This window comes from Salinivibrio sp. AR640 (assembly GCF_001995405.1).
Taxonomy (GTDB): domain Bacteria; phylum Pseudomonadota; class Gammaproteobacteria; order Enterobacterales; family Vibrionaceae; genus Salinivibrio; species Salinivibrio costicola.
Window position 1 is genome coordinate 1 of the sequence record NZ_MUFD01000003.1, and the last position, 115343, is coordinate 115343.

96 protein-coding genes and 1 tRNA gene (1 of these 97 running past the window's edge) are annotated in these 115343 nt (G+C 48.1%); 49 read left to right on the top strand and 48 right to left on the bottom strand.

Features of this window, described 5'->3' with window-relative positions:
* The first annotated feature begins 98 nt into the window (after positions 1–98).
* Together BZG75_RS02620 and BZG75_RS02625 are read left to right on the top strand one after the other, a co-directional pair.
* A complete protein-coding gene (locus BZG75_RS02620) occupies positions 99–434 on the top strand; it encodes a transposase (protein ID WP_106407015.1) in 336 nt (111 codons plus the stop codon).
* Entirely contained in the window at positions 386–1273 is an 888-nt protein-coding gene (locus tag BZG75_RS02625; protein ID WP_077576099.1) for an IS3 family transposase, read from the top strand. Before BZG75_RS02620 ends, BZG75_RS02625 begins: the two co-directional genes overlap by 49 nt.
* Before the next feature lie 127 nt (positions 1274–1400).
* Here BZG75_RS02625 and BZG75_RS02630 read toward each other — a convergent pair whose 3' ends face one another.
* On the bottom strand, positions 1401–1835 hold the full coding sequence (locus tag BZG75_RS02630; protein WP_077576101.1) for a hypothetical protein: 435 nt from the start codon (positions 1833–1835) through the stop codon (positions 1401–1403).
* A 196-nt stretch (positions 1836–2031) separates the two neighbouring features.
* Here BZG75_RS02630 and BZG75_RS15180 point away from each other — a divergent pair, with 196 nt between their 5' ends.
* Positions 2032–2205, top strand: a complete 174-nt coding sequence (locus BZG75_RS15180) for a DUF6435 family protein (protein WP_108742870.1) — start codon at positions 2032–2034, stop codon at positions 2203–2205.
* On the opposite strand, the gene BZG75_RS02635 is transcribed toward BZG75_RS15180, so the two are convergent.
* Complete coding sequence (locus BZG75_RS02635; protein WP_077576102.1) at positions 2202–4013, bottom strand: ABC transporter transmembrane domain-containing protein; 1812 nt, start codon at positions 4011–4013, stop codon at positions 2202–2204. The two genes, BZG75_RS15180 and BZG75_RS02635, sit on opposite strands and share 4 nt — an antisense overlap.
* A gap of 274 nt (positions 4014–4287) precedes the next feature.
* Between BZG75_RS02635 and BZG75_RS02640 the strand changes: the two genes are divergently transcribed.
* From BZG75_RS02640 to arfB, 4 genes are all read left to right on the top strand, one after another.
* Entirely contained in the window at positions 4288–4770 is a 483-nt protein-coding gene (locus BZG75_RS02640) for a DUF3015 domain-containing protein (protein WP_021022964.1), read from the top strand.
* A gap of 106 nt (positions 4771–4876) precedes the next feature.
* Positions 4877–6799 carry an Lnb N-terminal periplasmic domain-containing protein gene (locus BZG75_RS02645; RefSeq protein ID WP_242413573.1) on the top strand — a complete coding sequence of 641 codons (1923 nt, stop codon included), beginning with the start codon at positions 4877–4879 and terminating at the stop codon, positions 6797–6799.
* Positions 6800–7056: 257 nt separating this feature from the next.
* Complete coding sequence (locus tag BZG75_RS02650) at positions 7057–8682, top strand: methyl-accepting chemotaxis protein (RefSeq protein WP_077576103.1); 1626 nt, start codon at positions 7057–7059, stop codon at positions 8680–8682.
* Positions 8683–8839: 157 nt separating this feature from the next.
* Entirely contained in the window at positions 8840–9253 is a 414-nt protein-coding gene (arfB, locus tag BZG75_RS02655; RefSeq protein WP_077576105.1) for an alternative ribosome rescue aminoacyl-tRNA hydrolase ArfB, read from the top strand.
* A gap of 14 nt (positions 9254–9267) precedes the next feature.
* Here the strand turns inward: arfB and BZG75_RS02660 are convergent, their stop codons facing one another.
* On the bottom strand, positions 9268–10398 hold the full coding sequence (locus tag BZG75_RS02660) for an HlyD family secretion protein (RefSeq protein WP_077576107.1): 1131 nt from the start codon (positions 10396–10398) through the stop codon (positions 9268–9270).
* Complete coding sequence (locus tag BZG75_RS02665; RefSeq protein WP_077460905.1) at positions 10398–10781, bottom strand: DUF3302 domain-containing protein; 384 nt, start codon at positions 10779–10781, stop codon at positions 10398–10400. Before BZG75_RS02665 ends, BZG75_RS02660 begins: the two co-directional genes overlap by 1 nt.
* Before the next feature lie 159 nt (positions 10782–10940).
* Between BZG75_RS02665 and BZG75_RS02670 the strand changes: the two genes are divergently transcribed.
* Positions 10941–11942 carry a substrate-binding domain-containing protein gene (locus tag BZG75_RS02670; RefSeq protein ID WP_077460904.1) on the top strand — a complete coding sequence of 334 codons (1002 nt, stop codon included), beginning with the start codon at positions 10941–10943 and terminating at the stop codon, positions 11940–11942.
* A 21-nt stretch (positions 11943–11963) separates the two neighbouring features.
* Here the strand turns inward: BZG75_RS02670 and edd are convergent, their stop codons facing one another.
* Positions 11964–13757, bottom strand: a complete 1794-nt coding sequence (gene edd / locus BZG75_RS02675; RefSeq protein ID WP_077576109.1) for a phosphogluconate dehydratase — start codon at positions 13755–13757, stop codon at positions 11964–11966.
* A complete protein-coding gene (locus BZG75_RS02680) occupies positions 13754–14275 on the bottom strand; it encodes a gluconokinase (RefSeq protein ID WP_077576110.1) in 522 nt (173 codons plus the stop codon). Before BZG75_RS02680 ends, edd begins: the two co-directional genes overlap by 4 nt.
* Before the next feature lie 152 nt (positions 14276–14427).
* Here BZG75_RS02680 and BZG75_RS02685 point away from each other — a divergent pair, with 152 nt between their 5' ends.
* From BZG75_RS02685 to BZG75_RS02700, 4 genes are all read left to right on the top strand, one after another.
* Positions 14428–15807, top strand: a complete 1380-nt coding sequence (locus tag BZG75_RS02685; RefSeq protein WP_077576111.1) for a GntP family permease — start codon at positions 14428–14430, stop codon at positions 15805–15807.
* A gap of 9 nt (positions 15808–15816) precedes the next feature.
* Entirely contained in the window at positions 15817–16425 is a 609-nt protein-coding gene (locus BZG75_RS02690) for a bifunctional 4-hydroxy-2-oxoglutarate aldolase/2-dehydro-3-deoxy-phosphogluconate aldolase (RefSeq protein ID WP_077576113.1), read from the top strand.
* Positions 16426–16584: 159 nt separating this feature from the next.
* Positions 16585–18510 (top strand): RecQ family ATP-dependent DNA helicase, encoded by a 1926-nt coding sequence (locus BZG75_RS02695; protein ID WP_077576115.1) that lies wholly within the window; start codon positions 16585–16587, stop codon positions 18508–18510.
* A gap of 230 nt (positions 18511–18740) precedes the next feature.
* Positions 18741–20165 (top strand): transporter substrate-binding domain-containing diguanylate cyclase, encoded by a 1425-nt coding sequence (locus tag BZG75_RS02700; RefSeq protein WP_199878827.1) that lies wholly within the window; start codon positions 18741–18743, stop codon positions 20163–20165.
* Between the two features lie 4 nt (positions 20166–20169).
* Here the strand turns inward: BZG75_RS02700 and BZG75_RS02705 are convergent, their stop codons facing one another.
* The 5 genes from BZG75_RS02705 to BZG75_RS02725 form a co-directional block, all read right to left on the bottom strand.
* Entirely contained in the window at positions 20170–20397 is a 228-nt protein-coding gene (locus BZG75_RS02705) for a DUF2798 domain-containing protein (RefSeq protein ID WP_077576117.1), read from the bottom strand.
* A 179-nt stretch (positions 20398–20576) separates the two neighbouring features.
* Positions 20577–21713: a M20 family metallopeptidase gene (locus BZG75_RS02710; RefSeq protein WP_021022979.1), complete on the bottom strand. Its 1137-nt coding sequence runs from the start codon at positions 21711–21713 to the stop codon at positions 20577–20579.
* Positions 21714–21721: 8 nt separating this feature from the next.
* Positions 21722–22189, bottom strand: a complete 468-nt coding sequence (locus BZG75_RS02715; protein ID WP_021022978.1) for a YjiG family protein — start codon at positions 22187–22189, stop codon at positions 21722–21724.
* A complete protein-coding gene (locus tag BZG75_RS02720) occupies positions 22186–22923 on the bottom strand; it encodes a nucleoside recognition domain-containing protein (protein ID WP_021022977.1) in 738 nt (245 codons plus the stop codon). Before BZG75_RS02720 ends, BZG75_RS02715 begins: the two co-directional genes overlap by 4 nt.
* Positions 22924–23241: 318 nt before the next feature.
* A complete protein-coding gene (locus BZG75_RS02725) occupies positions 23242–24489 on the bottom strand; it encodes an aromatic amino acid transport family protein (protein WP_021022976.1) in 1248 nt (415 codons plus the stop codon).
* 443 nt (positions 24490–24932) lie between these two features.
* On the opposite strand from BZG75_RS02725, the gene rihA reads away from it, so the two are divergent.
* Positions 24933–25868 carry a pyrimidine-specific ribonucleoside hydrolase RihA gene (gene rihA, locus BZG75_RS02735; RefSeq protein ID WP_021022974.1) on the top strand — a complete coding sequence of 312 codons (936 nt, stop codon included), beginning with the start codon at positions 24933–24935 and terminating at the stop codon, positions 25866–25868.
* Between the two features lie 135 nt (positions 25869–26003).
* Here the strand turns inward: rihA and BZG75_RS02740 are convergent, their stop codons facing one another.
* From BZG75_RS02740 to BZG75_RS02750, 3 genes are all read right to left on the bottom strand, one after another.
* Positions 26004–27587 (bottom strand): S8 family peptidase, encoded by a 1584-nt coding sequence (locus BZG75_RS02740; RefSeq protein ID WP_077576119.1) that lies wholly within the window; start codon positions 27585–27587, stop codon positions 26004–26006.
* Between the two features lie 369 nt (positions 27588–27956).
* Complete coding sequence (locus BZG75_RS02745) at positions 27957–28460, bottom strand: hypothetical protein (protein WP_077457301.1); 504 nt, start codon at positions 28458–28460, stop codon at positions 27957–27959.
* Between the two features lie 139 nt (positions 28461–28599).
* Positions 28600–30036 (bottom strand): coniferyl aldehyde dehydrogenase, encoded by a 1437-nt coding sequence (locus tag BZG75_RS02750; protein WP_077576121.1) that lies wholly within the window; start codon positions 30034–30036, stop codon positions 28600–28602.
* A gap of 276 nt (positions 30037–30312) precedes the next feature.
* Between BZG75_RS02750 and BZG75_RS02755 the strand changes: the two genes are divergently transcribed.
* Positions 30313–31308, top strand: a complete 996-nt coding sequence (locus BZG75_RS02755; RefSeq protein ID WP_021022971.1) for a chemotaxis protein — start codon at positions 30313–30315, stop codon at positions 31306–31308.
* A 120-nt stretch (positions 31309–31428) separates the two neighbouring features.
* Here the strand turns inward: BZG75_RS02755 and BZG75_RS02760 are convergent, their stop codons facing one another.
* Positions 31429–32817, bottom strand: coding sequence for an alanine/glycine:cation symporter family protein (locus tag BZG75_RS02760; RefSeq protein ID WP_199878831.1), 1389 nt, complete (start codon positions 32815–32817; stop codon positions 31429–31431).
* Between the two features lie 406 nt (positions 32818–33223).
* Here BZG75_RS02760 and trhO point away from each other — a divergent pair, with 406 nt between their 5' ends.
* Positions 33224–34210, top strand: coding sequence for an oxygen-dependent tRNA uridine(34) hydroxylase TrhO (trhO, locus tag BZG75_RS02765; protein ID WP_077457313.1), 987 nt, complete (start codon positions 33224–33226; stop codon positions 34208–34210).
* 113 nt (positions 34211–34323) lie between these two features.
* Here the strand turns inward: trhO and BZG75_RS02770 are convergent, their stop codons facing one another.
* The gene (locus BZG75_RS02770; protein WP_199878833.1) at positions 34324–35655 is read right to left on the bottom strand and encodes a sigma-54 interaction domain-containing protein; all 1332 of its coding nucleotides are present in this window, start codon (positions 35653–35655) and stop codon (positions 34324–34326) included.
* Positions 35656–35888: 233 nt separating this feature from the next.
* Between BZG75_RS02770 and BZG75_RS02775 the strand changes: the two genes are divergently transcribed.
* The 3 genes from BZG75_RS02775 (at position 35889) to BZG75_RS02785 (ending at position 37747) form a co-directional block, all read left to right on the top strand.
* Complete coding sequence (locus BZG75_RS02775; RefSeq protein WP_077576123.1) at positions 35889–36467, top strand: BON domain-containing protein; 579 nt, start codon at positions 35889–35891, stop codon at positions 36465–36467.
* Positions 36468–36499: 32 nt separating this feature from the next.
* Positions 36500–36781 carry a hypothetical protein gene (locus tag BZG75_RS02780; RefSeq protein ID WP_077457317.1) on the top strand — a complete coding sequence of 94 codons (282 nt, stop codon included), beginning with the start codon at positions 36500–36502 and terminating at the stop codon, positions 36779–36781.
* A gap of 114 nt (positions 36782–36895) precedes the next feature.
* Complete coding sequence (locus BZG75_RS02785; protein WP_077576124.1) at positions 36896–37747, top strand: EamA family transporter; 852 nt, start codon at positions 36896–36898, stop codon at positions 37745–37747.
* A 100-nt stretch (positions 37748–37847) separates the two neighbouring features.
* On the opposite strand, the gene glpD is transcribed toward BZG75_RS02785, so the two are convergent.
* The 4 genes from glpD to BZG75_RS02805 form a co-directional block, all read right to left on the bottom strand.
* The gene (glpD, locus tag BZG75_RS02790) at positions 37848–39389 is read right to left on the bottom strand and encodes a glycerol-3-phosphate dehydrogenase (RefSeq protein WP_077576126.1); all 1542 of its coding nucleotides are present in this window, start codon (positions 39387–39389) and stop codon (positions 37848–37850) included.
* Between the two features lie 295 nt (positions 39390–39684).
* Entirely contained in the window at positions 39685–41208 is a 1524-nt protein-coding gene (gene glpK, locus BZG75_RS02795) for a glycerol kinase GlpK (protein WP_077460889.1), read from the bottom strand.
* A 63-nt stretch (positions 41209–41271) separates the two neighbouring features.
* Entirely contained in the window at positions 41272–42141 is an 870-nt protein-coding gene (locus BZG75_RS02800; protein WP_077460888.1) for an MIP/aquaporin family protein, read from the bottom strand.
* Between the two features lie 287 nt (positions 42142–42428).
* The gene (locus BZG75_RS02805; protein WP_025744340.1) at positions 42429–43133 is read right to left on the bottom strand and encodes a riboflavin synthase; all 705 of its coding nucleotides are present in this window, start codon (positions 43131–43133) and stop codon (positions 42429–42431) included.
* Between the two features lie 153 nt (positions 43134–43286).
* On the opposite strand from BZG75_RS02805, the gene BZG75_RS02810 reads away from it, so the two are divergent.
* Both BZG75_RS02810 and BZG75_RS02815 read left to right on the top strand, forming a co-directional pair.
* Positions 43287–45461 carry a TonB-dependent receptor domain-containing protein gene (locus BZG75_RS02810; protein ID WP_198532314.1) on the top strand — a complete coding sequence of 725 codons (2175 nt, stop codon included), beginning with the start codon at positions 43287–43289 and terminating at the stop codon, positions 45459–45461.
* Positions 45462–45629: 168 nt separating this feature from the next.
* Entirely contained in the window at positions 45630–46643 is a 1014-nt protein-coding gene (locus BZG75_RS02815; RefSeq protein WP_077576127.1) for a 2-hydroxyacid dehydrogenase, read from the top strand.
* Positions 46644–46706: 63 nt separating this feature from the next.
* Here the strand turns inward: BZG75_RS02815 and yiaY are convergent, their stop codons facing one another.
* Entirely contained in the window at positions 46707–47855 is a 1149-nt protein-coding gene (gene yiaY, locus BZG75_RS02820; RefSeq protein ID WP_077576128.1) for an L-threonine dehydrogenase, read from the bottom strand.
* Positions 47856–48138: 283 nt separating this feature from the next.
* Between yiaY and BZG75_RS02825 the strand changes: the two genes are divergently transcribed.
* The gene (locus BZG75_RS02825) at positions 48139–48777 is read left to right on the top strand and encodes an OmpA family protein (RefSeq protein ID WP_025744343.1); all 639 of its coding nucleotides are present in this window, start codon (positions 48139–48141) and stop codon (positions 48775–48777) included.
* Positions 48778–48859: 82 nt separating this feature from the next.
* Here the strand turns inward: BZG75_RS02825 and BZG75_RS02830 are convergent, their stop codons facing one another.
* On the bottom strand, positions 48860–50416 hold the full coding sequence (locus BZG75_RS02830; RefSeq protein WP_242413574.1) for a cryptochrome/photolyase family protein: 1557 nt from the start codon (positions 50414–50416) through the stop codon (positions 48860–48862).
* A gap of 196 nt (positions 50417–50612) precedes the next feature.
* Between BZG75_RS02830 and BZG75_RS02835 the strand changes: the two genes are divergently transcribed.
* Positions 50613–51149: a hypothetical protein gene (locus tag BZG75_RS02835; protein WP_077460883.1), complete on the top strand. Its 537-nt coding sequence runs from the start codon at positions 50613–50615 to the stop codon at positions 51147–51149.
* 87 nt (positions 51150–51236) lie between these two features.
* The gene (locus tag BZG75_RS02840) at positions 51237–51899 is read left to right on the top strand and encodes a glutathione S-transferase (protein ID WP_077576132.1); all 663 of its coding nucleotides are present in this window, start codon (positions 51237–51239) and stop codon (positions 51897–51899) included.
* Positions 51900–51922: 23 nt separating this feature from the next.
* On the opposite strand, the gene BZG75_RS02845 is transcribed toward BZG75_RS02840, so the two are convergent.
* Positions 51923–52588 (bottom strand): glutathione S-transferase family protein, encoded by a 666-nt coding sequence (locus BZG75_RS02845; RefSeq protein WP_077576133.1) that lies wholly within the window; start codon positions 52586–52588, stop codon positions 51923–51925.
* Between the two features lie 338 nt (positions 52589–52926).
* Here BZG75_RS02845 and BZG75_RS02850 point away from each other — a divergent pair, with 338 nt between their 5' ends.
* The gene (locus tag BZG75_RS02850; protein ID WP_077576135.1) at positions 52927–54534 is read left to right on the top strand and encodes a peptide ABC transporter substrate-binding protein; all 1608 of its coding nucleotides are present in this window, start codon (positions 52927–52929) and stop codon (positions 54532–54534) included.
* A gap of 126 nt (positions 54535–54660) precedes the next feature.
* Here the strand turns inward: BZG75_RS02850 and BZG75_RS02855 are convergent.
* A tRNA-Asn gene (locus BZG75_RS02855) sits at positions 54661–54736 on the bottom strand.
* A gap of 244 nt (positions 54737–54980) precedes the next feature.
* On the opposite strand from BZG75_RS02855, the gene BZG75_RS02860 reads away from it, so the two are divergent.
* The 3 genes from BZG75_RS02860 (at position 54981) to BZG75_RS02870 (ending at position 58339) form a co-directional block, all read left to right on the top strand.
* Positions 54981–56855: an alkaline phosphatase D family protein gene (locus BZG75_RS02860; protein ID WP_077576173.1), complete on the top strand. Its 1875-nt coding sequence runs from the start codon at positions 54981–54983 to the stop codon at positions 56853–56855.
* A 103-nt stretch (positions 56856–56958) separates the two neighbouring features.
* A complete protein-coding gene (locus BZG75_RS02865) occupies positions 56959–57198 on the top strand; it encodes a YdcH family protein (protein WP_025744348.1) in 240 nt (79 codons plus the stop codon).
* A 13-nt stretch (positions 57199–57211) separates the two neighbouring features.
* The gene (locus BZG75_RS02870; RefSeq protein WP_077576137.1) at positions 57212–58339 is read left to right on the top strand and encodes a PQQ-dependent sugar dehydrogenase; all 1128 of its coding nucleotides are present in this window, start codon (positions 57212–57214) and stop codon (positions 58337–58339) included.
* 247 nt (positions 58340–58586) lie between these two features.
* Here the strand turns inward: BZG75_RS02870 and BZG75_RS15605 are convergent, their stop codons facing one another.
* Positions 58587–58712, bottom strand: coding sequence for a hypothetical protein (locus tag BZG75_RS15605; RefSeq protein WP_274532548.1), 126 nt, complete (start codon positions 58710–58712; stop codon positions 58587–58589).
* 133 nt (positions 58713–58845) lie between these two features.
* Here BZG75_RS15605 and BZG75_RS02875 point away from each other — a divergent pair, with 133 nt between their 5' ends.
* Positions 58846–59853, top strand: coding sequence for a glycine betaine ABC transporter substrate-binding protein (locus tag BZG75_RS02875; protein ID WP_077460877.1), 1008 nt, complete (start codon positions 58846–58848; stop codon positions 59851–59853).
* 78 nt (positions 59854–59931) lie between these two features.
* On the opposite strand, the gene BZG75_RS02880 is transcribed toward BZG75_RS02875, so the two are convergent.
* Positions 59932–60771: a 2OG-Fe(II) oxygenase family protein gene (locus BZG75_RS02880; RefSeq protein ID WP_077460876.1), complete on the bottom strand. Its 840-nt coding sequence runs from the start codon at positions 60769–60771 to the stop codon at positions 59932–59934.
* Positions 60772–60962: 191 nt separating this feature from the next.
* On the opposite strand from BZG75_RS02880, the gene BZG75_RS02885 reads away from it, so the two are divergent.
* On the top strand, positions 60963–61343 hold the full coding sequence (locus BZG75_RS02885; RefSeq protein ID WP_077460875.1) for a glutaredoxin family protein: 381 nt from the start codon (positions 60963–60965) through the stop codon (positions 61341–61343).
* A gap of 123 nt (positions 61344–61466) precedes the next feature.
* Here BZG75_RS02885 and BZG75_RS02890 read toward each other — a convergent pair whose 3' ends face one another.
* Both BZG75_RS02890 and BZG75_RS02895 read right to left on the bottom strand, forming a co-directional pair.
* The gene (locus BZG75_RS02890) at positions 61467–62882 is read right to left on the bottom strand and encodes a Na+/H+ antiporter NhaC family protein (RefSeq protein WP_025744878.1); all 1416 of its coding nucleotides are present in this window, start codon (positions 62880–62882) and stop codon (positions 61467–61469) included.
* A complete protein-coding gene (locus BZG75_RS02895) occupies positions 62879–64039 on the bottom strand; it encodes a trans-sulfuration enzyme family protein (RefSeq protein WP_077460874.1) in 1161 nt (386 codons plus the stop codon). Before BZG75_RS02895 ends, BZG75_RS02890 begins: the two co-directional genes overlap by 4 nt.
* 234 nt (positions 64040–64273) lie before the next feature.
* Between BZG75_RS02895 and BZG75_RS02900 the strand changes: the two genes are divergently transcribed.
* The gene (locus BZG75_RS02900) at positions 64274–64786 is read left to right on the top strand and encodes a hypothetical protein (RefSeq protein WP_077460873.1); all 513 of its coding nucleotides are present in this window, start codon (positions 64274–64276) and stop codon (positions 64784–64786) included.
* A gap of 89 nt (positions 64787–64875) precedes the next feature.
* Complete coding sequence (locus BZG75_RS02905; protein WP_077460872.1) at positions 64876–66795, top strand: putative bifunctional diguanylate cyclase/phosphodiesterase; 1920 nt, start codon at positions 64876–64878, stop codon at positions 66793–66795.
* Here the strand turns inward: BZG75_RS02905 and BZG75_RS02910 are convergent, their stop codons facing one another.
* Together BZG75_RS02910 and BZG75_RS02915 are read right to left on the bottom strand one after the other, a co-directional pair.
* Positions 66796–68154: a hypothetical protein gene (locus BZG75_RS02910; protein WP_077576138.1), complete on the bottom strand. Its 1359-nt coding sequence runs from the start codon at positions 68152–68154 to the stop codon at positions 66796–66798.
* Between the two features lie 492 nt (positions 68155–68646).
* On the bottom strand, positions 68647–69591 hold the full coding sequence (locus BZG75_RS02915; RefSeq protein ID WP_077460871.1) for a chemotaxis protein CheV: 945 nt from the start codon (positions 69589–69591) through the stop codon (positions 68647–68649).
* Positions 69592–70006: 415 nt separating this feature from the next.
* Here BZG75_RS02915 and BZG75_RS02920 point away from each other — a divergent pair, with 415 nt between their 5' ends.
* Both BZG75_RS02920 and BZG75_RS02925 read left to right on the top strand, forming a co-directional pair.
* Entirely contained in the window at positions 70007–70936 is a 930-nt protein-coding gene (locus BZG75_RS02920; protein ID WP_025744876.1) for a chemotaxis protein CheV, read from the top strand.
* A 282-nt stretch (positions 70937–71218) separates the two neighbouring features.
* The gene (locus BZG75_RS02925) at positions 71219–71524 is read left to right on the top strand and encodes a DUF496 family protein (protein ID WP_077460870.1); all 306 of its coding nucleotides are present in this window, start codon (positions 71219–71221) and stop codon (positions 71522–71524) included.
* Between the two features lie 48 nt (positions 71525–71572).
* Here BZG75_RS02925 and BZG75_RS02930 read toward each other — a convergent pair whose 3' ends face one another.
* Positions 71573–73288: an IucA/IucC family protein gene (locus BZG75_RS02930; protein ID WP_077460869.1), complete on the bottom strand. Its 1716-nt coding sequence runs from the start codon at positions 73286–73288 to the stop codon at positions 71573–71575.
* A gap of 204 nt (positions 73289–73492) precedes the next feature.
* Here BZG75_RS02930 and BZG75_RS02935 point away from each other — a divergent pair, with 204 nt between their 5' ends.
* From BZG75_RS02935 to BZG75_RS02950, 4 genes are all read left to right on the top strand, one after another.
* Positions 73493–75685, top strand: coding sequence for a TonB-dependent receptor (locus BZG75_RS02935; RefSeq protein WP_077460868.1), 2193 nt, complete (start codon positions 73493–73495; stop codon positions 75683–75685).
* A gap of 111 nt (positions 75686–75796) precedes the next feature.
* Positions 75797–78463, top strand: a complete 2667-nt coding sequence (locus tag BZG75_RS02940) for a GNAT family N-acetyltransferase (protein WP_077460867.1) — start codon at positions 75797–75799, stop codon at positions 78461–78463.
* A gap of 10 nt (positions 78464–78473) precedes the next feature.
* Positions 78474–79793 carry a lysine N(6)-hydroxylase/L-ornithine N(5)-oxygenase family protein gene (locus BZG75_RS02945; protein WP_241824064.1) on the top strand — a complete coding sequence of 440 codons (1320 nt, stop codon included), beginning with the start codon at positions 78474–78476 and terminating at the stop codon, positions 79791–79793.
* Positions 79793–80989 carry an MFS transporter gene (locus BZG75_RS02950; protein WP_077460865.1) on the top strand — a complete coding sequence of 399 codons (1197 nt, stop codon included), beginning with the start codon at positions 79793–79795 and terminating at the stop codon, positions 80987–80989. The genes BZG75_RS02945 and BZG75_RS02950 overlap by 1 nt, the downstream gene beginning before the upstream one ends.
* 78 nt (positions 80990–81067) lie before the next feature.
* Here the strand turns inward: BZG75_RS02950 and BZG75_RS02955 are convergent, their stop codons facing one another.
* The 4 genes from BZG75_RS02955 to BZG75_RS02970 form a co-directional block, all read right to left on the bottom strand.
* The gene (locus BZG75_RS02955; protein WP_025744874.1) at positions 81068–82075 is read right to left on the bottom strand and encodes a sphingomyelin phosphodiesterase; all 1008 of its coding nucleotides are present in this window, start codon (positions 82073–82075) and stop codon (positions 81068–81070) included.
* 161 nt (positions 82076–82236) lie between these two features.
* Positions 82237–84507 carry a response regulator gene (locus BZG75_RS02960; RefSeq protein ID WP_077576139.1) on the bottom strand — a complete coding sequence of 757 codons (2271 nt, stop codon included), beginning with the start codon at positions 84505–84507 and terminating at the stop codon, positions 82237–82239.
* 144 nt (positions 84508–84651) lie between these two features.
* Positions 84652–85737 carry a 4-hydroxyphenylpyruvate dioxygenase gene (gene hppD / locus BZG75_RS02965; RefSeq protein WP_077460864.1) on the bottom strand — a complete coding sequence of 362 codons (1086 nt, stop codon included), beginning with the start codon at positions 85735–85737 and terminating at the stop codon, positions 84652–84654.
* Positions 85738–86167: 430 nt separating this feature from the next.
* Positions 86168–86512: a hypothetical protein gene (locus BZG75_RS02970; protein WP_077460863.1), complete on the bottom strand. Its 345-nt coding sequence runs from the start codon at positions 86510–86512 to the stop codon at positions 86168–86170.
* A gap of 207 nt (positions 86513–86719) precedes the next feature.
* Between BZG75_RS02970 and fabG the strand changes: the two genes are divergently transcribed.
* Together fabG and BZG75_RS02980 are read left to right on the top strand one after the other, a co-directional pair.
* Positions 86720–87451, top strand: coding sequence for a 3-oxoacyl-ACP reductase FabG (fabG, locus tag BZG75_RS02975; RefSeq protein ID WP_021023758.1), 732 nt, complete (start codon positions 86720–86722; stop codon positions 87449–87451).
* 34 nt (positions 87452–87485) lie between these two features.
* On the top strand, positions 87486–88193 hold the full coding sequence (locus BZG75_RS02980) for an SDR family oxidoreductase (RefSeq protein WP_077460862.1): 708 nt from the start codon (positions 87486–87488) through the stop codon (positions 88191–88193).
* 17 nt (positions 88194–88210) lie between these two features.
* On the opposite strand, the gene BZG75_RS02985 is transcribed toward BZG75_RS02980, so the two are convergent.
* The 5 genes from BZG75_RS02985 to BZG75_RS03005 all read right to left on the bottom strand — a co-directional run bounded on the left by BZG75_RS02985 (position 88211) and on the right by BZG75_RS03005 (position 93462).
* Positions 88211–88900, bottom strand: coding sequence for a hypothetical protein (locus tag BZG75_RS02985; RefSeq protein ID WP_077460861.1), 690 nt, complete (start codon positions 88898–88900; stop codon positions 88211–88213).
* Positions 88901–89090: 190 nt separating this feature from the next.
* The gene (locus tag BZG75_RS02990; RefSeq protein WP_077460860.1) at positions 89091–90284 is read right to left on the bottom strand and encodes an acetate/propionate family kinase; all 1194 of its coding nucleotides are present in this window, start codon (positions 90282–90284) and stop codon (positions 89091–89093) included.
* Between the two features lie 3 nt (positions 90285–90287).
* Complete coding sequence (locus BZG75_RS02995) at positions 90288–91709, bottom strand: bifunctional enoyl-CoA hydratase/phosphate acetyltransferase (protein ID WP_077460859.1); 1422 nt, start codon at positions 91707–91709, stop codon at positions 90288–90290.
* 43 nt (positions 91710–91752) lie between these two features.
* Entirely contained in the window at positions 91753–92526 is a 774-nt protein-coding gene (fabI, locus tag BZG75_RS03000; protein ID WP_077460858.1) for an enoyl-ACP reductase FabI, read from the bottom strand.
* A 348-nt stretch (positions 92527–92874) separates the two neighbouring features.
* Complete coding sequence (locus BZG75_RS03005; protein ID WP_077460857.1) at positions 92875–93462, bottom strand: nucleoside triphosphate pyrophosphohydrolase family protein; 588 nt, start codon at positions 93460–93462, stop codon at positions 92875–92877.
* A gap of 220 nt (positions 93463–93682) precedes the next feature.
* Between BZG75_RS03005 and BZG75_RS03010 the strand changes: the two genes are divergently transcribed.
* Complete coding sequence (locus BZG75_RS03010) at positions 93683–94192, top strand: outer membrane beta-barrel protein (RefSeq protein WP_021023765.1); 510 nt, start codon at positions 93683–93685, stop codon at positions 94190–94192.
* Between the two features lie 92 nt (positions 94193–94284).
* On the opposite strand, the gene BZG75_RS03015 is transcribed toward BZG75_RS03010, so the two are convergent.
* Positions 94285–95031, bottom strand: coding sequence for an SDR family oxidoreductase (locus tag BZG75_RS03015; protein WP_021023766.1), 747 nt, complete (start codon positions 95029–95031; stop codon positions 94285–94287).
* A 16-nt stretch (positions 95032–95047) separates the two neighbouring features.
* Complete coding sequence (locus BZG75_RS03020; protein ID WP_077460856.1) at positions 95048–96643, bottom strand: methyl-accepting chemotaxis protein; 1596 nt, start codon at positions 96641–96643, stop codon at positions 95048–95050.
* A gap of 338 nt (positions 96644–96981) precedes the next feature.
* Here BZG75_RS03020 and BZG75_RS03025 point away from each other — a divergent pair, with 338 nt between their 5' ends.
* Complete coding sequence (locus BZG75_RS03025) at positions 96982–100725, top strand: EAL domain-containing protein (protein ID WP_077460855.1); 3744 nt, start codon at positions 96982–96984, stop codon at positions 100723–100725.
* Positions 100726–100782: 57 nt separating this feature from the next.
* Positions 100783–101697 (top strand): aromatic amino acid DMT transporter YddG, encoded by a 915-nt coding sequence (yddG, locus tag BZG75_RS03030; RefSeq protein WP_077460854.1) that lies wholly within the window; start codon positions 100783–100785, stop codon positions 101695–101697.
* A gap of 38 nt (positions 101698–101735) precedes the next feature.
* Here the strand turns inward: yddG and BZG75_RS03035 are convergent, their stop codons facing one another.
* The 4 genes from BZG75_RS03035 to BZG75_RS03050 all read right to left on the bottom strand — a co-directional run bounded on the left by BZG75_RS03035 (position 101736) and on the right by BZG75_RS03050 (position 105441).
* A complete protein-coding gene (locus tag BZG75_RS03035; RefSeq protein ID WP_077460853.1) occupies positions 101736–102524 on the bottom strand; it encodes an iron ABC transporter ATP-binding protein in 789 nt (262 codons plus the stop codon).
* A gap of 5 nt (positions 102525–102529) precedes the next feature.
* Positions 102530–103477, bottom strand: coding sequence for an iron chelate uptake ABC transporter family permease subunit (locus BZG75_RS03040; RefSeq protein ID WP_021023771.1), 948 nt, complete (start codon positions 103475–103477; stop codon positions 102530–102532).
* Positions 103470–104390, bottom strand: a complete 921-nt coding sequence (locus BZG75_RS03045) for an ABC transporter permease (protein WP_025744503.1) — start codon at positions 104388–104390, stop codon at positions 103470–103472. The genes BZG75_RS03040 and BZG75_RS03045 overlap by 8 nt, the downstream gene beginning before the upstream one ends.
* A 136-nt stretch (positions 104391–104526) precedes the next feature.
* Positions 104527–105441, bottom strand: coding sequence for a siderophore ABC transporter substrate-binding protein (locus BZG75_RS03050; protein WP_021023773.1), 915 nt, complete (start codon positions 105439–105441; stop codon positions 104527–104529).
* A gap of 481 nt (positions 105442–105922) precedes the next feature.
* On the opposite strand from BZG75_RS03050, the gene BZG75_RS03055 reads away from it, so the two are divergent.
* The 5 genes from BZG75_RS03055 (at position 105923) to BZG75_RS15300 (ending at position 109604) form a co-directional block, all read left to right on the top strand.
* Complete coding sequence (locus BZG75_RS03055; protein WP_021023774.1) at positions 105923–106093, top strand: XapX domain-containing protein; 171 nt, start codon at positions 105923–105925, stop codon at positions 106091–106093.
* A gap of 22 nt (positions 106094–106115) precedes the next feature.
* On the top strand, positions 106116–106826 hold the full coding sequence (gene deoD / locus BZG75_RS03060; RefSeq protein ID WP_077460852.1) for a purine-nucleoside phosphorylase: 711 nt from the start codon (positions 106116–106118) through the stop codon (positions 106824–106826).
* Between the two features lie 18 nt (positions 106827–106844).
* Positions 106845–108311 (top strand): lactate dehydrogenase, encoded by a 1467-nt coding sequence (locus BZG75_RS03065; protein WP_028569712.1) that lies wholly within the window; start codon positions 106845–106847, stop codon positions 108309–108311.
* Positions 108312–108432: 121 nt separating this feature from the next.
* Complete coding sequence (gene hdfR / locus BZG75_RS03070; RefSeq protein WP_077460851.1) at positions 108433–109287, top strand: HTH-type transcriptional regulator HdfR; 855 nt, start codon at positions 108433–108435, stop codon at positions 109285–109287.
* 140 nt (positions 109288–109427) lie between these two features.
* Positions 109428–109604 carry a hypothetical protein gene (locus BZG75_RS15300; protein WP_158009955.1) on the top strand — a complete coding sequence of 59 codons (177 nt, stop codon included), beginning with the start codon at positions 109428–109430 and terminating at the stop codon, positions 109602–109604.
* 84 nt (positions 109605–109688) lie between these two features.
* Here BZG75_RS15300 and nagZ read toward each other — a convergent pair whose 3' ends face one another.
* Positions 109689–110693: a beta-N-acetylhexosaminidase gene (gene nagZ, locus BZG75_RS03075; protein ID WP_021023779.1), complete on the bottom strand. Its 1005-nt coding sequence runs from the start codon at positions 110691–110693 to the stop codon at positions 109689–109691.
* A 143-nt stretch (positions 110694–110836) separates the two neighbouring features.
* On the opposite strand from nagZ, the gene BZG75_RS03080 reads away from it, so the two are divergent.
* Positions 110837–111949, top strand: coding sequence for an anhydro-N-acetylmuramic acid kinase (locus BZG75_RS03080; protein ID WP_077460850.1), 1113 nt, complete (start codon positions 110837–110839; stop codon positions 111947–111949).
* Between the two features lie 9 nt (positions 111950–111958).
* Positions 111959–112882, top strand: a complete 924-nt coding sequence (gene murQ, locus BZG75_RS03085; RefSeq protein ID WP_077460849.1) for an N-acetylmuramic acid 6-phosphate etherase — start codon at positions 111959–111961, stop codon at positions 112880–112882.
* Positions 112883–112934: 52 nt separating this feature from the next.
* Here the strand turns inward: murQ and BZG75_RS03090 are convergent, their stop codons facing one another.
* Positions 112935–115343, bottom strand: the 3' portion of a protein-coding gene (locus BZG75_RS03090; protein WP_077460848.1) for an EAL domain-containing protein. It continues 165 nt past the right edge of the window; only the last 2409 of its 2574 coding nucleotides appear in the window; its start codon lies beyond the right edge, outside the window; it ends in the stop codon at positions 112935–112937.

Consider the following 115343-nt stretch of genomic DNA (forward strand, 5'->3'; position numbering starts at 1 on the left):
TGATCCGTTTTACTGGACACGCATCGACGACCTGAGGAGGTCAGTATGCCAGCTGATCCGTTTTACTGGACACGCATCGACGACCTGAGGAGGTCAGTATGCCAGCCTATAAAACGGGTAAAAAGACAGCGCAATATTCACTAGACTTCAAACTAAAAGCGGTTGAATGGAGCTATGAGACGCATCGAACAGTGAAGTCGGTTGCAGAGGCGCTTGATATCCATCCATTCATGCTATCGAAATGGCGTAAAGCGTATMGAGATGGAGAGTTTGGTATGGTCAAGTCCCTAAAAAATAAAGTGAAGCCAGACAAGGCGAAGGATGAGTTATCGGCGCTCAARCGACGGATCACGGAGCTTGAAGAGGAGAACGATATCTTAAAAAAGTGGCAACGCTTTCAAGCAGAACAAAGGCGCAAGCCTACCGATTCGTAAAGCAATATAGTGATGTTTACTCAGTAAAGAAGCTGTGTAGGCACCTTTCTGTGTCTCGTAGTGGCTATTATGATTKGCTAAGCCGCGGACAGTCAGGACACGCGCGCGCAGATAGTGAGCTAGGCGCAGAGATAGCGTTCATCTACCGTAAAAGCGAAGGCAGATATGGGAGTCCTAAAATCCATGCGGCGTTGAAGGCAAAAGGTCTCGCAGTGAGTCGTAAGCGTGTGGCCCGCTTGATGCGAGAAGCCGGTTTAAAKGCGAGAGTGGACCGTGTTTACCGTCGTCGGCAAAAGAGTCGGACGTTCTTTAAAGGACTCGTCAATCGACGCTTAGAAMAAGAAAAGGCGWGCMAAATCAATCAACAATGGACTGCGGATGTTACCTACATAAAAGTAGGAAACCGATGGGGCTACTTAGCGGTAGTGATTGATGTTTACTCAAAAAAGGTACTTAGCTGGGCGCTAAGCGACAGACTTGATTCAAAYTTGACGATGCTCACCATCGTCAAAGCACTCGCTAGCCGAAAGCCTAAACGGGGGCTGCTATTTCATACAGACAGAGGGCGCGAGTATTGTGCGGATAGGGTGCGACATTTACTGGCGGAACACGGTGTTGAGCAGAGCATGAATCGGCCAGGGAAATGCACGGATAATGCAGAAGTCGAGTCGTTCTTTAAATCGCTTAAGGGCGAGTTAATCAAAGATGCACCGATTGCTAACTTAACGCACTTACGAGAGAAGCTCAGAAAATATATTCAGTACTTTTATAATCGAACACGGTTACACAGTAGCATTGGCTATATGTCGCCGATAGCGTTTGAAAAACAATGTACTTAACGAAAGACGTGTCCGTTAAAGTGGATCAACATCAGGGGAAAGCATCTATCAGGCATAGATGGTGCTAGGAACACCATTTATGCCTTAATATAAAGGCAGGCTGATCTAGCTACGTAAGGAATAAAAGCTAAAAACTAAAAAACCGTGTATTTTTATCTCGCATTATTTGACTGATCTGTGGTGGCTTAGCCACTGAAATCCCGGCGCGCAATGCTGTTTTTCCTTTGTCGCTGTTAGGTAAAAATAATGCGCACACACTCACATTAGCACCGCCTTGTTTCAACTTCATCATTAGTTGTTCTGGGGTAACGTTTTTAGGCTTTAATGGCGCGTTTTCAGTACCTTTAAGCGCCAACTCACCGGCTTTACCACATAGCAACACATCAACATGCGTCCCTTGGGCTTGCATAGTGTTCGCTAATACCATAGCCATCCCTTGTGTTTGCAATTCGCCACTGTTGACCATGACCAACGCTTGTTCCACCGAATCCGTCGATGCATGAGCGGCGCCGGTGAGTAGCCCTAGTCCAAATAGGCTACCGATCATTTGTTTCTTGTTCATGATGCACTCCTTTTTATAATCCATCAAAATATTAGCATATTCTAATTATTGACATCATTTGAATCCAACATTGTGTTAACCCGCTAGAAAAAGCGTGATGCTGAATGCAATCAACTTACATACAACCAATAAATCGGTCATCTAAGTGGAAGTTGACGTCGTACTGACAGCAGTCATCTATCTAAAAGGATCCACTATGCTCTCGTTTCTAAAACCGAATCCGGTTAAAAAGCTAAAAAAGCAGTACGACGCCAAACAACAACAAGCCTTTGAAGCTCAACGCAATGGCGATATAAGAGGTTACTCACTACTCACCGAAGAAGCGGAAAAGATTGACCAACAGATTAAAGCCATGGAAAACAAGGCTTAGTGACTTGAAGAAGGGTTAAATTGCCGTTTTACCAAGCGCTGGTATAAAGGGCAGCGTGCCAACAACTCGGTGTGACTGCCCACATCTACCAACTTACCTTGATCCATCACCACAATACGATCAGCATGTTGAATGGTCGACAAGCGATGAGCAATAATCAAGGTCGTTCTATTGCGCATCAAGATGGCCAATCCTTGTTGTACTGCATGCTCACTTTCACTATCCAGCGCGCTGGTGGCTTCATCAAGTAATAGAATCCTTGGATCCTTAAGAATCGCGCGGGCAATAGCAATCCGCTGCCGTTGGCCGCCCGAAAGCCGCACGCCTCGCTCACCCAAAAAGCTGTAATAACCATCCGGTAATTGCTGAATAAAGGCATCAGCGTGCGCTTGAATGGCCGCCTCTTTCACCGCTTGCTCACTGGCGTCTGGCCTGCCGTAGCGGATGTTTCCTATCACATTATCGCTAAATAATGCCGGTTGCTGCGGCACCAATGCCATTTGTTGGCGCAAGGCTTGCGGGGACAAGCGGCGAATATCTTGTCCTCCCAGCGTAATCGCACCCGACTGCGGATCGTAGAAGCGTTGCAGTAACTCAAAGACCGTCGTTTTTCCGGCCCCCGATGGCCCCACTAATGCCACGACTTCACCAGGCTGAATAGCAAGGTTCAGCGTATCAATCGCCGGCTGATTGGGGCGCGTGGGATAATGAAAATGTACTGCTTCAAAGCCAATATCATTGCTCAGTGATTGGGCATCAACAATCGGTGAGGTAGCGGGAGTACGAATATGGCTTTGCACGTGTAAAAGCTCTACCAAGCGCTCCGTCGCGCCTGCCGCGCGTTGCAACTCCCCCAGCACTTCCGACAAGGTGGCCATGGAAGAGGCAACCATGATGGCGAAAAATACAAAGGCGCCCAAATCGCCTGCCGACATGCTGCCTTGAATCACATCTCGACCGCCAACCCACAACATGCCGGTGATGGCGCTAAATACAATCACGATCACCCCGGAAATAAGAATGGCTCTTTGTTTCACGCGCTCGCGTCCGATGAGATAGGCACGCTCCACCTCTTGCCCAAATGCAGCTTTGGCGTGATCTTCTACCGCGAAGCTTTGCACGGTTTTAATATTGGTGATGGCTTCACCGGCATAGCTGCCTACATCCGCCATCGAATCTTGGCTTTGCCGCGACAACACACGCACGCGACGGCCATAGATAAGTATGGGCACCAAAATAAAAGGCACGGAGGCCAGCACAATCAAGGTCAGTTTAATATTGGTGGCAAACAGCATGATGATAGCGCCCACACACAGTAACGCACTGCGCATCGCCATGGAAAAAGAGGAGCCGATGATGTTTTGCAGTAAGCTGGTATCTGTGGTGATCCGCGACATAATTTCGCCGCTGCCGTGGGTTTCAAAATAACTCGGATGCAGACCAATCACATGATCAAATACCGCTTGGCGAATATCGGCACTGACCCGTTCACCCACCGATGACACCAGATAGAAGCGGAAAAAGGTGCCGATCGCGATTAATACCGTGATCAGCAAAATAAACTGTACCGCATTGCCCAACTCAACCAGTGATTGCTGTGCAAAGCCTTGATCGATCAAAAGTCGAACGCCGTGTCCGACCGAGAGTGTTAATGATGCGGTAAAAACCAAAGCCAGCAATGCCGCGCTCACTCGCCAACGGTAAGGGCGGATAAACGCAATAAGCTCCCACAATATAGTCAGGTTTTTACTGTTGCGATTCACGGCAGATTGTTTCGATGAGGTATCCGTTGCGGTTTGATTTGCCATAAGTTCACTTAATGCTGTCCTTGCATGTTAGCGTTATTGCCTGACGAACATTCCTATTATGAATGCTTTGGCCACTATAAGCTGTTATCGCTCGCTATTTCTCTTTCTTTGAGCAGCTAATCCCACGTTTGCAAAGGTGTCGTTGAAATTATACAAAACAGTCAATATAATCATCACACCAAATTTTTAGGGTTTTCCTGCCTAATAATCTCACCTTTGAGAAGCTATTATGAGGTAAACTCTAGTTGCAACACTTTTAATCAAAAGGATTACCATGAAAAAATTTATCGCTATTGCTGCACTTGCTACCCTTCCACTCTCTGGCGCGGCATTGGCAGATTCAGATATCGGCTGTGGTCTCGGCACAATGGTATTTGATGGTCAACAAGGAAAGGTTTACAAAGTACTCGGCGCCACCACAAACGGCACCTCTGGTAACCAAACCTTTGGTATCACCTTTGGTACGCTAGGCTGTGATGGCACAGGCACCATTGATTCGCAGCAGAAGCTAGCCATGTTCATTGACGGAAACATGGATAACCTAGCGCGTGATATCGCACGTGGCGAAGGCGAAACCTTGGCAACGCTTTCTGAAGTTTGGGGCATCAAAGATGCAGACAAAGCAGCATTTAACGACGTTGCTAAGCAAAACTTTGCATCGATCGTAACCTCTGATCAAGTCACTTCACAAGAAGTACTGACCAACCTAAATACTGTTGTAGCGCAAAACGAGCAGCTTTCAACGTATAAAATTTAAGCGGTATAACGCTTGACGGTTATCCGCCAAACAGTGGCGGTTATTAAGTACGAAAGTGCCCTACTTGGGCACTTTCATGTTTCTGGACGTGAATCGTTGTACTGATATGAGACTTATTCATTCTCGCACCTCGCTATTTGTTCGTCTTAGTCTCATCATTCTTTCTCTCTTTAGCGCGCCGGCTTTTGCGAGTACGCCTGATTTTACCAACACGGCTACGCTTGCTAAGACCGCTACTGTTACGAAAAATAGTGACTTTGATATTCCCTCCTTGGCCAACCAAGCATACTGGCTAAAACTGGTTCACTATCTACCTAACACGTTATCAGGCTATGAAAGTACGGTTGATTCAGAAGATTTTTTCCTTGCCGCTAACGGAAAGACACACCCGCAACAAGAGCTAGCAGCGACAATTAATGCGCTTTACCATGCCGATGCCTCCGTTGCAAAAGCAGCAAGGTGTCAATATCCCGCGCGTTTTACATGGCTCGAGTCTAAAGCAGGACGCATTGCACAACTCGATTGCCGTGAACTTGAGCGTTGGCAAAAGGTGCTTGATCCAGACGGCATGACGCTGGTTTTTCCAACGGCATTTATGAACAATCCCTCATCAATGTTTGGCCATACGCTGTTGCGAATTGACGCACAAGATCAAACACGAAATAAAGAATTGGTGGCATTTGCAGTCAATTTTGCTGCCGAACCCAGCCAAGATGACAATGCCGCCATGTATGCCGCAAAGGGGCTGTTTGGCGCTTACCCGGGGCAATTTACTGTGATGCCTTATTATCGTAAGGTTCGCGAGTATAATGACATTGAGTCGCGAGATATTTGGGAATATCCCCTTAACTTGTCCGAGCAAGAGGTAAATCGTGTATTGCTGCATTTGTGGGAGATGCAAAGCGCGACCTTCGATTACTACTTTCTTGACGAAAACTGCTCATACCAACTGCTCGCATTGCTTCAGTTGGCTCGCGATGATTTAAGTTTGGTCGATGATTTCCCTTTTCAAGCGATCCCGTCAGATACAGTAAAAACGCTAGCCAGTAATGACTTGATTGAGACACCGAGTTTTCGTGCCTCGTTTGGCACTCGCCTATTAAATATGTCGCAACAAGCCTCTCCTGCGGTGTTTGAAGCCGCGAAAAAAGCGAAAAGTGGCCATTTCCCTGACCATCAACAATATACTGACGAGCAATTGGCCGCTATTTATGAATTTGCTTACGAGTGGCTCAATTTTGATTTTTATGATCAAGCACTTCCTAGAGATCCCTATGCGCAGCGCCTCACTAAATTACTCAGCATGCGCAGCCAAGTCAGTGCAGCCTCTCCGTTTGAGTCCGTAGCTAATATCAATGTATCGCCGGATAAAGGGCACGGCTCTACACGTATTGGTTTTGGAGCAAGAACCGCAAAAAACGGCCCAGATGCCCTCTCGCTTGAATGGCGCGCAGCATACCATGACTTAATGGATCCCCAAGATGGCTTTGTGCCCGGCGCACAAATCAGCTTTGTTGATGTCGCTATCAGCCACGATAAAAACGGTAATACGCAACTGGATAAGCTTTATCTGATCGATGCAATGACAATCGCGCCGAAAAAACGGGTTTTCTCTAGTCTATCGTGGAATATCCGTGCAGGCTTTGACCGTTTACCAGGCACCGAGAGACAAGATAGCCGTTGGTTTGCCCAAGGGGGCGTTGGTCAGTCGTGGGGAGAAAGTGACGGTTTACATGCCTACGCTTTGTGGTCAACAGCATTAACTCATGGCGATGCCAGCGATAACCAATTTAATCTAGCAACCGGCGTAGAATCAGGATTGCTATGGCAACTTGCTGATAACCATCGTCTCGGCGTGCAAGCACAGTATCTGCCGCTGCTTAATCGTTCCTCCCTGACACAATCACAAGTCGATATGACTTGGCACTGGCGCGTCACCGATGATTGGTCTATTCGCAGTAAAGCACGCTACCAGCACTGGGAGAACGAAGAGATCAGTGGTCACATTACTAGCTATTTTTACTTTTAAACACCTCAAATCGTATGCCGTCCTCTCGGACTGACAGCAAAGAAATAGCACGCATCCCCTAGAAAAAGCGGGTCTAATAGCACTCAAGATTAACGGCCCGCTTTCATAACAAGTTACTCCTCGGTTTTCCCTCAGCGTGTTTATATCCTTCTCTCATAATTAATAATATTTATATCATCTAAATCGTCTACGCTTAGCTTAATGTTGTTACAAAACACCTTTGCGCTAGTTCATAAGCGCGATAAACAGGAAAGTAGATGATGAGAGATCTTAGTGTTGTCAAAAAAATATGGCTCAGCTTTATCGCCGTTTTTATCGTTTTTGCTTCGGTTGCCGTTATCTTTATGATGGGTTTATCAACCTTAACTAAGGATATTAAACAACTGTCAGATAAAAGTTTACCTTCAGTAGAAATATTGAAAGGGATCCAGGTGGATGTCACCAAGGTTCGTAAAGATGAGTTTTCGTTACTCCCAAACAGTGATCACCCTCAATTACCACAATGGCTTGACACACTTGATCAATGGCGCGCCGATGTGCAAGCAGGCATTAAGGCTTATGAAGCCTTAGAGTTAACGTCGGAAGAGCGCCAGTTATTTACGACGTTTAAGAATACTTGGCGTCAGTATATTCAAGAAACACAGTCATACAACCGCTTACTCAAACGCGGAGATAGCGATGAAGCTAACCAGATCGTGTTAGCCAGTTTTGATACATACGTCAGTGCATTAGACGATCTGAATCAGGCTCTCAAACTGAATGATAAGCGAGTAAGTGAAATTATCGAAAACGCAAACCGAGAGGCTCATATCGCTCTAATCAACTCAGCAATTGGTACCTTGGTGATTGTGTTGGTCATCTTAGCGTCGACCCTGATACTCTCTCGCGCTATCTCTCGCCCAATCGGTAAAGCGCTCGCGTTTGCTTCGAGTATTGCCCAAGGTCAGCTCGACAACAAATTTGATGAAAAGGACTTGTCTAAAGATGAGCTTGGTACCCTACTCAAAGAATTGGTGACGATGCAAAACAATCTTCACGGATTGGTATCAGAAATTAACGATTCGACCATTCAGCTAACCGCCGCCGTTGAAGAGGTGAGTGCGATTTCATCTCAAAATGCGTCAGGTATGCAAAACCAGCAACAAGAGCTTGGATCGGTGGCGTCTGCCATGACAGAAATGCAAGCTGCCGTCAGTGAAGTGGCGCAGAATACCGAAGAAGGCGCAACATCAGCGCATTCGGCAGCAGAGATTGCGAAAAAAGGGAGTGGGTCATTAGCCGATGCGATTAGCATTATTGAACGCGTATCTGGATTGATGCAAGACTCAGAGACGTTAACAGAACAACTGAAATCTAGCTCAGAGGACATTAATGTCGTGGTTGATGTGATTCGTGGTATTGCTGAGCAAACTAACTTACTGGCTTTGAATGCGGCGATAGAAGCAGCCCGTGCCGGTGAGCAAGGCCGAGGGTTCGCCGTGGTAGCCGATGAGGTTCGCTCACTGGCACAGCGTACTCAAGAATCGACCGAGCAAATTGTTAATACCATCGAGACACTGCAAATAAACACGACTAAGGTCCGCGAATCCAGCCATGAATGCCAAACAGGCATTACGCAATGTGTAGAAACGGTCAGCAATACCGGCGAACAAATGCGAGAAATTGAAGTCTCTGTCGATGATATCGCGCAACGCAGTACCCAAATAGCGACCGCCTGCAGTGAGCAAAGCTCTGTCTCTAACGAGCTTAACCGCAGCGTTGAGAACATTAATAGCGCCTCAACGGAAATGGCCGAGGGGGCAACGCAAACAGCGATTGCCTGTGACCAAATCAGCAATCTTGCGCATAACTTAAAAACACGCATGGAAACATTTAAGCTTTAGTTTATGGCGTCATCCGGTTTATTAAGCTCGGTGCTGAAACCAGCGTAAAGCGCGTGCTTGATTCTGATTCAGCGAGTGACTCTGGCCTGCTGGTCGATTTGCGCCACAGGCCTAATGCTATGTACACTGCGCGCCTCTTGTTAATAATTGAGGCCGTATGCTGACTCTATCCAACAAAGTAGCGATTCCCGACAGTGAAATCGAGCTCACGGCCATCCGCGCCGCTGGGAAAGGCGGACAAAACGTCAATAAAGTGTCGAGTGCCATTCATTTGCGCTTTGATATTCAAGCCTCGTCACTGCCTGATGCCTACAAAGCACGCTTAATGACGCTGTCCGATTCACGCATCTCCAAAGACGGCGTCGTGGTGATAAAAGCGCAAAACTACCGCACCCAAGAGCTAAACCGAGAAGACGCGTTAGAACGCCTCGCTGCGCTAATTAAAAGCGCGATGGTGGAGCAGAAAAAACGCAAGCCAACTCGGCCAACCAAAGCGTCACAACGCCGCCGCGTAGAATCCAAAAAGCGTAAGAGCCAGACTAAGTCTTTACGCGGAAAAGTGGCGCCGTGACAAATCGCATTCGCTTAATGATCAATATAAAGATAGCTTTGCCAACTCTTCATACGAATCAGGATCTTTCTCATTATTGATACATGATGTACGCGATCCGAATAAACGGCAACTTCAAAACTCGCACCAAGTGGTAATTGATGAGCGATGGCGTCATCGTCAAGCTTGAGGGACACCAGTGCGCGTCCGTTTTCTTTAAACGCATCGGTACCGATTAAGCTCCCTTGTGCACGAAACTGACTCTCTGCGATCGCAGGTAGTACCTCAATCACTTCACCTTGGAATACCCTCCCCGGCATGGAAGGAAAAATAAATTCAGCCTCAAATCCAGGAGCTAAGCGCTGAAGTGAATTTTGCCTAAATGCGGCAGTAAATATTCTCTCTTCGTCATGGATAAACGTCATGACAGGCGACAAAGGAAACGGCACCGCCATCATTCCAGGACGTAATGACAATTGTGTCACAAATCCATCTGTTGGCGCCCTTGCCACCGTTTGCTCTAAATTAAACCGTGCTTTTCTGTACTCTGACAGTAAACGCGCAACAGTGGTGTTTTGACCTCCTATCTGTGAATTTAAAGCAAGGTTAGCTTGATTAAGCCGCGCCTCAGTCACATTGATGGCTTCTTCAGCGGATAAATAGGCTTGTCTTTTTGTATCAAGCTCCTGTTCAGTAAATGCACCTTTATTGAAGCCTTTTTGATAGCGCTCGTATTCTCGCTTTGCTTTGTCCCGCTCAGAAATGGCTCTTCGTCTTTCCGCTTCGGCCTCCAATACCGTGGATTCTAAGCCGAGTGCATCTTGACTCGCTTCTTTAATTTGCGCCTCTATTTTATCTACTTCCGCTTGGAACGGAGTCGGATCCAGTTTAAATAAGACGTCACCTTTTTCGAGATGTTGGTTGGCTTTTACGGGAACATCAATCACGCGACCACGCACCCCAGGGACAATCGGGGTTGTTGAGAACGCTTGCTTGCCGAGTTGTGTAAACGGATGGTTGTAATTCATTAATAACGTCATGGCCCCCACGATCACAATGCCACCCAAAATTGCCGTAGGTATACTCCATTTGTTCAAAGGAATTTTGAATATTTTAAAGATAGCGATGCAGATCGCCGTATAAGTCATGATAAGCAGTAGGTCCATTAGTCATTCTCCTGCTTTTCTTGGGTCATCGTTTGGTCGTTTTGTTGTTGCTGTTGCTTGAGGGATTCAACGTCACTTTTCAGCTGTTCGATTCGCTCGCTCAACTGTGTAACATGATGATTAATATCATGCTGCTCTTCTTTTAATGTCGTGAACCCCCAACCGCGATCCTCACGCCATAACGTTGCCCATATCCACAAAAAAGGCCATAGCGTATGAAGTGTAAACAAGCTTATCCAGCCCGCCACATGGATAGCATCTTGTTGGGGATGATTACGCCTTTTCGCAATTTCATAAGGAATGTCATGAATCGCAATCACGCCATAAAAAATAACTAAAACCACAAAAACCAACATCCCAAGAGCAATATAATCTAACGCCATAGAACACTCACTAAACAACGAATTAACAGTCATGTTATGGTTAAACGTAGCACATACATATTCGGTATAGGGCTTTATCGAGACTCAACAATTTTCACTTGCTTATCAGTGAACAGATTGCTCTAATGTTACATGTAACATTTTCGGCTAGTGCATGAGATGACAGAAAAAAGAAACCGGGCCACCTTACAAGATATTGCTGACCGCGTCGGGATGACCAAAATGACAGTCTCGCGCTATATGCGCAATCCGGAGTCAGTCGCCCCTGCGACACGCGACAAGATTGCGGCGGTGATTGAAGAATTGGGATACATACAAAATCGTGTGCCCGCGATGTTATCTAAATCATCGAGCAAAGCCATTGGAATTGTGCTTCCTTCATTATCTAACCAAGTCTTTGCTCATTTAGTCCAGGGCATTGAACGCGTGACTAAGGCACATGGCTACGACATTTTGATTACGCACGCCGGCTATAGCGAGCAGGCAGAGGAAGAGAAAATTGCCTCTTTGCTCTCTTATCAAGTGGATGGCTTAATCCTCACTGAAACTAACCACACCCCACGTACGTTACAAATGTTAAAAACCGCCGCCATTCCTGTGGTAGAAACCATGGAGCTTCCAGAAACGCCGATTGATATGGCAGTTGGGCTTGATCATGAGCAAGCCGCTTATGATGCAGTTCAAACGATGATCAACAAAGATAAAACGCAGATTGTGTATTTGGCGGCTCGTCTGGATACCCGCACTCAGCTGCGGCAAAAAGGGTACGAACGCGCGATGACACAGGCAGGACTCACTCCTCGCTGTGTTGCCACCGAGGAGCATTCTTCATTCAGCTTAGGCGAGACCTTACTTAACCAAACCTTGGCTCAGTATCCAGATTGTGACGGGCTGTTTTGTACCAATGATGACCTCGCCGTCGGTGCGTTACTTGCCTGTAAACAGCAGGACATTGAGGTACCTAAAACGCTTAGCATTGTCGGCTACAATGCGTTGGATATTGGCACTGTGGTCAGCCCAAGACTCACCAGTGTCGCGACGCCCCGAGAGTTAATCGGTGAGCGCAGCGCGACACTTTTGATTCAAGCATTAAGCGGTGAAACTATCACCGAAAAAGTGCATGCTATCCCACACACCATCACAGACGGTGGCAGCTTGTAACCATCACGGTTGACCGAGCGATCACGGAAATAGATACGTCGCTCCTTCATCGGCGCGAGACACCTGCTGACGCGCCGCAGCAAACAAATCACGTCCCCAGGTTGTAGCAGCTTGAGGCGTATTAGCTACATATCGTTGAGATAAGTCAGCATGGCAGGTCAATACGCCAGTATTCGCGTCCAATGTGATCAGATCGCCGTCTTGAATGGACGCCAACGCACCGCCATGCATGGCTTCCGGGCAGACATGCAAGGCCGCAGGGACTTTGCCTGACGCGCCGGATAACCGGCCATCTGTTACCAGTGCGACCTGATAACCCATTTTTTGCACATTGCCGAGAATAGGCATGAGTTTATGGAGCTCTGGCATCCCATTAGCAGCAGGGCCATTAAAACGCACCACCACAATCACATCTTGGTTGAGCTCACCGCGTTGATAGGCCTGCTCGACCTCGTGCTGACACTCAAACACCCGTGCGGGCGCACAAACTACGCGATGCGCGGGATCAACCGCTGAGACTTTGATCACCGCGTTACCCATATTGCCAGACAGCATGCGCAAACCACTAGTTGCACTGAAGTGTAAACCGGGCTGGGCAATGACCGCTGTGTCGGTTGATGGGGTGGCGGTTTCCCAAACAAGCTGCCCCTGATCTAATCGTGGTGTGGTCAGCTGGTCGCTAAATTGGCCGACGGCAGGCAAGGTATCGGCATGCAATAACCCTAGCGCATGTAAGTGAGCCATTAACGTCGGTACGCCTCCGGCCGCTTCAAAGGCATTAATATCGGCCGGCCCATTGGGGTAGACTCGAGTCAGCAAGGGCACTACACGAGAGAGCGCATCAATATCTTCCCACGTTAGGATAATCCCTGCTGCTCGCGCCATGGCCACCAAATGGATGGTATGGTTGGTGCTGCCGCCTGAAGCCAACAACGCGATCACACCATTCACCACGCTTTTTTCAGTCACCACATCGGCTAATGATCGGTAAGTTGCACTTCCGGCACACTGAGAAGCTAACGCTGTCGCTGCATAGCAAGTCAACGCTTGGCGCAGCGCTGAATCTGGTGGGACAAAAGCAGCGCCAGGTAAGATTAATCCCATCGCCTCGAGCACCAGTTGATTGGTATTGGCCGTGCCATAGAAGGTGCAGGTTCCCGGGCTGTGATAAGCCTGACATTCCATGGCGAGTAGCGCGTCTTTGCCTACTTCGCCTGCCGCATAGGCTTGACGCACCGCCACTTTTTGATCATTGCTGGTGCCCGTTGTCATTGGGCCGGAGGGAATAAATAAGGTAGGTAAATGGGCGTAGGCCAGCGCGCCCATCAATTGTCCCGGTGCAATTTTATCGCATACACCAAGCAATAATGTTGCGTCATACACATTGTGACTCAGCGATATCGCAGTCGCCTGTGCAATCACATCACGTGAAAACAACGACATTTCCATTCCCGGTTGGCCTTGGGTCACTCCATCACACATCGCAGGCACACAACCTGCCACTTGCGCGGTATGACCTAACGGCAGCAAAGCGGCTTTGATCTGATCAGGGTAGTCAGCATAGGGCGCGTGCGCGCTCAGCATATCGTTATAGGCGCTGATAATCGCCACATTGGCGGTGGTCATATCCAGCATGTGCTGTTTGTCTTGTTGGCACGACGCCGCCACCGCATGCGCCATGTTACCGCAAGACAGACTGGTACGCGCTTTCCCGGTATCGGCTTGCTGTTGAGTCCGATGCAAAAACGCGATGCGCGTCGGTTGGCTGCGCTGGCATAACGCCTCTGTCACTGCCATCAATGTCGGATGTGTCATTCGGCATCCTCCTTGTCTTTTAAAGCGTTCACTGCACGTGTCACCACAGTATCAATGTCTGCATCAATGCCGACTCGGACCACATCAGGCTCATCGTCACCCGGCACCTCCAACGTGGCAAACTGGCTATCCAGCATATGGGTTTTCATAAAATGCCCTTTGCGCGCTCGAAGCCTTGCGAGGATCAACGCATAATCTCCGTCCAAAAACAAAAAGGTAACGTTCTGATTGCCATCTCGGATCTGGTCTCGATAGCGGCGCTTTAAGGCTGAACACACAATCACGCCATATTCATGTTTATGCTCCAAACTAAAAGCGGCATCGCTAATCCGGCCCAGCCAGGGAGTTCGGTCATGATCATCAAGCGGCTTACCCGTCGCCATTTTTTCGATATTCGCACGCGGGTGTAAGTCGTCTCCATCAATAAACTTTGCCCCTAAGCGCTGTGCCAACTTTGCGCCAAGGGTGCTTTTCCCCGAGCCACTGACGCCCATCACAATCACACTGCCAATTGCCATACCCACTCCTTAGCGAGATTTTAACCAGATCTCATTTTTGATAACGCATTCAATAATTGTCTTTATCTTAGTGTGGTTACCGGTAACATGTTACCGGTAACGTTGAGATTTGTGAAGTTTAACACAAACATCCTGGTCGGAAGAGGTGAGCCATGGAACTACTCGCACAAAGCCCTGAATCCACTACTTTACTCTTGATAGCATTGGGCGCTATCGCGTTGTTATTACTACTGATAATGAAACTTAAGGTGCATGCGTTTGCATCACTCACATTGGTCAGCTTAATCACTGCTTTGGCCACGGGGATCCCTACCGATAAGGTAGTGCCGGCCATGATGACAGGGTTTGGCGGCACCCTGGCGTCGGTCGCCTTGCTCGTTGGGCTCGGCGCCATGATTGGTAAAATTCTCGAAGTCACCGGTGGCGCAAATGTATTGGCCGATACGCTGATCGACCGTTTTGGCGAAGCCCGTGCTCCGTTTGCACTGGGTATCGCTTCTCTACTATTTGGCTTTCCGATCTTCTTTGATGCGGGGCTGATTGTGATGATGCCCATTATGTTTAGTGTCGCGAAACGTTTAGGTGGCTCACCGATAAAGTATGCCCTACCCGTCGCGGGTGCATTTGCGGTTATGCATACCTTCGTTCCCCCGCACCCCGGCCCCGTTGCGGCCTCAGATTTACTCGGCGCAGATATGGGTCTGCTCTTGGTTGTTGGGCTACTGGTTTCGCTACCCACTTGGTACCTAGGCGGTTATTTATTTGGTTTGTATGCCGGCAAGAAATTCAATATTCCCCTTGCGAAGGCGTTTTTAAATACAGAAGTGATGTTTAAAAACAAAAAGGACCATCCCACCTTTTCTACGGTGCTGATGATCTTACTCCTACCTGTCATGCTAATTTTCCTCGACACAGGCTTAAACGCACTCAGTGTTGCAGGTATCGTTGACGGCGAAAACCCATGGGTTGGTTTTCTGCGTATGCTGGGTAAAACACCGGTTGCACTGCTCATCACGCTGTTAACTTGCTTGTTAGTCTTCGGCCAAAAGCTTGGCAAAAGTAAAATGGAGAAGCTGTGCTCCGACTCATTGGCACCGATTTGTGCGGTGATTTTGGTGACCGGTGCGGGCGGGATGTTTGGAGGCGTACTTCGTTCTAGCGGCATTGGTGAAGCACTCGCCAACATGCTGTCAGATACAGGGATGCCGATAATATTGGCCGCGTTTGTGATTGCTACCTGCTTGCGTGTCGCACAAGGCTCAGCCACCGTCGCACTCACAACCACAGCCGCGCTGATTGCGCCCACGGTGTCGCACACTGTCGGCTTATCTCAACTCGATTTATGCTTTATTGTCATCGCGATTGCCGGTGGAGCTACCGTTTTATCGCATTTCAACGACTCGGGTTTTTGGCTCGTATCACGTTTGCTCGAAATGGATGAAAAAACCACGCTAAAAACTTGGACTGTGATGGAAACCCTGCTCGGGACTATCGCGTTTGTTATCGTAGCGCTATTAAGCGTTTTACTATAAGGGAATCCCATGACTGAACTAAACCAACGTCTCAAGGCAATTCGCATTGTGCCGGTGATTGCGATTAATAATGCGGACGATGCCGTGCCGCTCGCTAAAACCTTGGTCGACAATGGCTTACCGTGCGCCGAAATCACCTTTCGTACCGACGCGGCTGCCAGTGCTATCCGCCAAATGCGCGATGCCTATCCCGAGCTACTGATTGGGGCCGGAACGGTACTGACGCCTGCACAAGTCGATGCTGCGATTGACGCTGGGGCGGATTTTATTGTTAGCCCTGGGCTTAATCCCACTACAGTAAAACATTGCCAACAACGTGGAATTGCCATCGTCCCTGGGATCAACAACCCGAGTTTGGTCGAGCAAGCCATGGAACTTGGTCTTGATACGTTGAAGTTTTTCCCCGCGGAAGCGTCGGGAGGCATTGCGATGTTAAAAGCGCTATCTGCGGTGTACCCGGTCAGCTTTATGCCAACCGGCGGCGTGAGTGAAGAAAACGTGAGCGATTATCTCGCGTTGCCCTCTGTACTGGCATGTGGCGGTACTTGGATGGTGCCCGCCAAGTTGATTGATGAGCAAAGGTGGGATGAGATCGCAGCACTGATTAAGGCGCTGTGATAGCTCTCGCATCCGTTAAGAAAAGATCGACCCCACTTATTGAAGATAATGGGGTCGCTCGCACGCATACCGCCTGTGCTTGCAACCTCGGCACATAGCCGATACCTTTTCCCGCCTGTTCATAAACAGACACTTGGTTAAAAGTAGGGGAAAGACGGCATGTTGGCACAAGCACTTGAGCAAATTTTTGGGTTTTCGTCATTTCGTGCGGGACAAGAAGCAGTGATCTCGCAGGTGATGCAAGGTGAATCGGCCTGTGCGATCTTTCCCACCGGTGCAGGTAAATCATTATGCTATCAATTGCCGGCCACACAGCTGCCCCACTTAACATTGGTGATTTCGCCTTTGCTGGCATTAATGCATGATCAACTTGCATTTATGACCCGCAAAGGCATCCCAGCGGCCACCATCGATTCAACGCAGACACCCGAACAAACCAAACAAGTGATGGATCAAGTCCGTCGCGGCGACATCAAGGTACTGATGATTTCAGTCGAGCGTTTGAATAACGAACGTTTTCGCCAGTTTATCACTCCTATCCCGATCTCGTTATTGGTGGTGGATGAAGCGCATTGTATCTCTGAATGGGGACACAATTTTCGTCCTGATTACCTCAAACTCCCTGCTTACCGACAGCAATTAAATATTCCGCAAGTCTTGCTTCTCACCGCCACCGCAACGCCGGCTGTGGTTGAGGATATGCAGACGAAGTTTGCCATCCCGGCAAATAACATCACATTAACGGGGTTTTATCGTCCTAACCTGCATCTAAATGTGGTCGCCGTGGAAGAGACGCAAAAACGGCAAGCGCTGGTTGAGCAGTTAAAGCCCGACCCCGATTTGCCGACCGTCATTTATGTCACCCAGCAGCAGACCGCGGAGAATATCGCCCAGTGGTTACAATCCCAGCATATATCCGCGACAGCTTACCATGCCGGTATGAGTCACGATGTTCGCGTGTCGATACAAGAGGCATTTATGTCGGGCCAATCGCCATGTATTGTTGCGACCATCGCCTTTGGGATGGGCGTCGATAAGGCGGATATTCGCCGTGTCATCCATTTTGATTTGCCGAAGTCGATTGAAAACTACAGCCAAGAAATTGGCCGCGCGGGACGGGATGGTCACAAGGCGACCTGCACGGTACTCGCTAACCAGTCGAGTCTGAATGTACTAGAGAATTTTATCTACGGCGATACGCCAGACAAAATGGCGATTCAGGGGTTACTGGAAGAAGTACAACAGGCAGGTCAACAATGGGAAGTCATGCTCCATAGTCTTTCACGGACATATAATATTCGGCTCTTACCGCTTAAAACCTTGCTCGTTTATTTAGAAATGGCCGGCGTGATCACCAGCCAATACAGTTACTTTGCCGATGTGAAATTCCAGTGTGTGGAGTCACCCGCCGCCATTACGGCCAAATTCCATGGTGAGCGACGCGAATTTGTTGCCCAGCTATTTGCATGCGCGATCAAAGCAAAAACCTGGTACAAGATGGATTTCCAACAACTGTGGCAACGCTTTGGAGCAGAAAGAAAGCGCGCGTTAACTGCATTGGAGTACTTTCACGAACAAGGTTGGTTATCACTCGCGACACAACAAGCCACACAAGTGTTTGGCGTGAACACCCACGAGATTGATATTCACGATCAAGCTGAGACGCTGTATGCCCTTTTTGCCAAAAAAGAACAGAGCGAGCTTGCCCGCATCAACCAATTACTGACCTTGTTATCTTCTTCAACCTGTATTAGTCAGCGCCTTGCCGACTATTTTGGTGATCATGCGGCACCAACCACCTGTGGTCATTGCTCGGTATGCCAAGGCGAGATCGCCCATTTACCTCCGCGCCCAGAATTACCGGCGATCGATGCGCAAGCGTTATCCTCATGGTGTCAGCACTTTGCGGCTGCTTGCGACGGCACGCCAACTTCGGCGGCAATGACGCGCTTTTTACTCGGCCTATCGTCACCGCTTCATACCAAAATTAAGGCGAAGGCCATACCTGGGTTTGGCGCCCTTGCATCTTATCCGTTTCAAACTATCAAAGAACAGGTGATCGCTGATCACGATACCTATCATTAAGAAGTGGCGATTTGATTCATTGACCTTTGCGTGCGTTAACACCCGTTTAAGCGGCTAGCCGAACAATCTCAGTGTTATGCAACAGCCGCGATCACCTTTATAACCCTATAGTTATAAGAAAACGAGACAAATTTATCCCAGAAGTTAAGAATTTATTCATATACTGATGATAAAGACGTGATGCGGTGACCACCGCACACTTAATGTATTGCCATATTCAGGGTTTATTTATGCTGCATTCTGGGGCGTTGTATGTTTTGGCCCGCCAAATTGTTTTTACACTGTGCGTTGGCGTGTTGTTATCGATAAGCCCCAGCGCTCACTCTGATAACAGCGAACAACCTGAGTCACAAAAACCTGTTTTAAAGGTGGCTAATTCGCATGCATGGCGTCCATTTTCTTATCTCAATAGCAACCAAGAACCCAGAGGGATCTTGATTGACTTTTGGAAAGAATTTGGCGACCGCAATGGCTATGATATCGAGTTTCTATTGACCGATTGGCAAACGTCAATCGATTTAGTGCGTACCGGTCAAGCTGATGTGCACGCTGGGCTCCTTCAGTCACCGGAGCGGTTGCAATTCATGGATTTTGGCACGCCTCTATTTGCCATTGATACGCAAGTATTTTTCAGTCAATCCATGATGGGCACGTCTGCTGACTTTGTCCTTTCTGGTGAGACCGAACATAAGATTGGCGTGGTACAAGGCGGGTACGAAGAAGAGTTTATGAGCGCTAACTTTCCAGACGTAGCATTGCAGCTTTTCCCGAATAACCAAGCCATGCTTGATGCGGCATTATCTGAAAAAATTCAAGCATTTGTGGCCGACCTGCAAGTGGCAAATTATCACCTTTATACCACCACGAACCACAACCTTTTTATCCCTGTCAGGCACCTTTATACAGAGATGCTGCACGCTGGATTTGCGAAAGGCAACGCGGCATTACTTAATCGCATAGACAATAAATTTGCTTGGTTAGATGACGATACTAAACGCCAGCTACTCAATCGCTGGGTCTATTATGACGTTGAAACGGTTTACCCTACCCATTTATTTCCTGCTTTAGTCGCTATCAGTATTTTTATCGTTACCAGTTACATTGTCTTACTTAAGCGAACGGTCAAACAAAAAACGCGCGCGCTACAAACAGCCAACGATATGCTTCAAGATCAAGCCATTACCGACTCATTAACGCTGTTGCGCAATCGCCGGTATTTTTATCAACACCTCTATGACTTGGATAAAACGAGAGGCGACATCGCGCTAATGGTTTTTGATATTGATGATTTTAAAGCATTTAACGATGGTTTTGGTCACGCTCATGGGGATGAGGTGCTCTGTTTTGTGGCTAAAACGGCGACAATTCTATTGCCGAAAGATGCCATTATCGCCCGTATTGGCGGCGAGGAATTTGCAATACTCCAATATTTCTCAAGTGCAGAGGGCGCCTTGGCACAAGCAAGGGTTTTATGTGAAGAGATTGCGCGACAGAGTTTAGCGTTATTTAATCACGCGTCTAAGCCTGTCACGATCAGTTTAGGCGTTGCTTATTACCCTAACGGCATGCCTCACAGTGAAATTATCGATGCTGACAAAGCCATGTACCAGGCCAAAAAACAGGGTAAAAACTGCACGGTTCTACACGTGCTATAATCCTTTACTCGCGGCTACACAGCCACTGAGCTAACCGTTGAACATGTTTTGACGAAACAAAAATAATAGAAAACGCAATGGGCCAAGCAACGATAAAGGCCTCTAACCAACGCCAAACAAACCCACTGCTCAGCCCGGTATTCACAGCGGTAATTACCGCTGTCATCAATGTCACCATTAACACTGACATCAGAAACGGCGCAACAATAGGGAAAAATCGTTTTGGTAACATACACACCCAATAATTTAGCAAGTACTAATGCTTATAGTAAATGAGCAAGCAGAAATAACAAGTGGTGTTACTGCGTCGATCAACTATAGCAGATCAACTTCCCCCCTAATTTGTAATATGACATGGTCACTTGATGGGAAACGCCATCGCGGCTACCGCTTATTGTAGCCGCGCAATGTTTAGACTGTTTTTTGCTCTGCTAAACGTGATAACACTCGAGTGAGCAAGCGGATCCTTGGTTCAATGGAGTCGAGTTGCAAATACTCACCATCACTATGGAAGTTGGCTCCTACTGGGCCAAATCCATCTAAACTAGGGATCCCCAATGCTGCGGTATTATTGGCATCGGAGCCGCCGCCCACCGCTTTCCAATGGATAGGCACGGTTTCCTCAAAGGCTGCCGCTTCAACAAGACCCATCAAGTGTTCCGTTTCAGGGGTCGGCACCATCGCTGGTTTATAGGCTTCGCGAACCAATTCAATGGTGACATCGGGGGTGTAAGGGTGAGAGGCGCGCGCTTGAATGGCTTGATCAAGCGCGCAATAAGCATTGTTGTCCCAGAACCTGACGTCAACCAGTGCCGATGCATAAGCAGCGACAATATTCGCCCCCGCTCCACCTTCAATCAAACCAGCATTAATACTGGTACCGGCCTCTAGATCTTTCATACTATCGAGGGTCACCAGCCAATGAGCTAACTCTGTAATCGCGCTACGTCCTTTTTCTGGCTCGTTACCAGCATGAGCGGCACGACCTGAAACGGCAATTTTATAACGCGCCATGCCTTTACGCGCTTTTACTAAGCCACCATCTGCGCGGGCCGCCTCTGCCACCAGCACATAGCGTGCATCACGAGCAACGGACTCAAGCCAGGTACTGGAATGTATCGAACCCACCTCTTCATCCGGGTTCATGCAGACACAAATGCTCAATGCATCACGTTCTGCTTGCGGCAATGCGCGCAGTGCATACACGATATTAAGCAAGCCTGATTTCATGTCTGATACACCGGGACCGTATGCGAAGCCGTCCTCCACATGCATGGGACGCTCTGCCGCCGTCCCCTGAGGAAAGACCGTATCCATGTGACCAATCAGCATCACATCGATATGTGGATGGGTTGGCTGGTTGCGAATTTCCAATCCAATCCCTGCCTCTCCACATTCCACTCGCTTAATATGCCATCCTGCCATTTGCTCATATTTATCGGCCATTAGGGCCGCAATCACCTCAATACCTTCTCGTTGAAAGGTGCCACAGTCGATATTGACTAGAGGCGCCAACTCATCTAGGTAGCGTTGCAAAGAAAACGTCATCATGCCTCCTAAAGTAAAAGATTCATCACCCACATGGCGCCAAAAGCATTCAGAATAGAAATGCCGACCATAATAGGGATGTAGCGGCCTTCAGTGCCAATCGGGCCCATTACTCGGCCAATGTATTGCACTTGCGAACCCATTAAATAAATAGCAGGAACCAAGATAGCGATATGGGTACCGGTGAGAATGCCTTGGTCAAACAAAGTGATCACGACACCAACAGCGCCTCCCATCGACATCCATGCCCCCATTAGCACTGCGGCGGCTTCACCGGGTAATCCGAATACAGCCATCACAGGTGCAAACACATCGCCCATCAAGGCCAGTAGGCCGGTAATTTGAAGTGCTTTGATAATCACAAACGCCATGACAACATTAGGCACGGTTGATGTTGTTGCAATATGCCAACCTTTCTTAGCGCCTTCGACAAAGATGTCAGTGATCATCGGTTTACTGGTAGAAGACTGGGTCATGATGCGTGCTCCTCTTGATAGGATTGTGTCTTTTCTCGCTGCGGTCCTTTGCCCTCAGTTATATTGAGGTACAAACGAAAGACATTGGCACCAATGAACTTAAATAAGAAGATCACGCCAATAGCAAGACCAATTGACGATGTCACCGCTAACGAACCGTCTGACATGGTTAAAGTAAAAAGTACCGCGCCCGAGGAAAAAAAGTTGACGATGGTTGCGCCTGCCGTGAACTGAAACATGGTGAATACATCGGTTTCACGCTTGGTCAGGTAACCCTCATCTTTCAATTGACGAGTCATCGCTGCGCCAGCATCTGTGCTTTGCATGGAGGCAATCAGTGCTAGTCCTGAATTTCCAGGAATGCCTAATACAGGTTTAAGAAGAGGCGTTAAGAGTTTGCGCGCGGCATCAAGCGCTCCATAGTGCTCAAGTACACCAATCATACCCAGCGCAAACATCACGGTAGGAATTAAGGTCAACGCAAAAATGAAACCATCACGCGCACCGCTCCCGCCCTTACCGCGAAGTGATGTTGTTGCCACCTCTACCGTGCCGTCTGTCGCAGTCGTGGCCTGATACGCAACTTGTCCGAACGAACCATTCAAGGTGGTAAAGTCGAACACGCCGTACCATTGATTGGATTGTAACAATCCCGAGAAAAACACCACAGCGAATACCAGTGCCAAGTAACATCCCCATGTCACTTGCCGATCTGTATCGGTTGGATGTGTCATAAACAGCCCTCATGATCAATGAACATTGACCTCATCATCGGCGCTGACACACAAACAAAGATTGATAATTATCAATTTATCCCACAAGTAATAGGCTAGCAGTTACATAATATGAGCTCATTCATAAGCTGACAAACAAAGTCAAAGAAAACAGAAATGAATGTGACTTTAAAGGCTGATTTAAATGTATTTATATGTCACAACTGAGAGATATGCGCAGAGAACATCGGATAAGAAAACCGCTTATAATAGATTAGAAAATATAACCCAAAAAGCGCCCAGTGGGCGCTTTTTTAATGGATGATTACGAATACTTAATTAGCCCATCAGGTTATAAAGCAATGCTGATATCGCAAGCATCCCTGTGATGAAGATAAAGTAAGTACCTACTTGCCCACGATACTGCGCCAGGGCTTTGACCTTGTAAGCGGCAACCGTTGGCATAATGAACAAGATCATCGCAATCACAGGCCCAGACAATGCACCCATCATGTCAAGGATACTGGGGTTGATCACGGCACAGCCCCAAATAGCAAAAAACATCACGATGACGCCCAGTTTGTCGGCGCTTTTGTAAGTGAGTTTACTGTGCTTCGTCACCAAGCCGTTCAAACTTTCACGCGCGCCAAGGAAGTGTCCCAAAAACGATGAAGTAATCGCAATGAAAGCAACCAAAGGCCCCAAGGTACCAATAAACGGGTTATGGGTGACATTAGCAAGATACGACAATACAGACACATTTTGTGCTTTTGCTTCTGCCATTTGTGCTGGGGTGAGTGTCAACACACACGAGAACACAAACAGCAACACAAAAGCCACCAGCATAATACCGGCACGTTTAAGAATTTGCTCTGACTTACCTTGAGCCTCGTCGCCGTAATGCCGGCGCTGAATGTTGGCAAAGCTAGAAATCGCCGCTGCATGGCTAAACGAGAAAATCACCACAGGCACCGCCAACCAAAGACTCATACCCAGCTCACCCATCGGCGGTAAACTGAGATTAGGCGTTTGCCACGATGGAACAAGATAAAAAGACAGAAACGCCAGAATGGCAACCAACGGATAAACCATCGCCGCGAACGCACGCAGCATCAGGCGTTCACCACCCAACATGATCGCAATCATACCAGCGACTAGTACACCCGACAGCAACACGCGATTTGGTGATACCCATCCCAGTTGGTTGACTAAAAAGCTATCAACCGTGTTGGTCAGCCCAACGCCGTATATCAATAAAATGGGGAAAATAGAGAGGAAATACAGCATCGAAATCATACGTCCGACATTGGCGCCGAAATGTTCTGCGACGACATCGGTGAAATCGGCATCGTTGTGACGCGACGATAATACAAAGCGCGCTAGACCCCGGTGCGCCATATACGTCATCGGAAACGCTAGTACCGCCATAATAATCAGCGGCCAAAAGCCCCCCATTCCTAGGTTAATGGGTAGAAACAAAATTCCGGCACCGACCGCGGTTCCAAACAAGCTAAGCGCCCAATGGGTGTCATGCTGGGTCCAACGGTGCGATACACTTTTTGAGGAGATATCTATAGTCTGGTTCACGTCAAACTCTCTTAGTTATAATATTTTGTGCGGTTGCATAGTACCGAGTTCGACCTAAACTATCACATATATGTAATAGATATATGTCCTAATTGTATCACCAAAAAAACGCAAATCCAGCTGGGCTATTCTTCAAATGGCAGCATAAATAACCAATAAATTGACAAATAACCAGAACAATGATCCAAATTATTTATATTAATTAGATTGATTGAATTGTTTGCAAAACAATGCAACAACCACATTTTCGTTTGCTTGTTGTTGACAAATTGTAACTGTTTACATCTCATTTTTTTATGATAAATCACGCACATGTTACATCTCGCGCGACTACATCTCGCGCGACATGGCTGTTTAGCGAAAGGGATCACAAGCACAGTGCAGAAACACATTTATCCTAAGCATGATTCAACGGATATTTACCTCAACGGGATAGGTTGTTTATGAATGAACCCATTATTATTGACTGTGATCCGGGACATGACGATGCCATTGCACTGGTAATGGCTTGTGCATTACCGCAACTCGATATCAAAGCCGTGACGACCAGTGCGGGCAACCAAACCCCTGATAAAACGCTTTACAACGCACGGCGCATTCTCACCTTACTGCAACAATCACATATTCCCATTGCGGGTGGGGCACATAAACCGCTCACCCGTGATTTGATTATTGCCGATAATGTTCACGGCGAGTCGGGCTTGGATGGTCCTGAGCTGCCAGAGCCTATGATGGATCCTGATCCTAATAATGCTGTTAATCTGATGGCCAGTGTCTTAAAAAAAAGCGATCAGCCGGTCACCTTGGTTGCAACAGGTCCATTGACGAATGTGGCGTTACTTATCGCTGCCTACCCTGATCTGACCAACCGAATTAAGCGGATTGTATTGATGGGGGGAGGCGTGACTTTTGGCAATTGGACACCCGCCGCTGAATTTAATATTTATGTTGACCCTGAGGCGGCAGACTGTGTTTTCCGTGCAGGGATCCCCATAACCATGTTTGGGTTAGATGTGACCCATCAAGCCCTAGTCAAAGATGAAGACGTGGCGTCTATCCGAGCCATTAATAATCCTGTCGCGCAAACTGTCGCGGGGTGGCTTGATTTCTTTATGCGCTACCATCGCGATCCTAAATGGCGACTTGATGGCTCACCGTTACATGACCCATGCACAATTGCGTGGTTAGTCAAGCCTGAGCTTTTTGACTGTGAATCCGTTTGGGTGGGTATAGAAACTCAGGGAGCACTGACAACAGGTATGACAGTGGTCGATCGTTATCAAGTTACAGGTAATCCAGCCAATGCCGAGGTTGCAATGGCAATCAACCGAGAAGGGTTTATCGATTTACTGTGTAAGTGTATACGCCACTACAATTGACTGCTCTCCTACCTAAACGAAGAGGTTTTCGGCAAGTCTGATAAATAACGCGCGGATCATATCCGCGCGTTTAACTCGGTATCTTACTATTCATCACTTGTCGTGCAGCGAATGCTATTTATTGCCAACAAACGCCTAGTAACGGGCGGTCACGCTGACACCACTAAATGCTGCGTAGCCGTTCAACATCACATGATAGCGACCTTTCTGGGTGTTCTGCACGGTACACACTTCGCTATTACCGTAATTGTACGGTCGACAATCCCAGTTATTAAAGGTTGGCTTTGAGCCATAGCGCAGGTACAAATCAGCATCGCCTGAGCCGCCGCTAATATTCACCGTGAGGCGTTGCCCAGCGTCTACATCAACATAGAAGAAGCGCTGGGCGCCTTGCCCACCCGAAATATCTGTTAGCGCCTGACCATTTTTAAGCTCACCCTTAGGATCAGGCTCTGTACCGCAATTTGGCTCACAACTACTATCGGCTTGACTATACAACAGTTTGTTGACGGAGCCACGAGGGTCGTTAATTTTATCGACACTCGCGCGGTTGCTAATTAAATTCGCTAATTGTACAGGCGAAAGGCTGCTGTTTTCTTGTAGGTACAAGGCAGCAACCCCAGCAACATGAGGGGTCGCCATCGAGGTGCCGCTGATGGTGCGATAACTCCCATCATACCAAGCGGACTTTATGTCCGATCCTGGGGCGAACACATCCAAGCAGCTTCCCCAGTTTGAGAAGCTAGAGCGGGTATCGCGAATCGTGCTAGATCCTACAGTGACACCGCTTGGCTCTCGTGCAGGCGAACTATTACAGGCATCAGCATTGGAGTTACCCGCTGCTAGCATAAAACTCACGCCAGATTGTACCGCACTGGCCACGGCACGATCGAGCGCTGTTGATACGCCTCCACCTAGGCTCATGTTTGCCACTGACGGGCCATTCGCATTGGCTGCTACCCAATCGACACCACCAATCACACCGGACGTCGACCCCGAACCGCTACAGCTGAGCACCCTCACCCCGACAATATCGACATTTTTAGCGACTCCGTATTGACTACCGCCAATGGTGCCAGCCACATGCGTACCGTGGCCGTTACAGTCAGTCGCATCTTGATCGTTATCAACAAAGTCATATCCGGAGCGTGCACGACCACCAAACTCAACATGTGACGTTGTCACACCAGTATCAATAACATAAGCAGTGACACCTGTGCCATCAAAGTTAGTGCTGTAGTTGTCGTCTAGAGGAAGATTGCGCTGATCAATACGATCTAACCCCCAAACAGGGTTATTTTGGTTCGCGTCAGGGGTAATCACCGGGTCCAATGAAATGGTCTTATCTTGTTCAATAAAATCAACTTGCGAATCCATGCGTAATGCACGTAATTGTGCCGGTGTGAGCTTAGCTACAAACCCACTTAACGAGCGATCAAACACTTTTTCTACCTTAACCGCATGTTGGTTAACCATGCTAGACACGGCTTGTTGAGTAAAGGTTTTCAACGCTTGCGGATCATCACTCAGAGTCATTGGCTGCTTGAGTACCACGATGTACTGATCCTCAATCCCCCGGTTTTCCGCCGCAACCATCAATGGCGCTACCGTTTGCTGCTGAGAGACGCCTTGTTTACCTTCATTTTGTTCAGATAGTGCTGTGGGTGATGCCGCCATCAGCGCCGACGCGACGCAACAGCTAAGAGCATGCTTTAACATATTGTATTCCTTACAATGGTTAAATGTATTAGCAATTATTGCCTACAAAAATCAACAATAACGCTTTAAAGCTATACAACTAAGGCTGTTTTTTCCGTAGTGAAAATCACTTTATTAAGGAGATTCATTAGTATTATTGACCTTTTTGTCAGCCAAAAATTTTTTAACTAATTGTTTACAATGCGTTAATTGACTCAGCTCACTCACATCTAACACTTTTTAACTAGGCATTGTTAGTCCTTTATTTTAGACACCCACCACACTCTATATGAAAACTAAATTGGGACTCACAGCCTATTAGTGATCTCTGTGAACAGAAAAAAGCCAGCGGTTTCGCTGGCCCATTACATATTTCTTAATGCTTTTTTGTTAGGCAGATTCTTCGTGAATCAACACGCCGCCATCAAGCGCGCCCACTAACACATTAGGTACTTCAGTATCTGAAGACGTGACAGCGATACGCGTACCCGGCCCAATGGCAGAGATAGGCGCTGCAATCATTAAAGGGCCAAGTTCTCCTTGATAAGCGAGCTTCCATGAGGGCGCAGCCGCAGCGTGATCGTTGGCATAAAGTCGACACTTGTTTCTGTCCGGCTCAATTAAACAATCCAGGCCATATTCAATATCGTCATAAAAAAACGACCACTGATAATAGCCCGCATTAACGCTGCATGGGGTTTTGATAAAACTCAACGCCTCTGCGTTATCTTGGGTTAAGGTAATAAAGCGCTGCGCATCGGGCACCATCGCCAAATACCCCAGTGATTTGCCATTAGCATCGGTGACGGCGAGCTTTACCTCTTGCTCGACCATTGCTCGTTCATGATTGCTAATATCTGGCAGCATAGAATCGGGTTGTATTGAAAAAGCCATTGGGTTGCTCCCTTGGTTGCCCGCATCGATTTTAACACTTATGTAACAACCAAAGGTATAGATCAATTCCCCTAAAAAGTTTAGTGATTTAACCGAATAATGTATAGATCGGAAGACAATCCAAAACAGATACTCCTAATTATCTGAGCAACCACCAGCGCATTAAGCGTTTATACCAGCGGTTGTATGGCGGTTTGACTAAAAAGCTGGTGTCCCATTTATCGCGGGTGAGGACGGTTTTACTGTGGCTAAAGGTGTAAAAGCCTTCAATACCGTGGTAATGCCCCATGCCGGAATCGCCAATACCGCCAAAAGGCGCATCTTCGGCAGCAACATGAAACAAGGTTTCATTAATCCCCATCCCGCCGGCGTGAAGCTGTGTGGTGACCTGCGAGCGTTTCTCCGCATCATTACTCATCAAATACAAAGCGAGCGGTCGTGGACGTGCCTGAATATAATGCAGTGCCTCGGCAAAATCTTGATAAGTGACAATGGGCAAAAGCGGACCAAAAACCTCTTCTTGCATCACCCGCATGTCGTCAGTGACATGGGTCAGTAACTGAGTTGGCCAGCATCGTTTTTCTGCGGTCGGTATGGTTTTTTGATCGAGCGCACACCAGCGCCTCGCACCTTTATCTAACGCATCTTGCAGTGTTTCTTCTAGCCGGGTTACTTGAGTTTGGTTAACGATCTGGCTGTAGTCTTGGTTGGCCTCAAAATCAGGATACATGGCACGAAACGCTTGTTGGTAGGCGTGGATAAACGCTTCTTGCCGATGTTCAGGGCAAAGCACATAGTCGGGGGCAACACATATCTGCCCAGCGTTTAAGCACTTTCCGTAAATAAGCCGCGAGACGGCGACGTCCATATCAATCTGATCATCAATGATCACGGGAGATTTACCCCCCAACTCAAGGGTCACCGGCGTCAAATTATCAGCTGCAGCCAGCATGACCTGGCGTCCAACTTGGGTCGAGCCGGTAAAAAATAGATGATCGAACTCTAATTCGGTAAAGCGACGCGACACTTCCACTTCCCCTTCAATCACGGCCACTTCCTTAGGGCTAAACACATCCGCGATGAGCTCGCGTAATACCCGATTGGTGTTCGGCGTGAACTCCGAAAGCTTGAGCATTACCCGATTGCCGGCCGCTAAGGCGCAAATCAATGGACTGACTGCCAGCATGATTGGAAAATTCCACGGTACGACAATCCCAACTACCCCTTTTGGCTGTTGGTGTACCGCCAATTTAGTTCCGAGTAAGGTAATCCCAGGACGCCGTTTTTGCGGCTTCATCCATCGTTTTAATCGGCGGCGGGTGTAATCAATTTGGTGTATCAGTGGCAGAATATCAGCGATTTCGGTATCACCAAAAGCACGGTGGCCGTAGTCGTCGCTAAGGGCTTGTTGTAATACGTTATGGTGACCTTTTATTGCTCGACGAAGCCGCTTAAGGCTTTCAATACGTTGCGTATAGTCAGGAAACGCGTCTTGGTTGGCTATTGCTTTCTGTCTTTCAAACACAGAGCGCATATCGCGCACTCTTTCTAACCATTGATAACTGGACTCAGACATCCCTGCCTCCTATTTCCTCATGACGACTTCATTGATGACACAGGAACCAAAACAACGCAACTCGATACAGACACAACAATGAGTGGTACTTTCAGTGCTAATGTTAAAAGCCTGTGATTGGATGACGTATTTGATACATCAATTAGCGCGATAGGCCACAGATCATCGTTTGATTGATGCGCAAATATTGTCGCTTTAACGATCTCGGGCTTATACTGACCAAACGTAAGCTCACATCAGCGTTGTTCGCTGTTATCGAAAGGAAATGTGGTAGGCATGAATCACGAGCCATCAAAGAACGAAATACTAACGGAAAGTGGGACGAATGAGCTCGAAATCATCGAGTTCCACTTGATAAAACAACTTCCTGACGGTAGCACCAAAACTTGCTACTACGGTATCAATGTGGCCAAGGTTCGTGAAGTCATTCAAGTCCCTGAAACAACGGATTATCCCAATGCACAATCACACATGATTGGTGTGTTCTCATCGCGCGACAAGCTAACCCCATTGATTGATCTCGCTGGCTGGTTGGGGGTGCCTACACGACCAGAAAAAGATAACAAATTTGTCATCGTTACCGATTTCAACAATATGACCAATGGCTTTTTGATCGATAGTATCAGCCGCATTCATCGGATTTCATGGGAAGCCGTTGAGTCTCCTAGCCAGTTTTTAGAAGCTGGCGAGCAAGATTGTGTGGTTGCTGTGGTACGTAAAGACAAAAATCTGATCATGATCTTAGACTTCGAAAAAATCATCGCTGACATCAATCCTGAATTGAGCATGGAAAAATACGATGTCACTCAGGATAGAAGCGTCAATATATCCGAGTCTAGCGCTAAAAAACGCGAAGCTAAAACCGCGTTGGTCGTCGATGATTCCGCCTTTATTCGTAGTTTGATCGAAAACACCCTCCGCTCAGCCGGCTTTAATATTATTTCCGCCAAAGACGGTGGTGAAGCGTTCGAAAAACTGATCGAGTTTGAGCGTATATCAAAAGAAGAAGGCGTCGCCATCACTGAATTTGTCGATGCCATTGTCTCAGATGTTGAAATGCCCCGGATGGACGGTATGCACTTGGTCAAGCGCCTACGTGAAACAGACGCCTACAAAACCATGCCAATTATTATGTTCTCATCCATTATGAGTGAAGATAACCGCGCGAAAGCCTTGCAGCTCGGTGCAAACGACACCATTACAAAACCTGAGATTGGGCGTATGGTTAGCTTGGTTGACAAGTATGTGTTTGGTGCGCCGCTAGATGACTAACACATATACGCACGAAAGCATTGCCTTCTTCGATAGAAAACAGTCTACTTTGATAAAAAAGGCTGCCGAACATAGGCAGCCTTTTGATTTTGCTCTTTCGGCTATAACAAAAACAGCGGTTTAATGATGAGGCGCGCGAGACTGAACCTGGGCTGCCCCTTTATATGCCTGACTTGAAAAATAGGCTTTCGCCGCCTGATTGACTTTTGGTGCCAATAACAGCCCAGAGACCATCGTAGGAACCGCCATCAGGCCATAAGCGCCGATCAAGAATAAGAAGACGACATCCAATGATACAACCGCCCCTAACACCACCAATGAGAGATATAAGTACTTGTAGTACTGTCCTGCCGTTTCGCCAAACAGATAAACAAAACACTTATACCCGTAATACCAGAACGTAAATACAGTGGTAAAAGACAGCACCAAAACTTGTGCGGCTAATAGCCATGCACCAGGCGCACCAAATGCGGCTTTAAAAGCAGCCATCGTCAAACTGACACCTTGCATGCCGTCAGCCTGGTCCAATACCCCCGTAACTAAGATAACTAAAGCGGTACAACTGCATACAATTAACGTATCGATAATTGGCCCGAGACTTGCGACTAAGCCTTCGCGCACCGGTTCATTGGTTTTAGCCGCGCTATGAGCCATCACTTCAGTGCCAATCCCTGCTTCATTCGAGAAAGCGCCTCGACTGACACCAACAATAATCACACTGATCAAGCCACCAAACATAGCATCAGGCGAAAAGGCGCTAGCAAAAATGGATTGAAAAACAGCCGGCACACGCTCTGCGTTGAGCAGCAAAGCTACAATCGCCATCACCATATAACTTCCAGCCATCAGGGGAACCAGTGCGCCAGCAACGTCCGCAACCCGCTTCAAGCCGCCCCAAATCACCAACCCGACAAAAATAGCCAAGACAATACCCAGCCCCCACGAAAAGGCCGTACTTTCTAGCCACTCAACCCCTGGAAACAGTTGTGTTTGGACTACCGCGCCGAGCTGATTAATCTGAAAAGAGGGAACAAAGCCCATTAATCCCGCGATAGCAAATAACACCGCGAGCCATTTAAACTTGTTACCCAAGCCATTACGCACCGTGTACATGGGTCCGCCATGTACACGACCTTCGCTGTCTTTGTGGCGATACATCACGCCAAGTGTGCAGGTATAGAATTTCGTCGACACACCCAGTAACGCAGTTAACCACATCCAAAATACCGCGCCAGGACCACCCGCACTGAGCGCCAAAGCGACGCCAGCAATGTTGCCCAGCCCAAGCGTCCCCGACAAGGCAGCTGCCAAGGCCTTTCGATGCGATAAGTCACCATGCCCCGAGCCATCATCAACCTGCCCTGTAAGGAGTTTTAAACTGTGCCCCATATAGCGAAATGGCGTAAACTTGCCGTATAGAGTAAAAAAGATCCCTCCCCCGACAAGTAAGATGAGCATGGGCTTTCCCCAAATAAAGCCGACGAAGGCATTAATCCATTCTTCAAGCATCTGCGAATTCCTTCCTTTGATTGTGCAGCCATCGCTCAGCGCCTACCACAAGCCAGCGAGTCACGCCCAGCTACAAATAGTTAGAGTACAAAATAAAAACAAACATGGCGTGACTAAAAACGCATTCAAATTACGACTATAATCTTACATGAGCGATATCTTTGCCGCGAATTCATGATTTTTATCACATAAATATTGGCTTTGATGTCGCCGTTACAGGCTTTATTTGATTTGAGAGCGAAACAGTTGGAGCGCACCAAGCCGTGCATGGTACGTTTTTTTGCTCAGTAACCATACTTTCTGTCGGTGTTTAGAGGGTTGTCATTTCGATATACTCCGCGCCCTGCTTTATTCCCCTAATAACCCATGCACTGGATTTACGCTCCAGCCAGCAAGAGGAAAAAACATGTCTACTTATGTCATTTGTGCTTTGTACAAATTTGTCACCCTTGAAGACTATCAGTCTTTGCAAGCGCCATTGCTTGAGGTAATGGAAGCCAATCAGATAGGCGGTACACTCCTTCTCGCTCACGAGGGCATCAATGGTACAGTCGCTGCGACACGAGAAAATATGGATGCGCTATTTGCGTGGTTTAAAAACGACCCACGCCTGGCCGATATTGACTATAAAGAATCGTTTGAAGACAGCCAGCCGTTTAGTCGTACCAAGGTAAAACTGAAAAAAGAAATCGTCACCATGGGCGTGGAAGGCATTGACCCACGCCAAAGTGTCGGCACCTATGTCAAACCGACCGAATGGAACGCATTAATCAGCGATCCGGATGTGTTGGTGATTGATACGCGCAACGATTACGAAATTGAGATCGGTACCTTTGAACGCGCCGTTAACCCGCATACGGATAGCTTTCGCGAATTCCCGGACTATGTCGAGCAGCAACTTGACCCCAGTACCCACAAAAAGGTGGCGATGTTCTGTACTGGCGGGATCCGCTGTGAAAAGTCGACGGCATTTTTGAAAGAAAAAGGCTTCGATGAGGTATATCACCTCGAGGGCGGGATCCTAAAGTATCTTGAAGAGGTGCCTGAAAGTGAGAGCTTATGGAACGGTGAATGTTATGTTTTTGATAGCAGAGTTGCCGTTAATCATGAATTAGAAAAAGGCTCTTACGCAATGTGTAACGCTTGTCGTCTGCCAATAACCCAAGCAGACATGGAAAGCGAGCACTATGAACAAGGCGTCTCCTGTCCAAAATGTATCGATAAACACACCGACGCGCAAAAAGCTGCGTTTCGTGAACGAGAATATCAAGTTCGCCTCGCACGTGAACGGGGTGAACAACACGTCGGCGGTGAAGCGAGAAAAGTCATTGAGCAACGTCGCGAATTAAAGAAACAGCGCCAACGGCAACAAAGTAAAAAAAATAAAGCTTAATCAGACTAGAACACGCCCAAACTGCTTCTGCGAAACGGTGCGCGATCCCTTGCGCGCCGTTACTTGTCTACTGTATGCGCTATATCACCCGCTTTATTTCACTCGATATCGATTCAATGCTGTAATTTGTTGTAAAGTGTTTTCGGGCTTATCCCCAATGCAGCCGCTGTGCGTTGACGATTACCATTGTACCGAGCCAGAGATTGTTTGATTGCCATCTGCTCTAGTTCTGAGAGTGTCATTCCTTCAGGGATAAAGCAGGAAGCGGTCATTTTATCATCCTTGCGAACAACCGTTTTAGGTAAGTCCGACACCTCAATGTGTCCATTACTTAATAGAAAACCATGCTCAACTGCATGTTTCAGCTCTCGCACATTACCCGGCCAACGATGCTGAGTCAGTACGCTTAAAGCTTCTGCACTTAGGCTAGTTTGCGCGTTATAGTGATGATTAAGTTCAGCGAGAAAATGCGTGATAAGTGCATGAATATCATCACCTCGTTCGCATAAAGGCGGGACGGTGACAATAAATTGCGCAAGGCGATAATAGATATCTTCACGAAGTTTTTCCTGAATGATTGCCTGATCTGTATCTCGGTTCGTTGCCGCTACTAAACGCACATTGGCCGTTTGATTCTTTGTCGCACCAACAGGGCGATATTCACCAGATTCCAGCACCCTCAGTAACTTTACCTGAAGTGTTTGAGGCATCTCGGTTATTTCATCAAGGAATACTGTTCCCCCCTCGGCTTGATAAAAAATACCTTGGTGATCTTGATGCGCCCCAGTAAACGCCCCTTTTACATGACCAAACAATTCACTCTCTATCAATTCCGGGCTCAGCGCACCGCAATTGATGGCCATAAAAGGGGCGGCAGCTTGTTGACTCAAACTATGCAGTGTTTTCGCAACATGCTCTTTCCCCACGCCGCTCGCACCAACAATCAATACATTTGCATCCGTTGGTCCAAGCCGTTGAAGTTGGTGATATAGCGATCGCATTGGCTCAGACGAGCCCAACAGATAACCATATTGATTTGCTTGGCTTTTGAGCACTGGGATTGCGGTCTGATGTGAAACAAAGCGCGTGTCTAAGCGATCAATAAGCAACGTCTGAACCGATTTACCATCTAGCGGTCGCCGAAAAACAGTTGCCGCACAGTCCTGTACTCGCGCATTCCAAGCGGGATTTGGTGCACCATTGCTTATTAACGCCCAATGGGTATGTCGATATTCTCCCATCACACGAATAATCGCTTCGGTACACATAGTGTCTAAATCAATATCAAGCACTACCCAGTCCGGCGGCTGTAACTCAAAAGCGCGAAGAAGATCCGTAGGCGTATCAAATGTAGAAAGATCAACATGCTCTAGCCTTTGTGCGGGTTGAAGCAGCTCAATATCCGAGGGTTGGTTTACACAGGTAAACAGGCGAGATTTACACATTACTCTTCCTTCCATATTGCGAATGTACGCATGACCTTGCCACATCGCTTACAACTAATTAAGTAATAATTACACCCATACAAGTAATTATTACTTAATTAATGGTTAAACAAGCAAAAGAAAAATCATAACTAACTGATTATTAATTAAATTTAAAACTGGCACAGTATTCGCAGGCTTCAAGGTAGCAACGCCACCATGTTGCTCACATTCATAGGAAAAAGGAGGAGTTAATGAAGACGACTCATCAAGGTCGATTTCATCCTTTGTTCGTATCATTGGGGTTAGCACTAACACTGGGTGCTTCGTCGGCATATGCAGACAGCAGCAAAAACCAGTGGCAAGACCAAGCTAAAGATGCGTGGATTGATGGCAAAGCCGAATCCATGCTGATGGTTAATACTGACCTAAACAACTTTGATATCAACACAGATGTAGAGCAAGGTGTGGTTATCTTAACGGGAAACGTAGACACTGAGTTGGATAAGAGCTTAGCTGGCGGTCTTGTGCGCCAAATCGACGGGGTCAGTCAGGTGGAAAATGATCTCACCGTTTCTCAACCCGCCAGCAAAGCCGCAAACTTAGGGCAAGCCGTTGTCGACACAAAAGTAAGTGCGGCATTAAAAACGAGCTTGCTACTTAATCCAGATATTAGCGGAACCAATATTAATGTCTCCGTTGAAGACGGCGTGGCAACCTTATCCGGAAAAGTCAAAAGTGATGGCGCTCGTGATCTAGCCGTCTTAATGGCGGAAAACGCCCAAGATGTCGAGCGTGTCATTGATGAACTTAAAGTAGAAGAAAATGCCTAAGGATAATGACAAACCTCTAATAAGGAGATGCTATGCAACGCCAAGAAATGATTGAAAAATTACACGGCCGCTTACATGACTGGAATCAAGAAATTGATAAGCTTGAAGCCAAAGCGAACGTCGCATCAGCAAATGCAAAAGCCGAATACCGTGAGTCGATCGAGCACTTAAGAGCGCGAAAAGAACAAGCAAAAACGCGCATTGATGAGCTTCAAAATGCCAGTGACGAGGCGTGGGATGATATTAAACAAGGCGCCGAACAAGCATTAACATCACTTAAAGAAGCTTACGACTCGGCCAAACAGAAATTCTAGCTAACACACTAGGATTGAGACAATTCGCTCCAAAATCTTTGCCGCTCTCATCGGAGCGGCTTTTTTTTGTCTTTATGTTAAGGTAAGACTTTAATATCACCAAGGAGAGGAAACATGCAGGCTCGCGCGCTTTTTATCGCTATATTGAGTGTTTTTGGCGCCATGTGCGCGATTCAATTCGGTGCCTCGTTTGCCAAGCAGCTGTTTCCTCTGGTGGGGCCTGTCGGGACAAGTGCTCTGCGAGTCGGGTTTTCCGCCCTGATACTATGGCTGGTTTTTCGGCCTTGGCGCCAATGGCCTCGTGGACGTCACTGGCGCGCTATTAGCGTTTATGGCAGTTGCCTGGGTGGCATGATGCTGCTGCTTTATTTAGCGATTGAAACCATTCCTCTCGGGATTGCCGTTGCACTCGAATTTACGGGTCCTCTTCTGGTTGCATTGCTTTCAATACGGCGCGCGCGGGACAGCCTTTGGATTGTGCTCGCCGTCGGCGGTGTGATCACATTGCTCCCAGATCTATCAGGCGTAAATGCCCTCGACCCACGAGGGGTTACATACGCCCTAGCCGCCGGGGGCTGCTGGGCTGGCTATATTTTATTTGGTCAAAAAGCGGGTAATCTAGCGCCAGGCGGCGGCACTGTTGCACTGGGGATGACGGTTGCTGCGCTCTATCTTGTACCCGCCGGCTACATTGCCACCGATGGCGCTCTGCTCCAGTGGCAACTGCTGCCATTGGGCATTGCGGTGGCACTCATTTCTAGCGCTATTCCCTACTCGTTAGAGATGATCGCGCTGCGAAATATGCCTAAGCAAACCTTCAGTGTGATGATGAGTTTAGAGCCCGCTGTTGCCGCAATGGCAGGGCTATTGGTTCTCGACGAGCAACTTGCACTGCGCCAATGGCTCGCCATCGGTATGGTAATCACTGCCTCGTTAGGCAGTACGTTATCGGCTAAAAGGCATTAACGAAAAGGCACTAACACCAACCAATAGAAAAGAGCGCCGATGGTCGGCGCTCTTTTTAGTCATCGAATCTTGTTCTCTGAACGACTCACTTTACCGAGTGTTAGCTCGCTTCACTCAATGGCAGTGCATGCACCTTGACGCGCTGTTGCTCGATGTACTGGCTAATCGCATCAGCCTGCTCTTCAGTCAAATAGAGACCAAGCTTCGTACGGCGCCATAGCGCGTCTTCAACATGCTGCACAAACTCGTGTTGAATGAGATAATTTAGCTCAGCTTGATAAACACCATCTGCAAACTGACGTCCCATATCTGCCTCGCTGGTGCAGCCTTTCATCAACTGATGGGTGCAAGTACCGTATGTGTCCACAAATCGCTGCGCCGTCTCGTGACTTAACCACGGGTAACGTTGCTTGATTGACATGGCCAGATCATCGCGACCACAGCTAAAGTCACCACCAGGTAACGTTCCGTTTGCGGTCCAAGGCTGACCCATTTTATCGAAAAATGGCTCAAGTTTATGCATGGCTGATTCGGCCAGTTTACGATACGTCGTGAGCTTACCGCCGAAGATAGATACGAGCGGCGCTTGACTGCCCTGCTGCTCTAACTCAATGGTATAGTCACGTGTCATTGCCTGCGGCGAATCCGATTCGTCATCACATAGAGGACGCACACCACTGTAGGTCCAAATAACATCGTCGCGTTTGATTTGATGCGTAAAGTGCTGATTGACCACATCAACCAGATAATCAACTTCAGCATCATCAATTTTAGCTTCACGCGGATCCGCTTTGTGTTCAACATCCGTGGTGCCAATCAGTGAAAACTTATCCAGGTAAGGGATCACAAATACAATACGACCATCATTATTTTGCAGAATATAGGCTTGTGGATCTTGATGGATACGTGGCACCACCATATGAGAGCCTTTGATCATTTTGATCCCACGTGGCGATTTTTCATGAAGACTATCGTCGTAGAATTGTTTGACCCAAGGCCCTGTTGCATTCACCAAGGCTTTCGACTTGCGCTCAAAACGCTCGCCGGTGTGTGCATCTTCCAAGGTAACACGCCAGATATTGTTTTCACGCTCTGCCGTCACCACTTTACAATAGTTACGGACTTCACCGCCTTTCTCTTTGGTAAACTGAGCGTTAAGCAGTGTGAGACGCGCATCATCTACCCACGCATCAGAGTACTCAAAACCGATCTTCATCTCTTTTTTCATATAGCCGGTTTTACTGAGATCCACTTTGTGGCTACTTGGTAACGTCGAACGTTTACCTAAATTGTCATATAAAAAGAGGCCACAACGAATCATCCACGCGGGGCGCAGATAAGAGCGATGCGGCAAACGAAAGCGCATAGGAAAGGCAATATGCGGCGCTTTGTTGATTAGCACTTCACGCTCTGCTAACGCTTCGGAAACCAAACGAAATTCATAATGCTCTAAATAGCGAAGCCCGCCATGAATCAACTTTGAGCTTGCTGACGATGTGGCCGATGCGAAATCTTTTGCATCGTACAATCCAACATTAAGCCCCCGGCCTGCTGCATCTGCAGCGATGCCTGCACCATTGATACCGCCTCCCACGACGATAATATCGAGTAATGCTTCTTGATGAGTATTATGCGTAGTCATTATTAGCCGACCTTGTCCAGATATGAGCGAACGAACATTAATTGATGGGTATAACTGTATATCAACTTTCGTTTTCGGTCACTATTAATGTTCGAAAAATTATTATCGAGTGTGACAAGTGTAGAATAAGTGTTATAAAAATGCGTGAATTGTGAACCGTAAAGCCAAGATTAACGTAGCAGAAGCAGGTCGTTGTCACTCTGTTATTCAATAAAGCAGAATTCACCCGTCTGCGTTCAGGCATAAAAAAAGGCGCGAAAACGCGCCTTTTGAAGATAACTCGGTTTAGACGTAATTAAATGTCTTCTTCCTCATCATGAAGCTGTGCCCATGCCTGAGCACATTTTACCGCACGCTTCCAACCACGGTAACGACGGTTCCGCTTTTCTTCATCCTGATGAGGCTCAAAGCTACGATTGAGTTTCGCTTTGTCTTTTAACTCATCCAGGCTACCCCAGAAACCAACAGCCATCCCCGCAAGATAACCTGCGCCCAGCGCCGTGACTTCCGTCACTTCGGGACGGTGAACTTCCGTATTAAGCACATCGGCTTGGAATTGCATCAAGAAGTCATTGGCAACGGCACCACCATCCACGCGTAACGCCGCGAGCTTGATACCTGAATCGGCTTGCATTGCATCCAATACGTCACGAGTTTGGTAAGCAATCCCTTCCAATGTTGCTCGAATAATATGGTTTGAATTCACACCGCGCGTTAAGCCTACAATAGTACCGCGGGCATATGCATCCCAGTAGGGGGCGCCTAATCCCGTGAAAGCCGGGACCACATAAACACCATTTGACGTATCGACTTTAGTGGCAAAATACTCAGAATCATGCGCGTCTTCGAGCACTTTAAGCTCATCACGTAACCACTGGATAGAGGCTCCGCCCATAAAGACCGCGCCCTCAAGCGCATAAGAAGGTTCACCCTGTGGACCACAACCAATCGTCGTCAGCAGGCCATGAGAAGACGTAACTTTCTCTTGCCCGGTATTCATCAGCAAGAAGCACCCTGTGCCGTAGGTATTTTTCGCTTGTCCGGCTTCTACACACATTTGACCAAATAGCGCAGCCTGTTGGTCACCCGCGATCCCAGCAATTGGAATACGTGTCCCGCCTTTACCGCCGATATTCGTTTGCCCATATACCTCAGAAGAGCGACGCACTTCAGGTAACATTGAAGCGGGGATACCGAGCTCATCGAGCATTTTTTGATCCCAGCACATATCATTGATATTAAACAACATAGTTCGTGACGCATTGGTATAATCCGTCACATGCACACGCCCTTGGGTCATTTTCCAGACCAGCCAGGTATCCACGGTACCAAACAATAGCTTACCCGCTTCTGCGTCCTCTCGCGCGCCTTCGACGTTGTCCAAAATCCACTTCACTTTTGTACCTGAGAAATACGGATCAAGTACAAGCCCAGTGTTATCGCGAACATATGAAGTTAAACCACGCTCGCGCAAGTCATCACAAATGTCGGCGGTACGACGGCATTGCCACACAATCGCGTTGTACACAGGTTTTCCGGTTTCTTTATTCCAGACTACCGTGGTTTCACGCTGGTTTGTAATACCAATACCCGCAATCTCATCACTGCGGATACCCGTTTTGCCCAACACCTCCACTAAGGTGGAGCTTTGTGTCGCGTAAATTTCCATTGGATCATGCTCGACCCAACCGGCTTGAGGATAAATCTGGGTAAATTCGCGCTGAGACACACCCACAATATTGGCGTCATGATCCATGACGACGGCGCGTGAGCTGGTAGTACCTTGGTCTAGAGCCACGATATATTTGTGCGCAGACATAATCGGGTTTCCTTCTATCTCTTATATTTTAGTCGTTGTGGCGCACTAACGCGCCCATGCTACTTATGCGTTTACTTTTTGCGTCTCGGTTTCAGCCAGCTCCAGCTCCTCATCATCACACTGGTTAGGAATGGTGCAACCATGGCCCTCTTGAGGCAGGTATGGGGCAATCACTTTTGGATACAGCCAACCACCGAAACAGGCCCCTAAAATTGGTGCGACAATGGGCACAATAAAGTACGGAATATCGCGTGCGCCTGTCAGGGCATAATCCCATCCGGCAAAGAAGGCAAATAGTTTAGGACCGAAATCACGCGCAGGGTTCATTGCAAAACCGGTCAATGGACCTAACGAGCCACCGATAACCGCAATCAAAATACCGATGAGTAATGGATTCATTGGGCCACGTGCAGCGCCATTATTTTCATCGCCTAGCGCTAAGATGCCAAACATCAACACCGCTGTGATCACAAATTCAACCGCCATAGCCCCCATGAAAGACAGAGCTTGATGCGGATACGTTGAGAAGATACCTGCGGTTGCTAAGGCCTCGGGGCTACTCCGAACAACATTATTGGCTAACTCCCACTCGACGAAAAGATTGCTATATAGACTGTAAACAAGTGCGGCGGACGCAAACGCACCAAGCATTTGCGAAATAATGTAGGGAACAACTTTACTTTTATCAAAGCCATGGAAGGCAGCGAGCGCGATAGTAACAGCAGGGTTGATGTGCGCGCCTGAAACACCTGCTGTACAGTAAATGGCAATTGCCACACCCAGCCCCCAGACGATACTGATTTCCCACTGACCAAAGTCCGCGCCGGTCAGTACCAGCGCTGCCACACAACCTACGCCAAAGAAGATAAGCAAGCCCGTGCCGATAAACTCGGACACGCACTCGCCTAATAGAGTCGACGATGCTTTTTTCATAATGATTATCCTTGTCACTGTTAGTCGAGGTTACACGTTCAAAACCACACTACCATTTTGCATAATCACAGCATCTCGAAAACAAACTCACAACAAAAATGAGCGTTCGAGCATAATTTTATGACTTAATACTGACATTTTTGTTAACTACATCATTATTTGAGCATGTTCGCGCACAAAATGCGCAAACACAGTGGGATGGCTAGAAAGCTAGGGATGGCAAGGCTTGGCGCCCCTCATATCCATGCAGTGATCGTTGAGGAGCGCGCTTTGTTGTTATCTTTTTGTTATCGAGAGGTTGGCATTGAGACCCCAAGTGTATCAAGATCGATCCCTTTCTCCTTTGCTAACGATTCGAGCACAGGAAGTAAGGGGCCAAGCTTTTCGCTCAACGTATCACGCACGGTATCCACCATCACTTGGGTTTGTCGCTCGATTTCTATATTAACGGAATCACCGACAGTCTTTCGCTCGAACGTTGTCATTCGCCGCGTCTCTGGGATCAACCAAACGTCAAACCACCCTTCATCCTTGTTTACGTCGGCAATGGTCAAGCTTGCACCATTAATAGCGATATAACCTTTGGCAAAGATGTAGCGCATCCATGACGTTGCTAAGGAAAATCGCAATCGACAATTTTCCTCTTGAAACAGCACGTCATGCACTAAAGCACAGCAATCCACATGCCCCGATAACGGATGTCCGCCGATTTCTGCGCCATCTTTCGCTGCTCGCTCCGCATTCACGCTATCGCCAGTATTAAACGAACGTAACGTCGTTATCGCTAAGCTTTGTAGCATCACATCAAAACGCACAAGATTCGCTTCTAATCGCTCAGTGACCGTCAAACATACGCCATCAATGGCGACACTGGCACCAATTTCTAATCCATCACAAAAGCCATCTGGGAAGCGAATATCGAACGTTCGGATACCTTGGTGATCGCGACAAACGTCAATATTTGCCACCGCTTGAATAATTCCGGTAAACATGGGGGATATCCTCTTAAGAATTTCCCAGTATCATACTGCTTGGCAACAAAAATAACCAACGCGCACAAGTGATAATCAATCTCATTAGCATTGATAGTTGTGATTAGCCGGCGTATAGTGCGCATTTTTATACGTCAGTAAAGTATTATGAGTATGCCGTATCCTTCTTTATGCTTTGCCATTTTGGCAGCCTTCGCTATTGGCATTCATACCGCCAGTGCTAATACGAATCGCTCTCCCGACAGCATTGAAACCATTAAGGTGCAAGGTGAGCAACTAAACCATCCTATTACCCTTATTTCACCGGGAAAATCGACTCTAGAGCTGGACGATATTCAACGCGAACAGGCTCATAACATCGGAGAGTTGGTCATGAAAATGCCCGGCGTCTCACTTGATGCCGGTGCGCGCCCAGGCAGTGAACGTATCAATGTGTGGGGGTTTTCTCACCCCTCAGCACTATCTGTCCGTATAGATGGTGCTCCAGTCGGATTTCAACAGTATCGATATGGCAGTTTTTTCCTCGATCCTCAGTTGCTAAGATCTGTCCGCGTGGTAAAAGGCGACCATAACGTTCGTGCCAGTGTGGGCGCCTTTGGCGGCAGTTTTATTATGGAAACAAAAGAAGCTGCAGACTTTCTTGATGCGGATGAGTCAATCGGTGCGACGGCTCAGGCTGGCTTTAATAGCGTGAACCAACAATGGAAACGCAGTATTACTGCCTTTGGCAAATCCGACTCTGGCTGGTCGGTATTGCTCCATGGGTCAAAACGTGATGCAGATGATATTGAGCTAGGAAACGGAGAGACATTTGATTTCTCGGGCTACGCCCAACATAGCTTGCTCGGTAAAATTCATTATCAATCTGGTGCGCATGATTTTATGTTAAGCCACACACGGTATGACGACCAGGGAAGAAAACCGTGGGCAAATCGACGCGGCGCCATGCCTTCGATTAGTGATTACAAAATAGATAAGTATGGTAGCTACGAAGCGGCATTATTTGCCACATCGGTGGATAATCATTATCGCGAGTATACCAGTACCCTGAATTACCACTATCAACCGTTTAATAACTTTATAGACACTAGTGTCGTGATCGCACATTCACAAAACCATCGTTATTGGGAAAGACCCGACAGCACCTATCAATCTTATATTTCTTCGGGTCAATACGGTCATCAGGTATGGTTATCATATGAGCGTTGGTTTGCAGAATTGACGAATACTAGCCACTTCGGTGATCACGAAATTATGATCGGCGCTCAATACCAAGACCAAAACCGAGACTCTCGCGTTTACAATCATACTTATCGAAAAAAACCAGCGAAAAACTACGGGTACTATACACCAAACTTTGAACCATCTGGTGAACAGCGAACTCAAAGTGCGTTTGTCCAAGATAGATACTTCATTACTCCAGATCTCGAACTAACCGCCTCGCTGCGCTATAACCATATTCGATCAGAGGGCGTTCCGAATTTAGCACCTGATTATAACGACCCATCTGTGGGTCATGACTATAGTGCTGTTACTCACCAGGGTTGGGAGCCGCGTATTGCATTGGTCTACGATGTCAGTCCATCTACGCAAATCAAAGCCGCCTATGCTTATGGCTTGAAAGCACCAACAATTGACGAATTGTATACGGTGCAGTATGCAAGAGCCTCTAAACGGGCCTCGACAAGTCGGGATCTTTCCGTGACTCGAGTCAATGCGTATCTATTAGGTATGACTAATGAGCATCAACGTGTGTTGACTGAAAGCGATCACCTTGCTACTGAGGTCACGCTGTTCTGGAATGACATCATTCATGACGTTGCTCAGCGTCGTGGCATAAATGCGACAAAACAAAAAGAAGGCTACTATACCAACCTAGAAGGGCTATATACCTACGGCCTCGACGCACAGTTACAATATCGTCTCTACGATTGGTTCACCGATGCGTCTGTTTCTATTGTTAGGGGGAAACATAAAGGATCATTGCGCGATAGCACGTGCGCAGACGAATACTGGTACGAAACCCCACCACTAAGTGCAATGTTCGGTATCGGACGCCAACTGACAGATACCATTCAAATCGCATGGCAAGGGCAGTATTGGGACGAGCAAGATCGTGTTCCTAACGAGCCTTCTTTGCACACTGCAAACGTGGAAAGTGACGCCTACTTTTTCCAAAACTTGTATGGTGAATGGAAGCCCAGTGATGATTTTGTACTACGTGCCACTATCATCAATCTTACCGATCAATATTACTCACCCTACCTTTCTGCCGGCGTGCCAGCAGCTGGCCGAGATATACGCATTAATGCCACTATTAGGTTCTAGGCAAGCGAGGGAGACACAACATTATCAAAGCCGAACACAAGTTCGGCTTTGCAATTTCGTACCATAACCGACACGATTATCCTGATAAATTTAATGGTTTATTTCTGATCAAAATCACGTTATTGATAGAGACCATTCACCTCCCCCGATTAAACCGGAGGCTATTTAATGACGACCATTGCCGTATTTAGCGCGAAATCTTATGACAAGGCCGCCTTCACTCATGTCAACGACGCATTTGCGTACACGTTTGAGTTTCATGATTTCCAACTCACTGACAAAACAGCCAAAATGGCGCAAGGTGCCGAGGTGGTTTGTGCGTTTGTAAACGATGATTTGTCTCGCCCCGTACTTGAAATTCTCGCAAAGACAGGGACTTCTCTCGTAGCCTTGCGTTGCGCTGGCTACGACCGTGTCGATCTCGACGCAGCTAAATCACTGGGGATCACGGTTGTGCGCGTGCCCGCGTATTCGCCTGAATCGGTCGCCGAGCACACGGTTGGCATGATGATGTGTCTTAATCGTCGTTTCCATAAAGCGTATCAACGTACCCGCGACGCGAACTTTGAGCTTGAGGGTTTAGTCGGCTTCAACTTTCATGGCAAAACAGCGGGGATTATTGGTACAGGAAAAATTGGTATTGCGACCATGCGCATTCTCAACGGCCTAGGGATGCGTCTACTCTGCCACGATCCCTATCAAAACCCACAGGCCCTTGAACTGGGGGCGGAATATGTTTCAAAAGAAACGCTTTATGCGCAAAGTGATGTGATTTCTTTGCATTGCCCCATGTCTAAAGAGAACTACCATTTGCTCAGTGCCAACGCATTCAATCAAATGAAAGACGGTGTGATGGTGATAAACACCAGTCGGGGCGAGCTACTCGACTCGGTTGCCGCGATTGAGGCGCTCAAACAAGGACGGATTGGGTCTTTGGGGCTCGATGTTTACGATAATGAGCATGAATTGTTTTTCCAAGACAAGTCGAATGATGTGATTGTCGATGACGTATTTCGTCGGCTTTCAGCCTGCCACAACGTATTGATTACCGGCCACCAGGCTTTCTTAACCAAAGAAGCACTGCACAACATTGCCGAGACCACATTGGCGAACATTCAGATCGTACTAAGTGGTCAGACTTGCCAAAACCAAATCGTCGAAGTGGAAGACAGAAGCGATTAACGCCGATTAAAAAAGGCCTGATCGCTCAGGCCTTTTGTTCTTCAATATCGATTTAGCGGCTGATTACATGGCTTCCATGAAAATTTTAGCGATTTCTTCATGGGTTGCTTGCTTCGGATTGGTAAACCCGCAAGCATCTTTGAGCGCATTTTCCGTCAACACATCAATATCGTCTTGTTTAACGCCCAATTCATTCAGACCTGCAGGAATACCTACATCCGTTGACAACGACTGAATCGCTTGGATTGCGGCTTTCGCACCTTCATCCTCAGTCATGTTTTCGGTATCAACGCCCATCGCAGTTGCCACATCGCGTAAACGACTTGCACAGACTTGCGCGTTATAGCGCTGAACATGGGGGAGCAATACCGCGTTACACACACCATGCGGGAGGTCATAAAACCCGCCGAGCTGATGTGCCATGGCATGCACATAGCCGAGCGACGCATTATTGAATGCCATACCGGCCATAAACTGCGCATAAGCCATTTGTTCACGTGCCTCAATATTCTGTCCGTCAGCCACGGCGGTACGAAGGTGCTCTTGAATCAAGGTCATTGCTTTGAGCGCGACGGCATCCGTGATCGGTGTCGCGGCGGTTGATACATACGCTTCAACGGCGTGAGTTAATGCGTCCATTCCGGTCGCCGCGGTTAGTGAAGCTGGCTTCGCGAGCATAAGCTCAGGATCATTCACCGAGATAATTGGCGTGGTATGCTTATCGACAATCGCCATCTTAATATGACGTTCTTCTTCAGTAATAATACAAAAACGCGTCATCTCAGATGCCGTGCCGGCCGTTGTATTGATCGCAATCAGTGGCAGTTGAGGTTTCGCCGATTGATCGACACCTTCATAATCACTGATATGGCCGCCGTTCGTGGCAACTAAAGCGATACCCTTCGCACAATCATGCGGCGATCCGCCACCCAAAGAGATCACGCAGTCACATTGATTCGCTTGCAAAAGCTCAAGGCCTTGCGCCACATTGCCGGTTGTTGGGTTAGGCTGAGTACCGTCATACACCACACTGTCAACCTGGCGACTATCCAGTAACGCCGCGATTTGTTTGACGACACCAATTTCGTTCAGCACCTTATCGGTGACAATGAGGGCTTTTTTAAATCCATGCGATTGAATAGCGTCTGCGGCTTCTAAAAGGCATCCGGCACCCATAAGGTTAACCGCTGGGATAAAGAAAGTGCTCGACATGATCCTTGACTCCTTTTGTAGGGATAACAGAGGTTTTAGCAGAAAGTGCTTTCCCCTTTTGATGCCATTTTGTAACACGCCATTAGTTCGTCACATTTTGATCCAGCGCAATTTGCTAGGCAAGATAAACAAAATAAAAGACAAAACTGAGAGTTGTGTCTGCGACGGAGTCCATTGTGTTTAAAACATCAGCAGAAAATCATTTTTTTGACACTTTCTTGAAGAATAATGTCTAACATACAATAGAGTAGAGTCATCGCTAACTTGTGATAGAGAGAACACAATGGGAACAAAATATAAACTGACTGCGGTTGCGGTTTTGACTGCCTCACTGGCATTAACAGGCTGTGAATCCATGTCGAATGCCCAAAAAGGTGCGGCCATTGGCGCAATCACCGGTGCGATTGCGGGTAAGTCCACCTCCAACCACAAAGATAAACGCGCATTCATCGGGGCAGCCATTGGCGCGATCGGTGGTGCCGCGGTGGGCAACTATATGGATAAGCAAGAGCAGGCTTTCCGTGAAGAATTGGCAGGTTCCGGCATTCAAGTAGTACGAGAAGGGGATAACATTCGTTTGATCATGCCATCGAATATTACCTTTGGATTGGATCAAGATGCTATCGCCGCCGACTTCTATCCCACCCTCAATGCGGTTTCCAACGTCATGCGCAAATACGACAAAACCTTTTTAAGCATTGAGGGCCATACCGACAACACAGGGGCGGCCTCATACAACCAAGGCTTGTCTGAGCGACGTGCGATGAGCGTTAAACGCTATCTTGCCAGCCAGTCTATCGACAATGCGCGCCTTTATACCTCTGGATTTGGCGAAACACGTCCACTCGTTGCCAATAACAGTGCATCCAATCGCGCATTGAATCGTCGGGTTGAGATTCAAGTGGTGCCAAACACCCAATAGCGGCGGTGATTAGTCAAGAGTGACACAACACAGTGCGCTTATTGGCAGTAAGCGCACCATAAAGAGGTATTGACCACCAACACTAGAGATTATCGAGGTGAGCAAGCAAATAGTCTGCACGCTCAAGCATGGCCTCGCGCTGGGCAGCGTCCATTTTATCCCAGTTTCTGTAAGGCATGGCCATTCTTGGATTTTGACTAAAGCGATCGCGATGACGCTGCATAAAATGCCAATAAAGTGCATTCAGTGGACACGCGTTATCCCCCACTTTCTCTTTCACTGAGTAATGACAATCCCCGCAATAATCACTCATGCGATTAATATAAGCGCCACTGGCCGCATAGGGTTTCGTGCCAACCAACCCGTTATCAGCAAATTGCGTCATCCCCCTAGTGTTAGGCATCTCAACCCATTCTATCGCATCAATATAAATCGATAAGTACCAGTCATCGACGGCATCCGGGTTAATACCGGCTAGCAAGCAAAAGTTCCCCGTTACCATGAGTCGTTGAATATGGTGTGCGTAGGCCGTTTGCAATGACTGGGTCACCGCTTGAGACACACAGCGCATTTTGGTTTGCCCATCCCAGAAATAACGCGGGAGTGGTCGATTTGCCTCGAGGACATTTTTCTCTGCATAAGCAGGCATATTTGCCCAATATACGCCGCGTATGTACTCCCGCCAGCCTAAAATTTGACGCACAAAGCCTTCAATCTGCGCCAGGTTGATGGCATCACTATGTCGGAAATACTCAATCGCGACGGTAATCACCTGCATGGGATGAAGTAACTTTGCATTCAGTGCAAACGACAAACGGCTGTGATAGAGGCTCCATTGGTGATCGCTACGACCCGTCATGGCATCTTGAAACTGACCAAACAGAGGCAAGCAATGACGGCAAAAGTGATCCAACAAGGCTTTCGCCTGTGAACGTGTCACAGGCCAGAGTAGGTCTGGTGCAGGTTCACCGATCGTCGCAACGTTATGCCGTTCGATACGAGCTAAAATATCGCGAACATCGTTACTGAATACTAAGGGAGACGGAATGGCAGCTAAATCGCTTTTTTTGAGCTTGTTACGATTATCTTGATCGTAATTCCAGCGTCCACCTTCTGGCGCATCACCGTCCATCAGGACACCAAACTGGCGACGCATATCCCGATAAAAATACTCCATTTTACGATGTTTATTCGCCGTAAACTGAGTCGCTATATGCTCGTAAGGCAATAAAAAATGCTCTGTATCAACACATTGGATTGCCACTTTATCGGGGAGATTGAGCGCGATGAGTTGCTGCGAAAGCCGATACTCGTCCGGCCGCTGATACGCAAAGGTGTTTACCTGATAATGTTCACACAAAGCACTTATTAGCGCGGGTAAATCTTGATAGCGTTGAGTGTCATCTAAAGTGAGGTAACAGACATGGTGACCCGCCTGCTCAAGTGCATGGGAAAAGGCCGCCATCGCCGCGAAGAATGCGCTTACCTTTTGGACATGATGCCTGACATAGGTGGCTTCTTGGTTAAGCTCCGCAACCAAATAAAGCACAGAGTCATCGGTCTGTTTAAACCATGAATGGCTCGCATTGAGCTGATCGCCCAGCACCAAGCGCAAAGTTTTATAGTGCGTGCTCTTCACTGGCACCTCGTTGTCATAATAAGTGTTGCAAGATAAATGTTGCAAAATCATACGCAGCAAACCACATTTTCGATGATTGCCTAGCTCAACCAGCTTGAATATCTGCCAAAACGCTCTACATTGGTCCAAACACTAGCCATTATGCCCTACTCTTATGCGCGCACTTCTTGTCAGATTTTGCCTGTTGATCACTCCAATGATAGTTGTCTATCCGACATTGGCAATGAATGAGCCCGCTAGCCAGTTTGTACAAGACCTTCGCTTCCACGGCTACATAGATAATTACGGTAACGTAAAACTGCGGTTTGCGCCGATTACAGCACTCCCTGCAGGGTTCAAAACAAAAGGGTACCTGGATATTGAAGCCAGTGATATTGTACGGCTACCTCGCGGATTAGAGGTGGGCGGGTATTTTAACGCGGCCAATACCGCTTTGAAGCAGCTACCGAGGATGAAAGTCGGTGGCTATATTAACCTGACCAATACACAAATAACGCGTCTGCCCCCTAACCTCGTGGTGCGAGGCGATTTAAGCCTGGTCAATACGCCATTGACAGCGCTCCCTCAGCGTCTATTTGTTGAAGGCAATTTATACCTCACGAACTCACCGATAAACGCTATTCCTGACGATATCTATATCGGCGGCAATCTGTATATTCGCGGTACAAATATTCAAGAAATCAGTCCGGATCTTCGTATCGAAGGACAAGTCCTTCCCGCTCTTACCCAATGATCTGCCAACCATTATTGATCGAATCAGCATGAGAGTCGTACGTTATCCCGAGCCTAGTTTTTAAATTACAGTCTAAAACGGTCCGATATGATTACTTTACATCATTTAGAGCAATCGCGGTCTCAGCGTATTGTTTGGTTATTGGAGTCTTTGGCGGTTCCATATCAGTTGGTTCGCCACCAGCGTGACCCAAAAACCAAACTCGCACCGCGTGAGTTGAAACAAATACACAGCTTGGGGAAAGCGCCCGTGATCGAAGACGGGGACATTGTGATTGCGGAATCTGGCGCAATTATTGAATATTTGTTAGATACATACGGGGATGGCAGCTTAATACCTGAAACAAAAACAGAGAAGAGCCTCTATCGATACTGGATGCATTATGCCGAAGGCTCTCTGATGCCACCATTGGTGATGTCTCTGATATTCAGTAAAATTCCAGAATCTCCCATGCCATTTTTTATTCGGCCCCTAGCCCGAAAACTGATGGATGGTGTGAAGCAGCAGTTCCTGGCGCCGCAGTTACACGACCATTTCGCTATGATAGATAATCATTTAGCGCATCATCAATGGCTCTGTGGGGACCAAATCACAGCGGCCGATATTCAAATGAGTTTTCCATTGTTGGCAGCGCGCCCACAGCTTCATACCGAACATCACGCCAACATTTTTCGCTATCTGACGCAAGTTGAGCAGCAACCCGGCTACCAGAATGCGTTATGCGTGGTCGGCCCCCTAAAAACACTGTAACAAAGACAGTGTTAAGGCTTGTATTATGCAGGCAGAGTCGACTCTGCTTGCATGATCCAACGCTGATAGCCTGGCAAATCAGCTAACTGCTGATACCAGCGAGAGATATTAGGTGGCAAGGTTAAAGACGCCTCATTATGCAAGCTATGGATCAAACTTCCTATCGCAATATCAGCCAATGTTATGCGATCTGATGCGAGATATTTTTGCTCCGCCAGTACCTCATCGATTCGTTCCAGATGATAACGACACTGCTCTAGCGCCTTTTCTCGTGATGACATAGCTTGTGAAGACATAGCTTGTGAAGACATAGCTTGTGAAGACATAGCATGTGGGTGGTCAGAGGCTGAAGAGAATAGCGCCACTTTAATGACGGGTTGGAATGAGGAGAGACACCAGTCCATCCAGCGTTCATAACATGATCGTTGAAACGCACAATCCGGATACCACATTTTGTTACCATAACAAGCAACGAGGTAGCGCAATATGGTATGTGACTCCCACACGCTATTCGGGCCGTCTTCTAAAACGGGGGTTTGTTGCATCGGACAACGCTCAGCGATGGCTTGTGCGTCACGATGGCTAAGACGAATATCGACTTCTTCTAGCGCAATACTTAAATCCAGCTCCTCAATCAACCACATCACTTTCTGAACATTTATTGACAGCGGATGTCCGTACACTTTCATTTTACTCTCCTTGTAACAGTCAAAAGCAGTTCCTTGCCTTGATTTTATTTGATTTAAGATGAATGTTTGAGGCTCGCATAATCCAACGAGCTTAGCAAGTCATCGTGTTTCTATGCTAAAAGCATGACAACTTAGCCATACAAACACCGGGAAGACCAACGATCATGCTGCTTTAATCGCTTAAACCCCTGTTTAATGCTGCTCGCGAGGTGTCACCTTTTATTGCTGTCAACAACGCACATCATATTTCTTTCATCTAGGTTTTATTTCATCAGCAATTAGGGTTAATCTATTGATTGTTAAGATTTATTAACAAAACACTCAACCAAGGAAGGCTTATGAAAATCAAGATACTCGCCAGTGCCATGGCGTTAGCATTATGCAGTTCAGCGTTTGCCGCCCAAGTGCCAGAGAATGTCACCCTCGCTAATGAACAGACCCTCATTTGGGGCGTCGCCGGTGAAGTACCAACACTAGACCCAACCAAATCCAGCGATACCGCCAGCAATAAAATTATCTCTGATTTATTTGAAGGGTTAATGATTCGCAATCCAGAAGGCGAGGTTGTGCCCGGCCTGGCGAAAGACTGGGAAATCAGTGACGATGGACTTAAATATACGTTTCATCTACGTGATGCGAAATGGTCAGACGGTGAGCCTATAACGGCCGACGACGTTATCTTTACCTTACGACGCGTCGTCGATCCTGTTACAGGTGCGCCTTACGCTTGGTATTTAGGGACCGCCAATATTCAGAACGCAAAAGCGATCACTGACGGCGAAAAGCCAGCAGAGCAACTCGGAGTTAAAGCCATTGACGATCACACGGTTGAGTTTACCCTGGAACGTCGTACGCCTTACTTCCCCAATATGCTGACTCACTCATCAACGTATCCAGTACCACAGCATGCGCTTGAAGCGTTTGGTGACAGCTGGACTCGCCCCAACAATATGGTGAACTCGGGTGCCTACAATCTCACTAACTGGGTCATTAATGAGCGCATTGATCTTGAGCGAAATCCGCTTTATTGGAACGACAAAGAAACAGTGATTAATAAGACTTCGTATGTTGCATCAAGTAATGTCAATGCTGAATATAACCGTTATCGTACCGGCGAGATCGATATCACCTCGAGCTTCCCTTTGGAAGCGTATGATCAAATCAAAAAAGAACGCCCTAATGAATTGATCACCATGCCGTCTTTGGCAACCTATTATTACTTATTTAATACCGAAAAGGCCCCTTTTGACGATGTCAGAGTGCGCAAAGCCTTATCTTATGCCATTGATAGAAACATCATCACCGATATTATTCTCGGCCAAGGCCAAATTCCTGCGTATGGCGCTACCCCACCAGCGATTAACCACTTTGAGGCACCCAAGCTTGAATGGGCGGAAATGAGTCAGGATGCGCGCTATCAAAAAGCCAAATCCTTATTGGCGGAAGCCGGGTTTACGCAAGACAATCCACTGGAGTTTGAGCTAGTCTATAACACCATGGAGTCACACAAAAAACTGGCGTTAGCCGTGACGTCTATGTGGAAGCGTCACCTTCCTGTCAAGGTCAACTTGGCCAATCAAGAGTGGAAAACCTTTTTACAAAAAGTGCTGCAAAAAGATTTTGATGTCGCCCGAGACGGTTGGATTGGTGACTATAACGAAGCATCGACGTTCTTGAGCTATTTCAGTAGTGACGGTATGAATAAAACCAGTTGGGGGAATAAAGATTATGATCACGCGCTGGATCAGGCTTTGACGGTCGTCGACCCGGAAAAACGCAACGATTACTATCAAGAAGCCGAGCGTATTTTTGCTCGCGACATGCCAGCCATTCCGCTGTACTTCTACACACGTAGTGTGATTAAAAGCCCTAAAGTCGGCGGTTATAACGTTGAGAACCCGAATAAATTGCGGTACACCCGTAATCTATACATAACGCAAAATTAATGGCAGAAAGTGCAAACGCCACGCTACCTAGCGTGGCGTTTGACAATACGTGACAAAATCCAAAAAACGCCAAAAAAAAACGCCAAAAAAAAGCGCCAGTCTTTCGACTAGCGCTTTCTCTAAATTTGGCTCCCCCAACTGGACTCGAACCAGTGACATACGGATTAACAGTCCGCCGTTCTACCAACTGAACTATGGGGGAATCGTCTTCTCGACAACGAGCGAGATAATAGGCAATCCATTATCTCGGTGCAACCCTTTTTTCAATAAATCCCCACACACTCGGCTCGAATGGCTAAAAAGGCAACAAATCAGACGATTAAACTATCTTCTTTGCACTCACGTAGGTAAAAGTGCAAATATACAACCCAGTAGCCCAAGCTGATTTCGAGGACCCAGAGACATTGGATAAAGACGCATCGCTCCCACTCTTTATTGCCGGCCCCATGCTACGGCGTACGACACAGCATGAAGTGACGTTATGGTCAGTGCTAACACAAAAGCCCGAAGATGGCACCGTGTCAGTTTATCAGCACAACCAGATATTAGCATCCATGCCATTGTCAGCCGGACATTGGTTTCGTCTTGGCGAGCGTGCGTGGGTCGTGCTTCATCATCTCCGGTCGGCTCATGGGTTTCCCGTCGATCTCCCGTTGTCATACGATATACAGATCAACCACAGGGGAATGGCGGACATCCAACCGGATATCTTGTATGACAACGAGCAAGCGCCCTCTTTTTGTATTCCCTCAAAAGCCACCCACATCGCACATGGCTCATGCCGACATCCTCACCATCGCTGCGATGATGCCCTCGTCACTCTCGACCAACATTTGGCCACGACCCCGATGATACAATGGCCCAATATGTTGATTATGAGTGGGGATCAAATCTACGCAGATGACGTCGCCACGCCGATGCTGCAGCGTATTCGCCGGTTAATTGCCGTATTAGGTCTTAAAAATGAGTATTTCGAGGCCGCGCCTATTGTCGACTGCCGTGCCTTGGATACACATCCTGACAGCTATGTTCAACGTGGCAAGCTCCTCCCTAGCCAGCGCGCGGAAAAGGGCGGCCGTTTAGAGAGACTGTTTGGTCAACCACAGCCTATTTTTACCTCCAAAACCGTCTCCAATCACTTGATAAGCTTTGCAGAACACGTCGCCATGTATTTGCTGGTTTGGGCTCCCGTTTCTTGGACGCTAACAGACGGACCTCATCTTCATCCCCCCAGTCAACTTACCGACAGTCAACGCGAACGCTATCAACAAGAAACACTCGCACTCAATGCGTTTCGTTCCGGTTTAACCGGTGTGCAGCGACTATTCGCACATCTATCAACCTATATGATCTTTGATGACCATGACATCACGGATGATTGGAACATCACCGTCGGTTGGGAGCAGGCCGCGTATCTCAATCCCTTTTCTCGTCGCATTATCGGCAATGGTCTGATGGCTTACTGGTTGTGCCAAGGTTGGGGCAATGCGCCCGATAACTTTGGCCAAGACTTTCTCACTACCGCCCGCCAAAGCGCCTATCAGCCCATCAGTGTTTGCGACCTGGACACACAAACAGAGACGCACCAGGCTATGGTGGAGCAATGTCTGCGCTTTGAGCACTGGCATTACACGGTACCAACCACGCCACATCTTGTTGTGTTAGATACACGCACTCGTCGCTGGCGATCCGAGTCACGAATGAATAAACCGTCGGGCCTGATGGACTGGGAAGCACTGATGGATTTTCAACATGATCTGTTAAGGCATGATAGCGCGGTGATCGTCTCTGCCGCTCCCATGTTTGGCGTTAAATTTATCGAGGTATTACAGCGAATTGCGACCTGGCTAGGCGCGCCGACTGTCGTCGATGCCGAAAACTGGATGGCCCACCCAGGGAGTGCCAATACGCTACTCAGTATTTTTCGTCATCAACGTACGCCCACCAATTACGTGATTTTATCTGGGGATGTGCATTACTCGTTTGCTTATGATATTCGAATCCGATTTCGCACCCATAGTCCGCGTTTGTGGCAAATAACTGCCAGTGGTTTCAAAAACCGCTTCCCCGAGCCACTTCTGAGCTTTTGCGAGTGGTGCGATCGCGTTTTATTCAGCCCACTGTCTCCACTGAATTGGCTCACTAAACGCAAGCGTATGCGCATTGATCGGCGCGACCCTGATACGCCAGGCCCGAAGCGTCTCGTCAATGCCAGCGCCGTAGGATTGGTCACCTTGAATGAAGATGGCTCTCCACGCACCATTAGCCTTCTGAAGACCGATGGTCAACGCGTCTCTTTTCCCGAAAAGACAAAGACCTAGACAGCTCGCCTACTACATCACCGTGATTATCATCGATGAAATTTGGATAATCGCGGTAAGCAGGCCTAACCTTATAAAAGGCAGGCCGATAACAGGAGGCTGTATGCAAGGAGAAAACCACGCACTCGTTTTTGATTTCCCGGAGCATCGCGATCGTATCCACCACCTTAAGCAATATGACCCCGCGTTTCAGCTCGATGCGCAACGCTATCATCAACTCGATCACCATATTCGTGGTTTAGAGATGAACCAAATCCCCACCAGCGACGACATCTTTACTGCCATGAAACGACAGCGCGCGCACCTCAAAGACCGCTTGTACGAAAAACTACGCACACATTAATGGGAGGTGAGCAATGCGTTTGTCGCATTCACTGTGCTTGGTCGTTCTGTTTCTTGGGACAATAGGGGCTGCAGAGGCAAAAACCATCAACACGGAGGCGGTGAGCCTTCGTGTTGAAACACTGAAATCCGGCTTTTCTCATCCATGGGGGATCACTGAGCTTCCGGATGGCGATCTACTGATTACCGAGCGTGACGGCAAGCTTAAACGGCTGACACCCAATGGGCTGGTCGTCTCCATTTTAGGCACCCCAAAAAACGTGTTTCAAGAGGGGCAAGGGGGACTATTAGATATCGCCTTGGCACCTGATTTTGCGACCAACCAGCGTTTATATCTTTCCTATGCCGCCGTCGACGAGCGAGGACAAGCCGGTACTGAGGTTATAATGGCCACACTGTCTAAAGATGTACTGATTGACAGTCGTGTTATTTTTAAAGCCTCTCCCAAACGCAGTGGCGGGCGCCATTTTGGCAGTCGTTTATTGGTCACTTCTGAGCACCTATATATCACGCTCGGCGATCGTGGCCACCGCGATCGCGCGCAATTTGCCGACGATCATCTGGGCACGCTCGTGCGTCTTAATCTTGATGGTACAGTGCCGAAGAGTAATCCCTTCCTACAGGCGGATGACAAACGTGCGGAGGTGTTTAGCTTCGGGCACCGAAATATCCAAGGCATCGCCCTCGATAACACAGGCACACGTATTTGGGCACATGAGCACGGTCCCCAAGGTGGCGATGAACTCAACGTTATCCTCGCCGGTGAAAACTATGGCTGGCCGACTATAACATATGGCGTTAACTATGGACTGGGCACACAAATCGGAGAGGGGACATCAAAACCAGGGATGCGCCAACCGGTTTATTATTGGGATCCGTCAATTGCACCGTCAGGCATGATCATGGTTGACAGTGATCGCTTCCCAATGTGGCAAGGCAACCTGCTGCTTGGCTCTTTAAAATTTGGGCTATTAGTCAGGCTAGTATTGGAAGATGGCAAAGTGATTCATGAGGAGCGGATGCTTGATGGCGAGTTTGGCCGCATTCGCGACGTAATACAGGCACGTGACGGCAGTTTACTCATCCTCACTGATAGAAGAAATGGCAGTGTATTGCGGGTCACACCATTACCTCAGTCGTAGACCGTTATCTCAGTGGTAGATAGGCGCTAGGAAAGACTGGACGTCAGCTCGCCATCATTGTGAGGCATCGATAGACGATATTGCTCACCATCGTAATCTATATTGGTGATTAACCACGCGCTTCGTGACTTAGAGCGTTCATCAAATTGAAACCCACAATGATAGCGACCGCCCATCAAACGGCAGTTCGTTATAACACCACTGATACCCATATCTTGACTTGCAGTGGTGTCGGTCAAACTCAACTTTAGTCGGTGTCTGAATATGAACACGCACCAAGATTCCCCCCCAACTTCAGTACCGCTTGAGTGACAGCTAACAGCGATGACTTCTTGTTTTTTTCTATCGCATTGAGTTGCTCTTTTCTTGACATAATGACGATCGTTAGCTTCCGTTAATATGAATTTCAGTATTTTCATCAAGATCGGTTGCCCTGAGTATAGATCGCGCTCTTACCTCATGTTACTTTTTCGACACTTAAAGCACTTACCAAGCAAGGACACGCCATGATAACGACACCAAATCGGCTGCTGGTTAGCATCCTATTCGTTTGCGCCACCACAGCGCAAGCCAATGAAAACAAGGCTTGCGGCGATGTTTCCATTGCTGATATGAATTGGAATTCAGCCACTTTAATGGCACATGTCGATCAGTTTATCTTGGAACATGGTTACGGATGTAATGCGTCTTTGGTTCCAGGCGATACCATGCCTACTGGTGTCTCAATGACAGAAAAAGGCGAACCTGATATTGCGCCAGAGTTTTGGACCAACTCTCATAAAGCAATGTTAGATAAAGGCGTCAATGAGGGGCGGCTCCGCTATGCCGGTGACGCGTTCTCACAAGGCGGCAACGAAGGCTTTTGGGTCCCCAAATACATGGTTGATAAACACCCTGAGCTAGCAACGATTGAGGGCATTAAAGCCCAGCGAGATCTTTTCCCGCATCCTGAAGATCCCGATAAAGCAGCATTCATGGGTTGCCCCGCGGGATGGACGTGTCAAATCTCCGCTGAACATATTTTTAACGCCCTTGAGCTCGACAAAGCCGGCTTTGAAATTGTCGATCCAGGCTCCGCCGCTGGATTGGCCGGCACCATCGCACGTGCTAACGAGCGACAAAACCCTTGGTTTGGCTATTATTGGGCGCCGACGCCTGTGATGGGAAAATATGAAATGGTTGAGGTCGACTTAGGCGCTGATGTCGATCTGGAACACTACAAACAATGCATCACCCAGGCAGATTGCCAATCACCTAAGGTCACTGCATTTCCGGTCTCTCCCGTACACTCTTTGACCACTGCATCCTTTGCCGAGCAAGCGCCAGCAGCATTTAACTATATCAATCGCCGTGAATACGATAACCAAGTGATGAGTGACATGCTGGCTTGGATGGATACCTACCAAGCGGACGGTGAAATAGCCGCTGACGAATTTCTACGCCGCTATCGCACTGAATGGCATCAGTGGGTCGACGAAAAAACGGCACAGCGCATTGAAGACGCCTTGCAGTAGAAAGAGAAGCACACTTGCTGACCAGGTAAATCATCCTTGCCAAGGCAGACCCCCCTTGGCAAGGATAAAGGACAGACACTAGATCACGCCCAGCTCACGCAGACGTTCCATTAAGTAGCTTTTCGCAGTGTGGCGAGAAGACAACACCACTTCTGGTTTGGGATGCAAAAACAGTGGTAAGGAAATACGTGCTTTAGTTTTATCCGCCCCCTCAGGGTTTATCACGCGATGGGTGGTTGATGGGAAATAGCCGCCCGATGCCTCTTGCAGCATATCACCAATATTGACAATCAAATTGCCAAAATCACACGGTACATCCAACCAACTACCATCTTTGGCTTTCACCTGCAGGCCCGGCTCATTCGCCGCCGGAAGGATAGTGAGCAAGTTAATATCCTCATGCGCGGCGGCCCGGATTGCACCTAGCTCTTCATCACCGTTTAACGGCGGATAATGTAATACGCGCAGTAACGTCTGTTCACTCCCCGCAATCATACTCGACAGTGATTGTGAGTAGTGCTCACTGACGCTGACAGGCGATTGACGCTCAACCCAAGACAACAAGGTTTCAGCTAAACTGGTCGCTTGTTGATAATAAGATTGCAGGTTATCTCGTCGTGCTTCAGGACACTGCCCCCAAGGGTAATAATGAAAGAACTCCTTTAGATCACGCTTGGTATGGCCTTTCGCCGTTTCCGCAATTTTAGCGGGGAAAAAGCCATCTTGCGTGTCTGACTTAAAGGTGAAATCGTGCTTTTCCTCGGTGTTAAAAAAGCCTTCCCACTCTTGGTAAATATCAGCGACTCGCTGCTGTTGTAGCGGGTGGTTTTTAAGAACGCCAAAGCCTGTTTCACGTAAAGATTCAACAAATGCTTGCTCCGCATTCGGTGCTTGGAAGTCAATAGCTTGCAGTATCATAGGGTACTCGTAATCGTTTGCTTTTTATCGTGAGGTTGTCGCATGCATAGTCTAACAGCGCGATCGAGAGGCACAACGCGATTCTGTACTCAGGTGGAAACACTTTATTTCCATACAGAAACAATATGTTAACGATGAGCAAACGTGTTTGGCGTGTTACACTCTGGCTTTATTGAACGCATGGAGGTTATATGGGCGTTATTCGTTGGATCCTTGGAAAAATTATTCTCGTTGTCGAGGCCTTAACCAAACCTAAGTCTCCCAAGTTAAGTGCAGAACAAACACAAGCACTTGAGCGGTTGTCAGAACAATTCACGCTCTATCAATTTGCTGCATGCCCGTTTTGTGTCAAAGTTCGTCAGGCGAGTCGCAAACTGGGGCTACCTTTGGCGGTTAAAGATGCCAAACGTGATCTGGCCGCACGGCAAGCGCTTGAGCAAGGTGGTGGCCGTATTAAAGTGCCCTGTTTGCGTATCGAAGATGATGCTGGAGACACGCGTTGGATGTACGAATCGGATGACATTATCGCGTATTTAAATCAGCAAACAGCACCAATCATCAACAAGATCTAGCCAATCGTTTAGAGGGGGCTTTTTTGGTAACAACGCCCCTGCTTGCCTTTACGCCTCAATGCAGTAACAACGCTTGCATTGAGGTTATTCAACCGCCCGCGCCATCGCTTGGGGAGTCTCTCTTTAAATACTCCCTAAGACCGCAAATGCCACTGTGCTGACAGCTCCCACGACCATAACGTAAGGAAATTGCGTACGGATATGATCAACGTGATCATTGCCTGTTGCCATCGACGCAACAATGCCGGTATCACTGATTGGTGACGTCATATCGCCAAAAATCGCCCCAGATATCGATGCGCCAATCATCAAGTGCGGGTCAATGCCTGCCGCAGCGCCAACCTGAATACCTATCGGGATCATGATTGCAAACGTGCCCCACGAGGTCCCGGTCGCCAGTGACATGATAGCGGCAATCACAAAGACAAAAGCGGCTGATAATCCCGCAGGCAAAATGCCATCAATCACCTGAGTGATGTAGTGTCCCGTATGTAAGTCTGCCGATAAATCCCCCATTAAAAATGCCAGCGACATAATTGCCCCCAGAGGCATCATATTGGCGTATCCGGCTAACAGGTGGCGGAAAAAGGCATCTAACGACAAGACACGCGTGCCGATAAAGAAAGCCATCGCGACCGCAGTCCCTCCCATCACCGCCCAAAAAACAGCAGTCGAGCCAGACCCAGAGGCAATATCGCCATTACCGGTGATAAACAGGCCCACCGGCACCATTAAAATGGTGCTCAGTAACGGCAGAACAAAATAGCTCACTTTGCCTAGCGGCTCATCATCGCGCTGATGATCGCCAGCAATAGGAAAGGCGCCCTCACGCAGTACTTGCCCGGCTGCTGCACGTTGGTCAGCTTTCGCCATTGGCCCCCAACTCGCCCCAGTGAGCACATAAAACAGCACTGCTAGCAAGGAGAGCCACGCCATTAAGTTGTAAGGAATAGCGTGCAATAGAATGTTGAAGGGCTCCCCTTCAACATAACCTTTGCTGACTTGCACGCCGATAATCGCCATCATCGCGGCACCCCAACCATTGATCATCACACTAGAGCAGGTCGCGACGCAGGATGACTGGATCACATAGGCGAGCTTCTCGCGAGAGACGCGATAGTGATCGGCTAAATCACGACTCACCGTCCCCGCTGACATAATGGAAATGGAGCTTTCAATAAAAATCAGCATGGTGGTGACCATCGCGAGCAACTGCACCGCAATCGGATTTTTCACCAATTGAGCACGCTCGGTGAGCGCATGAATCACGGCCCGCGTGCCACCAGTGACTTGGATAAGACGAATTAATCCACCCACCATAAAACAAAACAAGATGGTGCGCGTGTTTCCCGCACTGGCAAACACACCAATATAACTATCCAGTGCCTTGGCGACGCCAGCGAATGGATTGAAATTGGCGATCACGGTATAACCCACCATCGCCCCTGTCAGTAGCGACAAAATGACCTGACGCGTGACCACCGCAAGCACAATCGTGACCAGGGGCGTCACCACCGTCCAGACGCCATAATCGGTCATGATGCCTCCTGATCGAGCGCATACAGGAGATCATCAATCAAGTCACGACTGTCTTCAATGCCGACCGAGAGCCGGAAGGTGGTATCGAAAACCCCCATCGCCTCGCGTTCCTCTTCACTCATGGAGCCGTGAGACATGGACGCTGAATGGTTAATCATACTTTCCACACCACCCAGCGATTCCGCCAAGATAAAGTAACGTAAGCGGCTTAAAAATCGCTCGCTTTCGACCCGCGTGCCTTTTAACTGAATGGTGACGACTGCTCCCCCTGAGCGCATTTGCGTCTGACAAAGCGCATGTTGCGGGTGTGACGGTAAGCCCGGATAGAAAACCGCTTCAATGGCAGGGTGGTTTTCCAGCGCGGTCGCAACGTTTAGCGCATTATCGCATTGACGCTGCATACGCAGATCGAGCGTTTTTAATCCGCGTAACGCGAGATAAGCATCAAATGGCGAGGCAATTGCGCCGACCGTGGTTTTGGCAAAATCAATTTTTTTCGCCAAGGTTTCATCTGCGGTGACCAGCGCGCCGCCAATCATGTCAGAATGCCCACCAATGTATTTGCTGGTCGACAACATCACAATATCCGCCCCCAAGCTCAGTGGCGTTTGGTTCCAGGCGGTCGCAAAGGTGTTATCCACACAGGTTAATAAGGCATGCTCGCGGGCAAACTGGCAAATCGCAGCAATATCAACCAGTTCTAACAAGGGATTCGTCGGAGTTTCAATCCAAACCATGGCAGTACTTGGTTTGACGGCTGCCGCCACGGCGTCCAAGTCATTGAGATCAACATAATCGACACTGAGTCCGTTATTGCGGGCGCGGAGTTTGTCGAACAAGCGATGTGTACCCCCATACACACCACGCATCGCAATAATGTGCGCGCCTGCGGGTAGCAGTTCTAAGGCCAAGGCTGTCGCAGCCATCCCCGAGGCCGTCGCGGTCGCATAACAGCCTTGCTCGAGCGCCGCCAACGCACTCTCGTAAGCATATCGTGTTGGATTGCCAACACGGGAGTAGCCAAAGTCTGCTTGATGGCTCAGATCGGGCTGAATAAAGCTACTGGCGGTATAAATCGGAGTAAAAGCCGCATGGTGACCTTTGTCGGTTTGATCACCACCATGAACAGCAAGGGTAGAAAAATGAGGATTTCTCATGTCAGAGCTCTTTATTGGTATAAAAAATCGTCAAAATGGCAAATATAAGTCATTATCACGACTATAAAACATAATGACATGATAATACCCGCACAAATAAAAACTTTAACAGAATTATATTCTATTACGTTCTATATAATAACTGAGGGCATGTTAGCGATTTATCCGTACTTTCTTGAGGAAGTTACCCGCTCAAGCTAGGTTTAAAAAATAACAGCACAAGGAAGGAACAACATGGTAACCATCGAGAGTGCAACGACACAGTCGCATAAAAAGCGCAGCACACACTTTCTTTTGATAGCGACAGTATTCTTGGCATTGCTAGCATCACGTGTTGAAGCTACGCCAATGCTGAAGATATCCGGTGACGTAGCAAAACAAACGCTAACCCGTGAACAACTCATTCAGCTGGCGGATCGCACGATCAAAACACAAACGCCATGGACCGAAGGAGAACAGGTTTTTCTTGGTGTCTCTGCCCAAAAACTGTTAGAAACGGTGAATAAGCCCGCACATAGCCTCAAAGCCTATGCGCTGAATGATTATTGGGCGACAATTCCGAGAGACGATATCAAAAAATATAATCCCATCTTCGCGATTAAAAAGAATGGCGACTGGATGCGGGTTCGAGACAAAGGTCCCATTTGGGTTATCTATCCACTCTCGGCCTTTAGCCAACTTGAAAATGAAGTACTACACAGCCGAATGGCATGGCAAGTCAATCGTGTTGAAGTGTTAAAAGAGTAGCGTCCAGCGCCTATATTAAAAAGCACAATGCGGCGAAAAACAGCCGATAACACCACTTGAGATAGAGAGTTGATGAGGTACAAAGTCGAATGGTAAAGCGCCCTCTTATTGCTTTTGTTATGTTTGTCTTCACGGCTCTACTCTTGACCGCGACGGCGCTTTATCAATTTCATCAAGCTTATACGAAACAAACACTTCATACCCAGCTGTCTGCCTGGGCACTTGCCCAAATGGAATTAGAGACCCTCGAGTTTCGAAATGACTTGGCACTCTATCTTGTCGAGGATTCAAGCCCAAGACGATCACTGCTTCTTACCTATGACATCTTATGGAGTCGGTACGATACATTTTTAAGTAGTCAAGAAACAGCGGCAATGCGACGCGCTTTCAATGCCCAACCTATTGTGGAGCGCGCTTTTCGACTCATTCAACGGCATGAGCAGGCTGTGTTAAACGGTGATCGAGAACGGCTTCAAAATTTGCTCAATGAAATAGACATTGTGCTTCCCCAAATTCGTAACTTGATGGTGAATAACTTTACGGGTCCAGCCTCCATCGAACAGCGCGCATTTCTCGATGAGAAAATCAAAGTGATGTACGCTGCAATGTTCATACTCACATTAGTATTGATTTTTTTCGCGTTTCGCCTGTATCGCAATAGCAGCAAGCAACAAGAATTGGCGTGGCAGGATCGCCTCACCGGCTTACCCAACCGAAACTATCTTCTGGACTGCCTGTATAAAGCGGTCCAGCAAAACCGTATACATACCTTACTGTTGATAGATATCCGTCGTTTTAAAGACATCAACGATTTGATGGGGTATGAGCAAGGGGATAAGGCATTAACAAAACTTGCCAGTCAGTTAAACAGCATTTGTTTGCCTTATGGGTATCCATGTGCGCGTGTCAGTAGCAATGAGTTTGCAGTGCTTGCTTACTCGGATGGTCGTCATCTCAGCTTTTTCACCCAACCATTATGTGACTCACTACGTCGTGCTATTGACAGTATTTATCCAGGCCATCGATTGTCCTTGGCAATAGGTATCGCAAAAAGTCTTGATGTTGATACCCACTCAGGAAACAGTCACTGGCAGTTTGCCAATGAGTTGCTTAATAACGCTGACCTTGCCTTAATGAGAGCCAAACAAGCGCCTGTCACGAAAGACAGTATTGACACCTTTAAAACGGAGTATGAACAAGAAGCGCAACAACGTCGTAGGCTCCGCGATGAATTAAAGGCCCACTTGATAGACCCATACCAAGATGCACTTTATGTCGCTTTTCAGCCTATTGTATCGGCGGATCCAAATCGATTAGGTTGCGAGGCTTTAGTTCGCTGGCATCATCCTGAGTACGGGCCAATTAACCCGGAACTTATCGTAAATGTCGCCGAAGAGTCAGGGCTCGGGCAGCGCTTAGGTACGTGGATACTGCAACAAGTTCATCTCGCGCTCAATACAGAATGGCAAAGTATCAATACGCATATTGATATCGCCGTTAACCTTTCCGATTCATTTTTCAATGAGTCTTTAATTGCTGATGTAATAACGATTTTCGCCAAACACCCAGAACAACGCAAACAACTCATTTTTGAAGTCACAGAAACAATGACCATTGATGATATCGGTCGATTCAGTCTTTTGATGAACCAGCTTCGTGATGTCGGGATCCGTATCGCGCTTGACGACTTTGGAACCGGCTGGTCGTCCATGGCAGTGCTCAATCATTTAAGCTTCGACAAAGTCAAAGTCGATCGCTCATTTGTCACTGGCATGGCAGATATAACACGACAGCAAGTGCTCGTTGATACCATTTGCCACATGGCCCACCAACTTGGTATCCATGTGGTCGCCGAGGGAGTTGAAACTAGGGAGCAGTTAACCAGCCTTCAGCAAATGGGGGTCGATGAGTTTCAGGGTTATTTTTTCGCCAAACCCCTATCAGCAATAGACTTTTATGCATTTTGTATTGACTACCTGAACCAGAAGAACGTATTACTTTCCAAGTAATCAATCAAAAACCTCTTCAATATCAACAACTTTTGACCTATTTACTGTGATTTTCCAGCGCTGATAAACGGTTGACTGACCTTTAATCCGTTGGCAGCTGATCAGATTAAATTGATGCCGTTTTTCCACCGAATCTTTTAGCACTTGTCCTTCATTAAGGCGATACAAGCGTTGGCTACCGCGGTCCATTAACCGAGAAAAAGAGCGAAAGTCAAATTTCCATACATCTCTGGTGGTGTCGTATCCCGATAAAAAACGGGTCGTTTCTAGTTGTGTTTTTACCTTAAGTCGTACAACCGCTTCTTCTCGCTGACGCAATTTACCACGGCGTAGCTTTTTCACCTCATCAGGTAAGGTGTTATAGTCAAGGTAATCAAGCCATTCAAGCTGTCGTCCAATTTGCCTATTCGACGTCGGATCAATAAAGCGCTTACGCCATTTGGGGCGACCTCTACGGATCCACCGCCAAAGCGCTTCACGCAAATCATCTTTAAAGATCTCACGTAATGCATAGATCCCTGCCATTGCAAGCACAAAAGACAACGTGATTTCTCCCAGATACTGACGAGCATGAATAATCACCGTGGTCACAAAGAGCATCACAAACGCGGTCGCTGAAGCCTTAGCAAGCTTATTCAGATTTTTGCCCAAAGCCTGTGGAATTTGTCGAATCGTGACAGGAAATTCAATCAATCGGCGTGCTAAACGCATCTTATTGACCATACGCGTTGGATCGCGCACCGCTTTATCCGAGTTATAGCGATTAACCAGTCGATGCGCCTCTTCAGCCTGACATAGCTCAATCAATTGTTGACGGACCGTTTTATACACGTTCCCACGTGGCATATGCGCAAGTAGCGAGAGGAAACGCTGTTCCGTCAACCATGACAAGTAATTATCAATGTTATGATAGTACTTGAGCAGTTTGGTATCTTGCGGTTTATAGCGGCGTAAACGACGCAAAATTTCAACCGCCATTTCAATGGTATCTTCTAACTGCTCAAGAGCATCAGCGTCATCAAGCCCTGATACGGACTCAAAAAAGTCATGCGTCGCTTTTTCCAGTGACAAGGCGTATTGATAGGCATAAAGACTCAAGCTGACGCGATATTGCTCAGTAGGAAGTTTATCGCGACTGGCTAGACGGGCATGAACGAGCGGTAAGTGATAGCGGGACGTGAAATAAGTACGACTATTAGCAAGCACGCGGTAGTAAAAATCGTCTTCAGACAGCACATGTTTACCAAACTTCAGTTCGCCAGGCACGAAAAGGTAGAATGCCACCTCTTGCGCACTCACTTCTTCATTAAGCACCGCTATCCTGACTGACAGCCCTTCATGTTTGTCTACCGTGATCACGACTACTCTCCTGTGAACGCCACCCTGTTTATGCCGCGCCAACCCTGTTACGCGACCGCGCTATGTTTCAACCAAGCAAGATCTTTCAACGAAACAGGCGCTTCGCCTCGCGAGTATCGCATATTTGCTAAGATTCTGTTTGAAAACTTAGGCTCTATTTAAAAACTTAGGCTCTGTTTAAAAACGCAGATCCTGTTTAGAAACGTTATCACCGCTCAAAACAATATGGTTAAATTTTAGCCAAACCGTATAAATTAGGTTTCCTTCCCGCTCTTACCTGACGTGTTACCATTACTTACAAAGAAATTAACGAGGTTATCCACAGATACGGTAGATAACTTTATGCCCCGAACGCTAAATGTAGTTCAACCAACACCATATCTAGTATGCGTTTTAGCGACCCACGAATAATGGTCGTGGCCAGATCCTCACAATGTCATACAAAAAAAGCGAGCCACTGCCCGCTTATGTATTCTCAGACGCCAAGGCTATTTAACTTGCCACAACCTGACGTAAGCGCTCCTGTACCACATTCACTAGAAGATCAGGTTGGAATTTGGAGATAAACCGATTACACCCTACCTTCTCAACCATTGCTTCGTTAAAACTGCCACTCAACGAGGTATTTAGTGCAATGTACAAGTCACTCATTCGGCTATCAGAACGCACTTCGTGCGTCAGTTTGTAGCCATCCATTTCTGGCATTTCTGCATCGGTGATCATCAGCAAAATTTCGTCACTGACATTTTTGCCTTCATCGCACCAGCTCTTCAGCAAATTCAATGCTTCAGCACCGTTTTTCTTGATGATGCACTCGACGCCAAACTGCGACAGTGTTTCACTAACCTGCGCTCGTGCCGTCGATGAGTCATCCACGACCAATACACGCTGTCCAGCCATGTAAGGCGTAATTTGCGGATCAAGCACATCTTCCGACACACCAACTTCATAGGCGACAATTTCTGCCAAGACTTTTTCTACATCGACAATCTCAACCAAACGAGTTTGTCCATCAAAGTCTTGGCGAGTAATCGCGGTCAGGTAGTTATTACGGCCTGAGCTTGCCGGCGGCTCCATGATTTCATCCCAGCCCATATTCTTGATATTAATCACTTGACCCACCAAGAAGGCTTGAATAGTGCGATTGTATTCCGTCACGATGACGTTGCACTCATCAGACATCCCGATGGTTCCCATACCAATCGACTGGCGTAAGTCAATCACTGGGATCGATTTACCTCGGATCATCGCCACGCCACGAATATTAGGATGCGAGCCCGGCATTTGGTTGAGCTTAGGCACCTTGATAACTTCGCGGACTTTAAAAACGTTGATGGCAAAAGGTTGGCTAGAACCTAGATAAAACATTAACAGCTCAAGGCGGTTCTCACCCACCAGCCGTGTCCGCGAATCTACCGAATCTAAAATATTGGTCATAGTTCACTCAACCGTCGTGTTACTGCTCATTCGCATGTATCCGGACACGTATATTTGCTTATCGACGTGCCGCTGTTCACGACTTTTCTATTGTGCTCTGGGCACCGAGACAAAAAAAAGTCTAGTCTTATTTTAGGTAAGATATGGCGACAGGCAACCTATTTGCTCATATTAGGCATACCTTTCGCCTTACAGCTTACCCGTTTTAGTCCCACATTTTAACAAAAGGTGCGAGGAAAAAGCGTGGCTGACACCACGTTTAAATGAGACTATCAATAAGTTTCAAATATGAGACAATACGGATGGATTAGGTATCTTTTCCCGAATCAGACCCTATCCTTGTATAAGAATAGGTGAACAATGCTAAGGCTGTTACCATAACTAAACGATTGACGATTACACGCAGAGTGATGCTATGAAGAGCAAAGCTAATCAAGCACAAGGCATGTTGATGTTCCGCCTCACCGCCACCCAATCTTTCGCGATTGGTACGCTAAAAGTGCGGGAGATCATTCCTTTTCAGCCGCTCACGGATTTGCCCGGCTCCCATCCAACGGTGATAGGGACCACCAGTTTCCGTGGCATCGCCACCCCCGTGATTGATATGGCGAAAGCTATTGGCTACAAGCCTGTTGCCAAGTCCGAGTGGGCGTCTTGTTATATCATCGTCACGGATTGCCAACGCCGCGTGATGGGTTTTTTGGTACGTGGAATCGATAAAATCAGCGAATGTGATTGGCGCTCTATTTCTGAGCCGCCCGAAACCTTAGGAACGCGCGCGTTCTTAACCGGTGTTATGCACATCGACGATAAACTCGTGCAGCTCCTTGATGTGGAATACATCATGGAGCATATTTTCCCATCCGATCCCGACAAGCTCCATCCTATCTTAGCCGATGTGGATCGTGAAAAACTCAAGCCGATGAATATCCTGCTAGTCGATGACTCCTTAACCGCCAGAAGACAGCTTTCTGAGGCATTGGATAGTATTAACATCCCCTATTTTGTGACGAATAACGGCCTAGAAGCGCTGCAAATGATGAAAAACGCCGCATCAGCCGGCAAGCCATTTGACATCATTGTCAGTGATATTGAAATGCCAGGCATCGATGGCTACGAGCTGGCGTTTGAAATCCGTAATGATGATAAATTGGCAGAAGCATACTTAATCCTGCATACCTCATTGTCCAGTGACATTAGCGTTGATCGTGCTAAACAAGTGGGCGCCCATGAAGCACTCACAAAGTTTGACGCCACCGAGCTGGTACAAGCGATGTTGCGCGGCGCCATGATGAAAACATCGGGTTCATCGGTCAAGTTAGAAGGTAGCCCAACCGACTATTGACGGTCATCGGACGGGCCATGGCTGGGATTGATATGTGTCATAACACTGTCAATGTCAGCCTGTTATCTTTGCCACCATCAAACAAGTTCATCGAGATGTAGGATGGTCGAAAAGGTGTTCGCCTCAGGGTATCTCAGTATCAAGGCTCATACTGACTCTTCTATCGCCCTCTCGGCGACTCAAGTGACCAAAAACTCCCCACCTCAAGCGGAAAAAGGCTGGGTTTGCTGCCGCGCTTGTGGTTTAATTTTTTCATACTTCAAAAAATAGAAGGCGACTATGATGACCAGCGTATACGAGATCGTTAAGCACTCACGACAAAAGAACAAGCTAAAACGCGAAATCCAAGACAACGACAAAAAAATCCGAGACAACCAAAAACGTGTTGTCTTACTCGAAAACTTGTTGGATTACATCCAACCAGAAATGTCGTACGAAGATATCGTCGAAATCATCAAGAACATGAAAGGTGATTATGAAGACCGCGTCGATGACCACATCATCAAAAACGCGGAGATTTCTAAGCAACGCCGTGAAATCAGCCGCACCATCAAAGAGCTCACCAAGCAAAGCAAGAGTGGGAAGTAATCCCGTTGCTTAACCGACTAAAAGAAACCCGCCAAAAGGCGGGTTTTTTTAAATGGCGAGAGGGTTAGCGATAGGCTCACCAAACATGGGCAACGGCCGTTCATTGCTATCATCGTAACCAATGTTGAATCTGACCCGATTGATACACACTTTCTCTTTGGTCTCACTCAACACATCAAACAGCGCAAAACGGGCGCTAAGCGCCGGATGCGCGTGTTGATAAGCCCGAAGCGTATCACCTAACTGGCGATAAAACTGAGTTTCACTAACGCCAAGTGAGACAAACCATGGCGAGATAAAGCGTAACGTCGTCACGAAATGTCCGGTATACAGGTCGTGAACTAGATAGTGTGGTGGCAAGTGTTTAATATTACCTCGTACATCTTTATCCAAGCTATTTAGCTCCGGAAATGGCTGATCGACAAAGCGTAGGTCACCATGAAAATCTTTGATCATACAACCTACAGGGACGTCACCCTCAAGCACTACCGTTATGTTTTGCCCATGGGCGACGAGACCAATCCCGTATTGACACAGCAAGTGATAAAGGGGCACAACAACGTGATCAAACAAACGCTGCAACCATTCGTTAGGCGTTAACGCGGTGCGCGTAATCAGCGCTTCCACACAACTTATCCCATCGCCTCCGGCTTGCATCAACGTCGCCAAACTCATAGGTCGCTGATTCGATAGCAGCAAGCTTTCCGCACGTTCACGCCAAACACATCCCAACATCTCATGGTATTTGTAGCAACTGTCTATCTGCGCCTGATAAGGCTGTGGGCAATATATCCCTGCCACTTCTTGTTGCACGTGCATGCCAAGACGGGACAGTAGATCGTCCTGACTCACACACTCTGAGAGCCATTTTGACAGCACGGGGCCGTGCGCAATAAAGCTGCCGGGCACGCCGCGATAGCAAGACGTATTAAGGATCGTCAGCGCGGTTTTAACATCGTATTTTCCTTGGTTATCCGCACGACTCAAGGTACGAATAGACTGTTGCGCTAGCCACTGCTCAGGACGCGTACCTAAATCAATTATCTTTCCAGAAGCAATTGAAGAAGCGTATTGGCTGTAGATATAACGCTGCATCTGCCAAGGATGAACCATCATGATAAGGTAATCATGCTTATCCGCCGGCAAGCGCGACATAAGCGCGTCATAAGCAGCTGGCGATAGTGTATCGATGAGCAAACTTGCCTGATCCAGCCCCTCACAAAAACCATGTTGTGCGCAGTCTCGATGTACAGCGATATAATGCAAGGCAAAAACGTTACCGTATTCAGGTGCATACTGCTGGCTCTCTTGCTGTCCCCAGCCTAACCGGCCTTTGTTGGCAAGAAACTTAGGGTGTGCATCCAAATAGGCCTGGCGAGCCGATTCAGATAACGCGACCAGTTCATCGGCTGGCATAACATCTAACATTGCAAGATGTTGCTGTTCGGCGCTGAGGGTTTCTTGTAACTCTTCAATCAGCCCACCGAGGTGGAGTGGCGTCATCTTAATCTCTGGCTGTAAATCTATTATTAGCGCGATGAGCTCGGGCTGATGATTATCCCCACGTGACACACTGCCGATATCCACAATCACCATGCCCCATAGGCTCATGGTGGCTGAAAACGACCAGTTCGCATTAGGGAGAGTGAGTTGATAGTCGCGCCCTTCGGTATGAGAGACGGTAATCGCGTTTTCAAAATGAAGCTCTCTGATGGTTTTTGCGAGCAACTTCTGATTGGCTGCTTGCAAATAATTCCCCTGCATTTCCTATGTCCTTTATGCGTTATTTTTCACCAATTTAAGTGAAATGTGGCAATTCGGTTATCAATGTATTGACATAAGGAACAAAGATCAATAATCATAATGATATCCATTATCATTTGATGATGGGAAAAAGGTAGTGATTCAGTAGTACTGCAGGGATGCAGCCTCACCAACCCTGCAGTGTTGTGACGAATAAGGATAATTATGAACACCATAAAAGCAGTCGGCTTTTCACTCTCGCCGCTGGCGTTAGTGATCAGCGCCCATCTCGCCCATGCCGCCCCTTCTGCGGCCAATACCGAAACCATCATTGTGACCGGTAGTAAGATTCAAACGACCATCGCCGATTCCGCCAGCACCAACTGGGTAATCACCAATGAAGAATTAACCCGTGAAATTCAAGGCGGTGAGTCATTAAAAGGCGCGCTCGGGAAGCTGATCCCAAGCTTTGACTTTGGCAGCACCAACGCACGCACCAATGCCTCACAGAATTTGCGTGGTCGCAGCGCGCAAATCATGATTGATGGCGTCGCATTGAATGCCGCGCGCACTATCAGCCGCCAACTGGATAGTATCGACCCCTTTAATGTTGCTCGTGTTGAGGTACTGTCAGGCGCGACCTCCATTTATGGCGCGGGCGCAACCGGCGGTATTATCAATATCATCACCAAACGCGGTGAAGCGGGCGATGCCCAGCTCGAGGTTCACACCGGCGTCACCACTGGGTTTAACAACAGCGACGACCTGACCAAAAAAGCCGCGGTCGCGGTATCCGGCGGCAGTGATACCTTGCAAGGGCGCTTGTCAGTAGCGTATGAAGGCAAAGGCGCGGCCTACGACGGCAATGGCGATCCTATTCTGCCCGATGTGACCCAAACCGATACCCAATTTAATGACAGCATTGATGTGATGGGCAGCCTCGATTACCGCCCAGATGACGAACAGCACCTCTCTCTGACTGCTCAATACTATGATAGTCAGCAGGATACGGATTATGGGATTGATTATGGGCCTATGTTTGCGGGTCTTAAAGACGATTCGCTGATTAAACGCTCCGATGGGCTAAAGCTGGATGAGCAACCCTTCACTGAACGCATGATGCTCAACGCTCAATACAGTAATGCTAACGTCTTTAACCATTCCTTACTGGCCCAAGCTTATTATCGTGAAGAAACATTTGGATTCTTTCCGTTCCCCGTTAGTGCACTACAAATGAAATATCTTGGGGCTTCAGAGCAAAGCAACCAGGTTATCGGCGCAAAAGTCTTGTTCGAGAAAGAATTCGATAATCTAACACTCAACTACGGAACAGACTTTAGCCAAGAGAAATTCGATGCATTTCAGCGTATCTATGATCAAGGAACGAGCCTGACCAGTAATGGACTAGAGTTTAAGCACCTCGGGGATGTAGGTCGTTATCCTGATTTTACTACCCATAATGTAGGCGTATTTGCTCAAGCAGATTGGTCCGTTAACGATAAACTAAATGCCTTTGCCGGATTACGCTACCAGTACACCAAGTATAAAGGCGATGACTTTATCGGTTTTGCAGAGCAAGCCAAAATACTCGTTGGAAAACTAAATAGCGCGGGTACTATCCTCGGTGGCACGACGGATAAAGATATTTGGCTCGCGAATGCAGGACTCAAGTATGAACTGACCGACAACCAACAAGTTTGGGCCAACTTTAGCCAAGGCTTTAATATGCCAGACCCAGGCAAATTCTACGGAAAAGGCAAATATTCAGGTGGCACAGACGCCACTTTAATAGATAGCGTGAGTGTTAAAAATACGGAATTGGATGGGGTAAAAACCAACTCCGTTGAGCTAGGCTGGCGAACTCAGCAACAAGACTATAATGCACAAGTCGCAGCGTACTATTCGATTTCGGATAAGTCGTACAAGTACAACGGAAACTTGGATGTCGAGTTAGATAACGACAAACAGCGTATTTACGGACTTGAAGGGCAGCTCAAATATTATCTTACCGATACGTGGTACAGCCGCGCCCAAGGGCACCTCGTACAAAGCGAGGTAAAAGAGGATGGCAACTGGGATGAACTAAGCATCTACGACGCGAGCCCTTCTACCGCGATGGCGGCAGTCGGCTATGAGAACTTCGATTGGGGCACAGAGCTCAACCTCCAACACGTTGGCGATCTATCTGATCAAGATAATGATCGCATCGAAGGTTACGAGCTTGTCGGCCTAAATGGTTACTACACTTTGCCAATCGGCCAACTTAACTTCGGCATCCAAAACCTGTTCGATAAAAACTATCAGACTATTTGGAGCCAAAAAGCGCAAAAAGTCTATAGTGACTACGGACTTGGCAATTTATTCAACTACGCCGGTGTGGGCCGTACCTTTAGCTTGAGCTACAGCGCCACGTTCTAATTATGTTCCTTTTCGCGCCCAGTCCTCGCTGGGCGCCTTTTCTCCCAATGTGTTTCAACCATAGTTGCACCACAACATTGCCCAATAAGCCCGTGTCTGTAAGGAGTTGTCATGACACATCCCCTGAGTTTGAATGCGTTTTTCAATGCGTTGTTTGTCGAGCACCCACACACGCGTGTGATAAAAGGTCAGCCTGACCACGCCTGTTTTCCGTGCGAGCAGGGCGAATTATTGTTGCCGCTCACCTACACCTCAGCAGCCGGTCGTCATCGCTATCAAGGGGACATACTGTGGCGCGGTGGCGAAGGTGAAGCTGCCCCTACTACCTTTGCCGATGCAGTATGCCGTATCGCCGAGTTGGTACCCGAGTTGAGTGGCGAGCGTATCGATCGCTTTGCATCACGTGTTAGTCAGTCTGACGCCTATGTGCAGCGGGCAGAGGCACATTGGCAACACAGGTTCGCCGACCGCTGGCCACAGCGTTTTATCGAATCGGAGCAGTCTCTGACCGGCGGTCATAGCATGCACCCTGCCCCCAAGAGCAATGAACCACTGACGCCCGAACAGCAAGAGACGTATCTACCCGAATTTGCGCAGTCATTTGCGATTGAATGGTTTGCGGTTGCGCCGGGGCAATGGACAGGTGAAGGGGTCAACCATGATGTACTCGACACCTTGCAATCCTTGTTTGTCGATAGCGTGGGCTTAACCCATGCGGCCAATTTGCCGCAAGGCTGGCTTCCCTTGCCCATGCATCCTTTACAAGCGCAAGCATGGCGTGACAGTGATGACGCACGTGCACTCAAAAACAGCGTGATTGATTTAGCCTTGACCAGTAGCGGCTGGCTGGCGACCTCATCGTCACGCGCCATCTATCATCCCGACCATCAGTGGATGTTAAAAGTCTCTCTGCCTGTCAAGCTCACTAACTCGGTACGGCTATTAACCGCCACTGAAGCCAAGCGTGGTGCCTTACTGAGTAAAATGCTCAACGCAGCCCCCGGACAAACGCTGCAGCAGCGAGCCGCCACGACGACCTTTATCGAAGAGCCGGTCTGGTGCACTATTTTGTCCGCGCAAGGTGAGCCTTTATCACTGCCTCTGGTGAGCTTGCGCGACAATATTTTCGCCCACCAAGCCGATCAAGATGTCCACCTGCTCGCCAGTATCAACCAGCCACATGGGCAAGGCAGCCAAATTGGCGCGCTGATCGCGCAAGCCGCACAACATCATCAATGGACACAGCACGACGCCGCACATCATTGGTTAGCCGCCTTCTTGGACCATATTCTGTATCCCCTGTGTTTGGCACGCAGCGATTATGGCATCTTGTTACTGGCCCATCAGCAAAATATCTTGCTGCGTACCGCGCACGGTTTGCCTAGCGCCATGATGTACAGAGACTGCCAAGGTATTTGGGTCACCGACCCTGCCCCTGCGCTGTTCCCCGATGCATTCAGTGAAGGGTTACCAAGCTGTTACGTGCCAGCCGACAAGGTTGATCCGTATCTGAGCTACTACCTGATTGGTAATACACTAATCAATACACTTTCCGCGATCAGCGAAGCCACCGGTGTCACCGAGCAGCGTTTGTGGCAGGTATGCCGTCAAGCTTTCGCAACTTGGCGAGCGAGCCATCCTGTGGATAGCCGCCTGTATGACTATCTTCTCGACTCGCCGACTCTGCACTGGAAACGGAACTTCCACACTTTCCTCGCCGATCACAATGAAGCGACACTGGCCGATCCCAGCCAAATTTACACGGATATCGATAACCCATTTTATGGTGATAACGCACTGGGCTCATGCGTATTTAAACCGGTCAATCTTGATCGCACCGTGGGGCTTCGCAGCCACTCGCTCGACGCGTCTTATCACCTCATCGACGTGATGGAACATGGTCAAGCCAAAGCGACCTTCGTGCTGCACAAACCGGACAATGACACCGCAACGCTAACCACGCGCTATTGCAATGATCAATCACTCTGGTGGGCGGCGGTTGAGCACGCCTTTTATCAGCATCAGTGCCAAGCACTGTATGCCAGTGATTATCCTCACGCTCTGCAATCCGTCGTCGCCCCCTGCACACCACTGACACTGTCGCAGTTTAAACAACACTGCCCGATTTGGCACCAAGCTCAGTCACCCTCCAATGAGGTATACCAAACCGCAGAGAACGGTTTAACCCACCCAACGCGACCTGAGAAACCACAAGGCGTGTTCTATCGTCGCTACTTTTATCACCTCAAGCGCACACTAACGCTACGTCCAGCAGAAACGAAACGCGATCTTGCTTGCTTTCACGCCTGGCACAACCATCCGGATATTGCCCCGATTTGGGAGTTAGAGGGCTCGCTCAAGTTTCATCGCCAATATCTGCAAAAGGCCCATCACGATGCGCACTTGCTCCCCGTGATTGGCGAGTTTGATGGAAAGCCTTTCGGCTACTTTGAAATTTATTGGGTCGCGGAAGACCGGCTTGGACCTTACTACGATGTCGATGCTTTCGATCGTGGTATGCATATGTTAGTTGGTAATTCCGACTTTTTGGGTCGCCAATACTTTAATACCTGGGCGCAATCTATTATCCATTACTGTTTCTTAGCCGAGCCTCGTACCCGAAACGTAATGGGTGAGCCTAATGCAACAAATTGGCGCGTAGCCCGAATTGCTCGCGGTGTGGGCATGAAAAAACAAAAAGAATTCGATTTTCCCCATAAGCGCGCTGCACTGATGCAATGTGAGCGTAACGACTTTTTCGCACGTTATGCGCAATAAGGATGCAGTTATGACAAGGCATTATTCTATTTTAGGTGTAGGGCTTGGCCCCTTTAATCTCAGTGCGGCGGCGCTGCTGGCTCCCTACAGTCAGTCCATTTCGAATTTGTTTGTTGAGCAAAAGCCACGGTTTGCGTGGCATCCCGGCTTATTGCTGGATGATGCGAAAATGCAAACCTCATACCTAAAAGACATGGTGACGGCCGTCGACCCAACGAGCCCTTACACCTTTATTAATTACCTGGTTAAGACCAAAAAATTTTATCCCTTTACCGCGCGGGGCGAACAGACGGTATCGCGGTTAGAGTTTTCTGATTATATGGCTTGGGTGGCTCATCAGCTTCCCAACACCCAATTCGATACGCCAGTACTGAATATCATGCCTCACGGCTCAGGCTTCGCGGTGAGTACGCCACACGGACAATTGAGCTGCGATCATTTGATCGTTGGCACCGGTACCCAACCGTTTATGCCTGACTGTGCTGCGCCATTTGTGGGTGAGCGGGTCTTTCATGCCAGTGAACTTGCCCTCCGACAACCGGACTTAAGGGGTAAAAAAGTTGCCATTGTTGGTGGTGGTCAAACCGGTGCCGATGTCTTCCAGCATCTCTTTGATGGTGAATTTGGTAAAGTAGCGCATATTGATTGGATTTCTCGCCGTCCTAACCTGCAAGGATTAGATGAGAACCCTTTTACTGATCAGTATTTTATCCCTGATTACGCAGAGCAGTTTCATAGCCTCGACCCCAAGATCAAACACACTCAGCTTGCGCAACAAAAGCTTGCCAGTGATGGGATTACCGACGACTGCTTGCAAGGACTGTATCAACGCCTGTATCACGATAAATATGTGCGCCGGTCACCGCAATGGTGGCGACTGCTTCCAGGACAAACGCTTACTGGGATGCAATCACACCAAGCAGGTTACCAGTTAGCGACCACAGCTACCTTGACCGGAGTAACCACAGCACTCGATGCAGAGGTGGTGATCTTGTGTACTGGTTTTTCTCGCGCACTCCCTCAGTGCCTCGATACTTTAAGCGACCACCTCGACCTTGATGACGAGGGACGACCGAATGTGAATGCTCACTACCGAGTAAAAATGCGTGAAGGCAGTTCACTCGCTTTATATATGATGAATGTCGGCACCCATTGTCACGGTATTATTGAGCCACAATTGAGTCTCGCGGCCTGGCGGGCAGCAACCATTATTAATGCGATTAGCGACACGCCCCTATACGACATTACGCATCATCACGGCTTACTCGACTGGACGCTGACTGAGTCCTCCACACAGTCAGCTCAGATGCAAAAGGTAGCAGGCTGGTAATGGCGTACACACAAACAAAGCCCGCGACACAGACCGCTAAATGGCAGTCTATCACCTTAACGTCTATTGCTGCTCTGATGGGCATTGGACAAAACGGGCTGTTGGTCTCGCTGCCACTGTTAGTGGCACAAGGCGGATTTTCATTGTCAACCTGGGCGGTGATCATAGCGGTGGGTAGTGTACTCTTTCTCCCTGCTGCGCCTTTTTGGGGACGTATAAGCGATCAGTACGGCCCCAAATTTGTGGTTCTTCAAGCCTTAATCGGCATGGCTATTAGCTTTGTCCTGTTACTGATCGCCACGCTGGGCGCGCAAAACAGCCTCAACCAATGGCCTTGGTTAGCATTAGCGCTGATGGCAAGAGTCGTGTATGGCTTAACCGTGGCGGGCATGGTTCCCGCCAATCAGCATTGGGCCGTGTTACTCGCTGGCGAGGCACGCCGCATGCAGGCGATCACCTCAATCAGTATTGGTTTAAGTCTCGGTCGCTTGGCCGGCCCATTAATCGCCTCGGCGGTTTTGATCGTCAGCCCGTATGCCTCACTTGTGCTGATGTTATTACTGCCATTAATCGCCACATTGGTTATCAGCCTCATGCCTCACCGTGAGGGCCAGAAAGATACATCAAGCTCGCCTGTCAGTCAGTGGCTGGCGCCAAAAGCTATTTGGCCCTATATGGGATATGGACTCGCCGTGTGTGCAGCAATTGCCCTATTGCAATACAACCTCACGCCGATACTCCATACCATCACCGAATGGTCTGCCAGTAAAGTTAGCCAGATGATGAGCTATTTGCTTACCTTAAGCGGCATTGCAACGCTCACCGTACAAGTGTTGGTGGTAAAAAAACAGCGTCTAAGCATCGACCACATGCTGGGCATCGGCGCAATCAGCTTAGTTGCAGGTTATAGCTTACTTTTACTCCCTACCCTGGGCGCATTAATCGTTGCTATGCTCGTAATATCAGGGGCCTGTGCGTTGCTGATCCCTGCCTATACTAGCCAAGCGATGCAAAGGCTCGACAATGAACCGGGGAAAGTCAGTGGTTATATCGCTATGGCGCATACGCTCGGATATGGATTCGCGTCACTATTAGCGACATTAACACTTAATTATCCACCTCTTCCCATCATCACTTGCGTCAGCCTTGCAACCATGGTGCTACTGGGCATATTAAATGCAGCATATAAACAGTGAACCAACTAAGGCTCACCGTTTTTTCCAGCGAGTTTTTGCCGTTTTCCGGCAAAAACTGAATGAGATCACTCAATCACACTATTGATATTTAAACTGAATCATTACCGGATAGTGATCAGAAAGCTCATTGTAGTAACCATCATGATAGGTTTGTCCTGCTTCTTGTGGCCACTCACCTTCTAAGTAATCCCAGTACCAGCTATCCTTCGCTTTTAAGCGCACAACCTGCATTTGCGGCTGGTTAACAGGCTTGCCATGATCACGACTCCATAAAATATAATCTAACGTCGTGTTGTAATTCAGATCATACTCAAAGTGATACGCGTTTGCTTTAGTAAACCAGTTATGTTCAGCGGAGAAAGAGGTCACTTCAGGCTCAGAGAAGCGCAGTGCACCATTAAGTGCCGCTTTCATATCCTTAATTTCATCTTGACGGCTCCATTCCACATTCATATCTCCGCCGACAATCACGGGTTCGTCAGTCGGTATGTCTTTGTTGCTAATAAATTGTTTGATCTCGCCAAGTTGCCCTAAACGAACCTCGTGTTCTTCATCAGACATGCCATCATGCGTGGCTTGTAAGTGCGTACCTATCAAATGGAAGATCTCGCCATTTTTATCGATCTTAGCGTACGCAAACCCCTTATTTGCTTGATAGTCCCAGCTGCCCCGTAAACTGTTATTATAAATGTGCGCTTGCTGGGTCAAAATCGGATACTTGGAAATAATGGTGACGCCACCCCGGACGACGAAAGGAGAGTTAGAGCAATCTCCTGTTAATGCATCCCAACCCTCACCACTGCAATCTTGCCCCACATTGGGCGTTTGGTAAGGATATAGGTTGGCAAGTTGGTTCATTGCTTGCTCTGCTTCAGCGTTGAAGGCTTCGCTAACCAAAATGATGTCGGGCTGGGTATCCATGTCGGCAATCGCAGTCGGTAAACGAGCCGCTCGTTCTGCTTGATCCCAATCTTGTAGGTTGCTCAATTGCATGATGTTATAAGCCATCACGTTAAGTTCGCCAGCATGAGCGCCGACACTTAGCAATAAAGCCGCTACCCCTGAAAACAGTTTTTTTCTGTTCATATTTCCTCTTTGCGTTTTGCTTTCTAATTATGTTTGGGGCCAAGCCCACTCAAAGATTAGAACCCTAACGAAAAGAGGTTAGACCACACCAAGAATCCTTCGTATTTTATGATATGTTTGTAACTAAGATCACACTTGCGTAACAGCGCTGACTATTTCGCTTACTCTTTGGTCAATAGTTGTGTGTCTGTGGTAAACGTATGCTTTCTTAGCATGGTTGCTAGTTCGTGTTGTCGAACAGGCTTAGCAATATAATCATCCATGCCAGCCGCTAAGCATGCTTCTTTATCTTCTGCTGTTGCGTTGGCAGTTAATGCAATAATGGGGATTCGGTCCGTGCGAGACGCTTTACGCCTGATCAGTGCTGCCGCCTCATAGCCGTCCATGACCGGCATTTGGCAGTCCATGAAAATGGCGTCAAAAGGCTGACTGCTCCAAAGGGCTAACGCTTGCTCGCCGTTATCCGCTGATCGCACATTGATGCCTAACTGCGTCAGCATAGCTTCTGTAACGCGTTGATTAACTTTGGAATCCTCAACCACGAGAACATGTAGCCCTGCCAGTGATGTCCCCTTTCCTGTTGAACGCACAATACCCAGCGTGGGCTGTCTTTGTTGAAGGATCCGAACTAAATTAGCTTTTAAATCATTAAATTGATAAGGGCGTCCAAGATAACCTTCAATGCCTGATCGCTCGATGCGCGGTCTATCAATCACATCAGGCGCAGCCGTCAGCATGATAATGGCTGGGCTTCTCTCACCCAATTCAGTGACAATTTGCTCGGCGAGACTAAAGCCATCCATTTTGGGCATGATCTTATCAAGCAAAACGACTTTAAATGGAGATTGGCTATCAAGCCGTTCTTTAATAAGCGGCAACGCATCATCGGGATGCATACAACAGGTCACTTGACAGCCGAGATTACTCAGTTGCGCGGTTGTAATCCGCATATTAAGACGACTGTCATCAACCAGTAGCATTGGCGCGCCCGCGAATAAATACGCCTCTACGGGCGTCGCAAGCGGCACATCTGCACATTCAAAGCGCGCCGAGAACGAGAATAGGCTACCCACATCCACTTCACTTTCTAGGGTGATTCGCCCCCCCATCAGGTTGACAATTTGCTGAGAAATCGCGAGGCCTAACCCAGTACCACCTGCGGTTGCTGCTGAAGCGTCGCCTTGCTCAAACTTACCAAAGATACGATTTTGCGCTTCAATCGGAACACCAGGTCCAGTATCTTTCACTTGAAAACGAAGTACACAAGCGTTTCCCTCATCAAGAACTTTGGTAATCGAAACGGCGACTTCGCCTTGTTCAGTGAATTTAATCGCATTCCCGACTAGGTTGATCATCACTTGGCGTAATCGCGGTGTGTCACCAACCAGCAAGGGCGATATCTCTGGGTCAATCTCACAGCCAAACTGTAAGTGTTTCTCTTTAGCTCTCAACGTGAACAAGTTTTCCAGATCTTTACCCAACTCAAATACATTGAGCTCTAATGGTTCTAACTCTAACTTACCTGCCTCTATTTTAGAGAAGTCCAAGATATCGTTAATCACATCCAGTAACGACATCGAGGAGGTTTCTAGCATTTCAACGAACTCTTGTTGTTCATCATTCAAACGCGTACTTTTCAGCAGCGATGCCATCCCGATAATGCCGTTCATTGGCGTACGGATTTCATGGCTCATGTTGGCCAGAAACTCGCTTTTTTTGTGGCTGGCCTTTTCGGCATCCAGCTTCTCGTTCTCAACCCGCGATAGCGTTTGGCGAAATTGAGTGACCATAGCATTGTAGCGCGCCTCAAACCCCCACCAACCGCGACATTCTGGTGGGACACTGATTTGATTTGGTAAGCCGTTGTCCCATTGATTCACCTGTTGGTGCAGAGCCGATAATGGTGCGGTGAGATACCGTTGCACTATCCACATTGACGCTATCACGCCCAGCCCTGAAACCCCCAACCAACCTAGAAACGCCCACTTCGCACTCTCTCCTAGATAAGCACGTAATGCGGTATAGTTCGAGGCCACATCAAGCTGGCCAAGTACATATTCATTGCCTTCTTTTTTGGCAATTAATGGCCAACTCATCTGGATCGATTGTTGAGTTGGCTCTACACCACGTTCAATTTGTGTGCTGTCAGCATCATAAACGTGTATGTAATCGATTTCTGGTTGTGCAATAAGTTGTTCAATTTGTTGTTCAAATGCTTGTGTTTCTACTCGCCATAGGTGATCAGTCATGGTGCGGACATCACGGCTGCCAACATCTTGTAACACGCGCTGGACCTGTGATTTATGGGATTGATAATCGGCAAAAAGTAATAGTGATGCGAATAAGGCGATGAGTATTACCCAGCATAGCGCCAGCTTCGTCATCAACGATACTGATAAGGAATGGCGTAAAATGGCTTTGCCTGCTTTCATAATCACCTATTTAATCGAAGAGCTTGCCCTATAAGCATAGAGCCCGTTCGTCGTTGGGGCGAAAAATATCCGGCTAGATACAAGGAAAGGTAGACAAAAAGGCGCTCCGGTTAAAGAGCGCGAAGGGTTTTATTTTCTGAGCGATCAATCCAACACGCCGCGACGTATTTGATCAAGCTCAATCGATTCGAACAGAGCCTTAAAGTTACCCTCACCAAAGCCTTGATTGCCTTTACGCTGGATAATTTCAAAGAAAACAGGACCAATAACTGTATTGGTAAAAATCTGTAGCAAGATGCCAGTATCCGCGTCACCATCAATCAGAACACGAGTATCACGGAGCTCATCAATATTTTCTTCGTGACCGCTAACACGCTGATTCACTTGCTCATAATAGGTCTCTGGCGTATCCATAAACGCCATTCCCCGATCTCGCAGCGTGCGTACTGTTTGATATATATTCTCTGTCGTCATTGCAATGTGCTGAATACCCTCACCATTGTACGCTTTTAGGTACTCGGCAATTTGTGACTTATCATCACTGGATTCGTTAATCGGGATACGGATTTTTCCGCACGGAGCAGTCAATGCACGAGATTTTAGCCCTGTTTTTTTGCCTTCAATGTCGAAAAAGCGGATCTCTTTGAAATTAGCGATACGATCATAGAAATCAGCCCATACATCCATGTTGCCAATATCGACATTGTGCGTCAGGTGATCGATAACCTTCAATCCTGCATCGGCTTCTTTAAGGCGCGCTTGCCAATCAGGATAGAAGTCGAAATCAACCTCGTAAATACTCTGATCACCGTAACGATCAACAAAGTAGAGTAACGAGTCGCCAATGCCATATACCGCCGGGATGCTAAGCTCCATCGGACCGATATTGGGCTCAACCACTTTGGCACCTTGTTTTGCCGCGTAAGCAATTGCATGAACAGCATCTTGCACACGGAATGCCATCGCATTCACGCTCGCGCCATGATGCTCTGCAAAGCTTTGTGCCTGAGACTCGGGTTCGCCATTAACAATAAAGTTGGTATCGCCTTGGCGATACAGCCAAACATGCTTGTGTTTGTGCTTGGCAATTTCAGCAAAACCCATCAATGAAAATAGACTTTTCAACGCATCAATACCAGCTTGATCGGGGGCGGTATATTCCACAAATTCAAACCCATCTGTCCCTAATGGGTTAATGGTTTTTACCGGTTTTTGCAGTGTGGATGTCATAATGGTTCCTCCTTGTTGATGCCAGTAGGAATAGCATGACGCCAAAGTAAGCACTAGTGATCCAGCACGCTCAGGTCGTTACAATACTGTTAACCAATACTGTAATACTTACTGAACAGGAAAGGGAAAGCCTCAAAAAGTTGTTTTTTATCAATGCGATAAAACAAAATGGCATGTAAAGAGACTCAATAATCTCTATACACTTTGTTTACATAAAAGAAACAAAAACAGGAGAAAGGGCGGGGCATTTCAGATAAACGCACCGACGCTACGAAGAGCGACGGCCAACCAAGTAGGTAAGAGAGGCGTGACCGATTGATAATGGCTTCCGATGAGCAGAATGTCGGGAAACCCGCTGTCTACAGGTGGGATCCTGTTGAACATCGTCTGCCATCAAGGTTTAAACCTTCAAGCTCTAAATCTTCAAGCTTTAAACCTTCAAGCTATAGCTGGTTTGCTGTGCGTTGGGGGTAACCGTTTTTTGAACTTGGTCCATCAATGCCTGTTGCTGCTGATTGTACGCGTCCGCTTTTGTCTTTTGCGCCTCTTGCTCAGCAACACGATCAATTAAAGCTTGATAGTCGCGTTTATCCTCGCGCTGCTCACTCGATGCGGCAGTCTCTTTTTGCTCCTCCCGCTCTTTACGGATGACTTCAGCGCGTTCTTGCACACTCATCGAGTTATTGAGACCGCCGTTGACCTGATCATCCTGACGGTCACGTTGACGCTGCATATATTGCTGCGACAAAGGTTGCGAGTTGATTGACGTCGGCATAGGTCCTCTCTTAAACAAGGTGACATCTTGATTAAATTTTAGCCTATTTCTCCTCAGATTGATATCACAATGTATGCTTAAGACGCTTGCCTTTGGCCCAGTTGTTGCACGTTGATCTTTCAGTGGCGCAACGTTGCGAGAAGAAGCAAAGGCTTAGATGACCAACCGCCCAAGAACCTATTGATCAATACAACAAGGAGAAAAACTATGCTGACCGGTAAACACTGTGTCATTACGGGAGCCGCTCAAGGTATTGGCCGTTCCATCGTCGAGACATTTGTCGAACAGGGAGCACACACCGTTTACGCGCTAGACCGGACTGTAGATAACATGCAAGACTGGCAAAACCATGCCGTAATAAAACCCGTGGCGCTCGATGTCTGCCACAGAGACGCTGTCGCCAGCTGGGTGCAGACGCTGCACCAACACAACGCAGTCATCGATGTGCTCGTTAACAACGCAGGGATCACGCGTGATAATTTGCTAACCAAAATGAGCGAAGAGGATTGGGATGCTGTCATTGATGTGAATCTTAAAGGGGTATTTACCATGACACAGGCGATAACACCGCTGATGCTCGCTCAAGAGCATGGCGCGATTGTCAGTTTATCGTCAGTGGTCGGTACCGATGGCAATATTGGCCAAACCAACTATGCCGCATCAAAAGGAGGTGTCATCGCAATGACAAAAACCTGGTCAAAAGAGCTCGCTCGTCATGGCGCACAAATTCGCGCCAACTGTGTCGCACCTGGATTTATCGAAACGCCTATGACCGCCAACTTACCAGATAAAGTCATCGACATGATGAAAGGGAAGACACCACTCGGGCGAATGGGTACCGCACAAGACATCGCGAATGCGATCAGTTTTCTTGCCAGCGACAACGCGAGCTTTATCACAGGTCAAACACTTAAAGTTGATGGTGGATTAGTCATATAATGACGTGATATCCATCTACAACATTGAGCGTTTTATGACCCCGACACTTCTTATCACTGGCGCGAATCGCGGAATCGGCTTAGCCCTTACCGAGCGGTATCTTGAACATGGCTGGCGTGTTATTGCTTGTTGCCGCTTTCCGGGTTCCGCGCCGCATTTAATGACGCTAAAAAATCACTATGCCTCACTGACAACACAGGCGTTGGACGTGACAGACCACGCCGCAGTGCAACAACTTGCATCAAACCTCAGTGACACGCCCATTCACTTACTGATCAATAATGCCGGTCAATATGGTCCCAAAGGCTATCAGCTAGGAGAAACGGACACAGAGGCGTGGCGAGAGGTGTTAGCGGTCAATACCATTGCGCCACTAGTCATGGCTGAGTCGTTTATCCTACATCTCACGCTTGCCAACAATAGCGGACATACTCCTATTTTCGCCTTCATCTCATCAAAGGTGGGGAGTATGAGCGATAATCAATCAGGAGGGGGTTATATCTACAGAAGCTCCAAAGCCGCTCTAAACGCAGTCGTCAAAAGCTTATCAATTGATTTACGACCAAAAGGGATTCGCACCGTCGCCCTACACCCTGGCTGGGTACAAACCCAAATGGGCGGTCCTAATGCGCTGATTACCGCCGACATCTCGGCGCAAGGGCTCAAGCAAGTTCTCGATACACTCACCGACAGCCAAAGCGGACACTTTTTAGATTATCAAGGAAACACCATTGCGTGGTAGGCCTGTAGCGGTGGCGTTCAAATCGGGAAAAAGGTCATAGAGGCCATACTGTGTACCACTTGATTGATATTACGATTGGTACTGTCCGCCACCATCAGTGCCATCATATCTTGGATCAAGATCATCTGACTCAGTAAGCGCTCATAACTATAATTGGGGACACCATTTGCATTCATGCCGTTACTGAGCAGCAGCAAATGATCTTGATCATCACGACGGTTATTTAACAGCCACGCAATTTTTTCAAGGTTACGTGCACAGTTATAAAGCTTTTGCTGATCAATATCATCGAGTAAGAAGAACTCAGTCTGGTGATTATAGCTAGCGCTTATCATCCCAGTGACACCGGCCATCAGTGCGAATACACGATCACCCTCGAACTCAGTAGAAAATGCCAGCGGCAACAATGCAATGCCGTCCATTCCACCCAGCTCACGGAATCCATTCTGGGGACGCTGCTCCGCCATTAGCTGGTGAACGCGTTGGTCGATAGTCATTCCGGGCACTTTTTTTAGCTCTCTGGGATTACGTTTATAGAGCTTGATCAATAGTCGTTCGGTGATCTGACGAATTTCGGCGATATGAATATCGGTAATCAAATCCATATCTGATTTCGCAAGATTTTTTATATCAAACGGCCGTCCCAGCTTTTGTGCACATCCTGTTAGGCTGAGTATCAATAACCCCACCCAAAACCCGCGCATCATAGTGTTATCCTTACATCCTTTGTCGGCGCTAAGGATACGCATTTCACGCCCAGTCGTGGACTGAAAGAGATAACTTTGTATGGAATATCACATTTTTAGCTTTTTCGAGCATTCCCTTTTCGACTGCAGCATCACGCGTCAGAAGAACAAGATTGAGAAAATCGTTTTCTTGCCTCTGAATAGCCTAGTGTCAACGCAATAAATCAAGGCAATCCATCGCGATCACGCGTTCTTCATCGGTCGGGATCACCCAAACGCCCACCTCACTGTCAGCGGCTGAGATACAGATTTGGTTCAGTTGATTCGCCGATGCATCTAACCTGATGCCAAGCCAACCACATTGGCGCACGACACTGTCTCGTACGGGTGCTGCATGCTCGCCAACACCCGCCGTAAACACCAAATGATCGAGTCCTCCCAAGGCGGCAGTCAAACTCCCGATCTCTCGGGCGATACGATAACAATAATGGTCGATCGCCTGCTGGGCTCTGGGTTTATCACTACGTAATAATGTTTGCATATCACTGCTGATCCCAGACAAGCCTAACAGGCCAGACTCCTTGTAAAGGAGTTTGCTCACCTCAGCGACCGTCATTCCTTCTTCACCGATGAGATGTAAAACCAATCCGGCATCAATTGCGCCACAGCGCGTCCCCATGGGTAACCCTTCTAGCGCTGTAAACCCCATGGTCGATGCAATACTCTGTCCTGCTTGGATCGCACATAAGCTGGCACCGTTACCCAAGTGGGCCACAATCACACGTGCTTGGGGATCATAATTAGGAATCATGGAAGGTAAGCAACGGCAAATATAATCATAGGAAAGCCCATGAAAACCGTACCGTTGAAAGCCGCGATCGTACATCGCATAAGGCAACGCAAATTGGCGAGCCTCTAAAGGCTGCTTCGCATGAAAGGCGGTATCGAAGCAGGCAATTTGAGGCGTACCTGGCAATCGCTCGTCTAGCGCTCGAATGGGTGCGAGGCTATAAGGTTGATGCAATGGCGCCAAAGACGTCAATGCGCCCAGTAGCGTCACTTTATCCGGATCCAGGCGGGTGGCACAATCATAGTACATCCCCCCATGAACCACACGATGTCCGACCGCAATGAGGCGTTTGAGCACATTATGCTGCCCTAACCAATCGAGTAACGACATAATAGCCGCCTGATGATCGTTGGCCTCAGCCGGAGCAGTGGCATAGGTATGATTCCCGGCATGCATGATCACCGCGGTTCGTTCTGTCCCTAGTCCAGAGAACTGCCCCCGAAATACACAGACTTGCTGATCCGTGTTGTCAGAATTAGACATTTCGCCAGCGTCGAACAACGCAAACTTTAGGCTCGACGAACCACTATTGATTACGAGTATATTTTTCATCATCCACTAGACACGCGACTTATCGAGCGATTTTCGTTGATAGTCCGCCAGTAATAACGCTAGCGCGCTTGACGCTATTCGCGTTAAAGCGTCATCGGCTCGACTGGTTAACATAATGGGCACTCTTGCGCCCACCACGACACCAGCGCCTTTGGCATCGGCAAGATAGCTGAGTTGTTTCATCAGCATATTGGCCGCTTCTAGGTCGGGAGCCATCAAGATATCAGCACGCCCTGCCACTGGCGACTCAATACCTTTTGTTGCACGCGAGTCCTCAGAAACGGCACTATCAAAGGCCAGTGGGCCATCAAGGACCCCACCCGTGATCTGACCACGTTCAGCCATTTTGCACAGCGCGGCAGCATCAATCGTCGCATTCAACTTCGGATTAATCGTTTCAACGGCTGACAATATGGCCACTCGCGGATGGGCGTTCCCGATCGCATGCGCCAGCTCAATCGCGTTTTGAATGATATCGCGCTTTTGCGCGAGCCCTGGGTAAATATTGATCGCAGCATCGGTAATAAATAACGGTCTTGGATAGGTCGGAACATCGAATGCCATTACATGGCTTAAACAACGTTCAGTACGCAATCCTCCCTCACGTTTGACAACCTCGTGCAACAGTTCGTCAGTATGCAACGCGCCTTTCATTAATGCTTCAATTTGACCCGCTCGTGCCATTTGCACGGCGCGCTCTGCAGCCGCGTGACTATGCGGAGTATCGACAATTTCGAAGTCCTGAATATCCACTTCGGCGGTGTCTGCAGCGGCGAGAATTTTATCTCTTGGCCCCACCAGCGTTGGAATGATTAGTTGCTGTTTTGCCGACGCAACCGCGCCACGAATAGAACTGTCATCAACGGGGTGGACGACCGCCGTATGCATGGGATCAGGATGATCCGCTGCGGTAAGAATCGCGTGTAACTGCCCACGCTCAGACAAGCGCACTTCTGGCATAACTGTCCGTTGACGGCTTACTTTTTTAGTGGGGGCTAATACGCGTGCTTCGCCTTCGATGACCGTATCGCCGCGTTGATTTTCGCAGCGACAGGCAAACACAATATGATGGCGTTTATCGTCCATTTGGTCGACGCGTACGATTACTCGAAGTACGTCGCCAAGCATGACCGGTGCTTTAAAGGCCAACGTTTGGCCTAAATAAACCGTCCCAGGCCCGGGTAACTTGGTACCGAGCACCGTTGATATCAATGCGCCGCCCCACATGCCATGGGCAATAATCTCTTGGAAACGGCTGCTTTTGGCAAAGTCATCATCCACATGAGCAGGATTGACATCACCGGACATTATCGCAAAAAGCTTAATGTCCTCCATGGTTAAACGTTTTTCTAAAAACGCCTCATCACCGATTGAAATTTCATCGTACGTCTTATTCTCGATGACCTCCTCGTTATGTGTCCCTGTCATAGTAAGCTCCTTAATCGTCTATAACGTCGAAAAATACGCTGATTTAAAAACGAAGATGATGACCGGCGTCGACGTAGTGCGTTAGCCCTGTCAGTACACGCCCTGCATCAGCGGTAAGATAAACAACCGCATTCCCCACATCCTGTACCGTTGCCAGTCGACGTAACGGCGATCGCGTTTCACCGTCTACCGCCAACGCTTCAAATTCTTTTAATCCAGAGGCGGCACGCGTACGAATTGGGCCTGGAGAAATGGCATGAACACGGATACCTTGCGGCCCAAGTTCAGCGGCGAGATAGCGCGTGGTCGATTCGAGCGCGGCTTTAACCGGTCCCATCAAGTTGTAATTATCCACGGCTTTTTCTGCGCCATAGTACGACATGTTAAATAATGAGCCCCCAGCTGACATCAGAGGCTCTGCCCGCTTAGCCATGCGAATGAACGAGTGGCAGGAAATATCCATCGCGAGCGAAAAGCCTTCTCGAGAGCAATCCACCACCCGACCGTGTAAATCATCTAACGGCGCAAACGCGATCGAGTGAACAACAAAATCAATCCGCCCCCATTTTTCTTTGGCACGCGCAAATAGCGCATCCAATTGGTGGTCATCTTGCACATCACACAACATCATTTCAGGATCCCCCATTGACGGCTTCAGGGGGGTGACAAAGCGCTCTGCCTTAGGTGACCCATACGTCACCAGTACGTCTGCGCCTGCTTGGTGTAACGCTTGGGCGCAGCCAAAGGCAATGCTATTTTCATTCGCCAGGCCCGCCACAATGCCGACTTTACCTTCAAGTGAGAAAGGATGTTCCACGATGTTCTCCCTAGATTTATAACGAAAGCGTGAGCCGCTCCACGTGAGGCGTTCAACACATAGAGCAGTTACACTAAAAAATGTGCTGCCTACTTTAGAGGACTCACAAGCTTTTAACTTAGACCCAAATCAGGACTAAAGGCAAAATTATAAATGAAATGAGAAGCAATCTTTGTAAGAAAACAAGACACTTTTGCAAAACTTTAATGACAAGCCTGCACAATAGGCTCAATGGAGAGCTTTTACTCAATTTACGTAGGCGTGTGATAAATGAGCTCTGAGCCCATGACGAAAAAACGCCGCTTTTTATAGAAAAAGCGGCGTTACGCTAGCGTATATCGCGTGAATTTAAGCCAATTCGGCCATTACACATTTTGCAAGATCAGCCGGGCGATAGTACACGGACTTCATGACCTTGCCTTGACGAATCAATTTACCGTCAACCGTCACATCTGTTGCGCATTTGGCAATAATCCCGTCATCTTTCGGGCTTGCCACAACCTCAATGCCTTTTTTCTCATAGTAGGCTTGGGTATCCGCGAACGCCTGCGCATCGCGGCAAACTTTACTCATATTACTGCTATGCACTTCATCCCAACAGGTTATGAAATCGATCCCGAGTCGATTAGCAATTTGCAATAAAATATCAATCATATAACTGACTTCAAGTTGATCACGATACCCGCGCGACCCCATCTGTACGGCGCGTCCCATGAGGACATAAACACTGTCGACGATAGCATCAACTTGTTCAACCAGTGAGTCAGCCTCAGCCAGTTCGGTCATCTCCTCAACCGCCAATGCCGTATGAAGATCATCTGCTTTGTCATCTAATGAGGTTGGATCGTTACAAGGCAAATCAAACGTGATTCGAAAGGCTTCAATATCACGGTAAAGGTGGTCGTAAATCGCTTGATCGAGAACTGCAAATTTCATGTTTAAAGCCCTTTGAGAAACAAACACGCATGGCGTCATGCTGGTACACAAGGGGCAATACAATAGCACTGCTGGCGGGGAGTTAAAATCGATTGCGCAGATTCTTTAATATGACCTAGCGCTACAGCGCAAATATTACTCAAGCTTGGTGTCTACTCGCCGTTACCGTTTTATAATGAGAAAACACGTCAGGCGAATCTCGGCCAAAAGGATTGTTATTATGACCAAACGCTTATCGCTTGCTACGCTTTGTGCGGGCATGTTACTCGCCACAGCAGCACAGGCCCAAACATCGCCACTCAGTATCGGCGCTAGCGCCAGTGTTACCGATGTTAAATACGGATCTCAAACAGAGACAGGTCACACCTGGGAAGTGAATGGCACGTGGCGGCTGACCGATTATACCAGCCTGTATTCAGGGTATGGTGAAACCAGTGCCGACTTTGATAACGCCAATGGTACAGAAACAACGTTGACGTCCACCTATATTCCCGTTGGCGTACAAGTTAACTTCCCTATGACGATCGGCAGTGTCTACCTGCGTGGTGGGGGAAACTACTATCAAACCGAATTTGGGACGGATAAAGACATCGGTTGGGGCGCCAGCGGAACGGTTGGCTTTGAGTTACAACCGACTGTCGGTCCTAAAATGAACTTTGAGCTCACCTATGCCGATCGCGGCGATGCCGAAACGAGCTCCGTGAGTGTCGGTACCAGTATCGGCTTTTAACCGCTCATAGCAGGGTGCCAAACAACGGTCGTTACGATATAGATTACCACCGCGCGACATAACGCGCGGTGATATCATCGAAATACGGCAGACTACATGCCACCAGCAACATCAAATAAACTACCCGTCGAATAAGATGCATTATCTGACAGCAGCCAAGCAATCATTTCTGCTACTTCCAGCGTCGACCCCCCACGACCAAGCGGGATATTATCAGCCACACGCGCGACACGATCAGGTTCTCCTCCTGCCGCATGCATATTGGTATCAATTGGACCTGGGCGCACTGCGTTGACACGAATCCCTTCACGGCCCACTTCTTTCGCTAGCCCCATAGTCAGTGTGTCTAATGCGGCTTTGGTCGCGGCATAATCAACGTATTCATTGGGTGATCCGGTTTTAACCGCGGCGGAGGAAACATTAACGATAGCGCCGCCGTTACCACCACGAGATTGCGCCATGCGATGCACCGCCTCTCGGCAGCACAAAAAGGCACTGGTAACATTGGCTTGAAACATCGCGTTGATCCGCTCCGCATCCATACCGCTGACAGACGATTGCGGCAACATGATACCGGCATTATTCACCAATGCGGTGATATTCCCTAAGCGGTTATCCGCTTCACTGAACAACCGCTTGACACCTTCTTCACTCGACACATCGGCCTGAACGGCGATCGCGTTTACTCCAATCGCTTGAAGTTCATCAACAAGCGCAAAAGCAGATTCACTGTTGCTCAAATAGTTGATGCAAATGGCATAACCACGCTGTGCCAATAACTTCGCCGTCTCGCGGCCAATGCCGCCACTTGCCCCGGTTACAATCGCAACTGGATTCATTGCTACTCCTTTTCGCTCATTCTGCTGATACCGGTGGGTAGTATCCCATTCTCACTGCGCCCCAATGTTTACCTGCAACAAAGAGCGGGACAGAAAGGTCATGCATGACTTCACCGGTATCGCGCTTATAGGTTTGCAGCAGCATGGTATCAGTATGTTGCCCACAACGCCTACCTGTACGGTCATCAAATAAGCGTTTAGTCCGGTTACCGGTGATATCTTGCGCATAATCACCGGTTAATGGCTGACAAAAACGTTGATTATGCGTAGGAACATAACCGTTCGTGTCATTGGCTATCACGTAAACAATATTGTCATCGATGTCCAAAATAGGCTCTTGAATCGGCGGTAATAATCGATCACAAAACGTATCGAAACGGGTGGTGTATTTTTGTGGATGCGTATTGGCAATGGGTTGATAGTGGCGGTCAAACAAATCGGAAGGACTAATCTCGCCCTTCGCAAGGGCCTGTTCAAAAGCCGCTTCAATCCGATCTCGACATACACTCGCCGCTTTGAAAAAACGCTGATGAGGGCTAGCATCGGAGAGCTCAGCAAAAACCGCATTGGTTTTTTCTGCGGTATCCATTAATCCCTCGGCTTCTTTACTCAAGACCGTGACTTGCTCATCACTGATTTCAAGTCCAGATCGGACCTGTACCAGCGCGGATGCAATTTGCTCTAAACTGGCGCTATTCTGTGATGACCCATGGGCTATCTCTTTTACCGCTTCTTCAACCTGATCGGCTCCCGAAGAAAGCTCGGTTAAAATGTGCCCGACACGCTCAACATTTTCAGTGCCTGACTCGACATCGGATGACAAGGCTTGAATATGTGCCATCACATTACTCGACTCTGCCATAATGTGTTTTATGATTGTCGCGACTTCACTTGTGCTCTGTGAAGTCCGCTGCGCAAGCTGTCGTACTTCATCAGCCACCACCGCAAAACCACGCCCCTGCTCACCAGCTCGAGCGGCTTCTATTGCGGCATTTAATGCCAGCAAGTTTGTTTGTTCGGCGATATCATCAATAACTTGTGCGACGGCACTGACTTTATTGACGTTGGCGTCCAGAGCTTCAATTCGCGCAACCGTTTCGGCGGTTTTTTGGTTAATATCTCGCATCTCAGCAATGGATGCGGTCAGTTCATTTACACCCTGCTGACTAAGATCCCGCATACGAGTCACTTGCTCAACCGATTCAGTCTCGACTTGGCAAGCACGCGAAAGAGTTTGCTCAATATGTTGCGCTTTATCGGTAATCTCTACCACCGCAGAAAACTGCTCTGTCAAACGAGCCGTTAAAATGTCAGAGCGATGCGAGACTTCTGCGGCCGTCATCGCGTTCATTGTGGCACGCGTTGCTAATCGTCCAACGGTTTCAGTAGGAATGTCTAGTGTAGCGTTTTCAACTGCAGATTCTTGCTCGTGTCGCGGGAACAGATAGAGCTTTACGGCAAGACCTATGCCCACAGCTTGACAGGCCAATATCAACACAACCCATGTAAATTGCGCCGATACTACAACCCATCCTCCAAATATAGACAGCGCACAAACGACGCCAAATGCGACCCAAAATCCCATTTTGTTATCCACTACGATCCTTGTCATTTTCCACCTATAATCCTTATCTTTGGAACGGATTAGCACACTCAGTACGCTAAAAACCTAACGGTTACAGACACCTGCTAATACCGAGAGACTTTCAGCCTTGGTCCATTACAGATGCCATATTTTTTGGGTCATCGCGGTGAACACGATCAAATTTAGACTAAAGCCGTATGTCTAACATCTTGGGGATTAACTGTTGCGACGCAGTTGCGATACAAAAATAAATGCGACTCATAAACATCGAGAGTGTCTTTGTATGATAATTACCACAAACGTGATTAAATCCCACGCAAAATGCGCTAAGCTCTCCCTAGATTATTGTTATTAATGAGAGAACCATGATCCCCCATCGACGAATTCGCCAATCGATTCAGGCCTTTTTTATTTTAGTCACGATGAGCTTTTCGCTGGTATGGTTCTCATTAGCGGTGCTGCCAGAAAGCGAACAATTCGCCGTGATTTGGTACGTATCGGCTGCCGGCGCATTCGGGTTTAGCTGCTTTTCAGGCTACGTGAGGCTTGTCGCAGCCGCAGGCTTTTTCACCGGCGTCTTTTATGCCGATACCATGATGGGGATTCCCGCTTCACTCAGTGCCAGCATGGCGGCTGTCAACACTGCAACCGCCGGATTAGGTTGCACCATTTACCGATTAACGTACAAACGTTACGGTAACCCGTTCGAGAGTATGTGGCCCTTTATTCGAGGTTTAGCGCCCACACTTATCATCAGCCCTCTATTTGGTGCGACACTCGGTGCCAGTGTTCAGTCAATAGGAACCCATCAACCGTTCGATTACTTAGTACTTCGGTGGTTTATTAGCGAATTTGTCGGTTTTGTCGCCCTATTTCCTCTCTTGTTAGTCGTCAAAGAGAACCTCAGCGAACGACCTAATGATCGACTTGCGAAATCGAGCACGTTTTGGATCGCCTTGATAGCCCTGTGCTTGGCCGCGATCAGTACAATCAGCCTGTTGTTATATCTTTCACCTCACCCGTTTTTGGCGCTCACAGCGCTGTTTTTGTTGGCGGCAACACTGCAAAGTCGTCTGATTGGTTTAGGCTGTATCGCGTTAACATTACTAAGCTTTGACATTTTATCCGCCCTCGGTGCACTGACATTTCAAGTAGAAGCGGATCAAAAAGCCTCACTGTCTCGCATGGCGATGGCTGGTGCCGCCATGATGGTCGGGGTGATAATGACACAATTCGCATATAGCTATCGACGTCATCAAAAGCATCATCTGGAGCAACATGCGTTATTAACCCAAGCGATGCATAACTCCCTTATTGGTATGGCCATACTCGACCCTCGCGGCATCGTTCAAGACGCTAACGCGAGCCTTGCGCAGTTTTTTGCCTGTGAACCGCGTGTATTGCTTGGCTCCCATGTTTCTATTTTTACCCGCGAGCAAGATCAAGCGGCATTAAAAGACTATTTTAATGAACTGATCATGGGTCATACCGATAATAAACGGCTGGAGAAGCGCTTCCTGCGCGCGGATGGGGAGCAAGTATGGGGAAGGCTCTCTGTCACTGCGGTCCGTGACAAACATGCCGGCCATGTGACGCATCTCATCAGTCAAGTCGAAGACATTAATGCACTGAAAGCGGCACAGAGAGAGCAAAAACGCTGGCTAGAACGTTGGCGTTTTGCTTTAGATATCAACAAACTCGCCGTATTTGAACTGAATGTTCATACTGGCGTTATTTTGTTTTCAGGTTGGTCGGCGCCACTATTGGGGATCAGTGCAAAAAGCATCCAAACCTACCAAGCCTGGACCGCCCGAATCCATCCAGACGATTTACACGGCTGGGAGCAAGCCATGCGCCTGCTGGTTGAAGGGCGTACTGATCGTATGATCGAAGTATTTCGCTTTCAAAATGATCAGGGAGATTACCGATATCTACGGCAAGCGTCGGCGCGACAAACCGGTGAAGAGACAGAAACCGTGCTAAGTACGGTAATCGATGTCACCGAACAGCACCTAGCCAACCAACAAACCGATACCTTACGCCGCCGCCTTGAAGCCGCGACCAAAGCGGCTAACATTGGTATTTGGGAGTACAACGTCGCAGACGACACGCTCGAATGGGATGCGCAGATGTATGCGCTCTACGATATACCCGTCTCTGACGGTAAAGAAACATTGGCCACTTGGCAACATCGCCTCCATCCAGATGATGCCGATAGGGTCAAGCGTATACTCGGCAAAGCCCTCAAATATCAACAACGTATCGATACCCAATTCCGGATTCTCGATACTCACGGTCGAGCGCGTTACCTGCGTGCCCTTGCCAGTGTACAAATCGATGATAGCGGCAATACCATACGATTGATTGGCGCCAACTGGGACAATACTGAAATCAATGAACTCAACCAAACCCTTGCCCAAGAGCGCGAACAATTAAACGTAGTGATGAATTCCATCAACGATGCCGTAATCACCACCGACGACCAGGGTCATTTGGCCTATCTCAACCATACGGCGCAGCGACTGACTCTCAATGGTGAGGCTCGACCCCTTGGACAAACCATCGACGACATTTTCCAACTGTATCGTCAACAACAGCGCGTGTTGCTTTCGAGTTTACATAACAATCAAACCGCGACCTTTTTTGAAACACAGATAAAAGATGCCTACCAGCTTGTGTTAGCCAATGAGGAGCGCGTCTATGTCTCCGTGGCAGTATCGCCGTTAACCAGTCATCAAGGCTATGTGTATATTTTACGTGATGTGTCTGAAGAACATGCGTTAATGGCGCAACTCGACTACAACGCTAACCACGATCCACTGACACATTTACCGAACCGCCGGGCCTTTGAAACCATCATGGAAAGGCACCTTACACAACACCATGACGATACCCCGTCGGTACTTGCCTTTGTCGATCTCGACCTGTTCAAAATCATCAACGATTCTGTCGGCCACCATGCGGGCGACGATGTTCTCTGCCAAGTGTCTCAAGCATTGGCTGATAACATTCGCAGTGATGACACCGTTGCACGACTCGGCGGCGACGAATTTGCAGTCCTCCTCACACACTGCAATATGCGGGATGCCAAACAGACAATTGCCGATTTAATCAGTCGGCTCGAGAATCTATCTTTTTCTTATGAAGAGCGGATTTTCGCCATCAGTGCCAGCGTCGGCTTAGTCAATATCGGTGATGACGCCTTAACTCTGTCCGACTTAATGAGCCGCGCTGACGTTGCCATGTATGAAGCGAAGTCAGCGGGCCGTGGACAAATCGTCGACTATAACGATATATCAGGCTTCGCCCAAGGCCGCCACAACGATATGCAAATGGTCGGAAAAATTACCCGCGCATTGGCTGAGGATCGATTTACCCTGTATGGTCAACAAGTCGCTCCCGCGAAAGGACCAACCATTGAACACTGGTATGAACTATTAGTGCGGATGATTGACACGGATGGCAATATCATGAATCCGGGGCAATTTATCCCCGCCGCAGAGACCTTTGGTTACATTCGTGACATTGATGCGTGGGTGGCCAACTATGTGCTCAATACTCGCGCCCAAGAATTGGCCGACTCTGGCCTTAAATTTAATCTCAACCTCTCCGCGCACTCAATCAGCGATCCCAAGTTCCAAACACATTTGAAAGCCCTGTTAGCCTCATCCGTCTTTCCCGCTGAGCGCTTGTGCTTCGAGATCACAGAGTCAGCCTTAATTAGCCACTTAAATACCGCCGTTTCATTTATCGATGAGTTACGCGCCTATGGGGCTCACATCGCACTAGATGATTTTGGCGCCGGCCTATGTTCTTTCCATTACTTGAAACTCTTTAACGTTGATGTCGTGAAAGTGGATGGCCAGTTCGTTGCCAACCTCACCGATAACGAAAACGACATTGACCGAGTGATCCTCGAATCTATCGTCAGTATCTGTGACACCATGGGGTATAAAACTGTCGCGGAGTGGGTGTCTGATGAAGAAAAACTCGCGCGCGTACAAGAGATCGGCATTCATTATGTGCAAGGGTTTTTAATCGACTATCCCACGCCACTTGATACCTTGCTTGCCAACAAAGTATCGAACAAACAAAAAGGTGCTGAATAGGGTTGCGAGACGCCGAAAAGATAGGCAATTTAAGCTTTTTTGCTTGGACTGCCTGTTATGAATCAATACACGCTTGCAGGGTGTGGTGCAATCCTACTGTGGAGCAGCAATGTCGCATTGATCCGCCACGTGACCGAATTACTTGGCCCTGTAGGTGGCGCTGCCGCCATTTATACTATCGCGGCGCTCTGCTTAGTGGTTTTTGTCGGTACGCCCAAACTCAGCGATTTTCCACGTCGCTACTTGATTGTCGGCGGCGTGTTATTCGTGGTCTACGAATTATGCTTGTCGTTATCCCTAGCATGGGCTAATACGCGCACACAAGCGATCGAAATGGGCGTCATTAACTATTTGTGGCCGTGCTTAACCGTCTTCTTTTCCGTGCTTATTACTCGCCAAAAAGTCAGCCTTTGGCTTTATCCTGCCTTAATGATCGCGTTTTTAGGCGTTATCTGGACAGTAGGCGGCAAACAGGGGGTTTCTTGGCATCATTTAGTCGCCAATATTCACTCAAACCCATTGAGCTATATCCTGGCTTTCAGTGGCGCCATCATTTGGGCCATATATTGTAATCTGACCCGCATGAGTGCGCAGGGAAAAAACGGCATCACGTGGTTCTTTATAGCAACGGCCATCACACTCTGGGTCGGTTTTGCACTCTCTGATGCGCCTGCGCTTTCCGGTTCTTGGTCGGAGGCAGTTTATGTGCTCGTGGCCGGTGCGGCAATGGGAGGAGGTTACGGGCTGTGGAACCTTGGTATTCTTAAGGGCAATTTGGTGTTCTTAGCAACCTTATCTTATTTTATCCCGATCCTATCAACGTTTTTATCAGCGATTCTCTTGTCGACCGAGCTGACGCTCTCCTTCTGGCAAGGCGTGGCGATGGTGACACTCGGCTCATTGGCAAGCTGGTGGCTGACGCGAGCGCCGACCACCAGCAACAAGACCTCGAGTACCGCTAAATCACACTAGTGACGATGTATCCAGCCGCTCTTGCGGCTGGATACAGTTTACTGTGCCAAAGCTAACGCCGGTGTTGCCGCGCCATAATAGAGGCAAATACGCTGACCATTGATTTGTTCAACCTCAAACTCAATCTCGTAAATACGCTCCATCACTGGCTTGGTCACCACCTCATCAACGGGACCGCTCGATACCACTTCACCATCTTTCATCGCGACCATATTGTCCGCATAACAAGCGCTAAAGTTAATATCGTGCATCACGACCACCACGGCCTTGTTATATCGATGTGCCAGGTCTCTGACCGTCTTCATGATCGCCACCGAGTGACGAATATCGAGATTATTAAGCGGTTCATCAAGAAAGATATAATCGGTGTTTTGTGCCACCACCATCGCGATGAATGCCATCTGCCGTTGGCCCCCACTTAATTGATCAATAAAGCGGTCTTGTAACTCCGTTAATCCTAATTGAGCTAACGCTTCATCAATCACCGTATCATCATCTGCAGTCAGTCGCCCTTTAGAGTGGGGAAAACGACCAAATGCCACGAGCTCACGAACACGAAAGCGCATATTGACATTATTCGCCTGCCGCAACACCGCCAGCCTTTTTGCTAATGCCTCATTGCTCCATTCACTGAGCGGTTTATCGCCAATCAAGACTTCACCTGCATCACTGTCAGTGAGTCGACTCGCCATAGAGAGCAGCGTACTTTTCCCCGCACCATTTGGACCAATTATCGCGGTCACTTTACCCGGTGGGAACAACGCACTGGCCTGATTTACCACCTGGGTTTGCCCGTAGGCTTTCGACAATCCAATTAATTCAATCATAATGGTTAAAACTTGTTTTTCGTTAGCAGGTACAAGAAATAGCTTCCACCAACAAAGTTAATAATCACACTGACAGTGGTTTCAAACCCGAACCACTGCTCAACAACATACTGACCGGTTAACAACAAAAAAACTGCCAATACACTGGTCGCAAGAATCAAAAAACGATGCTGATAGCTCACAAACATTTGCCGAGCAAGGCTGACCACAATCAAACCAAAGAACAATACAGGCCCGACCAAAGCCGTCGATACCGCAATCATGATGGCGATGATCACCATCACCTTCAGTGTCAGTCCGCGCATATCGACGCCTAAACTGGTGGCATTATCTTCACCAAGTAAGCAAACATCCAGCTGATTGGCATAGCGGTAAAGCGCCAACAAACACAGCCCTAACACCGGCACACTGATATACACCAGATCGCGATTCGCATTGTTGAAACTGGCAAACATGGCATCTTGAAGTACCGCAAATTCACTGGGGTCAACTAATAAGGTGAAAAACTGGCTAACACTGCCAAACACACTCCCGAGTACGATACCAATTAACAGCAAGGTATAGACGTTAGCGCGATGCCGACGAAAATACAGCGTAAATAGCACGCTCGCCGTCACCGTCATCAATGCCACACTCACCGCAAAGTTTAAATAGGCATTCACCAAAAACAGACTGGTTGAACCAAAGATCACCAGTAACAGGGTTTGCAATAAGACGTACAAACTATCAAAACCAAGAATTGAGGGCGTCAATATTCGATTATTGGTGATGGTTTGAAACACTAATGAAGAGGCCGATATTGCGATCGCTGCCAGCGCAATCGAAAGCACCTTCGGCGTACGCCTAGAAAGAAAGTAAGCATAATTATCCGCGGTAAGGCCATGCCCTAAGAAATAACCGGCGACCAGTAAAACGCCCACCGCAACAAGAGAAAGTTTGAGTCCATCACGCATTGGCTTTATCCCTCATCACTAAGTAGATAAAGACCACACCACCCAAAATCGAAATGATCATGGCAATAGGGACTTCATAAGGGAAGATAATTACGCGGCCTAAAATATCGCAACTTAAGACCAGTACCACCCCCCAAAAGGCGGTCCAAGGCAAATTACGCTTAATGTTATCGCCCATGAACAATGAGACAACATTCGGCACAATCAGGCCAAGAAAAGGGATCACACCGACGATCATCACCACGGCCGACGACAACAAGGCAACCACCATGACACCAAACAGCACCACTTTTTGATAATCCAAACCAATATTCTTGGCGAAGCTTTCTCCAATACTGGCGGCGCTAAATTGGCTCGCATAGGCATAGGCCACGGCACATACAGGCATGGCAACAAACAAGATTTCATAATTCCCCGCCAACACCGATGAAAAATTGGCCACCGTCCACGCTTGTAAGGTTTGAATCAAATCGTATTTGTAAGCCAGGAACTGAGTAAGAGACGAAACCACGTTGCCGTACATAATCCCGATCAAAGGAACAAGCACGGTATTTTTAAATTTGAGGCGCTGTAAGAAACGGACAAATAGCCAAGTACCTGCCATCGCCGTACCGACAATCACGGTCAGGTCAAGCCATTGGTTTGCACCACTAAAAACCACGAGCGTAACCACATAGCCAAGCAGCGCACAATCAATAGTGCCCGTGGTATCTGGGGAGGCAAAGCGGTTTTGACAAATCTGCTGCATAATCAGGCCGGCCACACTCAGCCCAGCCCCGGCAAGACAAATAGCCAGCAGGCGCGGAATACGACTGGTGGTAAAAATGGTCCAGGCTTCTGAATCACCGGCCCACAAACTATCCAAAGAAACGTGGGCGACACCGATAGATATCGACAATAGCGCCAGCACCATAAGGATAGGAATAGAAAGATACTTCACAACACGACTACCGTTGGGTCTGAAACCACAAAGACCCGGGAGAAGCCCGGGTCAACTTTTATCTGTAAAAAAGCGATCTATAAAGAAAGCGATGCGTCATCAAAAACGATTAAAGTACGCGATTGACATCGTCGATCATTTTATCCATCGCCGTCATCCCAGCCATGGTGATATACCAAGCGGTTGGATCTAAGTAGCTGATACGTTGATTTTGGTGCGCCGGTGTCTTATTTACCAATGGGTTATCGAAACGCGCTTTGGCTTTTCCCTGTCCCTCACCAATCGCTTGCTCACGATCAAGCACCAGCAACACATCTGGATTGGCATCGGCAATGTATTCAAAAGAAATCAGGTTGCCGTGAGAGCCAGCCACTTCTACGTCATCACTTTTCGCAGGTTTTAGTCCCAGCTCGTCAAAAACCAGACCAAAGCGGCTTTTCTCACCAAACATCGCCACTTTACTGCCGTTGCTCATCACCATAAGCGCGTTGAAGTTATCTGCCACCGCTTTTTCATGTGTTTGTGCAATTTTGGTATTTACCTGGTCGATAATGGCTTCCACTTTTTCTTGTTTGTCGAAGACATTACCCAGCATGCGCCAGTTTTGCTGAACACTCTGCCAATAATGGTCATAATCGGCTTGGAACATAATGGTTGGCGCAATTTCTTCTAATTCACTCATCAGCGACGCCATACGCGCCTCTGCGATGATCAAATCCGGTTTCGCCGTAAAGATTGCCTCATAATCAGGCTCTTTAACGGTCCCTACCGCTACATACTTATCATCTTGGTAAGTTTTTGCTAAGTAATCTGGCATCAATGATTTCACCACACCTACAGGTTCAACCCCCAGGCGGTCAAGCACATCGAGGCTGCCTTGCCCAAGCACAACCACACGCTGCGGCACACCGTCAATCTCAACGGTGCCCATGGCATGGTGGATGGTTTTTGCAGCAGCGTGACCACTTAATACCAAAGAAACGGTTAAAAGAATGAATTGGAAAAATGAACGAAAAGCTTGCATAGCCCTTTCCTCGCAAAAATTGATGGCAGCATGCTAACGCAGTTAAAACGCCAAGTCACGAATAGAAGTGAGAATTATTCATATTCATAACTCTATTGATAAAGCCGGATCAACACACCATCACGATAAGGGCGTCAGTTACTAAAACTGTTTTGATCTTGCGCAAAATAAAGACAGATATCAGCCAGTGTTGTGTCTATTTCCCGTTTTTATCCGCGAATAAACCATCGAATCGGACCTATTTGGTTACAACGCAAGCGATTGCACCGACACTATCAACATATTTAGTAATCATTGGCCGGTTTACGGGTTAACATGGATATAGTTGTGATCAAGATCGCGCGGATATATGCGCTGGTTACATACACTAGACTCATCTCGAGCGGTATGACTGAAACGATAATTAAAGACAGCTAAGACTGTCGCAAATTCGGTACCGGATTGAGCTGAACTGCATCTAACGAGTTGTTTGAGGGTTATAATGAACGAAATTTTACTTGCGGTCGTCGCTGGCGCCATTGTTGGCTTTTTCTTCAGCGCGATCAAGTTACCATTGCCTGCTCCCCCGGTGATTTCTGGGATCATGGGCATCGTTGGTATCTACCTTGGCGGCATGGCTTATCAAGCCGTGATCGAACGCTTTTTCTCTTAACTTTAGATAATTGGAGCACACTATGGCTACCCCACATATTAACGCTGCAGACGGCGCATTTGCTGAAACAGTCCTGATGCCAGGTGATCCACTGCGCGCGCAGTACATTGCCGAAAACTTTCTAGAAAACGCGGAACTGGTCACTGATGTCCGTAATATGTTCGGTTACACCGGCACTTACAAAGGCAAAAAAGTATCGGTAATGGGTCACGGTATGGGTATCCCATCGTGCTCCATCTACGTCCATGAGCTGATCAAAGATTACGGTGTTAAAAACGTCATTCGCGTCGGCAGCTGTGGCGCAGTAAAAGATGATGTCAAACTGATGGACGTGATCGTTGCACAAGGCGCTTCCACCGACTCAAAAGTAAACCGCACCCGTTTTGCCGATCATGACTTCGCCGCTATTTGTGATTTCCATCTTATGGAAACTGCCGTTGGTGAAGCGCGTAAACAAAACGTCTCTGTGCGCGTTGGTAACGTATTCTCTGCGGATCTCTTTTACAGCCCAGAAGCCGATCTGTTCAACAAAATGGACAAACTTGGCATTCTTGCCGTTGATATGGAAGCAGCGGGTATCTACGGTGTTGCTGCAGAGCTAAACGCGCGTGCTCTCACCATTCTGACCGTGTCTGACCACATTATTCGTGGTGAAGCACTGAGCTCAGATGAGCGTCAAAAGTCGTTTAATGAAATGATGACTGTCTCGCTCGAGACCGCGATCAACCTGTAAATGTGGGTTGGAGGAAACGTGCCAAGCGGTAAACTGCCACCCGCTGCCGGTCAATTGCAGCTGAATTTTTGTAAAACCTTGACCTGTCCTAACTTTGGGTCAATGGATGAGCAAGATTATTTGGTTCAGCGCTCTAATCCGGCACGCCCAACGCTAGTATGCCGAGAATGCGGGGCGTTTCCTCCTCTGCTCAACAACCAGCAAGTTCATGCCGAGTTGATAGCCCAACGTCAACTCCATGCAGATGGACTATGTGCCTGTACCAACCCCGCCTGTGAGCACTTAGGTAAGCCAGTCTTAACCTACCGTCACTGTTACCATGCCTTTGGCTACAGCGGCGATAGACAACGTTATCGGTGTAAAGGCTGTCAAAGTACCTTTGTCGACCGTTGGTCTGGGATTAACAAAAAGAGTGAGCTGCAACAAAAGTTGCTGGCCTTCCTTTTCACGGGCCATACCGTGCGAGAGATCTGTCGTCGGCTTTCTCTCAATCCAAAGACCTTTTATGATCACCTGAATCAAATAGCTGCGCGTTGTCGACAAAAACTTGCCGCGTACGACACACGCTTTTTATCTGATACCTCAACAGGCCACCTCGCGAGTGTTCATGCACCGCTGCAACCTAACAGCGAAAATGGCGTACAATGGCTAGCGACCGGAGAGGCGCATAGCGGCTATATTTTGCTTCAAGATGTCAACTATCATTCGTATGATCATGACCATCTCACCGAGCATCATGACCCGTATCAAGACGCTTGCCGCTTTATGGCGACCACCAATGCAGGCCAGCGCTCGGAGCCAACACCGCGCCCTGACGGCTTACTGGGTCGCGTTGACGCAAAATACCGAGAGGTGTTTTCACGCTCAAATGTGGAAGACCCTTACACCCAGCCGTTGCACTTTATTTACCCTAATCGTGGTACCCTGATTCGTCCTCAGTACACCACCTATGCCCATTATTTAAACCTCAAGCCTTTTATTGATCATTGGCAACACATTGTGGTGTTTTCTCCGCAGGAGCCCTTATTGCGCTCGGCTTGTTTATCCGTTTTTGAAGCCGATATTCGTGACAAACGGGTAAGCCATGTTTACGTCGAGCAAGATCCTTATTGGCAACCCGGCTCAGAGCCAGAAAAAATTGATATTGTGTTACTCAGTTGGTGGCGCGATCGCTGGGCGTTTACGCGTAGCGGTGCAGGGAGCAAAGCCATTTGCGATCATGGGCAAAATAAGGGCAGAGAAGCCTATTGGTTAACCCATGCAAGCTGTGATGCGATGAAGAAATATCAACAACACTTCCATCAGCAATTTGCACTGTTGGTTAATGAGCCACGACGCCGATTACGCCCTGGAGGGTTACTGCCGTTACTTGATATTTACCGTGCCTGGCACAATTTGTGTTGGCAAGATCACGCCCACGTCACGCCTGCTCAGCGTCTTGGATTAACCGATCGCCCGCTCACACTCGCGGACCTCATGCTTTAACGTCTCACCGCCCGATTGTTATCGATAGTTCAACCTAACGCCCGCGTCGTCTCCCTTGACGATATCGCTGTTTCGCGTTATTTATCTCGATACTAAAAATCCAGTCACGAGGATATAAGTATTGGATATTCAACTGCTGCGTACATTTATTGAAGTCAGCAAGACCCGCCATTTCGGTCATGCGGCGGATAATCTTTATCTGACCCAATCCGCAGTCAGCTTTCGTATTCGCCAACTCGAAACCCAGTTAGGCACCGCACTGTTTATTCGTCAGCGCAATAATGTTCGCCTCACAGAAGCAGGTGAGCGTTTATTTCCCTATGCAGAAACTATGCTGCAAACTTGGCAACGTGCGCAACACGATGTCAGTGCCATACAAGCCGCCAGTAGCCAATTAACATTTGGGGCGTCACCGATGTTATGGGAGCTTGATGGCGTAAGCGCATGGATAAATCAGATAGGTGCAGACCATACCGACTGGCTACTCCGTGCTGAATCAACGCCAAGGCAATTACTCGCTCGCCATTTAATTGAGAAGCGCATCGACGCGGGCCTAACGTCAGAGTTACCAAAACTTGAAGGGCTGCAGTCTCATCACCTTGGCAATTATCAATTACAGCTGGTCAGCCACGTCGCTCATCTTCACCTGGATAAGAGTGATGAGCTACCGCTTATCTATCTTGACTGGGGCACACAATTTGCGAGTGCACAAAGCCAAATAGCGCAGTTACAGCGCCCACCGGTGTTACACACCCAGTCGTGCCACCTGGCGTTAAACTATTTGCTCACACATGGCGGCATCGCATTTCTGCCTTCCTTGGCGATTCAACAGTACCTAGACAGCAAACGACTTCATTTAGTTGATAAAGTACAAGCGCTTACCCATCCTCTTCACCTTATCTGGCTGACGAACAACGATAAAAGCAATTTAATCAGTCAGTTAATAGAATCAAACGGTCAGCTTTACGCCGGTTAAAAAAACGGTCGTTTGCGGCGAATTTCACTAGTCGGTGGGGCATTTTTCGGCTATCTTAAAATTGTTAGGCAACAACATACTGCCTAATCATCCGGCTACACGTAGCCTTAAAAATCAACAAGCGTTAGGAAAGCACCACCATGGCACAGTGGGATCAATGGTTAAAACACGGCTCTCAACAAAAAGAGAAGTTTAAATCTCGCCACCACGACGATTTTGATGACGATATGTCACACGGCAAAAAAGGCAAAAAACGTCAAAGCAAACGCGCGCACCGACCTCAGCAAGAGGACAGCTACTTCGGTGATGACCGCTAACTGCGTTGATACGTTTGTCGTCAAAATTAAAAAAGGCAATGCGTCGGCGTTGCCTTTTTGTTGCCACTTATCACCGAGACGGTGTTAGGCTTGCATCGTTCGCCAATGGGTATCGAACGCCGTTAATACGGCATGCGTCGTTTGCCACAATGGATTTTGCTTAAGTGTCTGCCAATCAATCGGCGTCCGTACCCGGAGTGCATCTGCCATTGGCACGGATTGAATCGGTAATGCATCTAAAACCGACACCGCACTTGCGCGATCATTGCAGATCAGCGTCATATCACACCCTGCATCCAGTGCTGCCTTAGCACGAGAAGGGGCATCACCAAACACATGCGCCCCACCCATGCTTAAGTCATCCGAGAAGATAATCCCTTTAAATCCGAGTTGCTGACGCAAAATATGAGTTAGCCAATAGCGTGAGCCACTGGCAGGCTGTGTATCATGCTGCGGATAGACCACATGCGCAGGCATAACCGCATCCAATAAGCCTTGTTCAATAAACGCTTTAAAAATAGCGAAATCAGACGACTGCAGAATATCACGCGGATCTTCAGGGGTGACTAAATGAGAGTCTTCTAACACAGCACCATGCCCCGGAAAATGCTTCCCGGTAGTTGCCATGCCGGCACGGCGCATACCCATTGAAAAGGCGCTGGCGTATTGTGTCACCACCTGTTGTTCTTCACCGAACGCGCGATCTTTAATGGCGGCACACGCAAAGCCGCGATCAAGCACAGGTGCAAAGCTCAAATCAATCCCATGCGCAATTAACTCGGCGGCCATCAACCATCCGGCTTGCTCAGCCATCTCTGTGGCTGCACCAAGTGCATGATAAGACTGTGCGGCCGGGATCGGCGTAAACGCTTCTCGAAAGCGTTGAACGCGTCCACCTTCTTGATCCACACCAATCAAGATATCTCGGCCTGCCGCCGCACGAATAGACTGTGTCAGTGCGCGAAGCTGCGCGGAATCGTAATAGTTGCGGGCAAACAAAATCACGCCACCGACGCTCGGATGCGCGAGAATTTCTTTCTCTTCATTATCGATTTGCTCTGCGTGCACATCGAGCCAAACGGGTCCCATTATGTCTCCTTCATCCTGCGTTTATCACAGACGAATAATCAAGCACTTTGCGAGATATCGCAATCTGTTTATACTCGCTGTTTGTGTATACCCATTGCGCATTACTGCTATCGTACCGTCGTCATTATGCAAGGAACAGCCACATGTCATACTCTGGAGCCGATATCTATATTGGTGTCATGTCAGGAACCAGTTTAGATAATATCGATGCCGTCGCTGTCAGGTTTACCCAAGCCGGTCAGGTCGAGTCAATTGCGCGATACAGTGATCCGATACCGCAAGACATTAAAGCCACGGTGATTACGTTAAGCCGAGATCACCCTGTGTCAGTGACAACGCTCGGTGAGCTCGATCGTCGCTTAGGCGAATGTTATGCCGCGGCGATTAATACCTTGCTCGAACACGCCGCCTTATTGCCTAAGCATGTCGCCGCGATAGGCTGTCATGGACAAACGGTGTATCACCAGCCAAGTGGGGATTACCCGTTTACCATGCAACTTGGCGACGCTAATGTGATTGCCGCTCGAACCGGTATTACCACTGTTGCCGATTTTCGTCGCAAAGATATGGCGTATGGTGGCCAAGGTGCACCACTGGTGCCCGCATTTCATAACGATTACTTTTCCGATAGCGAACAACCGACTGCGGTGGTCAATATCGGCGGCATCGCTAATGTCTCAATGATATGCCCTGATCGCCCGTTATATGGCTACGACACCGGACCCGGCAACATGCTAATGGATGCGTGGACACAACGACATCGCCATCAAGCCTATGATCGAGATGGTGAATGGGCGGCAAGCTGTGCGCCTTATCAGCCCCTGCTCCAACGGCTACTGTCGGATGCTTACTTTTCTCGCCCTGCGCCCAAAAGCACAGGTCGAGAATATTTTAACCTCGACTGGCTCGACCGTCAGTTGCTCGCGTTTTCGCTCTCCCCCGATCAGGTACAAGCAACACTTTTGGCACTCACCGTTGAGAGTATCGCCATGGCCATACGACCGCTAAAGCGCGGACGCATCTTTGTTTGTGGTGGGGGAGCACATAATCAAACGTTAATGCTCGCGCTGCAACAAGCCATGCCCAACTGGGCAATCGCTCAAACCGATGAAGTCGGGATCCGTTGTGACGATATGGAAGCCATTGCCTTTGCATGGCTTGCTAAACAAACACTCAACCACCAGCCTGGCAACGTCCCTGCCGTGACCGGCGCCAGCCAAGCGTGTTGCTTAGGTGCCATCTATCTACCCTATTAAGGAACATCAATGACAGCCCCCAGCGTCGAGCAACTCAAGCATTTATTATCCGAAACGCGTAATCCCCACACTTACGGACTCGATCAGCAAGATACACTTGGCTTGGTGACCATGATTAATGCCGAAGACCAAGGCGTCGCACTTGCAGTCCAATCACAACTTCCCGCTATCGCTGACGCTGTCGACCACATCGTAGCCGGGTTTAACGCGGGAGGCCGGCTTATCTATATTGGCGCGGGCACCAGTGGACGCCTGGGTGTATTAGATGCCGTTGAGTGCCCGCCTACATTCGGGGTCGGACATGAACAGGTAATTGGCCTTATTGCCGGAGGCGAAAAAGCGATGTTTATCGCCCAAGAGGGAGCGGAAGATGATCCAAAGGCAGGTGTCGCGGATCTAGACGCCCAACACCTCAGTTCGAAAGATGTTGTCGTCGGTATTGCCGCCAGTGGCCGAACGCCGTATGTGGTCGGCGCGCTTGAATTTGCTAAGCAACAAGGTGCTGTCACCATCGCCTTATCATGTAACCCCAACGCCGCGATCAATGCGCATGCTGATATCGCGATAACGCCCGAGGTCGGCCCAGAAGCGCTCACCGGCTCAACCCGTATGAAGTCTGGCACCGCGCAAAAGTTAGTACTAAACCTATTAACCACTGCCGCCATGGTCAAAATCGGTAAGTGTTATCAAAACTTAATGGTCGATGTAAAAGCCACCAATCAAAAACTGGTGACACGCTCAACCCTGATCGTGATGGAAGCGACAGGTTGTGATGAAGCGACCGCGGTTCAGGCTCTGTCCCATGCCGACGGTGAGGTTAAGGTAGCCATTTTTATGGTGTTAACCGGGCAGGACCCGCATTTAGCAAGAAAGCATCTTGAGCAAGCCAACGGACATTTACGCGATGCACTCGCGATGACGCTACAAAACTGAACCTCATAATATCCGTCGCTCTTGCGAACGGTTTACGCTTTTTGAGATCCACCTACCCAGATGAAGAGCGCCGATTTCGTTCACGTATCACTGTACTCGGCTGCGCACTGTCCATTCGTTCCACGTACGCTTGGTATTGGCTAAACGGTAAGGGGCGTGAATAGTAGTAGCCCTGCGAAACGTCCACACCATAACGCCGAAGCAAGCTCTCGGCCTCTTCACTCTCAACCCCTTCGGCAACCACCATCACCCCTAACGATCGCGCCATATCGGTGGTTGCACGAACAATACTTTGGTGGCGGCTACTTTTGGGAAGATCTCGCACGAAGCTGCGATCAATCTTAAGCTCAGTGAAAGGCAATTGAGATAGAAAGTACAAAGACGAATACCCTGTCCCGTAATCATCGATAGAGACTTCAATACCGTTTGCCGATAGATCTGCAATCAACTGCTTGAGCCAATTGTAATCTTCCACCATGATCGATTCGGTCAGTTCGAGTGAAATTAAATTCGTGGGTATATGGCACTCTCGAGCCAGTTTAACCACACGATTGGCCAAATCAGGGATATAGATATCAGACGCACTAATGTTGACCGAAAGCCGACGACAGTGGCCACGGTTAATAAGCTGCGCTTGCTGCTGAAAAGCACGCTTAATCACCCAAAGGGTAAGACTATTAATAATCCCGACATCCTCGGCCATTCGTACAAACACCTCAGGCGATATCTGGCCATACTCTGGGTGCGTCCAACGTGCCAGCACCTCTGAGCCATGGATAGAGCCTGTGCGTAAATCAATTTGCGGTTGGTGATAGAGCTCCAACCCATCATTCTCAATCGCATCTTTTAAATCCGTGACGAGCGAGACATGTAGCTGATGGTGTCGCTGCTCATGAGAATTAAAGTGCGCATAGCTGCCAACAAAAGGACGGTGCTGGTCAATGGCATTTAACGCTCGGCTAATGAGTAATCCTGGATGCTCACCATCGGTTGGATAGTGACAAACACCGATACGCACATTGACTTGCGTAACAAAGGATCCCACGCATAAATCACCATTTAAGCTATCAACTACAGCAGTTAGCACCTGGTCACACGTCTTGCGATCCACATCCTCAATTAAAAAAGCAAACACCCCTTCTTTTAGGCAGCCCAGGCGGTGGCTGGGCATATCACTGTCCGTTTTGATCGCTTGTACCGGCTGAACCGCTAAGGTGTCATTCATACGTGCAGCAATCGCATTGATATATTCATCGCGTGCACTTTCATCTAGATAAGGCAATAAATTGTTATAGTTATCAATCGATAAACAGCACAAATTGAAATTGTTGTTGCGGCTAATGAGGTCGCTGATCACCATGTGCAATACGTTGTTATTAGGAAGGCAACTCAAGGTATCATGAGTCAGCGCTCGCATTTCCTGCATCCTTTGAAAACGAAACCGCTCGGCAACCGCCAGAGAAAATAGAATCATGGTTAGCGCAAGCGCTAGCATCAAGACATAACTTGACAACAGAGTGTACTCAATGTAATTCAGCATCAGTGCGTAGAATGTCAGTCCGCCAGCCATTGCGGGTAGCCAACACAAAATAAATAGAAACAACCAGTATTTACTCGGCTGCCATTGCTGCCACAAGTAATAAATAATCACTCCGTAGACTGGGATTTGCGCAATGAGAACAAAAGAGGCAGACATATAAGCCGGCGTAATAAAGCTCAGTAATGCGAGACCGAGCAGCCCACCCGTCGTGATTAAAAATAGAGATCGCGCGCGTTGATGAATAGGACTACGCGTAAAATCTAAGAAAAAATAGGTAAACCATAACCCGACCGTTAATAAACAAACAGTGAGTGCCACCAAGTGATTACTGATAAATATCTGGACAAAATCAGGGACAAAGTAACGACTAAAGCCATGATTCACACTCACCACTAACGCACTCAACACAGTTGCAAACACATAAATTAAGTACACGCGCTGCCGACTGTATACATAGACACCGGCGCTATAGAGTGCCATCAGCATGGCAAAACTCATAAATCCGCCCCATACCAAATGCAGTGATTTGGCGAAATGGTCATAGCGCCCATGATCCATCACCCATAGTGGCATGGTTGCCATGTCTCGTGACGTTACTTTGATCAAAAGCTGATTAGCATGCTCAGGGAGCAAGGTCACGGGCACTGAGGACGGTAAGGGCAAGCGGTTCAGTCTTTCTGGTGTAATATCGCCAGCTTTTACACGCGAGCGAATCTGTTCACCATCGAGGACGTGATAAGCGTCAAGATAATCAATTGAAGGGTTATCAGTGATCACATGTATCGGCCGCTCAGTGAGGCCCGTATAATCAAAGCCGATGTTGATCCAGTACGTTTGGTAAGCTAATTTCCATGGAATGTGGGTTGGCTCTGATACCGACGTGAAAGGGGCATGTGCCATCACATAATCTAGTGATAGCTC

Coding starts and splice junctions, on each gene's coding strand:
- BZG75_RS02630 (WP_077576101.1), bottom strand. CDS start 1,835: ATGAACAAGAAACAAATGATCGGTAGCCTATTTGGACTAGGGCTACTC.
- BZG75_RS15180 (WP_108742870.1), top strand. CDS start 2,032: ATGCTCTCGTTTCTAAAACCGAATCCGGTTAAAAAGCTAAAAAAGCAG.
- BZG75_RS02635 (WP_077576102.1), bottom strand. CDS start 4,013: ATGGCAAATCAAACCGCAACGGATACCTCATCGAAACAATCTGCCGTG.
- BZG75_RS02640 (WP_021022964.1), top strand. CDS start 4,288: ATGAAAAAATTTATCGCTATTGCTGCACTTGCTACCCTTCCACTCTCT.
- BZG75_RS02645 (WP_242413573.1), top strand. CDS start 4,877: ATGAGACTTATTCATTCTCGCACCTCGCTATTTGTTCGTCTTAGTCTC.
- BZG75_RS02650 (WP_077576103.1), top strand. CDS start 7,057: ATGATGAGAGATCTTAGTGTTGTCAAAAAAATATGGCTCAGCTTTATC.
- arfB (WP_077576105.1), top strand. CDS start 8,840: ATGCTGACTCTATCCAACAAAGTAGCGATTCCCGACAGTGAAATCGAG.
- BZG75_RS02660 (WP_077576107.1), bottom strand. CDS start 10,398: ATGGACCTACTGCTTATCATGACTTATACGGCGATCTGCATCGCTATC.
- BZG75_RS02665 (WP_077460905.1), bottom strand. CDS start 10,781: ATGGCGTTAGATTATATTGCTCTTGGGATGTTGGTTTTTGTGGTTTTA.
- BZG75_RS02670 (WP_077460904.1), top strand. CDS start 10,941: ATGACAGAAAAAAGAAACCGGGCCACCTTACAAGATATTGCTGACCGC.
- edd (WP_077576109.1), bottom strand. CDS start 13,757: ATGACACATCCGACATTGATGGCAGTGACAGAGGCGTTATGCCAGCGC.
- BZG75_RS02680 (WP_077576110.1), bottom strand. CDS start 14,275: ATGGCAATTGGCAGTGTGATTGTGATGGGCGTCAGTGGCTCGGGGAAA.
- BZG75_RS02685 (WP_077576111.1), top strand. CDS start 14,428: ATGGAACTACTCGCACAAAGCCCTGAATCCACTACTTTACTCTTGATA.
- BZG75_RS02690 (WP_077576113.1), top strand. CDS start 15,817: ATGACTGAACTAAACCAACGTCTCAAGGCAATTCGCATTGTGCCGGTG.
- BZG75_RS02695 (WP_077576115.1), top strand. CDS start 16,585: ATGTTGGCACAAGCACTTGAGCAAATTTTTGGGTTTTCGTCATTTCGT.
- BZG75_RS02700 (WP_199878827.1), top strand. CDS start 18,741: ATGCTGCATTCTGGGGCGTTGTATGTTTTGGCCCGCCAAATTGTTTTT.
- BZG75_RS02705 (WP_077576117.1), bottom strand. CDS start 20,397: ATGTTACCAAAACGATTTTTCCCTATTGTTGCGCCGTTTCTGATGTCA.
- BZG75_RS02710 (WP_021022979.1), bottom strand. CDS start 21,713: ATGACGTTTTCTTTGCAACGCTACCTAGATGAGTTGGCGCCTCTAGTC.
- BZG75_RS02715 (WP_021022978.1), bottom strand. CDS start 22,189: ATGACCCAGTCTTCTACCAGTAAACCGATGATCACTGACATCTTTGTC.
- BZG75_RS02720 (WP_021022977.1), bottom strand. CDS start 22,923: ATGACACATCCAACCGATACAGATCGGCAAGTGACATGGGGATGTTAC.
- rihA (WP_021022974.1), top strand. CDS start 24,933: ATGAATGAACCCATTATTATTGACTGTGATCCGGGACATGACGATGCC.
- BZG75_RS02740 (WP_077576119.1), bottom strand. CDS start 27,587: ATGTTAAAGCATGCTCTTAGCTGTTGCGTCGCGTCGGCGCTGATGGCG.
- BZG75_RS02745 (WP_077457301.1), bottom strand. CDS start 28,460: ATGGCTTTTTCAATACAACCCGATTCTATGCTGCCAGATATTAGCAAT.
- BZG75_RS02750 (WP_077576121.1), bottom strand. CDS start 30,036: ATGTCTGAGTCCAGTTATCAATGGTTAGAAAGAGTGCGCGATATGCGC.
- BZG75_RS02755 (WP_021022971.1), top strand. CDS start 30,313: ATGAATCACGAGCCATCAAAGAACGAAATACTAACGGAAAGTGGGACG.
- BZG75_RS02760 (WP_199878831.1), bottom strand. CDS start 32,817: ATGCTTGAAGAATGGATTAATGCCTTCGTCGGCTTTATTTGGGGAAAG.
- trhO (WP_077457313.1), top strand. CDS start 33,224: ATGTCTACTTATGTCATTTGTGCTTTGTACAAATTTGTCACCCTTGAA.
- BZG75_RS02770 (WP_199878833.1), bottom strand. CDS start 35,655: ATGTGTAAATCTCGCCTGTTTACCTGTGTAAACCAACCCTCGGATATT.
- BZG75_RS02775 (WP_077576123.1), top strand. CDS start 35,889: ATGAAGACGACTCATCAAGGTCGATTTCATCCTTTGTTCGTATCATTG.
- BZG75_RS02780 (WP_077457317.1), top strand. CDS start 36,500: ATGCAACGCCAAGAAATGATTGAAAAATTACACGGCCGCTTACATGAC.
- BZG75_RS02785 (WP_077576124.1), top strand. CDS start 36,896: ATGCAGGCTCGCGCGCTTTTTATCGCTATATTGAGTGTTTTTGGCGCC.
- glpD (WP_077576126.1), bottom strand. CDS start 39,389: ATGACTACGCATAATACTCATCAAGAAGCATTACTCGATATTATCGTC.
- glpK (WP_077460889.1), bottom strand. CDS start 41,208: ATGTCTGCGCACAAATATATCGTGGCTCTAGACCAAGGTACTACCAGC.
- BZG75_RS02800 (WP_077460888.1), bottom strand. CDS start 42,141: ATGAAAAAAGCATCGTCGACTCTATTAGGCGAGTGCGTGTCCGAGTTT.
- BZG75_RS02805 (WP_025744340.1), bottom strand. CDS start 43,133: ATGTTTACCGGAATTATTCAAGCGGTGGCAAATATTGACGTTTGTCGC.
- BZG75_RS02810 (WP_198532314.1), top strand. CDS start 43,287: ATGCCGTATCCTTCTTTATGCTTTGCCATTTTGGCAGCCTTCGCTATT.
- BZG75_RS02815 (WP_077576127.1), top strand. CDS start 45,630: ATGACGACCATTGCCGTATTTAGCGCGAAATCTTATGACAAGGCCGCC.
- yiaY (WP_077576128.1), bottom strand. CDS start 47,855: ATGTCGAGCACTTTCTTTATCCCAGCGGTTAACCTTATGGGTGCCGGA.
- BZG75_RS02825 (WP_025744343.1), top strand. CDS start 48,139: ATGGGAACAAAATATAAACTGACTGCGGTTGCGGTTTTGACTGCCTCA.
- BZG75_RS02835 (WP_077460883.1), top strand. CDS start 50,613: ATGATAGTTGTCTATCCGACATTGGCAATGAATGAGCCCGCTAGCCAG.
- BZG75_RS02840 (WP_077576132.1), top strand. CDS start 51,237: ATGATTACTTTACATCATTTAGAGCAATCGCGGTCTCAGCGTATTGTT.
- BZG75_RS02845 (WP_077576133.1), bottom strand. CDS start 52,588: ATGAAAGTGTACGGACATCCGCTGTCAATAAATGTTCAGAAAGTGATG.
- BZG75_RS02850 (WP_077576135.1), top strand. CDS start 52,927: ATGAAAATCAAGATACTCGCCAGTGCCATGGCGTTAGCATTATGCAGT.
- BZG75_RS02860 (WP_077576173.1), top strand. CDS start 54,981: ATGCTACGGCGTACGACACAGCATGAAGTGACGTTATGGTCAGTGCTA.
- BZG75_RS02865 (WP_025744348.1), top strand. CDS start 56,959: ATGCAAGGAGAAAACCACGCACTCGTTTTTGATTTCCCGGAGCATCGC.
- BZG75_RS02870 (WP_077576137.1), top strand. CDS start 57,212: ATGCGTTTGTCGCATTCACTGTGCTTGGTCGTTCTGTTTCTTGGGACA.
- BZG75_RS15605 (WP_274532548.1), bottom strand. CDS start 58,712: ATGTCAAGAAAAGAGCAACTCAATGCGATAGAAAAAAACAAGAAGTCA.
- BZG75_RS02875 (WP_077460877.1), top strand. CDS start 58,846: ATGATAACGACACCAAATCGGCTGCTGGTTAGCATCCTATTCGTTTGC.
- BZG75_RS02880 (WP_077460876.1), bottom strand. CDS start 60,771: ATGATACTGCAAGCTATTGACTTCCAAGCACCGAATGCGGAGCAAGCA.
- BZG75_RS02885 (WP_077460875.1), top strand. CDS start 60,963: ATGGGCGTTATTCGTTGGATCCTTGGAAAAATTATTCTCGTTGTCGAG.
- BZG75_RS02890 (WP_025744878.1), bottom strand. CDS start 62,882: ATGACCGATTATGGCGTCTGGACGGTGGTGACGCCCCTGGTCACGATT.
- BZG75_RS02895 (WP_077460874.1), bottom strand. CDS start 64,039: ATGAGAAATCCTCATTTTTCTACCCTTGCTGTTCATGGTGGTGATCAA.
- BZG75_RS02900 (WP_077460873.1), top strand. CDS start 64,274: ATGGTAACCATCGAGAGTGCAACGACACAGTCGCATAAAAAGCGCAGC.
- BZG75_RS02905 (WP_077460872.1), top strand. CDS start 64,876: ATGGTAAAGCGCCCTCTTATTGCTTTTGTTATGTTTGTCTTCACGGCT.
- BZG75_RS02915 (WP_077460871.1), bottom strand. CDS start 69,591: ATGACCAATATTTTAGATTCGGTAGATTCGCGGACACGGCTGGTGGGT.
- BZG75_RS02920 (WP_025744876.1), top strand. CDS start 70,007: ATGAAGAGCAAAGCTAATCAAGCACAAGGCATGTTGATGTTCCGCCTC.
- BZG75_RS02925 (WP_077460870.1), top strand. CDS start 71,219: ATGACCAGCGTATACGAGATCGTTAAGCACTCACGACAAAAGAACAAG.
- BZG75_RS02930 (WP_077460869.1), bottom strand. CDS start 73,288: ATGCAGGGGAATTATTTGCAAGCAGCCAATCAGAAGTTGCTCGCAAAA.
- BZG75_RS02935 (WP_077460868.1), top strand. CDS start 73,493: ATGAACACCATAAAAGCAGTCGGCTTTTCACTCTCGCCGCTGGCGTTA.
- BZG75_RS02940 (WP_077460867.1), top strand. CDS start 75,797: ATGACACATCCCCTGAGTTTGAATGCGTTTTTCAATGCGTTGTTTGTC.
- BZG75_RS02945 (WP_241824064.1), top strand. CDS start 78,474: ATGACAAGGCATTATTCTATTTTAGGTGTAGGGCTTGGCCCCTTTAAT.
- BZG75_RS02950 (WP_077460865.1), top strand. CDS start 79,793: ATGGCGTACACACAAACAAAGCCCGCGACACAGACCGCTAAATGGCAG.
- BZG75_RS02955 (WP_025744874.1), bottom strand. CDS start 82,075: ATGAACAGAAAAAAACTGTTTTCAGGGGTAGCGGCTTTATTGCTAAGT.
- BZG75_RS02960 (WP_077576139.1), bottom strand. CDS start 84,507: ATGAAAGCAGGCAAAGCCATTTTACGCCATTCCTTATCAGTATCGTTG.
- hppD (WP_077460864.1), bottom strand. CDS start 85,737: ATGACATCCACACTGCAAAAACCGGTAAAAACCATTAACCCATTAGGG.
- BZG75_RS02970 (WP_077460863.1), bottom strand. CDS start 86,512: ATGCCGACGTCAATCAACTCGCAACCTTTGTCGCAGCAATATATGCAG.
- fabG (WP_021023758.1), top strand. CDS start 86,720: ATGCTGACCGGTAAACACTGTGTCATTACGGGAGCCGCTCAAGGTATT.
- BZG75_RS02980 (WP_077460862.1), top strand. CDS start 87,486: ATGACCCCGACACTTCTTATCACTGGCGCGAATCGCGGAATCGGCTTA.
- BZG75_RS02985 (WP_077460861.1), bottom strand. CDS start 88,900: ATGATGCGCGGGTTTTGGGTGGGGTTATTGATACTCAGCCTAACAGGA.
- BZG75_RS02990 (WP_077460860.1), bottom strand. CDS start 90,284: ATGATGAAAAATATACTCGTAATCAATAGTGGTTCGTCGAGCCTAAAG.
- BZG75_RS02995 (WP_077460859.1), bottom strand. CDS start 91,709: ATGACAGGGACACATAACGAGGAGGTCATCGAGAATAAGACGTACGAT.
- BZG75_RS03005 (WP_077460857.1), bottom strand. CDS start 93,462: ATGAAATTTGCAGTTCTCGATCAAGCGATTTACGACCACCTTTACCGT.
- BZG75_RS03010 (WP_021023765.1), top strand. CDS start 93,683: ATGACCAAACGCTTATCGCTTGCTACGCTTTGTGCGGGCATGTTACTC.
- BZG75_RS03015 (WP_021023766.1), bottom strand. CDS start 95,031: ATGAATCCAGTTGCGATTGTAACCGGGGCAAGTGGCGGCATTGGCCGC.
- BZG75_RS03020 (WP_077460856.1), bottom strand. CDS start 96,643: ATGACAAGGATCGTAGTGGATAACAAAATGGGATTTTGGGTCGCATTT.
- BZG75_RS03025 (WP_077460855.1), top strand. CDS start 96,982: ATGATCCCCCATCGACGAATTCGCCAATCGATTCAGGCCTTTTTTATT.
- yddG (WP_077460854.1), top strand. CDS start 100,783: ATGAATCAATACACGCTTGCAGGGTGTGGTGCAATCCTACTGTGGAGC.
- BZG75_RS03035 (WP_077460853.1), bottom strand. CDS start 102,524: ATGATTGAATTAATTGGATTGTCGAAAGCCTACGGGCAAACCCAGGTG.
- BZG75_RS03040 (WP_021023771.1), bottom strand. CDS start 103,477: ATGCGTGATGGACTCAAACTTTCTCTTGTTGCGGTGGGCGTTTTACTG.
- BZG75_RS03045 (WP_025744503.1), bottom strand. CDS start 104,390: ATGGTGCTGGCGCTATTGTCGATATCTATCGGTGTCGCCCACGTTTCT.
- BZG75_RS03050 (WP_021023773.1), bottom strand. CDS start 105,441: ATGCAAGCTTTTCGTTCATTTTTCCAATTCATTCTTTTAACCGTTTCT.
- BZG75_RS03055 (WP_021023774.1), top strand. CDS start 105,923: ATGAACGAAATTTTACTTGCGGTCGTCGCTGGCGCCATTGTTGGCTTT.
- deoD (WP_077460852.1), top strand. CDS start 106,116: ATGGCTACCCCACATATTAACGCTGCAGACGGCGCATTTGCTGAAACA.
- BZG75_RS15300 (WP_158009955.1), top strand. CDS start 109,428: ATGGCACAGTGGGATCAATGGTTAAAACACGGCTCTCAACAAAAAGAG.
- nagZ (WP_021023779.1), bottom strand. CDS start 110,693: ATGGGACCCGTTTGGCTCGATGTGCACGCAGAGCAAATCGATAATGAA.
- BZG75_RS03080 (WP_077460850.1), top strand. CDS start 110,837: ATGTCATACTCTGGAGCCGATATCTATATTGGTGTCATGTCAGGAACC.
- murQ (WP_077460849.1), top strand. CDS start 111,959: ATGACAGCCCCCAGCGTCGAGCAACTCAAGCATTTATTATCCGAAACG.